96 protein-coding genes (1 of these 96 running past the window's edge) are annotated in these 115,343 nt (G+C 72.4%); 61 read left to right on the top strand and 35 right to left on the bottom strand.

The window, feature by feature from the left end; all coding sequences use genetic code 11:
* The 5 genes from AC1DUE_RS03320 to AC1DUE_RS03300 all read left to right on the top strand — a co-directional run.
* Positions 1-926, top strand: the 3' portion of a protein-coding gene (locus tag AC1DUE_RS03320; protein ID WP_477037965.1) for a metallophosphoesterase family protein. It extends 715 nt beyond the left edge of the window; 926 of the gene's 1,641 nt are visible here — the last part of the coding sequence; its start codon lies beyond the left edge, outside the window; it ends in the stop codon at positions 924-926.
* A 58-nt stretch (positions 927-984) separates the two neighbouring features.
* Complete coding sequence (locus AC1DUE_RS03315) at positions 985-1,686, top strand: metal-dependent transcriptional regulator (RefSeq protein WP_477037964.1); 702 nt, start codon at positions 985-987, stop codon at positions 1,684-1,686.
* 77 nt (positions 1,687-1,763) lie between these two features.
* A complete protein-coding gene (locus AC1DUE_RS03310) occupies positions 1,764-3,002 on the top strand; it encodes an MFS transporter (RefSeq protein ID WP_477037963.1) in 1,239 nt (412 codons plus the stop codon).
* A 136-nt stretch (positions 3,003-3,138) separates the two neighbouring features.
* Positions 3,139-3,663 carry a sigma-70 family RNA polymerase sigma factor gene (locus AC1DUE_RS03305; protein ID WP_477037962.1) on the top strand — a complete coding sequence of 175 codons (525 nt, stop codon included), beginning with the start codon at positions 3,139-3,141 and terminating at the stop codon, positions 3,661-3,663.
* Complete coding sequence (locus AC1DUE_RS03300) at positions 3,660-4,457, top strand: hypothetical protein (RefSeq protein ID WP_477037961.1); 798 nt, start codon at positions 3,660-3,662, stop codon at positions 4,455-4,457. The genes AC1DUE_RS03305 and AC1DUE_RS03300 overlap by 4 nt, the downstream gene beginning before the upstream one ends.
* A gap of 1 nt (position 4,458) precedes the next feature.
* On the opposite strand, the gene AC1DUE_RS03295 is transcribed toward AC1DUE_RS03300, so the two are convergent.
* Positions 4,459-6,234, bottom strand: a complete 1,776-nt coding sequence (locus AC1DUE_RS03295; RefSeq protein ID WP_477037960.1) for a helicase HerA-like domain-containing protein — start codon at positions 6,232-6,234, stop codon at positions 4,459-4,461.
* A gap of 67 nt (positions 6,235-6,301) precedes the next feature.
* Between AC1DUE_RS03295 and leuS the strand changes: the two genes are divergently transcribed.
* The 5 genes from leuS to holA all read left to right on the top strand — a co-directional run bounded on the left by leuS (position 6,302) and on the right by holA (position 13,932).
* Positions 6,302-9,199: a leucine--tRNA ligase gene (gene leuS, locus AC1DUE_RS03290; protein WP_477037959.1), complete on the top strand. Its 2,898-nt coding sequence runs from the start codon at positions 6,302-6,304 to the stop codon at positions 9,197-9,199.
* Positions 9,196-10,149 carry a DegV family protein gene (locus AC1DUE_RS03285; protein ID WP_477038097.1) on the top strand — a complete coding sequence of 318 codons (954 nt, stop codon included), beginning with the start codon at positions 9,196-9,198 and terminating at the stop codon, positions 10,147-10,149. Before leuS ends, AC1DUE_RS03285 begins: the two co-directional genes overlap by 4 nt.
* A gap of 462 nt (positions 10,150-10,611) precedes the next feature.
* Complete coding sequence (locus AC1DUE_RS03280) at positions 10,612-11,217, top strand: ComEA family DNA-binding protein (protein ID WP_477037958.1); 606 nt, start codon at positions 10,612-10,614, stop codon at positions 11,215-11,217.
* A 32-nt stretch (positions 11,218-11,249) separates the two neighbouring features.
* The gene (locus AC1DUE_RS03275) at positions 11,250-12,905 is read left to right on the top strand and encodes a ComEC/Rec2 family competence protein (RefSeq protein ID WP_477037957.1); all 1,656 of its coding nucleotides are present in this window, start codon (positions 11,250-11,252) and stop codon (positions 12,903-12,905) included.
* Between the two features lie 19 nt (positions 12,906-12,924).
* Entirely contained in the window at positions 12,925-13,932 is a 1,008-nt protein-coding gene (gene holA / locus AC1DUE_RS03270) for a DNA polymerase III subunit delta (protein ID WP_477037956.1), read from the top strand.
* Between the two features lie 19 nt (positions 13,933-13,951).
* On the opposite strand, the gene AC1DUE_RS03265 is transcribed toward holA, so the two are convergent.
* Both AC1DUE_RS03265 and AC1DUE_RS03260 read right to left on the bottom strand, forming a co-directional pair.
* Entirely contained in the window at positions 13,952-14,575 is a 624-nt protein-coding gene (locus tag AC1DUE_RS03265) for an EAL domain-containing protein (RefSeq protein ID WP_477037955.1), read from the bottom strand.
* Positions 14,576-14,671: 96 nt separating this feature from the next.
* Positions 14,672-15,400 (bottom strand): EAL domain-containing protein, encoded by a 729-nt coding sequence (locus AC1DUE_RS03260; protein ID WP_477037954.1) that lies wholly within the window; start codon positions 15,398-15,400, stop codon positions 14,672-14,674.
* 211 nt (positions 15,401-15,611) lie between these two features.
* Here AC1DUE_RS03260 and AC1DUE_RS03255 point away from each other — a divergent pair, with 211 nt between their 5' ends.
* Positions 15,612-15,752 carry a hypothetical protein gene (locus AC1DUE_RS03255; RefSeq protein ID WP_477037953.1) on the top strand — a complete coding sequence of 47 codons (141 nt, stop codon included), beginning with the start codon at positions 15,612-15,614 and terminating at the stop codon, positions 15,750-15,752.
* Positions 15,753-15,844: 92 nt separating this feature from the next.
* Positions 15,845-17,167, top strand: coding sequence for a helix-turn-helix domain-containing protein (locus AC1DUE_RS03250; protein WP_477037952.1), 1,323 nt, complete (start codon positions 15,845-15,847; stop codon positions 17,165-17,167).
* Between the two features lie 150 nt (positions 17,168-17,317).
* Here the strand turns inward: AC1DUE_RS03250 and rpsT are convergent, their stop codons facing one another.
* Positions 17,318-17,578: a 30S ribosomal protein S20 gene (gene rpsT / locus AC1DUE_RS03245; protein ID WP_028046688.1), complete on the bottom strand. Its 261-nt coding sequence runs from the start codon at positions 17,576-17,578 to the stop codon at positions 17,318-17,320.
* A 197-nt stretch (positions 17,579-17,775) separates the two neighbouring features.
* Positions 17,776-18,267 carry a type II toxin-antitoxin system PemK/MazF family toxin gene (locus tag AC1DUE_RS03240; RefSeq protein ID WP_477037951.1) on the bottom strand — a complete coding sequence of 164 codons (492 nt, stop codon included), beginning with the start codon at positions 18,265-18,267 and terminating at the stop codon, positions 17,776-17,778.
* Positions 18,268-18,423: 156 nt separating this feature from the next.
* On the opposite strand from AC1DUE_RS03240, the gene AC1DUE_RS03235 reads away from it, so the two are divergent.
* Genes AC1DUE_RS03235 through AC1DUE_RS03225 form a run of 3 tightly spaced genes read left to right on the top strand, consistent with a single transcriptional unit; the run spans position 18,424 to position 21,775 of the window.
* Entirely contained in the window at positions 18,424-20,016 is a 1,593-nt protein-coding gene (locus AC1DUE_RS03235; protein WP_477037950.1) for a circularly permuted type 2 ATP-grasp protein, read from the top strand.
* Positions 20,010-20,939 (top strand): alpha-E domain-containing protein, encoded by a 930-nt coding sequence (locus AC1DUE_RS03230; protein WP_477037949.1) that lies wholly within the window; start codon positions 20,010-20,012, stop codon positions 20,937-20,939. Before AC1DUE_RS03235 ends, AC1DUE_RS03230 begins: the two co-directional genes overlap by 7 nt.
* The gene (locus tag AC1DUE_RS03225; RefSeq protein ID WP_477037948.1) at positions 20,936-21,775 is read left to right on the top strand and encodes a transglutaminase family protein; all 840 of its coding nucleotides are present in this window, start codon (positions 20,936-20,938) and stop codon (positions 21,773-21,775) included. Before AC1DUE_RS03230 ends, AC1DUE_RS03225 begins: the two co-directional genes overlap by 4 nt.
* Positions 21,776-21,787: 12 nt before the next feature.
* Here AC1DUE_RS03225 and AC1DUE_RS03220 read toward each other — a convergent pair whose 3' ends face one another.
* Complete coding sequence (locus AC1DUE_RS03220) at positions 21,788-22,456, bottom strand: response regulator (protein WP_477037947.1); 669 nt, start codon at positions 22,454-22,456, stop codon at positions 21,788-21,790.
* A complete protein-coding gene (locus tag AC1DUE_RS03215) occupies positions 22,453-23,589 on the bottom strand; it encodes a sensor histidine kinase (RefSeq protein ID WP_477037946.1) in 1,137 nt (378 codons plus the stop codon). Before AC1DUE_RS03215 ends, AC1DUE_RS03220 begins: the two co-directional genes overlap by 4 nt.
* Positions 23,590-23,811: 222 nt before the next feature.
* Between AC1DUE_RS03215 and AC1DUE_RS03210 the strand changes: the two genes are divergently transcribed.
* Complete coding sequence (locus AC1DUE_RS03210) at positions 23,812-24,444, top strand: hypothetical protein (RefSeq protein ID WP_477037945.1); 633 nt, start codon at positions 23,812-23,814, stop codon at positions 24,442-24,444.
* A 93-nt stretch (positions 24,445-24,537) separates the two neighbouring features.
* Here AC1DUE_RS03210 and AC1DUE_RS03205 read toward each other — a convergent pair whose 3' ends face one another.
* Entirely contained in the window at positions 24,538-25,257 is a 720-nt protein-coding gene (locus AC1DUE_RS03205) for a maleylpyruvate isomerase family mycothiol-dependent enzyme (protein ID WP_477037944.1), read from the bottom strand.
* Positions 25,258-25,365: 108 nt separating this feature from the next.
* Between AC1DUE_RS03205 and lepA the strand changes: the two genes are divergently transcribed.
* The 3 genes from lepA to AC1DUE_RS03190 all read left to right on the top strand — a co-directional run bounded on the left by lepA (position 25,366) and on the right by AC1DUE_RS03190 (position 29,572).
* Positions 25,366-27,246, top strand: a complete 1,881-nt coding sequence (gene lepA / locus AC1DUE_RS03200) for a translation elongation factor 4 (RefSeq protein ID WP_477037943.1) — start codon at positions 25,366-25,368, stop codon at positions 27,244-27,246.
* A complete protein-coding gene (hemW, locus tag AC1DUE_RS03195; RefSeq protein ID WP_477037942.1) occupies positions 27,243-28,457 on the top strand; it encodes a radical SAM family heme chaperone HemW in 1,215 nt (404 codons plus the stop codon). Before lepA ends, hemW begins: the two co-directional genes overlap by 4 nt.
* A 101-nt stretch (positions 28,458-28,558) precedes the next feature.
* The gene (locus tag AC1DUE_RS03190) at positions 28,559-29,572 is read left to right on the top strand and encodes a hypothetical protein (RefSeq protein WP_477037941.1); all 1,014 of its coding nucleotides are present in this window, start codon (positions 28,559-28,561) and stop codon (positions 29,570-29,572) included.
* A 48-nt stretch (positions 29,573-29,620) separates the two neighbouring features.
* Here AC1DUE_RS03190 and AC1DUE_RS03185 read toward each other — a convergent pair whose 3' ends face one another.
* On the bottom strand, positions 29,621-30,478 hold the full coding sequence (locus tag AC1DUE_RS03185; RefSeq protein ID WP_477037940.1) for a DUF3097 domain-containing protein: 858 nt from the start codon (positions 30,476-30,478) through the stop codon (positions 29,621-29,623).
* Positions 30,479-30,645: 167 nt separating this feature from the next.
* On the opposite strand from AC1DUE_RS03185, the gene hrcA reads away from it, so the two are divergent.
* The 20 genes from hrcA to recO all read left to right on the top strand — a co-directional run bounded on the left by hrcA (position 30,646) and on the right by recO (position 59,412).
* A complete protein-coding gene (hrcA, locus tag AC1DUE_RS03180; RefSeq protein WP_477037939.1) occupies positions 30,646-31,668 on the top strand; it encodes a heat-inducible transcriptional repressor HrcA in 1,023 nt (340 codons plus the stop codon).
* Between the two features lie 43 nt (positions 31,669-31,711).
* Positions 31,712-32,839 carry a molecular chaperone DnaJ gene (gene dnaJ / locus AC1DUE_RS03175; RefSeq protein WP_477037938.1) on the top strand — a complete coding sequence of 376 codons (1,128 nt, stop codon included), beginning with the start codon at positions 31,712-31,714 and terminating at the stop codon, positions 32,837-32,839.
* 13 nt (positions 32,840-32,852) lie between these two features.
* Positions 32,853-33,611 (top strand): 16S rRNA (uracil(1498)-N(3))-methyltransferase, encoded by a 759-nt coding sequence (locus AC1DUE_RS03170; RefSeq protein ID WP_477037937.1) that lies wholly within the window; start codon positions 32,853-32,855, stop codon positions 33,609-33,611.
* A gap of 86 nt (positions 33,612-33,697) precedes the next feature.
* Complete coding sequence (locus tag AC1DUE_RS03165; protein ID WP_477037936.1) at positions 33,698-34,708, top strand: PhoH family protein; 1,011 nt, start codon at positions 33,698-33,700, stop codon at positions 34,706-34,708.
* 7 nt (positions 34,709-34,715) lie between these two features.
* Positions 34,716-35,168 carry an rRNA maturation RNase YbeY gene (ybeY, locus tag AC1DUE_RS03160; RefSeq protein WP_477037935.1) on the top strand — a complete coding sequence of 151 codons (453 nt, stop codon included), beginning with the start codon at positions 34,716-34,718 and terminating at the stop codon, positions 35,166-35,168.
* The gene (locus tag AC1DUE_RS03155) at positions 35,165-36,514 is read left to right on the top strand and encodes a hemolysin family protein (RefSeq protein ID WP_477037934.1); all 1,350 of its coding nucleotides are present in this window, start codon (positions 35,165-35,167) and stop codon (positions 36,512-36,514) included. The genes ybeY and AC1DUE_RS03155 overlap by 4 nt, the downstream gene beginning before the upstream one ends.
* Positions 36,511-37,425, top strand: a complete 915-nt coding sequence (gene era, locus AC1DUE_RS03150; protein ID WP_477037933.1) for a GTPase Era — start codon at positions 36,511-36,513, stop codon at positions 37,423-37,425. The genes AC1DUE_RS03155 and era overlap by 4 nt, the downstream gene beginning before the upstream one ends.
* Before the next feature lie 5 nt (positions 37,426-37,430).
* Positions 37,431-39,041, top strand: a complete 1,611-nt coding sequence (locus AC1DUE_RS03145; protein WP_477037932.1) for an alpha/beta hydrolase family protein — start codon at positions 37,431-37,433, stop codon at positions 39,039-39,041.
* A 119-nt stretch (positions 39,042-39,160) separates the two neighbouring features.
* The gene (locus AC1DUE_RS03140; protein ID WP_477037931.1) at positions 39,161-40,036 is read left to right on the top strand and encodes a PP2C family protein-serine/threonine phosphatase; all 876 of its coding nucleotides are present in this window, start codon (positions 39,161-39,163) and stop codon (positions 40,034-40,036) included.
* On the top strand, positions 40,033-41,223 hold the full coding sequence (locus AC1DUE_RS03135; RefSeq protein WP_477037930.1) for an FHA domain-containing protein: 1,191 nt from the start codon (positions 40,033-40,035) through the stop codon (positions 41,221-41,223). The genes AC1DUE_RS03140 and AC1DUE_RS03135 overlap by 4 nt, the downstream gene beginning before the upstream one ends.
* Entirely contained in the window at positions 41,220-42,830 is a 1,611-nt protein-coding gene (locus AC1DUE_RS03130) for a serine/threonine-protein kinase (RefSeq protein ID WP_477037929.1), read from the top strand. Before AC1DUE_RS03135 ends, AC1DUE_RS03130 begins: the two co-directional genes overlap by 4 nt.
* Positions 42,827-48,865, top strand: a complete 6,039-nt coding sequence (locus AC1DUE_RS03125; RefSeq protein ID WP_477037928.1) for an Ig-like domain-containing protein — start codon at positions 42,827-42,829, stop codon at positions 48,863-48,865. The genes AC1DUE_RS03130 and AC1DUE_RS03125 overlap by 4 nt, the downstream gene beginning before the upstream one ends.
* A gap of 53 nt (positions 48,866-48,918) precedes the next feature.
* Positions 48,919-49,875, top strand: coding sequence for an AAA family ATPase (locus AC1DUE_RS03120; protein ID WP_477038096.1), 957 nt, complete (start codon positions 48,919-48,921; stop codon positions 49,873-49,875).
* Between the two features lie 5 nt (positions 49,876-49,880).
* Complete coding sequence (locus tag AC1DUE_RS03115; protein ID WP_477037927.1) at positions 49,881-51,029, top strand: DUF58 domain-containing protein; 1,149 nt, start codon at positions 49,881-49,883, stop codon at positions 51,027-51,029.
* Positions 51,026-53,332, top strand: coding sequence for a transglutaminase TgpA family protein (locus AC1DUE_RS03110; RefSeq protein WP_477037926.1), 2,307 nt, complete (start codon positions 51,026-51,028; stop codon positions 53,330-53,332). The genes AC1DUE_RS03115 and AC1DUE_RS03110 overlap by 4 nt, the downstream gene beginning before the upstream one ends.
* A gap of 67 nt (positions 53,333-53,399) precedes the next feature.
* On the top strand, positions 53,400-54,521 hold the full coding sequence (locus tag AC1DUE_RS03105) for an RDD family protein (RefSeq protein ID WP_477037925.1): 1,122 nt from the start codon (positions 53,400-53,402) through the stop codon (positions 54,519-54,521).
* Positions 54,522-54,541: 20 nt separating this feature from the next.
* Positions 54,542-56,026: an outer membrane protein assembly factor BamB family protein gene (locus AC1DUE_RS03100; RefSeq protein ID WP_477037924.1), complete on the top strand. Its 1,485-nt coding sequence runs from the start codon at positions 54,542-54,544 to the stop codon at positions 56,024-56,026.
* A gap of 184 nt (positions 56,027-56,210) precedes the next feature.
* Positions 56,211-57,956 (top strand): 2-isopropylmalate synthase, encoded by a 1,746-nt coding sequence (gene leuA, locus AC1DUE_RS03095; protein ID WP_477037923.1) that lies wholly within the window; start codon positions 56,211-56,213, stop codon positions 57,954-57,956.
* Positions 57,957-58,152: 196 nt separating this feature from the next.
* On the top strand, positions 58,153-58,605 hold the full coding sequence (locus tag AC1DUE_RS03090) for an NUDIX hydrolase (RefSeq protein WP_477037922.1): 453 nt from the start codon (positions 58,153-58,155) through the stop codon (positions 58,603-58,605).
* A gap of 75 nt (positions 58,606-58,680) precedes the next feature.
* The gene (gene recO / locus AC1DUE_RS03085; RefSeq protein WP_477037921.1) at positions 58,681-59,412 is read left to right on the top strand and encodes a DNA repair protein RecO; all 732 of its coding nucleotides are present in this window, start codon (positions 58,681-58,683) and stop codon (positions 59,410-59,412) included.
* 27 nt (positions 59,413-59,439) lie between these two features.
* Here recO and AC1DUE_RS03080 read toward each other — a convergent pair whose 3' ends face one another.
* Positions 59,440-59,922: an SRPBCC family protein gene (locus AC1DUE_RS03080; RefSeq protein WP_477037920.1), complete on the bottom strand. Its 483-nt coding sequence runs from the start codon at positions 59,920-59,922 to the stop codon at positions 59,440-59,442.
* A 105-nt stretch (positions 59,923-60,027) separates the two neighbouring features.
* Between AC1DUE_RS03080 and AC1DUE_RS03075 the strand changes: the two genes are divergently transcribed.
* Positions 60,028-60,822, top strand: coding sequence for an isoprenyl transferase (locus tag AC1DUE_RS03075; RefSeq protein ID WP_477037919.1), 795 nt, complete (start codon positions 60,028-60,030; stop codon positions 60,820-60,822).
* A gap of 38 nt (positions 60,823-60,860) precedes the next feature.
* Positions 60,861-61,208, top strand: a complete 348-nt coding sequence (locus tag AC1DUE_RS03070) for a VOC family protein (RefSeq protein ID WP_477037918.1) — start codon at positions 60,861-60,863, stop codon at positions 61,206-61,208.
* Positions 61,209-61,211: 3 nt separating this feature from the next.
* Here AC1DUE_RS03070 and AC1DUE_RS03065 read toward each other — a convergent pair whose 3' ends face one another.
* The 4 genes from AC1DUE_RS03065 to AC1DUE_RS03050 are packed head-to-tail and all read right to left on the bottom strand — an operon-like array spanning position 61,212 to position 64,427.
* A complete protein-coding gene (locus tag AC1DUE_RS03065; RefSeq protein WP_477037917.1) occupies positions 61,212-61,763 on the bottom strand; it encodes a DedA family protein in 552 nt (183 codons plus the stop codon).
* Entirely contained in the window at positions 61,760-62,710 is a 951-nt protein-coding gene (locus tag AC1DUE_RS03060) for a metal ABC transporter permease (RefSeq protein WP_477037916.1), read from the bottom strand. Before AC1DUE_RS03060 ends, AC1DUE_RS03065 begins: the two co-directional genes overlap by 4 nt.
* Positions 62,707-63,489, bottom strand: coding sequence for a metal ABC transporter ATP-binding protein (locus AC1DUE_RS03055; RefSeq protein ID WP_477037915.1), 783 nt, complete (start codon positions 63,487-63,489; stop codon positions 62,707-62,709). The genes AC1DUE_RS03060 and AC1DUE_RS03055 overlap by 4 nt, the downstream gene beginning before the upstream one ends.
* Positions 63,486-64,427: a metal ABC transporter substrate-binding protein gene (locus AC1DUE_RS03050; RefSeq protein ID WP_477037914.1), complete on the bottom strand. Its 942-nt coding sequence runs from the start codon at positions 64,425-64,427 to the stop codon at positions 63,486-63,488. The genes AC1DUE_RS03055 and AC1DUE_RS03050 overlap by 4 nt, the downstream gene beginning before the upstream one ends.
* A 150-nt stretch (positions 64,428-64,577) precedes the next feature.
* Between AC1DUE_RS03050 and AC1DUE_RS03045 the strand changes: the two genes are divergently transcribed.
* From AC1DUE_RS03045 to dusB, 6 genes are all read left to right on the top strand, one after another.
* Positions 64,578-65,960, top strand: coding sequence for a glycine--tRNA ligase (locus AC1DUE_RS03045; protein ID WP_477037913.1), 1,383 nt, complete (start codon positions 64,578-64,580; stop codon positions 65,958-65,960).
* A 230-nt stretch (positions 65,961-66,190) separates the two neighbouring features.
* On the top strand, positions 66,191-67,159 hold the full coding sequence (locus AC1DUE_RS03040; protein WP_477037912.1) for an ABC transporter ATP-binding protein: 969 nt from the start codon (positions 66,191-66,193) through the stop codon (positions 67,157-67,159).
* Complete coding sequence (locus tag AC1DUE_RS03035; protein WP_477037911.1) at positions 67,156-67,947, top strand: ABC transporter permease; 792 nt, start codon at positions 67,156-67,158, stop codon at positions 67,945-67,947. The genes AC1DUE_RS03040 and AC1DUE_RS03035 overlap by 4 nt, the downstream gene beginning before the upstream one ends.
* 53 nt (positions 67,948-68,000) lie before the next feature.
* Entirely contained in the window at positions 68,001-69,254 is a 1,254-nt protein-coding gene (locus AC1DUE_RS03030; RefSeq protein ID WP_477037910.1) for a sensor histidine kinase, read from the top strand.
* Positions 69,251-69,862, top strand: coding sequence for a response regulator transcription factor (locus tag AC1DUE_RS03025; RefSeq protein WP_477037909.1), 612 nt, complete (start codon positions 69,251-69,253; stop codon positions 69,860-69,862). Before AC1DUE_RS03030 ends, AC1DUE_RS03025 begins: the two co-directional genes overlap by 4 nt.
* Positions 69,863-69,876: 14 nt before the next feature.
* A complete protein-coding gene (dusB, locus tag AC1DUE_RS03020; RefSeq protein WP_477037908.1) occupies positions 69,877-71,061 on the top strand; it encodes a tRNA dihydrouridine synthase DusB in 1,185 nt (394 codons plus the stop codon).
* Positions 71,062-71,064: 3 nt separating this feature from the next.
* On the opposite strand, the gene AC1DUE_RS03015 is transcribed toward dusB, so the two are convergent.
* The 3 genes from AC1DUE_RS03015 to AC1DUE_RS03005 form a co-directional block, all read right to left on the bottom strand.
* A complete protein-coding gene (locus AC1DUE_RS03015; protein WP_477037907.1) occupies positions 71,065-71,943 on the bottom strand; it encodes a carbohydrate kinase family protein in 879 nt (292 codons plus the stop codon).
* Positions 71,940-73,646 carry a glycoside hydrolase family 13 protein gene (locus AC1DUE_RS03010; protein WP_477037906.1) on the bottom strand — a complete coding sequence of 569 codons (1,707 nt, stop codon included), beginning with the start codon at positions 73,644-73,646 and terminating at the stop codon, positions 71,940-71,942. Before AC1DUE_RS03010 ends, AC1DUE_RS03015 begins: the two co-directional genes overlap by 4 nt.
* A gap of 79 nt (positions 73,647-73,725) precedes the next feature.
* Positions 73,726-74,778, bottom strand: coding sequence for a LacI family DNA-binding transcriptional regulator (locus AC1DUE_RS03005; RefSeq protein ID WP_477037905.1), 1,053 nt, complete (start codon positions 74,776-74,778; stop codon positions 73,726-73,728).
* Between the two features lie 232 nt (positions 74,779-75,010).
* Here AC1DUE_RS03005 and AC1DUE_RS03000 point away from each other — a divergent pair, with 232 nt between their 5' ends.
* The 6 genes from AC1DUE_RS03000 (at position 75,011) to dnaG (ending at position 84,103) form a co-directional block, all read left to right on the top strand.
* The gene (locus AC1DUE_RS03000; RefSeq protein ID WP_477037904.1) at positions 75,011-76,255 is read left to right on the top strand and encodes a sugar ABC transporter substrate-binding protein; all 1,245 of its coding nucleotides are present in this window, start codon (positions 75,011-75,013) and stop codon (positions 76,253-76,255) included.
* Positions 76,256-76,424: 169 nt separating this feature from the next.
* Positions 76,425-78,053 carry an ABC transporter permease subunit gene (locus AC1DUE_RS02995; protein WP_477037903.1) on the top strand — a complete coding sequence of 543 codons (1,629 nt, stop codon included), beginning with the start codon at positions 76,425-76,427 and terminating at the stop codon, positions 78,051-78,053.
* Position 78,054: 1 nt separating this feature from the next.
* Entirely contained in the window at positions 78,055-78,939 is an 885-nt protein-coding gene (locus AC1DUE_RS02990) for a sugar ABC transporter permease (protein WP_477037902.1), read from the top strand.
* Positions 78,936-80,774, top strand: coding sequence for a glycoside hydrolase family 13 protein (locus AC1DUE_RS02985; protein WP_477037901.1), 1,839 nt, complete (start codon positions 78,936-78,938; stop codon positions 80,772-80,774). Before AC1DUE_RS02990 ends, AC1DUE_RS02985 begins: the two co-directional genes overlap by 4 nt.
* Positions 80,775-80,844: 70 nt before the next feature.
* Entirely contained in the window at positions 80,845-82,143 is a 1,299-nt protein-coding gene (locus AC1DUE_RS02980; RefSeq protein ID WP_477038095.1) for a deoxyguanosinetriphosphate triphosphohydrolase, read from the top strand.
* Between the two features lie 31 nt (positions 82,144-82,174).
* Positions 82,175-84,103, top strand: a complete 1,929-nt coding sequence (gene dnaG / locus AC1DUE_RS02975; protein ID WP_477037900.1) for a DNA primase — start codon at positions 82,175-82,177, stop codon at positions 84,101-84,103.
* 7 nt (positions 84,104-84,110) lie between these two features.
* Here dnaG and AC1DUE_RS02970 read toward each other — a convergent pair whose 3' ends face one another.
* The 3 genes from AC1DUE_RS02970 to AC1DUE_RS02960 form a co-directional block, all read right to left on the bottom strand.
* Positions 84,111-84,908, bottom strand: a complete 798-nt coding sequence (locus AC1DUE_RS02970) for a transglutaminase-like domain-containing protein (RefSeq protein ID WP_477037899.1) — start codon at positions 84,906-84,908, stop codon at positions 84,111-84,113.
* A gap of 190 nt (positions 84,909-85,098) precedes the next feature.
* Complete coding sequence (locus AC1DUE_RS02965; protein ID WP_477037898.1) at positions 85,099-86,034, bottom strand: NADP-dependent oxidoreductase; 936 nt, start codon at positions 86,032-86,034, stop codon at positions 85,099-85,101.
* A gap of 45 nt (positions 86,035-86,079) precedes the next feature.
* The gene (locus AC1DUE_RS02960) at positions 86,080-86,466 is read right to left on the bottom strand and encodes a hypothetical protein (RefSeq protein WP_477037897.1); all 387 of its coding nucleotides are present in this window, start codon (positions 86,464-86,466) and stop codon (positions 86,080-86,082) included.
* Between the two features lie 97 nt (positions 86,467-86,563).
* On the opposite strand from AC1DUE_RS02960, the gene AC1DUE_RS02955 reads away from it, so the two are divergent.
* Positions 86,564-87,562 carry a serine hydrolase domain-containing protein gene (locus AC1DUE_RS02955; RefSeq protein ID WP_477037896.1) on the top strand — a complete coding sequence of 333 codons (999 nt, stop codon included), beginning with the start codon at positions 86,564-86,566 and terminating at the stop codon, positions 87,560-87,562.
* A 6-nt stretch (positions 87,563-87,568) separates the two neighbouring features.
* Here AC1DUE_RS02955 and AC1DUE_RS02950 read toward each other — a convergent pair whose 3' ends face one another.
* The 9 genes from AC1DUE_RS02950 to AC1DUE_RS02910 all read right to left on the bottom strand — a co-directional run bounded on the left by AC1DUE_RS02950 (position 87,569) and on the right by AC1DUE_RS02910 (position 98,381).
* Entirely contained in the window at positions 87,569-88,552 is a 984-nt protein-coding gene (locus tag AC1DUE_RS02950; protein WP_477037895.1) for a magnesium transporter CorA family protein, read from the bottom strand.
* A 67-nt stretch (positions 88,553-88,619) separates the two neighbouring features.
* Positions 88,620-90,095, bottom strand: coding sequence for a rhamnulokinase (locus AC1DUE_RS02945; RefSeq protein WP_477037894.1), 1,476 nt, complete (start codon positions 90,093-90,095; stop codon positions 88,620-88,622).
* A complete protein-coding gene (locus AC1DUE_RS02940; protein ID WP_477037893.1) occupies positions 90,095-92,125 on the bottom strand; it encodes a bifunctional aldolase/short-chain dehydrogenase in 2,031 nt (676 codons plus the stop codon). The genes AC1DUE_RS02945 and AC1DUE_RS02940 overlap by 1 nt, the downstream gene beginning before the upstream one ends.
* Positions 92,125-93,294 carry an L-rhamnose isomerase gene (rhaI, locus tag AC1DUE_RS02935; RefSeq protein WP_477037892.1) on the bottom strand — a complete coding sequence of 390 codons (1,170 nt, stop codon included), beginning with the start codon at positions 93,292-93,294 and terminating at the stop codon, positions 92,125-92,127. Before rhaI ends, AC1DUE_RS02940 begins: the two co-directional genes overlap by 1 nt.
* Positions 93,291-93,659 carry an L-rhamnose mutarotase gene (locus AC1DUE_RS02930; RefSeq protein ID WP_477037891.1) on the bottom strand — a complete coding sequence of 123 codons (369 nt, stop codon included), beginning with the start codon at positions 93,657-93,659 and terminating at the stop codon, positions 93,291-93,293. The genes rhaI and AC1DUE_RS02930 overlap by 4 nt, the downstream gene beginning before the upstream one ends.
* Positions 93,660-93,726: 67 nt before the next feature.
* Positions 93,727-94,803 carry a rhamnose ABC transporter substrate-binding protein gene (rhaS, locus tag AC1DUE_RS02925; RefSeq protein WP_477038094.1) on the bottom strand — a complete coding sequence of 359 codons (1,077 nt, stop codon included), beginning with the start codon at positions 94,801-94,803 and terminating at the stop codon, positions 93,727-93,729.
* A gap of 61 nt (positions 94,804-94,864) precedes the next feature.
* Positions 94,865-95,881: an ABC transporter permease gene (locus tag AC1DUE_RS02920; protein WP_477037890.1), complete on the bottom strand. Its 1,017-nt coding sequence runs from the start codon at positions 95,879-95,881 to the stop codon at positions 94,865-94,867.
* Complete coding sequence (locus tag AC1DUE_RS02915) at positions 95,878-96,906, bottom strand: ABC transporter permease (protein ID WP_477037889.1); 1,029 nt, start codon at positions 96,904-96,906, stop codon at positions 95,878-95,880. Before AC1DUE_RS02915 ends, AC1DUE_RS02920 begins: the two co-directional genes overlap by 4 nt.
* Positions 96,903-98,381 (bottom strand): sugar ABC transporter ATP-binding protein, encoded by a 1,479-nt coding sequence (locus AC1DUE_RS02910; RefSeq protein ID WP_477038093.1) that lies wholly within the window; start codon positions 98,379-98,381, stop codon positions 96,903-96,905. The genes AC1DUE_RS02915 and AC1DUE_RS02910 overlap by 4 nt, the downstream gene beginning before the upstream one ends.
* A 220-nt stretch (positions 98,382-98,601) precedes the next feature.
* Here AC1DUE_RS02910 and AC1DUE_RS02905 point away from each other — a divergent pair, with 220 nt between their 5' ends.
* From AC1DUE_RS02905 to AC1DUE_RS02895, 3 genes are all read left to right on the top strand, one after another.
* Positions 98,602-99,666: a LacI family DNA-binding transcriptional regulator gene (locus AC1DUE_RS02905; RefSeq protein ID WP_477037888.1), complete on the top strand. Its 1,065-nt coding sequence runs from the start codon at positions 98,602-98,604 to the stop codon at positions 99,664-99,666.
* Between the two features lie 88 nt (positions 99,667-99,754).
* Positions 99,755-100,966, top strand: coding sequence for an alpha-hydroxy acid oxidase (locus tag AC1DUE_RS02900; RefSeq protein WP_477037887.1), 1,212 nt, complete (start codon positions 99,755-99,757; stop codon positions 100,964-100,966).
* Between the two features lie 146 nt (positions 100,967-101,112).
* Positions 101,113-101,634 carry an AMIN-like domain-containing (lipo)protein gene (locus AC1DUE_RS02895; protein WP_477037886.1) on the top strand — a complete coding sequence of 174 codons (522 nt, stop codon included), beginning with the start codon at positions 101,113-101,115 and terminating at the stop codon, positions 101,632-101,634.
* 3 nt (positions 101,635-101,637) lie between these two features.
* Here the strand turns inward: AC1DUE_RS02895 and AC1DUE_RS02890 are convergent, their stop codons facing one another.
* The 4 genes from AC1DUE_RS02890 to AC1DUE_RS02875 all read right to left on the bottom strand — a co-directional run bounded on the left by AC1DUE_RS02890 (position 101,638) and on the right by AC1DUE_RS02875 (position 104,777).
* Positions 101,638-102,264, bottom strand: a complete 627-nt coding sequence (locus tag AC1DUE_RS02890; RefSeq protein ID WP_477038092.1) for a 4'-phosphopantetheinyl transferase family protein — start codon at positions 102,262-102,264, stop codon at positions 101,638-101,640.
* Positions 102,265-102,327: 63 nt separating this feature from the next.
* A complete protein-coding gene (locus AC1DUE_RS02885) occupies positions 102,328-103,245 on the bottom strand; it encodes a ribokinase (RefSeq protein WP_477037885.1) in 918 nt (305 codons plus the stop codon).
* 7 nt (positions 103,246-103,252) lie between these two features.
* The gene (eda, locus tag AC1DUE_RS02880) at positions 103,253-103,891 is read right to left on the bottom strand and encodes a bifunctional 4-hydroxy-2-oxoglutarate aldolase/2-dehydro-3-deoxy-phosphogluconate aldolase (RefSeq protein ID WP_477037884.1); all 639 of its coding nucleotides are present in this window, start codon (positions 103,889-103,891) and stop codon (positions 103,253-103,255) included.
* A gap of 223 nt (positions 103,892-104,114) precedes the next feature.
* A complete protein-coding gene (locus AC1DUE_RS02875) occupies positions 104,115-104,777 on the bottom strand; it encodes a hypothetical protein (protein ID WP_477037883.1) in 663 nt (220 codons plus the stop codon).
* A 161-nt stretch (positions 104,778-104,938) separates the two neighbouring features.
* On the opposite strand from AC1DUE_RS02875, the gene AC1DUE_RS02870 reads away from it, so the two are divergent.
* The 3 genes from AC1DUE_RS02870 to AC1DUE_RS02860 all read left to right on the top strand — a co-directional run bounded on the left by AC1DUE_RS02870 (position 104,939) and on the right by AC1DUE_RS02860 (position 109,408).
* The gene (locus tag AC1DUE_RS02870; protein ID WP_477037882.1) at positions 104,939-106,147 is read left to right on the top strand and encodes a HupE/UreJ family protein; all 1,209 of its coding nucleotides are present in this window, start codon (positions 104,939-104,941) and stop codon (positions 106,145-106,147) included.
* A 128-nt stretch (positions 106,148-106,275) separates the two neighbouring features.
* Complete coding sequence (locus AC1DUE_RS02865) at positions 106,276-108,273, top strand: purple acid phosphatase family protein (RefSeq protein ID WP_477037881.1); 1,998 nt, start codon at positions 106,276-106,278, stop codon at positions 108,271-108,273.
* Between the two features lie 82 nt (positions 108,274-108,355).
* On the top strand, positions 108,356-109,408 hold the full coding sequence (locus AC1DUE_RS02860) for a WxL protein peptidoglycan domain-containing protein (protein ID WP_477037880.1): 1,053 nt from the start codon (positions 108,356-108,358) through the stop codon (positions 109,406-109,408).
* Between the two features lie 61 nt (positions 109,409-109,469).
* Here the strand turns inward: AC1DUE_RS02860 and AC1DUE_RS02855 are convergent, their stop codons facing one another.
* Together AC1DUE_RS02855 and AC1DUE_RS02850 are read right to left on the bottom strand one after the other, a co-directional pair.
* Positions 109,470-110,453 (bottom strand): LacI family DNA-binding transcriptional regulator, encoded by a 984-nt coding sequence (locus AC1DUE_RS02855; protein ID WP_477037879.1) that lies wholly within the window; start codon positions 110,451-110,453, stop codon positions 109,470-109,472.
* Positions 110,454-110,457: 4 nt separating this feature from the next.
* Positions 110,458-114,591 carry an endo-1,4-beta-xylanase gene (locus tag AC1DUE_RS02850; RefSeq protein WP_477037878.1) on the bottom strand — a complete coding sequence of 1,378 codons (4,134 nt, stop codon included), beginning with the start codon at positions 114,589-114,591 and terminating at the stop codon, positions 110,458-110,460.
* 280 nt (positions 114,592-114,871) lie between these two features.
* Between AC1DUE_RS02850 and AC1DUE_RS02845 the strand changes: the two genes are divergently transcribed.
* On the top strand, positions 114,872-115,343 hold a 472-nt coding region (locus tag AC1DUE_RS02845), incomplete at its 3' end, for a hypothetical protein (RefSeq protein WP_477037877.1).

Raw genomic sequence — 115,343 nt, 5'->3', positions numbered from 1 at the left:
ACGCCAAGGCCGACGACTCCCTGAAGGTGGCGTGGGACGAACGGCAGGCGCTGATCGACGAGCGGGACGCCCAGGCGGCCAGGCCGCGGCCGTCGGTCTCGTCCACGGCCGAGCCGACGAAGGAGCCGGTCGACGAGGCCGACCTGCTGACCGTGGTCGTCATCTCCGACCTGCACTGCAACGTCGGCATGGCCCCGCTGATCAAGACGCTCGTCGAGCGGTCTGGCGCCGACCTCGTGCTCGACGCGGGGGACACCACGCTGAACGGCACGAGCGTCGAGCAGTACTGCGTGACGACGTTCGCGCGTGCCATCCCGAAGGGCGTCGAGCTCGTGACGTCGCCCGGCAACCACGACTCGCGCGAGACCTCGCGACGCTACGCCCGGGCCGGCGCGACCGTGCTGGACGGATCGGTCGTCGAGGTCGACGGCATGCGGATCCTGGGCGACCGGGACCCGAACGAGACGCGCGTCGGAGCGGGCGGGACGGCGCAGGCGAGCAAGGAGTCGGCGGCCGACGAGGCCGCGCGACTCGCGAAGACGGCGTGCGACGACGAGGACGGCGTCGACCTGCTGCTCATCCACACGCCCACCGTCGGCGACGAGACGCTCGACGACGGCTGCTCGCCCGCACAGGTCTCGGGGCACCTGCACCGGCGCAACGGACCGGTCCGCTTCGGGGAGGGCGTGCGCTACATCAGCTCCAGCACGGCGGGCGCGACCCTGGGCCAGCCGACCGTCGGACCGCTCCACGGCGTGGCTGAGATGACGGTCCTGCGATGGGACCCGAGCACCCGCCTCTTCGTCGACTACCAGGTGGTCCAGGTGCGACCCGACACGTCGGCGAGCGTCTGGCCCCGGCTGCGGTGGCCGGCCGTGGCGGCGGACGCCGTCGTCCCCGGTCCCCCCGGACGTTCACCCGTGTGATCGGCGCCCAGCGAGTCGTGGCAGTGGAGCCTCGACGCGCGCTGTCTAGGCTGGGCGCGTGAGCATCCCGACCACGCCCGAGCTGAGCGCCGTCACCCAGGACTACCTCAAGGTCGTCTGGTCGGCGCGCGAGTGGTCGGACCAGCCCGTGACCACCAAGATGCTGGCGGGGCGGCTGGGGGTGGGCCCGTCGACCGTCTCGGAGACCGTCCGCCGGCTCGCCGACAGCGGGCTCGTCACGCACCAGCCGTACGGGGCCGTCGAGCTCACGGCGGACGGCGAGCGGCACGCCCTCGCGGTCGTGCGCCGTCACCGGCTCATCGAGACGTTCCTCGTGGAGGTGCTCGGCTACGGCTGGGACGAGGTGCACGACGAGGCCGAGGTGCTCGAGCACGCGGTCTCCGAGCTGTTCGTGGAGCGGATCGCGGCGCAGCTCGGGCATCCGGTACGCGACCCGCACGGCGACCCGATCCCGGCCGCCGACGGCTCGATCCAGGTGCCGCCCGCGACGCAGCTGTGGGACGTGCCGCCCGGCGAGTTCGCGGTCGCGCGGATCTCCGACGCCGACCCCGAGCTGCTCCGGTACGTCGAGACCGTGGGCCTGGTCCTCGACGCCCCGCTGACCGTCGTCGAGCGACGCGCGGTCGCCGGGGTCGTCTCCGTGCGGGTCGGTCCGGCGGGCGCCGACGACCGGCGGACCGTGGACCTCGGCGAGGTCGCCGGTCGGGCGATCTGGCTGGTCGCGACGCCGGTGTCGTAGGCTCGGCCCATCCACCGGAGCTGTCGACGACGCGTCTCCGCCGCCTTGTCGAATCGATTCGTCCCGGAGGAACCAGGGTGCTCTCGCCCGCACGTGCCCGCGCCGCGCTGTTCGCGCTCGCGCTCGGGGGGTTCTGCATCGGCACCACCGAGTTCGCGACCATGGGGATGCTGCCCGAGATCGCCACGGACCTCGGTGCGCCGATCCCGACGGCGGGGCACGCCATCACCGCGTACGCGCTCGGCGTGGTGGTCGGTGCTCCGACGATCGCGGTGCTCGGCGCCCGCATGGACCGGCGGCGGCTGCTGCTCCTGCTCATGGCCGCGTTCGTCGTCGGCAACCTCCTGTCGGCGTTCGCGCCGAGCATGAGCCTGCTCGTCGCGTTCCGGTTCCTCGCCGGCCTGCCGCACGGCATCTTCTTCGGCGTCGGGGCGGTGATGGGTGTCGCGGTCGTCGGCATCGAGCGACGCGGACGCGCCGTCGCCGCGATGATGGCCGGCCTGACCATCGCGTGCGCGGTCGGGGTGCCCCTGACGTCGATCGTCGGCGACACCGTGGGCTGGCGCTGGTCGTTCGTCGGGGTCAGCGCGCTCGGGCTCCTGACGCTCGGGGCGCTCGGTGCGTGGACCCCGTCGCTGCCGGTGTCGGCGGGCACCACCGTGCGCACCGAGGTCTCGGCCCTGCGCAACCGCCGGCTCTGGATCGCGTTCGGCGCCGGTGCGATCGGCTTCGGCGGCATGTTCGCGGTCTACTCCTACGTCAAGCCGCTGCTCACCGAGGTGACCGGTCTCGGCGTCGGGCTCGTCCCGGTCGTGCTCGCGCTGTACGGCATCGGCATGACCATCGGCACCCTCGTGGGCGGGCGGCTCGCGGACCGGTCGGTGCTCGGCACCGTGATCGGGAGCATGGTCGCGACGATCGTCGTGCTTGTCGTCATCGCGCTCGTCGGCTCGTACCCGGTGCCCGCCGTGCTCGCCCTCGTGATGCTCGGCGTCACGTCCCAGGTGCTCGGGCTGTCGCTGCAGACGCGGCTCATGGACGTCTCACCCGCGGCTCCGTCCCTCGGGGCGGCCCTGTGCCACTCCGCGCTCAACCTCGGCAACGCGGCCGGGGCGTTCGTCGGCGGCCTCGTGATCGCCGGCGGGATGGGCTACCTGGCGCCCGCGTGGGTGGGTGCCGGGCTCACGGCGATGGGACTGGTCGTCGTGCTCGCGGTCGGCCGCGGGGAACCGCCGTCGCTCGTCGGAACGGCCCCGGACGCCGACGAGTCCGGGAATGCCGTGCGTGACCTCACGCCCGAGCTGACTTCCCGCTGACCGCGGCGGACCGGCATCTCGGTCCGGGGACCGACGGCCGGGCGCAGAGGGAGTAGACCTGCAGGGAACACTCAACGTTCCGCGCTCGGTGTTCGTCTACCTCTGTGACGGCCTCACCCAGCGGAAGGGGGCCGCGATGAACCGATGGGAGCCGGTCCTCACCGACCTGGTGCGGTACCGCGGCGCGGCCCTCGTGCACTACGCCGCACTGCTGTGCGGTGACCGGCGCGAGGCGGAGGACCTCGTCCAGGACGCCCTGGTCCGGACGTTCACGACGATGCGACGCCCGCAGGGGGACGGCCCGGGCGACCTGGCGGCGCTGGAGCACGCCGAGGCGTACGTCCGTCGGACCGTGCTCAACCTCTTCCTCGACGGGTACCGGCGCCGGCGTCGGTGGGGTGCCGTCCGGCACCTCCTGGGCGGACAGCCATCGACGGACGGGCCTGACCAGCTGAGTCCCGACCGCCTCGACCTCGCGACCGCACTGGGGGCGTTGCCACCGCGGCAGCGGGCCTGCGTCGTGCTGCGCTTCTACGCCGACCTGACGGTCGACCAGATCGCCGACGACCTCGGGGTCAGCGCAGGGACCGTGAAGCGACACCTCCACGACGCCAACACCGGCCTCGCGACGAGGCTCGTGATCGACGAGGGGGCGACATGAACCTCGAGGAGCTGCTGCGCCGGGAGCGCGAGGTCGCTGAGCCCAACCCGCTGGCCGACCGTACCGAGGAGCTCGTCTCCCGGGTCCGCCGCCGTCGTCGTCTGGTCGCCGTCGCGTCGGGTGCGCTCGTCGTGGCTGCCCTGGCGATCACGACGGCCGTCATCGGCCAGACGCTCCCGCGCGAGGTGGCGCCGGCCGAACCGAGCCCGTCGCCGACGCTGGCGCTGGGGTCGGACGAGACGCCGGTCGATCCGGGGCTCTACGCCTTCCCGGTGCTGGATGCGTCTCCTGGGTATCGGGTGCCCTTGGTGTCGGTTCCCGAGGGGTTCATCAGTGCCGCGGAGGGCGTGTGGTCGGGCGAGATCGAGGCCGACGATGGGCGTGTGCTGTTCATCTGGGAGATCAACAGCGTCTCTTCGCACCCGTGCGAGGCCGGGGCGACCGCGGTCCCGGTCGGGCCGACGACGGCGGACCTGGCCGCTGCCCTGGCCGCCCAGCCGATGCGATCCGGGACGGATCCGGTCCCGGTGACGGTCGACGGGTTCGACGGGTTCTATGTGGAGCTGTCCGTGCCGGACATCGACCTCGCTGCCTGTCCGGGTGGGAAGTTCAACAGCTGGCCGGGTCGCTGGCAGCAGGCTCCCGGGCAGGTCGACATGCTCTGGATCCTCGACGTCGAGGGGCAGCGCATGGTCTTCGATGCCTCGCGCTCCGCGGGAGTCGACGGGCAACAGCTGGCCGAGCTCAAGGACATGGTCACGACCACGACGTTCGCCCCCGCGGACAGCGCGTAGCTCAGCGTCGGCGGGTGCCGAAGATGCTCCGCGTGATCTCACGCCCGAGCTGGGTGCCGGCCGACCTGAGCAAGCTGTCGAGCGGGCTCGTCCGGCTGGTCGGCCGCTTCGGCGCGCTCCGCTTCGCCTCCTTGGCCGCGTCGTCGGCCCGTTCCTGCGCCTCGCGCGCCGCCTCCTCCTTGGCCTCCTGCGCCTGGGCGGCGGCGGCACGCGCCGAGAGCAGCTCGTACGCGGACTCGCGGTCCACCGCGGCTCCGTAGCGTGGTGAGAGTGGCGACGACGCGATCGTCGAGGACATCGCGGCGGCCTCCATCGGCTCCATCGACGACTGGGGAGCGCGCAGCCGGGTCCAGGCCACGGGCGTCGGCGTCCCGCGCTCGGACTGCACGGTGACGACTGCCTCACCCGTGCCGAGCGACTGGAGCAGCTGCTCGAGGTCGTACGGCGAGGTCGGGAACGTGCGCGCCGCGGCCCGCAGCGCCTTGGCATCGTCGGGAGTGAACGCGCGCAGGGCGTGCTGGACGCGGTTGCCCAGCTGGCCCAGGACGTCGGCGGGCACGTCCTTGGGGCTCTGCGTCACGAAGAACACGCCGACGCCCTTGGAGCGGATCAGGCGGACCGTCTGGGTGACCTGCGTGAGGAAGTCCTTCGACGCGCCCGTGAACAGCAGGTGGGCCTCGTCGAAGAAGAACACGAGCTTGGGCTTGTCCGGGTCGCCGACCTCGGGCAGGGCCTGGAACAGCTCGGCCAGCAGCCACATGAGGAACGTCGAGAAGAGGGCCGGCCGGTCCTGCACGGCGGGCAGCTCCAGCGCGCTGATCACCCCCCGGCCGTCCGCGGCCGTGCGCAGCAGCTCGGAGACGTCGAACGCGGGCTCCCCGAAGAACGCGTCGGCACCCTGCCCCTGCAGGCCGACGATCTCGCGCAGGATCACACCCGCGGTCGCCGCCGACAGCCCGCCGATCCCGGCCAGCAGCGGCTTGCCCTCCGCGCTGACCAGGTACGCGATCGTCGCCTGCAGGTCCTTGAGGTCGAGCAGCGCCAGCCCCTGCGTGTCCGCCCAGTGCATGATCAGCCCGAGGCTCGACTCCTGCGTGTCGTTCAGGCCCAGCACCTTGCTGAGCAGCAACGGTCCGAAGTCGGTGACGGTGGTCCGCACGGGCGCGCCCTCGCCGATCCCGCCGAGGCTGAGGAACTCCACGGGCGACGCGGTGGCCACCCAGTCCTGACCGAGGCTGGACGTGCGGGCCAGCAACTTCTCGCTCGACGTGCCGGGGACGGCCAGCCCGGACAGGTCGCCCTTGATGTCCGCGACGAACACAGGGACCCCCGCGGCCGAGAGGCCCTCCGCGAGCACCTGCAGCGTCTTGGTCTTGCCGGTGCCCGTGGCGCCGGCGACGAGCCCGTGCCGGTTCATCATCGCCAGCGGGATGCCGACCGGGGCGCCGGGGACCGCGACGTCGTCCTCGACCAGCGCACCGATCGTGAGCATCGGACCGGGGAACGTGTAGCCCGCCAGGATCTCGGCGGCGTGCGGCGAGAGCTGCCCGGCGGGTACCGAGCCGTCGGCCGCGACCGGCGCCTCAGGTTCCGTCGCTCCGGCGGTTGGTGGCGCTCCCGTACCGGCGGCCGCGGCCTCGGCCGCCGCCAGGGCCGCTGCGGCAGCCTCGGCCTTCGCCTCGGCGGCGTCGGCGGCGGCCTGCGCGGCGGCCGCTCGAAGGGCGGCGAGATCCGCGGCGGACGTACCCGAGGCAGGCGACGGCGTGCTGTCCGACATGTCCGGAGCATACGGCGGACGTGGTCACCGCACCCGGGCTGGCAACCGGCCCCGGTAAACTCGATGGGTGACCTCGCAGGACGCCCCCGACACCACCGCCAGCACGACGTCCGACGACGTCCCCTTCCGCTACACGGCCGACCTCGCGCGCGAGATCGAGCTCCGCTGGCAGGACGAGTGGGAGAAGCGCGGCACGTTCTTCGCCGCCAACCCCGTCGGCGCCCTCACGGACGGCGAGGGGCGCAACGCGGACCCGTCGCAGCCGGCGTTCTTCGTGATGGACATGTTCCCGTACCCCTCGGGCGCGGGCCTGCACGTCGGGCACCCGCTGGGGTACATCGGCACGGACGTGGTGGGTCGGTTCCGCCGGATGCAGGGCGACAACGTGCTGCACGCCCTGGCGTTCGACGCGTTCGGGCTTCCGGCCGAGCAGTACGCGGTGCAGACGGGGGAGCACCCGCGGACCAGCACCGAGGCGAACATTGCGATCATGCAGCGCCAGCTGCGCCGCCTGGGCCTGGCGCACGACTCGCGGCGCACGTTCGCGACGATCGACCCCGGCTACGTGCGCTGGACGCAGTGGATCTTCCTGCAGATCTTCGACTCCTGGTACGACGAGACCGCAGCCCGCCCGGACGGCGGCACGGGCCGTGCCCGCCCGATCGCGGAGCTCGTCGCCGAGTACGACTCCGGCGCCCGGGGCGACGAGTGGGCGTCCCTGGACGCCGTCGAGCGCCGTCGCGTGCTGGACACGCACCGCCTCGCCTACGTCTCCGAGACGCCCGTGAACTGGTGCCCCGGCCTGGGCACCGTGCTGGCCAACGAGGAGGTCACCTCCGAGGGACGCTCCGAGCGCGGCAACTTCCCGGTGTTCCAGCGCAGCCTGCGGCAGTGGAACATGCGGATCACCGCCTACGCCGACCGCCTCGTCGACGACCTGGAGTTCATCGACTGGCCCGACAAGGTCAAGGCGATGCAGCGCAACTGGATCGGCCGCTCCTCGGGGGCGCGGGTGCGGTTCGCGGTGCAGGGCGGCGAGCAGATCGAGGTCTTCACGACGAGGCCCGACACGCTGTTCGGCGCGACGTTCGTCGTCGTCTCCCCGGAGCACCCGCTGCTCGACGAGGTCCCGGTCTCCTGGCCCGACGGCACCAAGGACGTCTGGACCGGCGGGCACCGCACCCCGGTCGACGCCGTCGCGGAGTACCGGGCGGAGGCGGCATCGAAGTCCGCGATCGAGCGGCAGGCCGACGCCGGCAAGAAGACCGGCGTGTTCACGGGCCACCTGGCCACCAACCCCGTGAACGGCGACCTGCTGCCGGTCTTCACCGCCGACTACGTCCTCATGGGCTACGGCACGGGCGCGATCATGGCCGTCCCGGGCGGCGACGTGCGCGACTTCGCGTTCGCCGAGGCCTTCGACCTGCCGGTCGTCTACACGGTCGACGCCCCGCAGGGCACGCCCCCGGGCGCCCGCACCGGCGATGGCCGGACCATCAACTCGTCGAACGAGGAGATCTCGCTCGACGGCCTGTCCGTCGCCGACGCGAAGGCCGCGATCACCGACTGGCTCGCCGCCCGCGGCGTGGGCGAGGGCACCGTGACGTACCGCCTGCGCGACTGGCTGTTCAGCCGCCAGCGCTACTGGGGCGAGCCCTTCCCGATCGTCTACGACGAGCACGACCTGCCGCTCGCCGTCCCCGAGTCGGCGCTGCCCGTGAACCTGCCGGAGGTGCCGGACTACGCGCCGCGCACGTTCGACGCCGACGACGTCCACTCGACGCCCGAGCCGCCGCTGGGCCGCAACGACGACTGGGTCAACGTCACGCTCGACCTGGGCGACGGGCCGAAGACCTATCGTCGCGACACCAACACCATGCCCAACTGGGCCGGATCGTGCTGGTACTACCTGCGCTACCTGGACCCGACGAGCGACGTCACGCTGGTCGACCCGGCGCTCGAGGCGTACTGGATGGGCCCGGGGCACGGTGAGCAGAAGCCCGGCTCGATCGGCGGCGTGGACCTGTACGTCGGTGGCGTCGAGCACGCGGTCCTGCACCTGCTCTACGCGCGGTTCTGGCACAAGGTCCTGCACGACCTGGGCCACGTCTCCAGCGGTGAGCCGTTCCAGAAGCTCTTCAACCAGGGGTACATCCAGGCGTACGCGTACACCGACGCCCGGGGTGTCTACGTGCCGGCGGACGAGGTGGTCGAGGACGCGTCCGTCGAGTCCGGGTTCACCTGGCGCGGCGACCCCGTCAACCGCGAGTACGGGAAGATGGGCAAGTCGCTGAAGAACGCGGTCACGCCCGACGACATGTACGCGGAGTACGGCGCCGACACCCTGCGCGTCTACGAGATGTCGATGGGCCCGCTGGACCTCTCCCGCCCGTGGGAGACCCGCGCGGTCGTCGGGGCGCAGCGGTTCCTGCAGCGCCTGTGGCGCAACGTCGTCGACGAGGGCACGGGTGCCCTGGTCGTCACGGACGAGGCGCCGTCCGACGAGACGCTGCGCGTGCTGCACCGCACGATCGCCGACGCCACGGCGGACCTCGCAGCGATGCGGGTCAACACCGCGATCGCCAAGCTCATCGTGCTCAACAACCACCTGACCACCTTGGCGACGACGCCCCGTGCCGCCGTCGAGCCGCTCGTGCTGATGACCGCGCCGGTCGCGCCGCACGTCGCGGAGGAGCTGTGGCAGCGGCTCGGTCACGACGCCTCGCTCGCCTACGCACCCTTCCCGGTCGCCGACGAGGCCTACCTCGTCGAGGAGACGGTCACCTGCATCCTGCAGGTGCAGGGCAAGGTGCGCGGCCGCATCGAGGTCCCGGTCGACGCCTCCGACGACGACCTGCGCGCCGCCGCGCTCGCCGACGCCGGCGTGCAGCGGGCGCTCGACGGCCGCGACATCCGGACCGTCATCGTCCGCGCACCCAAGCTCGTCAACGTGGTGCCGGTCTGAGCCGCCGGCCGGCGGTTACCAGGGTCGCGATCGTCACCGACTCGACGGCGTCGCTGCCGCCGGGCGCCGCGGAGCAGTGGGGGATCGGCGTCGTCCCGCTCGACGTGATCGTGGACGGCGTCGAGCACGTCGAGGGGGTCGACCTGTCCCCGGCCGACCTGCTCGGCGCGCTCACGCAGGGTTCCCGCAAGGTCACCACGTCGCAGCCGCCACCGGCAGCGTTCGCGGCCGCCTACGAGCGGGCCGCCGCGGACGGGGCGCGCGAGATCGTCTCCGTGCACCTGTCCGGCGAGCTGTCCGGAACCGTGCGGGCAGCGCGGCTCGCGGCCGGCTCGTCGCCGGTGCCCGTGCAGGTCGTCGACTCGCGTGCCGTCGGCATGGCGCTCGGGTTCGCCGTGATCGAGGCGGCGCGGCTCGCTGCGCAGCCGCTCCCCGAGCTGCCTGCGCCGTCCGGAAGGCTGGCCGCCGCACGATCGTGGTGGCAGGACCGGCATCGCGTCGACCCGGTGCCGCGGACCGGCGCCGAGGTCGCCACCCGCGCCCACCGCACGGCCGAGTCCGCACGCGTCTGGTTCCTCGTCGACTCCCTCGACCACCTGCGCCGCGGTGGCCGGCTCAGTGCGCCCGCCGCCGCCCTCGGCACCGTGCTCGGGCTGCGGCCGATCCTGACCCTCTCCGACGGGGGCGTCGAGCTGCTCGAGAAGGTCCGCACCCGTCGCGCGGGTCGCGACCGCCTCGTCGCGCTCGCGATCGCCGACGCCTCCGAGCGGGTCTCCGCCCGCATCGCCGTGCACCACCTCGGGCAGCCCGAGATGGCGCAGGCGCTGGCCGACGAGCTCTCCGCCGCCCTCGGCGACCGGCTCGTCGAGGTCGTCGTCAGCGAGTCCAGTGCGGTCCTCGCCGCACACGCGGGGCCCGGTGTCCTCGGAATCGTCGTCGCCGACCCCTGACGCTCTCCCCTTCTGGCCCCGACGCCTGACACTTTCCCCTTCTGACCCCGGCGGCTCCGGCTTCGGCCGCGGCCTCGCTCGAGCCGACCACAGCACCTGCGCGTGGCCTCGGGCGCGCGCGCTGCGCATCGTCGAGGCCGCCGGCGACGCGTGCGACCTTACGGTCGCCAGGTGCTGCGCCGAGACCGTGAGCTGACCCGCGCGGTCCGTCGACGCCTCGACACGGTGACGGCCCGTCCCGGTCGCCGAGCGGCCACCGGCTGGGTTCCCAGCCTGGCGTCTACGCCGCCCTTGCCTTCCGCGCCCTCGGTCCCGTCTCCGTCCAGCGCACCGGATCGGCATCCCGTCGAGTCGTCACTCGGCGGCCGGCCACCCCGGCCGGACGCTCGCGCGCCTGCCACGCGATCCGGGGCGGCGCTCAGGGATGCGGCGGACTCCTATGCCTCCGCCCATGGCACCCCCGTGAGCCGGCACCCGCGGCGACGGCTGCGCTGGTCCGTGTCGTGGCGGCTCGTCGGCGTCGCCGGGGCCGCCGTCCTGCTGCTCGCCGGTGGGGTCGCGCTGCGGGCCGCGTCCGCCGCACCGGGTGCGCCGGTCTCCCTGCCCGTCCCGGCACCGGACGGCACCCCGTCACCCACGGTCTCCAGCGGCGACCCCGTCGTCGTCGACGTCGTCGGTGCGGTCGCCGTACCGGGCGTCGTGCGGCTGCCGACCGGGTCCCGCGTCGTCGACGCCGTGACGGCGGCGGGTGGCCCGGCTCCGGACGCCGACATCGGGGCGTTGAACATGGCCCGGGTGCTCGTCGACGGCGAGCAGATCGTCGTGCCGCGCCCGGGGGAGAGCGTCCCGGCCGGCAGCGCGCCCGTCGCGACCGCGGACGACCGGGTCGACCTGAACACGGCCGACGAGACCGCGCTCGACGCGCTCCCCGGCATCGGCCCGGTGCTCGCGCAGCGGATCGTCGCGCACCGCGAGGACGGGCCGTACACGTCGGTGGACGAGCTGGGGGACGTGAGCGGCATCGGCCCCACGCTGCTCGAACGCCTCCGCGACCTGGTGCGCGTGTGACGACGGCGAACCGCGTAACGGCTGGGACACCGGTGACCGTCGCGGTGGCGTCGGGCGACCGCAACCTGCCTGTCGGGGATCGCGACCCGGCCGCGACCGTCGCCGCCGCCGAGGTCGTGGCGGATCGCGACCCACTCACGATCGGCATCCGCGCCGAGGTCGTGGAGGTTCACGACCCGCTCGTGACGGCCACCACGGCCGAACCCGCGGAGGACCACGACCCGCCGGTGACCGTCGACCTGCGCCTCGCGGTACCGGCGGTCGGAGCGTGGATCGCGGCTCTCACGGTGGTGCGGGCGAGCCCGGGTGTCGTCGCGGTCGTCGCGGGTGGCTGCGTCGTCATCGCGGTTGTCGGGGTGGTGCGTCGGACCCGCCCGGCGTGGACGCCGACCTTCGCACTCGTGCTCGTGGCGGTCGCCGCGGTCCTCGGAGCGGGCGCCGCCCAGACGCACGCCCGGGCGCAGGGACTCCTGCCGCAGCTCGTGGGGGCGCAGTCGGCCGCCGTGCTCACCGGGCGGGTCGTCGGCGAACCCGCGGTCCTGCCTCCCGCGTGGCCGGGCGCCCCTCCGCGAGCCCGGTGCCTCCTCGCGGTCGAGACGGTCGCCGCTCACGGGCGCACGTCCGGCGCCGTCGGGCAGGTCCTCGTCCTCGGGCCGCCGGCCCTCGCGGCGGTGCCCTACGGCGCGCAGCTAGTGGTCTCGGGACGGTTGCAGCCCGGCGCGCCCGGCGCGCGGGTCACTGCGGTGCTGCTGACCGGTGCGGACCCCCAGCTCCTGCGGGACGCGGCACGGTGGGACGCGGTCGCGACGAGCGTCCGCGAGGACGTCGCCGACCTCGCGGACCGGCTGCCGGGCGACGCGCGTGCGCTGCTCCCGGGGGTGACGGTGGGCGACACGAGCGGCATGCCGAGCGACCTCACGGCCGACATGCGAGTCGCCGGCCTCACGCACGTCACGGCCGTCTCCGGGGCGCACTTCTCACTCGTCGCGGTGCTCGTGCTCACGCTCGCGACGGCACTGCGTCTGCCTCGGGGCTGTCGAGCGGTCGTGGTGGTGGGCGCGATGGCGGCGATGGTCGTCCTCGTGCACCCGTCGCCCAGCGTCGTGCGTGCCGCGGCGATGGGGCTGGTCGCGGCGGGCGGCCTGCTCGTGGGCCGTCCGCACCGAGCACCTCCGGCCCTGTGCGCGGCGGTCGTCGTCCTGCTGGTGAGCGACCCGTGGCTGGCCGGCGAGCTCGGCTTCGTGCTCTCGGTGCTGGCGACCGGCGGCCTGGTGCTGCTCGGCGGCCCGCTCGCGCAGCGCTGGTCGGCCCGCATCGGACGTCCGGCCGCACAGGCGCTGGCGCTGCCGGTCGCCGCCCAGCTCGCCTGCGCACCGGCCATCCTGCTCGCGACGCCCTCCGTCGCGCTGTACGCGATCCCGGCCAACCTGCTGGTCGCCCCGGCGGTCGCCCCGGCGACGGTCCTCGGGCTCGCCGCGGCGGGTCTCGCGTCGTGGTTCCCGTGGGGTGCGCACGTGCTGGCCCTCGGCGCGGGCGCGTCCTGCTGGTGGATCGGTGCCGTCGCGCGGGTCGCGGCAGCCGCACCGGGCGCGCAGCTCGCGTGGCAGCCCGGCCCGGTCGGCATCGGGCTGCTCGCGTGCGCGAGCGTGTGCACGGCACGGCTGCTCGTCGCCCGACGGTGTCGGTGAGGTCTGGCAGGCTGTGCGGGTGCCTCCCGCCGCTCGCCGTCCCGCTGCCAAGACCGTCGGTGTCTCGTGGGACGCGGTCGAGCTCGCGCCCATCCTTCTCGTCAGCGGTGCCGAGGGCCTGCTCGCGGACCGCGCGGTCGACCGGGTGGTCGCCCTCGCCCGGGCCGCCGACCCCGGCGTCGAGGTGACCCGGCTGGACGGCGCGGACTACGTCGTGGGAACCCTCGGTGTCGTCGCGAGCCCGTCCTTGTTCGCCGAGGACAAGGTCCTCGTGGTCGACGCCCTGGAGAAGGGGCCCGACGAGCTGCTGTCCGACGTCACGCAGTACGTCGGGTCGCCGCCGCCGGGCGTCGTCCTGGTCCTGCGGCACGGCGGCGGCGTGCGCGGCAAGAAGCTCCTCGACCTTTTGCGCTCCACGGGCGTGCCCACGGTGGCGTGCGACGTCATCAAGTCCGACTCGGACAAGAGCGCGTTCGTCACGGCGGAGCTGCGCCGGGCGGGCCGGCGCGCTGACGGCGCGGCGGTCCGCGCGCTCGTCGACGCGGTCGGCAGCGACCTGCGCGAGCTCGCGGCCGCGTGCTCGCAGCTGGTGGCGGACACCTCGGGGCTCATCGGGGCGGACGTCGTCGAGCGCTACTACGGCGGGCGGATCGAGGCGACCGGCTTCCGGGTGGCCGACGCGGCCGTCGCGGGCCAGGCGGGCCAGGCGGTCGCCCTGCTGCGGCACGCGCTGGCCACGGGCGTCGACCCGGTCCCGATCGTCGCCGCGCTCGCTGCCAAGCTGCGGGTGCTCGCCAAGGTCGCGGCGGTCCGGGGGCGGGGTGCCGGTGCGCTGCGGGACCTGGGACTCGCGCCGTGGCAGACGGACCGGGCGGTCTCGGACCTGCGCCGGTGGACGCCCGAGGGCCTGGCCGGTGCGATCTCGGCGGTCGCGCAGGCGGACGCGGAGGTCAAGGGGGAGGGGCGCGACCCTCGGTTCGCCGTCGAACGAGCGGTGCTGCGGGTGGCCGCGTCCGTCGGCAGCTGAGCCGTTCGGGGGACGCCCGTTAGGCCACGAGGGTGATCGCGGGTCCGAGCGCGTCGCCCTGCAGGAGCTCGAAGCCGAGCGCCCGGCATTCCTGGACCAGCGTGTCGTTCCAGACGCGCTCCGCGACGAGCACCGCACCGTTGCGCCGGGCGAGCTGCACGATGCTCGGACCGACCCGGTCGACGTCGCGGACGTCGATCTTCACGTAGTCCGCGTAGGGGAGCATCGCGATCTGGTCGGACTCTGCCGCGAAGTCGTCGATCGCGATCTTGTAGCCGCGCTCCCGCAGCCGCGCGAGCCCCGCCAGGACGGCGTCGTCGGCTGCCACGGACTCGACGATCTCGAGGACCAGCCGACCCGCGTGAGCAGGCAGGGGACGGTCGTCGACGACGAACGAGCGGGTCACGTTGACGAACGCGGGGTGCAGGTCCCCGGGCGGCCCGTCGCCGAACAGCACGTCCAGGACGGACGCGGTGGCGATGTCCTGACGGTCCGAGCGCCAGCGGTCGACCTGGGCGGGCAGCCCGTCCCGGGACCGGTAGAGGAACTCGTTGCCGTACAGCTGGCCGTCGGAGGTCCAGATCGGCTGACGCGCGATCGGGAGCTTCGCGGGGGTTCTGGGGGAGACTGCGGCCACGGTCACGCTGGATGAGAGTGAGCTGCGACGGATCTATGACGCCGTTCACCCGATCGGACGCACCCGGTGTGACGGGAGCGCGTCGAACCCACGTGCATGGGGTCAGTGGTTGACGCGGGGTGCGCCGGCACGGTCCAGGACGCCGGCGCGCTCCAGCAGGTTGCCCTGGAAGAGCGTGAAGCCCAGGTCCCGCGCGTGGCGCAGGGTGTCCGCGCTCTCGACGAACTCCGCCACCAGCAGAGCGCCGTACGACCGTGCGAGGTGCACGACGGGAGGCCCCTCGACGTCGAGGTCGCGGACGTCGATCTTGACGAAGTCGGCGTGCGGCAGGAGGCGACGCTGGTTGGGGTTGCTGACGAACGACGGGACCGCGATCCGGAAGCCCTGCTCACGCAGCCGGCGGATGCCGGTGATCACTGCGGGATCGATAGTCACACCGTCGTTGATCTCTATGACCAGGCGATCCGGTCGAGCGGGCACCGGGAGCTCGCCGACGAGATAGGCCCGCGGGCAGCGAACGAAGAGCAGCCGACCGTGGGCCACGTGCTCGAGGTCGACGCGTCCGAACGTGGCTCCCAGGACGTGTGCCGTGGCGCGCTCATGCTGGTGCGCGTTCCACGTCGTGGCGGTTGCCGTGTGCTGGTCAGGGGACCTAAAGGAGAGCTGGTAGGCGAAGGGACGGCCGTGCTCCGAGAAGATCCCTTGGCGTGCGACGAGGACCGGCTCGCGAGCGATGCGCTGCGACCACTCCTGGCGGAGGGCCAGCGGGATGGCGTCCTCCACCGCGGCCGCGAGGTCCGCGAGCCTGCCGTCGGCGTCGTCCGGTGTCATGCGAACTATGACATCACAACTTCAAGCCTATGAACGAGGAACTGTGGGTGGAATTCTCATGAGTGGGCCCAAGGTCCCGATCGGACGGGTGACAGACCGTTCAGTTTCACCCGATCCCCCTACCAAACGCCCACCATGCGGACTACTTCGCCCTTCATCGGTCATCATGGTGTTGACCTAACCCCTTGCTGAAATTGACAGGAGATCCACCATGTCTCGCTCCATCAAGTCCGCCATCGCCATCGCCGCCCTCGTCGTCACGCTCGGCCTGACCGGCGGCCCCGCCGCCGTCACCGCCCTGGGCTTCACCACCAACGGCGGAGCGACCGGCTGCTGCCGCACCGCGCAGTAAGCCTGGCATCGCGATGAACGCGGTCGTCGTCACATCATCACCCCCCGAAGGGGTGGTGCATCGTGCCCACGTCACACATACAATGACTGACCATGACCACGATTGCTGACCGGGTGCGCGACGCCCGGCTTGCTGCGGGGCTTTCACAGACCGCACTGGCCGGGTCCGCGTTCTCCCCGAGCTACATCTCTTTGATCGAGGCGGGTCATCGTGAACCGACCGACTCCGCCCTTGCTGTGCTCGCTATCCGACTGGGCACCACCCTCGAGTTCCTCAAGCACGGTGAGGACGGACCGAACGAGGCACGTACCCGGCTGGAGATCGACTATGCACGGCTCGATCTGACGCAGGGTGACGCAGCAGGCGCCAAGCGGCGGCTCGAGGTCCTCGACCTCGACATCGTCTCGCCGGCGCTCCGCGTCGAGGCCCTCACCACGCTGGCCCGTGCACACGAAGGTCTCGGCGACCTGGAGTCCGCCGTGGCGATCCTCGAACCCCTGCTCGAGGACGCGCGCAGCCGTGCTCATCACGTCGAGTCCGCCAAGCTGGCCAACGCGCTGGTCGCGTCGTACCTCGAGGCCGGCGACCTTCACCGTGCCGTCGAGGTCGGCGAGCACACGCTGACCGAGCTGGAGAGCGCCGAGCTGACGGGGACGGACGGGCACCTTCGCCTGGCGTCCACGGTCCTGTGGGCCTACGTCGAGCGCGGCGACCTCCTGTACGCCACGCACCGGGCGGCGGAGCTGGTCCGTCTGGCCGAGTCGCTCGGGACGCCACGCGGTCGGGGCAGCGTGTACTGGAACGCTGCTCTCGTGGCCGAGCAGCGCCGGGACTACGAGCTCGCCCAGCGCTACACCGAGCGGGCGCTCGCGCTCCTCTCGGAGGGTGAGCCCGACCGCGACCTTCCTCGGCTCCGGCTCAACTACGCGTGGCTCCTGCTGCGCTCCGAGCCGGCGGACCCGACGGCAGCGCTCGAGCAGATCGAGCGTGCGGCCCCGGACCTGGCCGTGCTCGGTTCGGAGCTCGAGCTGGCACGCGTCGATGTCGAGCGCTCGCGGGCGCACCTCCTGCTGGGGGACGTCGGCGCTGCTGAGGAGTTCGCGACCGCCGCACTCGAGCGTCTCGGCGAGCCCCCGCGCGTCGAGACCGCGATCGCGCACCTCTCGCTCGGGGACTCCCTGCACGCTCGGGGCGACCTCGAGGGGTCCGCACGTGCCTACCGCCTGGCGGCAGACATGCTCGGCATGATGTCCGCGTCACGGCAGTCTGCGGCTGCCTGGCGCGATCTCGGTGACCGGTACGCGTTGCACGGCGACACCTCCGGTGCCGCCGAGGCGTACGACCGGGCACTGCGGGAGGCCGGCTTCCGGCCGACCGTGCCGCTCAGCTCCTGGGAGACCTGGTCGCTGGCCTGATCGGACTGCACACGACGAAGGCGCCTCCCGTCCGGGTGGCGCCTTCGTCGTACCTGGGCATCGGAGCCATGCCTCGGACGACGACGAACGGGGCCGACCCGAAGGCCGACCCCGTTCGTGAAAGCTTCGTGCAGGCAGACTGAGCAGGGCTCAGAGCGCGGCGACCGACTTGGCCAGCGCCGACTTCTTGTTGGCCGCCTGGTTGGCGTGGATGACGCCCTTGGAGACGGCCTTGTCGAGCTTGCGCGAGGCGGACACGAGCGCCGTGTTGGCGGCGTCCTTGTCGCCACCGGCGACGGCCTCACGGACGCGACGGATGTGCGTCTTGAGCTCAGACTTCACCGCCTTGTTGCGCAGGCGCGCCTTCTCGTTGGTGGTGATGCGCTTGATCTGGGACTTGATGTTGGCCACGTAGGGACTCTCTTGTGCGTTCGCCGAAGCGATCTGACAGGTCTAGAGGGCGCACACAGCTCCGGGACTGGGGCGTGGGGACACCCGCGGAGAGGAACTGGGCTTGTGCCCGCCGACCCGGGCGGACACGCGACTGACCATGTTAGCAGCACAGTGGGGTCAGACCGAAACCCGCAGGGCCCCCGCCCCGGCCGGGCTCACCAGCCCTTGCACTCCCTGAGCGCGGCGCTCACGCGGTCGAACAGGGCGCGGTCCATGACGGCACCCTCACGCCGGAACGCGGTCGGGTGCAGCTGGACGACGCGGTCGAGCCGGACCTCGCTGGGTCGGCGCTGCGCGTCCCAGCTCCCGGAGCCGATGTCGAGCCAGACCCGTCCGTGGCGGGCCTCGGCGGCGGCGTTGCGGGAGTGGTCCTTGCTCGTGAGCATCAGGCCGAGCACGTTGGTGCCCGCCCGCGCGATGACGAGGACGGGTCGGTCCTTGCCCTGGGAGGTGTCCTCCTCGTACGGCACCCAGCCCCAGACGATCTCGCCGGGGTCGGCGTCACCGTCCAGGCTCGGCGCGTACGTCGGGTGGACGACCCCGCCGTGGTCGGGCAGGACGACCCGGTGGGGCGGGGCGGCTGCCGGGGTACGCCTGAACCGGGCGAGGAGCCGGTGCAGGGCCGGCCAGCGGGTCGCGCGAGTCACGGTCAGAAACGTAGCGGTCACGGGCCGGGCCGGTGGGGTTTCGGCAGGTGCCGGGCGCACGTGGACACGCACCCTAGCGGTCCCACGTGCGCGTTCTGTTACCGGGCGGGGCGGTTCGTAACGCGCCGTTATCACCGGGCGGATACTGTCCGGAACATGGCGGACCTGTTCGAGGACTACCCAGCGGGCGCGGCCTGGGACGAGATGATCGGCGCCGACGGGGGATCCCGCGCGGCCTACAAGGGTCTGCACACGGCGCTGGCCGAGCTGAGCGCCGGCGAGCTGCGCGGCCGGGCGGAGACGCTGGCCCGTTCCTACCTCGCCCAGGGCGTCACCTTCGACTTCGCCGGCGAGGAGCGACCGTTCCCGCTGGACGTCGTCCCGCGCGTCGTCGCCGGGGACGAGTGGGAGCACGTCGCTCCCGGCGTGGCCCAGCGGGTGCGGGCGCTCGAGGCATTCCTCGCCGATGTCTACGGTCCGCAGCGCGCCATCGCGGACGGCGTCATCCCGCGGTCGGTCGTCGTCTCGTCGACGAACTTCCTGCGCGCCGCCCGGGGCATCACCCCGCCCAACGGCGTGCGCGTCCACGTCTCGGGGATCGACCTCATCCGCGACAGCCTCGACGGCTGGCGGGTGCTCGAGGACAACGTGCGCGTCCCGTCGGGCGTCAGCTACGTCCTGTCCAACCGCCGGGCGATGGCGCAGACCTTTCCCGAGCTGTTCGCCGCGCTGCGGATCCGGCCCGTCGCCGACTACCCGCGTCGGCTGCTGGCGGCGCTGACGGCCGCCGCGCCCCACGGCGTGGACGAGCCGACGGTCGTCGTGCTCACGCCGGGCGTCTTCAACAGCGCCTACTACGAGCACTCGCTGCTCGCGCGGATGATGGGTGTCGAGCTGGTCGAGGGCCGCGACCTGTTCTGCGCGAGCGGACGCGTCTGGATGCGCACGACCCAGGGCCGCCGCCGTGTCGACGTGATCTACCGCCGGGTGGACGACGACTACCTGGACCCGGTCGTGTTCCGCAACGACTCGTTCCTGGGCAGCCCCGGGCTGATGACGTGCGCGCGGAACGGGACCGTCACCATCGCCAACGCGGTCGGCAACGGCGTGGCCGACGACAAGCTCGTCTACACCTACGTGCCGGACCTGATCCGGTACTACCTCTCCGAGGAACCGATCCTGCGCAACGTCGACACGTGGCGGCTCGAGGAGCCCGACGCGCTCGAGGAGGTGCTCGACCGGCTCGACGAGCTCGTCGTGAAGCCCGTCGACGGGTCGGGCGGCAAGGGGCTCGTGGTCGGGCCGAAGGCGACCAGCCATGAGCTGGCGGCGCTGCGGGTCCGGCTGCGGGAGGACCCGCGCGGATGGATCGCGCAGCCCGTCGTGCAGCTGTCCACCATCCCGACGCTCATCGGCGACAAGCTGCGGCCGCGGCACACCGACCTGCGGCCGTTCGCGGTGAACGACGGCGAGTCGGTGTTCGTCCTGCCGGGCGGGTTGACGCGCGTGGCGCTGCCCGAGGGCGAGCTGGTGGTCAACTCGTCGCAGGGCGGCGGGTCCAAGGACACCTGGGTGCTCGGCGGCGCTGTGCCGCGCCGGGCCGTGCGGCACGGGTCCGACCTGCCGCAGTCGGTCGCGCAGGACGAGGCGGTCCCGATCGAGTCCAACCCGAACGACATGCGCGCTCAGGTCATGCAGCAGCAGCAGCTGGTTCGCGAGTTCCCCGTCGGAGGTGGTGGCGTGTGCTGAGCCGCATCGCGGAGTCACTGTTCTGGATCGGGCGGTACGTCGAGCGTGCCGACGACACGGCGCGCCTGCTCGACGTCCACGTGCAGATCCTGCTCGAGGACCCGTGGGCGGAGGAGGACCTGGCCTGCCGGTCGCTGCTGTCCGTGATGGACCGGCCCGCGGAGCCGAGCCACGTGATGGTCGGCCGCGAGTACGTGCTCGACATGCTGGCGTACGACCGGTTCGCGCCGTCGTCGATCGCCGGGTCGCTGGTCTCGGCGCGGGAGAACGCGCGACGGGCCCGGGAGACCATCTCGACCGAGCTCTGGGAGTCGCTCAACGCGACGTGGAACCAGCTGCCCTCGCACATGCGCCCGGCCCGCCCGCACGACTACTTCACGTGGGTGCGCGAGCGCGCCGCCGTCGTCGCCGGGATCACGGACTCCGCGACCTCGCGCGACGACACGTGGAACTTCATGGTGCTGGGCCGCTCGATCGAGCGGGCGGACATGACCGCACGGCTCCTGACCACGCGCGCGCTCGCCGGGTCGGCCGGGCCGAGCTGGACGACGCTGCTGCGCTCCTGCGGCGCGCACGAGGCGTTCCTGCGGATGTACCGCGGTGCCGCGTCCGACGAGCGGGCTGCGGGGTTCCTGCTGACCGACCAGCTGTTCCCGCGGTCGATCGTCTTCGCGCTCAACCAGGCGGAGTCGTGCCTGGCGGCCCTCGAGCCGACGGCGGACCGGGCTGCGGTCGACGACGCCCGGCGGCACATCGGCTACGTCCGGACGAACCTGGAGTACCGGCCGCTCATCGAGGTCCTCGATGCGCTGCCCAAGGAGATGGAGCGCGTGCAGCGGGCCTGCTCGGCCGCGTCGGACGCGATCCGGGGCCGGTACTTCCCGAGCGGCTCCGCGACGAACTGGGTGGGAGAAGCGCTGTGAGCCGGCTGCGAGTGGTCCACACGTCCGCGTTCCAGTACGCGAGCCCCGTGCTCGCGTCGTACAACGAGGCGCGGATGACGCCGCTGACCCAGCAGGGTCAGACGGTGCTGGAGTCCAAGATCGACGTCCACCCGCACACGGGCTGGTCCGAGTACCGCGACTACTGGGGAACGGCTGTGTCCGCGTTCGAGGTGCTGACCCCGCACGAGTCGATGGTCGTGACAGCCGAGCACCTCGTCGACGTCGCGGAGCGCCAGCCGCTGCGCAACCCGGCCGGCTGGGAGACCTTGCGCGGTACCGAGCTGCGCGACCGGCTCGCCGAGTTCCTCTCGGACACGCCGACCACGGCACCGCCCGAGGACGTCGTCGAGCTGGCCCGTCGCGTCGCGGCCGACCTGCCGCCCGCGGAGGCGGCGCTCGCCGTGAGCAACGCTCTGCGCGACGAGGTCGAGTACATCCCGGGCGCGACGACGGTGCACACCCCGGCGTCCGAGGCCTGGGCCAAGCGCGCCGGCGTGTGCCAGGACCTCGCGCACCTGGTGTCCGGGGCACTGCGGTCCATCGGCATCCCCGCCCGGTACGTCTCGGGCTACCTGCACCCGGACGACGAGGTCGAGATCGGCACGACGGTCAGCGGTGACTCGCACGCCTGGGTCGAGTGGTGGGTGGGCGAGTGGTTCGCCTACGACCCGACCAACCGGGCGATCGCGGGCGACCACCACGTGGTGATCGCGCGGGGACGCTCGTACGACGACGTCCCGCCCTTGCGCGGGATCTTCGCCGGTGCCGGCACGCAGGAGACCTCCGTGACGGTGGAGATCACGCGCGAGGCCTGACGCGCTCGCGGGTCAGGCGATGCCGGCCTCGACGGCCAGGATCGCCGCCTGCGTCCGGTTGGCGACGCCCAGCTTGTCCATGGCGCGCGTGAGGTAGGTCTTGACGGTCGTCTCGGCGAGGAACGTCCGCCGGGCGATCTCGGCGTTCGAGAGGCCGTCGGCCAGCAGCGCGACGATCTCGCGCTCCCGGTCGCTCAGAGCGCCGACCGCTCGCACCGCCCGGGCGTGCCGCGGGTCGAGGCCGGGACCGACCGAGTCCAGCAGCCGGCGCGTCACGGCCGGGGACAGGACCGCGTCGCCGTCGGCCGCCGCGCGGATCCCTCGTCGCAGCTCGTCGGGGGAGCTGTCCTTGAGCAGGTAGCCCGACACCCCCGCCCGCAGTGCCGGAAGGAGGTACTCGTCGTAGAGGAAGCTCGTGAGCAGGACGACCGCGGTCTCGGGTCGCGCGCGCAGGATCTCGGCCGCGGCGGCGACACCGTCGAGCTCCGGCATCTGGATGTCCATCAGCACGACGTCCGGCCGGTGGGCGGCCGCCTGCTCGATCGCCGCGCGCCCGTCCGAGGCGGACCCGACGACGGTGAGGTCGTCGGCGACCTCGACCATCTGCGTGATGCCGAGCCGGAACAGCTCCTCGTCGTCGACGACGAGGACACGGACCGTGCCGTTCGCGGTGGTGCTCATGTCGCCTCCGGCGAGGTCGGTTCCAGGGCTCGTGGTGACCGGGGGAGGAACGCCTCGACGAGGAAGCCGCCGTCACCCGTCGCCGCGGCCGTCGTCGTCCCACCGGCGCTGCGCACGCGGTCGGCCATGCCCGCGAGCCCGGCGCCCTGGCCGGGACCGCGGACCACACCGTGGGCCGGCGGGTCGTTGCGTACGACGACCTGCAGGCGGTCGCGGTCGGCGGACCGGACGACGACCCTCGTCGCCGCGCCGGGCGAGTGCGCGGTCGCGTTGGTCAACGCCTCGCGCACGACGAGCGTCACGACGGACCCGGCCGCGCCGCGCAGCTCGTCGGCGGAGACCTGGACGTCGAGCTCGATCGGCTGTCCGACGGCCCGTGCCTCCTGCGTCAGCCGGCTCAGGACGGCGAGGACGTCGTCGGGGTCGTCGTCGGGCGGGTAGCGGCGTTCCAGGCCGAAGACCTCGCGCAGGTCGTCGGTCGCGAGCCGTCCCTCGTGCCGGATCCGCTCGGCGGCCTCGTGCACGGCCGGGGACGGGTCGGAGGTCTCGAGCAGGTTCGCGGTGAGCACGATGACGCTGATCCGGTGCGCGACGGTGTCATGGGTCTCGCGGGTCAGCCGCTCCCTCTCGGCGGTCCGCGCGGTCTCGGCGGCTCGGTCCTGTGCGCGGGTCGCGCGCACGGCCGCCTCGGCTGCCCGACGTTGGGTGTCGCGGTCGGCGCGACCGATCAGCCAGGGCACGAGGATCGCGACGACGTACGCGACGGTGGCGGCCGGGACGACGTGGGGTGCCGTGAACGCCTCCACGGGTCCGACGAGCAACGCCGCCGCGGCGATCCACAGCGCGCTGGCCCGGGTCGAGGCGACCTCGCGCCCGGTCGAGTGCGCCGCGACCAGTGCGGCCGGTGCCGGCGACACCCAGCACAGCAACGTCGTGGCCAGCAGGACGGGCCCTGGGAACGACGAGCGCAGGAGCAGGGCCATCGATGCGAGCACCTGGGCGAGCAGCTCGACGGGAACCCCGTGGACGGCGGCGCCACCCTCGTCGCGGACCAGCACGACGGTCACACCGCACAGTGCCGCGAGCACGGCGACGGTGAGGTCGAGCCGTGACGGCACTGCCGGCCGCGTCATTCGCCCACCGTAGGGGCGCGGGCTCGTGGAGTCGACCTTCGTACGACACGGGTCGGACCGATCGTCGGACCTGGTCAGCGGCGTGCCCGGGCACTGTTGAACCGTCACCGACCGCCCCGCTCTCGTGGCTCGCTTCCACGATGAGCCGGTGGCGTCAGGACTTCAGCACCCCGTCCGGCAGAGACGACCGAGACGGATGCAGGACCACAGAAGGAGCACGACATGTTCAGCACCGCTAGGAAGACGTGGCTCGCGGCGACCGCCGGGGCTGCCCTGCTCACCCTCACGCTGACCGCCTGCGGTGGCATGAGCGAGGTCGAAGCCCCGCCGGCCAAGGCCGCCGCCACCGCCGAGGCCCCGGTCGCCGAGGACACCACACCCGAGCCGGTCGCCGAGGCAGCACCCGAGCCGAAGGGCACCTTCAAGGACCCGTTCGTGTTCGGCACGCCCGTGGGCACCGACGACCTGGCCGTCACGCTGGGCGCGGTCGAGGTGGACGGTGTCACCGAGGCCGTCAAGGCCGCGAACCAGTTCAACGAGGACGCCCCTGCGGGTACCGCGTACGTCCGCGTGCCGGTCACGCTGACGAACACCGGCACCGAGAAGGTCACCCCGTGGCTGGCCGTCACGGTCACGCTGGTCGCGCCGACCGGTGAGTCGTACGAAGACGTCATGGTCTCCGAGGGCTCGGGCGGCACGCTCGGCAACCTTTCCGACGTCGCCGACCTCTACGAGGGCGGAACCGGCTCGGGCTACATCTACTTCGCCGTCGACCCCGCTGCGCTGCCGGGCATGGTCTTCAACGTGGCCGAGCTGATCTCGTTCAGCGACGGCGTGTTCGTCAAGGCAGTCTGACCAGCGACAGACCTCGTCCCGCGGTTCCACGCGCGACTCGTATCAGAGCCCCCGGCCAGCTCGACCGGCCGGGCGCTCTCCTGCGCCCGTCGACTAGGGCGTGAGCCGGCGGGCGAGGGCGTCATCGAGCGCGGCCCGGTCCCCGTCGACCCGCAGGGCGTCGGGGGAGCGGCGCCCCCACAGCAGGAGCGCGAGGTCGCTCGCGCTGCCTGAGACCCGGACCGTGGGCTCTCCGGCACCGCCGAGCAACCACAGACGGTCGGCGTCGGTGGCGTGCAGGCCGACGGGCGCGGGCAGCGGCTCCATGCGGCCCATCCGCTCCTGGCGCGGCTGCATGACGGTGACCACCTCGGCGACGGTGTCCGCCCAGAGCACCGGCTCGATGGCGAGGTCGAGGTCGCCCGCGGTGCGCAGGTCCCACAGGTGCACGAGCGTCTCGTGGGTCTGGCGGCGGTGCCAGAAGGACGCCGGCCCGTTCCCGTCGAGCGTCCACGACTCTGCATCGGGGCCGAGCGAGGTGAGCGTGTCGAGCAGCTCGGCGGCGCACTCGCGGTAGAGGTCCTCCAGCACGAACGGCCCGCGGCCCAGCGGGGTCTCCTGCTTCCGGCGTGCCTGCCCGGCGGCCCAGTGGTGGATCCGGGCGAGGTGGACGACGAGGTCTTTCACGCGCCAGCGGCCGCACCAGGGGACGCGGGTGGTGGGGTCGACCTCGGGGATCGTCGCCAGGAACTGGCCCTGGAGATCGGACAGGTCGGTCAGGAGGTCGAGGGTCGCGGCGGGCGCAGCTTCTGAAACAGGAGGGTGCGTCGTCATGGGACCATGGTGGTACCGACCGCACGCGACCCGACAGGGCGTCGGCGGTCACCGTTCGTCGCTACGGCGCCAACGCCGGAGCAACACCTATCCCAGGAGCCAGTCCGCTTGTCCCCGATCCCCGGTGCCGCCGCCTCGTCGCGCATCCACCCCGCGGCCACGCCGCCGGAGCTGCTGCGCAACTTCTGCATCATCGCGCACATCGACCACGGCAAGTCGACGCTCGCGGACCGCATGCTGCAGCTCACGGGCGTGGTCGACGCGCGAGCCATGCGTGCGCAGTACCTGGACCGGATGGACATCGAGCGCGAGCGCGGCATCACCATCAAGTCGCAGGCCGTGCGCATGCCGTGGGGTGTCGGTGACGACGCGTTCGCGCTGAACATGATCGACACGCCCGGCCACGTCGACTTCACCTACGAGGTGTCGCGGTCGCTCGCCGCCTGCGAGGGTGCCGTGCTGCTCGTCGACGCCGCGCAGGGCATCGAGGCCCAGACGCTGGCGAACCTGTACCTCGCGCTCGACAACGACCTGACGATCATCCCGGTGCTCAACAAGATCGACCTGCCGGCCGCGCAGCCCGAGAAGTACGCGGAGGAGCTGGCCAAGCTCATCGGTGGTGAGCCCGAGGACTGCCTGCGCGTCTCGGGCAAGACCGGCGAGGGCGTCACGGAGCTGCTGGACCGCATCGTCGAGCTCGTCCCGCCGCCCACCGGCGACGCGAACGCCCCGGCCCGCGCGATGATCTTCGACTCCGTCTACGACACCTACCGCGGGGTCGTCACGTACGTCCGCGTGGTCGACGGCAACCTGAACCCGCGCGAGAAGATCGTCATGATGTCGACCCGCGCGACGCACGAGCTGCTCGAGATCGGCGTGATCTCCCCGGAGCCAGTGCCGACGAAGGGCCTCGGCGTCGGCGAGGTCGGCTACCTGATCACGGGCGTGAAGGACGTGCGCCAGTCGAAGGTCGGCGACACCGTCACCAACGCGAGCAAGCCGGCCGCCGAGGCGCTGGGCGGCTACTCCGACCCGAAGCCCATGGTGTTCTCGGGCCTGTACCCGATCGACGGTACGGACTACCCGGTGCTGCGCGACGCGCTCGACAAGCTCAAGCTCAACGACGCCGCGCTCAACTACGAGCCCGAGACGTCGGTGGCGCTCGGGTTCGGGTTCCGCGTCGGTTTCCTCGGGCTGCTGCACCTCGAGATCGTCCGCGAGCGGCTCGAGCGTGAGTTCGACCTCGACCTCATCTCGACCGCGCCGAACGTCGTCTACGAGGTCACGCTCGAGGACAAGAGCGTGGTCACGGTGACCAACCCGAGCGAGTTCCCCTCGGGCAAGATCGGGGCCGTCAACGAGCCCATGGTCAAGGGCACGATCCTGGCGCCGAGCGAGTTCATCGGCGCGATCATGGAGCTCTGCCAGACCAAGCGCGGCGAGCTCCAGGGCATGGACTACCTGTCCGAGGACCGCGTCGAGCTGCGCTACGTGCTCCCGATGGCCGAGATCGTCTTCGACTTCTTCGACCAGCTGAAGTCCAAGACGCGCGGCTACGCGAGCCTCGACTACGAGCGCATCGGCGACCAGGAGGCCGACCTGGTCAAGGTCGACATCCTGCTGCAGGGCGAGACGGTCGACGCGTTCAGCGCGATCGTGCACAAGGACAAGGCCTACGCGTACGGCGTCATGATGACGGCCAAGCTCAAGGACCTCATCCCGCGCCAGCAGTTCGAGGTGCCCATCCAGGCCGCGATCGGCGCCCGGATCATCGCGCGCGAGACCATCCGCGCCATCCGCAAGGACGTCCTGGCCAAGTGCTACGGCGGCGACATCACGCGCAAGCGCAAGCTCCTGGAGAAGCAGAAGGAGGGCAAGAAGCGCATGAAGACGATCGGACGGGTCGACGTGCCGCAGGAGGCCTTCATCGCCGCGCTCTCCAGCGAGCCGGCCGGTTCCGCCGGTGGCAAGGACGCGAAGAAGAAGTGAGTCCAGCGCTCCCCGAAGGGGACGTTGCGCCCGACGACGGATCGTTGCCGCAGTCGGCGTTCGAGGGTCTGTCGGAGCGTGCCTTCGGCGTCTACCTGCACGTGCCGTTCTGCACGGTGCGCTGCGGGTACTGCGACTTCAACACGTACACGGCCACGGAGCTGGGCGGCGGCGCGAGCCAGAACGCGTACGCGGACACCGCGCTGAAGGAGATCGCGCTCGCGGCCTCGATCCTGCCCGCCAGGCCGGTGCAGACCGTCTTCGTCGGCGGCGGCACGCCCACGGTCCTGTCCGTCCCGGACCTGTCGCGCATGCTGGGCGGCGTCCGGGACGCGTGGGGGTTCGCCGACGACGTCGAGGTGACGACCGAGGCGAACCCCGACTCGGTCACGCCGGAGTCGTTGCAGGCGCTCGCGGCGGCCGGCTTCACGCGGGTCTCGTTCGGCATGCAGTCCGCGGTGCCGCACGTGCTGGCCACCCTCGAACGCACCCACGACCCCCGACGCATCCCGGACGTCGTGCGCTGGGCGAAGGACGCCGGCCTGGCCGTCTCGCTCGACCTCATCTACGGGACGCCGGGGGAGTCGGTCGACGACTGGCGCACCAGCGTCGAGGCCGCGCTGGACACCGGGGTCGACCACGTCTCGGCGTACGCGCTCGTCGTCGAGGCGGGCACGCGCATGGCCGTGCAGGTGCGCCGCGGCGAGCTCGAGCTGCCCGACGGCGACGACCAGGCGACGAAGTACGAGCTCGCCGACGAGTTGTTCGAGGCCGCCGGCCTGCACTGGTACGAGGTGAGCAACTGGTCGCGCGACCGGTCCACCGAGTGCCGGCACAACCTCGCGTACTGGCGCGGCGACGACTGGTGGGGGGTCGGGCCGGGCGCGCACAGCCACGTCGGCGGGGTCCGCTGGTGGAACGTCAAGCACCCGCGCGCGTACGCGGACCGGCTCGACCGCGGGCTGAGCCCCGCGGCCGGTCGGGAGATCGTCACGGGCGACGGTGAGCTGCTCGAGCGGCTCATGCTCGGCGTTCGGCTCTCCGACGGGCTGCCGATCGACGCGCTGCCGACCGACGCGCGGCCCGCGGTCGCTGGGCTCATCGCGGACGGTCTGGTGGACGGCACGGCCGCTCTCGCCGGGCGACGGCTCGTCCTGACGCGTCGCGGTCGGCTGCTCGCGGACGCCGTCGTCAGGAGCCTCGCCGGCTGACGAGCCGACATGCCGGGTTTGATGCGGTTCCTTGACACGGGTGTGCGGCTTCGGTTCGCTGTCCGCTGGGCGACGACCGCCCGTGACCAGGGAGGCCACGCATGAGCGAGAACCCGGGCGGAACGCCGCCGAACGACGGCGAGCCCGTCGCACCTGACCCGCAGCCGCCGGTTCCTCCGGCCCAGCCACCCGCCGCCCCGCCTCCTCCGCCGCCCGCTCCGCCGGTCGCGCCCCCGCCTCCGCCGCCCGCTCCGCCTGCACCCCCGGCGGCTCCGTACGGTCAGCCTGCCCCGGGTGCGTACCCGCCGCCGCCGGCTCCGCAGTACGGGCAGCCCGCTCCGGGCGCCTACCCGCCCGGCTACGGCCAGCAGCCGCCCGGTGCCTACCCGCCCGCGCCGCCCGGATACGCCCCGCCGCCCGCCGGCGGCTACGCCCCGCCGCCGCCCTCGCCGCTCGGTGAGTCCTTCGGGTACGGCTGGAAGGCGTTCACGCGCCACGGCGGCCTGTTCATCGGCGCCGGCGTCGTGTGGTTCGTCATCTTCATCGTCGCGTTCTCGATCGTCGCGGCGATCTTCGGCGGGTTCAGCGACCTGTTCCGGACGACCGCCGGCGGGCGGATCGGGTTCTCGTTCGGGTTCATCGTGCTGACGCTGGTCGCCTCGCTGATCGGCTACCTGATCCAGGCGGTCTTCATCAAGGCGGCGCTCGACGTGACGGAGGGGCGCCCGATCGGCTTCGGCGACTTCTTCCGGTTCGTCGACGCCGGCCCGGTGATCGTGACGGCCCTGATCCTGACCGGCATCTCCGTGGTGCTCAGCCTCATCCCGTTCTTCGGGGGGCTCGTCTCGCTCGTCGTGAACTTCCTGCTGTTCTTCACGTTCTGGTTCGTGATCGGCAAGCAGCTCGCGCCGGTGGACGCCATCAAGGCGAGCTACCAGCTCATCACGGCGAACCTGTCGACGACGATCCTGTTCTACCTGCTCAGCATCCTGATCCTGGCTGCGGGCGCCATCCTGTGCGGCATCGGCCTGCTCGTCGCCGTCCCGGTCGTGCTCCTCGCGAGCGCGTTCCTGTTCAAGCGGCTGCTCGGCGACCCGATCGCCGCCGTCGCCTGACCGCTCCACACCCGGTGCCCGGTCCTCGTCCGCGAGGGCCGGGCACCGTCATGTGGTGACGAAGTCGATGAGCTCCTCGACGCGGCCGAGCAGGCTGGGCTCGAGGTCGGCGTAGCTGCGGACCGAGCGCAGGATCCGCTGCCACGCCCGCGCGACATCGGCCTGGTCCTGCGCCGGCCAGCCGAGCTCGCGCAGGATGCCGTGCTTCCACTCGGTGCCGCGCTCGATCGTCGGCCAGGCACTCAGGCCGATGCGCTCGGGCCGGACCGCCTGCCAGACGTCCACGTACGGGTGGCCCAGCACGAGCACCGTCCCGGCGGGGGCCAGACGGACGGCCTCCGCGGCGATCCGGCTCTCCTTGGCCCCGGCGACGAGGTGGTCGACGAGCACGCCGACGCGGCGGCCCGGACCCGGGGCGAAGTCGCGGATCGCGTCGGGCAGGTTGTCGACGCCGTCGAGGAGCTCGACCACGACGCCCTCGAGGCGCAGGTCGTCGCCCCAGACCTTCTCCACCAGCTCGGCGTCGTGCTTGCCCTCGACCCAGATCCGGCTTCCGCGGGCGACGCGCGCCCGGGCGTCGTGCACCGCGACCGAGCCGGAGGCCGTGCGGGTGGGCTTGGCGGGTGCGGTCGCGCGGACCGGCGCGGTGAGCGCCACGGGTTCGCCGTCCACCCAGAAGCCCCGGCCGAGCGGGAACGTGCGGGTGCGGCCGGCGCGGTCCTCCAGGACGACCACGTGGATGCCACCGGACTTCTCGACGCGGACGACCGCACCGACCCAGCCGGTGGTGACCTCCTCCACGACGAGGCCGGTCTCGGCCGCCTGCGGGCGGCTGGTGCGTGGTGCGCGATGGTGTGTCGAGCCCGAGCCACGCAGGACGTCGGAGCCGTAGCGGTCCTGGTTCACCCGGGCAGCGTAGGTGGCCGCCGCACGGGGGTCGTCGGGGCGCGCCGGTTCCGCTGTGCGCGGAGCACCCGGTGGTGTCGGCGGCGCGGCGTAGCATTGGCACTCCTGCCGGGCGAGTGCTACCGGCGTGCGTGCGCGAACCACGAGGCTGGGCGAGGAGGCGAGAGATGAGCGACGACAGGCGTCTGGACGTCCTGCGCGCGATCGTCGAGGACTACGTCGCCACCCGCGAGCCGGTCGGGTCGCGCGCGCTGGTCGAGCGGCACTCCCTCGGGGTCTCGCCGGCCACCATCCGCAACGACATGGCCTCCCTCGAGGAGGGCGGCTACATCGCGCAGCCGCACACCTCGGCCGGTCGCGTGCCCACCGACAAGGGCTACCGGCTCTTCGTCGACCAGCTCTCGAGCGTCAAACCGCTGTCCAGCCCGGAGCGCCGCGCGATCGGTACGTTCCTGGAGAACGCGCAGGACCTCGACGACGTCGTCGACCGGGCGGTGCGCGTCATCGCGCAGCTGACGCAGCAGGTCGCGGTCGTGCAGTACCCCTCGCTGCGACGGTCGGCACTGCGGCACGTGGAGCTCGTGCCCGTGGGCCAGCGGCACCTGCTCGTCGTGCTCATCACCGACACCGGGCGCGTCGAGCAGCGCACGCTCGAGCTGGACCGCGACCTCGACGAGTCGGTCGTCGCCCTCCTGCGCGCCCGGCTGAACGTGAGCGCCGCAGGTCGTCGGCTGTCCGAGCTGCCCGTGGCGCTCGCGGACCTGACGCCGGCGTTCGAGCCCGCGGACCAGGATCTCGTCCGCAGCGTCGTCGCGGTGCTCGAGGAGACGCTGGCGCAGGAGAGCGAGGAGCGCGTCGTGCTCGCGGGCACCGCGAACCTTGCACGCGCCGGTGGCACCGACGTGCGCTCGATCGGGCCGGTGCTCGAAGCCCTGGAAGAGCAGGTCGTCCTGCTGCGGCTGCTCTCGGAGATGGCCGAGGACACGCAGGCGGTCACCGTGCGGATCGGTCGCGAGACCCAGCACGACGGCCTCGTCGAGACCAGCTTCGTGACCACCGGCTACGGCGACGAGGGAAGCGGCTCGGTGGCGCGCATCGGCTCCATCGGCCCCCTGCGCATGGACTACCCGGCGACCATGTCCGCGGTGCGCGCGGTCGCGCGCTACCTCACGCGGATCCTCGCCCAATGACGGACCTGACCAGCACTCCCACCGGAAGCGAGCACATCCTCCCGTGACCGACTACTACGAGATCCTCGGCGTGCCGCGGGACGCGACGCCCGAGCAGATCAAGAAGGCGTACCGCAAGCTCGCGCGCGAGCACCACCCGGACGTCGCCGGGGCGGACGCCGGGTCCGAGGACACCTTCAAGGACGTGTCGCGCGCCTACGACGTGCTCGGCAACCCCGAGAAGCGTCGCGCGTACGACATGGGCGGCGACCCGTCGTCGCCCGGTGGGGGCATGGGTGGCGGCTTCGGCTTCCAGGACATCTTCGAGACGTTCTTCGGTGCCGCGACGGGCGCCGCGCAACAGCGCGGTCCCATCCCGCGGGCGCGTCGTGGCCAGGACGCACTGGTCCGCCTCGACCTCGACCTGGCCGACGTGACGTTCGGCGTGCACCGCGACGTCCCCGTCGACACCGCGGTCGTCTGTCCCACCTGCTCGGGCACGTGCTGCCGGCCGGGCACCTCGCCCCGCACGTGCGAGGTCTGCGGCGGCCGCGGCTCCGTGCAGCGCGTGGCCCGCTCGTTCCTCGGTCAGGTCATGACCACCCAACCGTGCGCGGCGTGCCACGGGTTCGGCAGCGTCATCCCCGAGCCGTGCACCGAGTGCTCGGGCGAGGGCCGGGTCCGGTCGCGTCGCACCCTGAGCGTCGACGTCCCCGCGGGCGTGGACACGGGCACCCGCATCAAGCTCACGGGCCAGGGCGAGGTCGGCCCCGCCGGCGGCCCGGCCGGTGACGTGTACCTCGAGGTGCGCGAGCGCAAGAACGACACGTTCGTCCGCCGCGGCGACGACCTGCACGCGACGCTCCAGGTGCCGATGACCGCCGCGGCGCTCGGCACCGTGCTGACCCTGGACACGCTCGACGGTCCGCGGGAGGTCGACCTGCGACCCGGCACGCAGCCGTCGCAGATCATCACGCTCAAGAACCTGGGTGTCGGGCACCTGCACATCGGCGGGCGGGGCGACCTGCACGTCCACGTCGACGTCCAGGTTCCGACGGCGATGGACGACGAGCAGTCCGAGCTGCTGCGCAAGCTCGCGGCGCTGCGCGACGAGGAGCGCCCGGAGGCGCGTTTCGCCGGGTCGAGCTCGGGCGTGTTCGCCAAGCTGCGCGACAAGCTGTCCGGCCGCTGAGCGGCCGGTCCGGATGAGCGCGCCCGTCTTCCTGGCCGACCCCGGGAGCCTCCGGGACGTCGTCGCCGGCGGCACGTACCTGCTCGGCGGTACGGAGGGCCGGCACGCCGGCGTCGTCCAGCGACGAGCCCCCGGTGAGCGGGTCGACGTCGTCGACGGTGCCGGGGTGCGCCTCGTCGGCGTGGTCGACGCGGTGACGGCCGACGGTGTGGCCGTCGCGGTGACCGAGGTCGTCATCGAGCCCGCGCCGGCCGTACCGCTGGTGCTGGTGCAGGCGCTGGCCAAGGGCGACCGCGACGAGATGGCGATTGAGGCGGCCACCGAGGTCGGCGTCGACGCGGTGGTCCCGTGGCAGGCGGAGCGCTCGATCGTCGTGTGGCGGGGCGACCGCGCCGCCAAGAGCCGGGCGCGCTGGCTGGGCACCGTGCGGGCGGCCGCGAAGCAGTCGCGCCGCGCCCGCGTGCCCGACGTCGAGGTCGCGCTGGACGGCCGGGCGCTCGCCGAGCGCATCCGGTCCGTGGTCGCCGCCGGCGGCGTCGTGCTCGTCCTGCACGAGGAGGCGGCAGCCCCGATCGCGGAGGTCGCTCTGCCGACCACGGGGGAGTGCCTGGTCGTCGTCGGGCCCGAGGGTGGGATCGGCGAGGTCGAGCTCGCCCGCCTGACCGATGCGGGCGCGGGCGCGGTCCGGCTGGGTCCGCACGTGCTGCGCACCTCGACGGCAGGACCCGTCGCGATCGCGATCCTCGCGCAGCGGCTGGGACGTTGGGTATGACGGGGACTCTTGTGGGCCAGGGCTCGTAGACTTGCACCCTGCACGAACACATCGCTGACAAGGAGCCCACGGCGCACGCCGAGCACATGGCCGAACCAACGCCCAACCCCGCACGCCCAGCCCGCGCCCACGGCGCGCCGGCTCGCGTCGAGCACCGGATCACCGTGCCGTCGGACATCTCCATGGTGGAGCTGCTCGGCCTCCAGGACGAGGTCCTGCGCGCGATCGAGACCGGCTTCACCACGGTGGACATCCACGTGCGGGGCAGCGAGGTCACGCTGGCAGGTCCGGTCGGCGACGTCGCGCTCGTCTCCCGGCTCGTCGACGAGCTCGTCGAGATGGCCGCGAGCGGCACGCCGCTCACCCCGGACATCGTGGCCCGCTCGGTGACCATGCTCACGGCGGCGTCGACGGTCCGCCCGGCCGACATCCTCTCGTTCAACATCCTGTCCAGCCGCGGGCGCACCATCCGGCCCAAGACGTCCGGGCAGAAGGAGTACGTCGACGCGATCGACCGGCACACGGTGACGTTCGGCATCGGTCCGGCGGGCACCGGCAAGACCTACCTCGCCATGGCGAAGGCCGTTCAGGCGCTGCAGGACCGCACGGTGCACCGCATCGTCCTCACGCGGCCCGCGGTCGAGGCCGGCGAACGGCTCGGGTTCCTGCCCGGCAGCCTCTCCGACAAGATCGACCCGTACCTGCGCCCGCTGTACGACGCGCTGCACGACATGGTCGACCCGGAGGCCATCCCGCGGCTCATGGAGGCCGGCACCATCGAGGTGGCACCGCTGGCGTACATGCGCGGGCGGACCCTGAACGACGCGTTCATCATCCTCGACGAGGCGCAGAACACGACCGTCGAGCAGATGAAGATGTTCCTGACCCGCCTGGGCTTCGGGTCCAAGGTGGTCGTCACCGGGGACGTCACGCAGGTGGACCTGCCGTCGGCGACGACGTCGGGGCTGCGGGTGGTCGAGCAGGTGCTCTCGGGTGTCGACGACGTGGCGTTCTGCCGCCTCGGCTCGTCGGACGTCGTCCGGCACCGGTTGGTCAGCGAGATCATCGACGCGTACGCGCGCTGGGACAGGAACTGAGAGCGGCATGAGCGTCGATGTGAACAACGAGTCCGGGTACGACGTCGACGAGGCGGAGTTCGCCGCGCTGACGCGGTACGTGCTGGACGCGATGCACGTGCACCCGCAGACCGACGTCTCGATCCGCCTGGTCGACACCGACGCGATGACGGACCTGCACGTGCAGTGGATGGACGAGCCGGGTCCGACGGACGTCCTGTCGTTCCCCATGGACGAGCTGCGCCCCGGTCGTGAGGGCGAGCCGTCCCCGGTCGGCCTGCTCGGTGACGTGGTCCTGTGCCCCGAGGTGGCCGCCCAGCAGGCGCGCGCCGCCGGGCACTCGACCGCCGAGGAGCTCCTGCTGCTCACCACCCACGGGCTCCTGCACCTGCTCGGGTACGACCACGCCGAGCCGGACGAGGAGAAGGAGATGTTCGCCCTCCAGCGCCAGCTGCTGCTGACGTTCCTGGCGTCGCGATGACCGACGTCCCCGCCGCGCTCCTCGTCCTGCTGGCGGTCCTCGGCATCGCTGCCGCCGCGGCCCTGTCGGCGGGCGAGATCGCGGTGGTGCGCGTGTCGCGCGCGGCGGTCTCCGAGCTGGTCGCCGAGCGGCACCCCGCCGCCGGGCGGGTGCGTGCCCTGACCGAGCACCCGAGCCGGGTCGCCGCCGCGGCCGCGTTCGTGCGGCTCCTCACGGAGATGACCGCGACCGTCTGCATCACGCTCGCCGTCGGGTCGGGAGACCTGCCCTGGTGGGCGGTCCTGCTGATCTCCGTCGCCCTGTGCGGCCTGGTCGCGTTCCTCCTCGTGCGGGCCAGCCCGCGCACGCTCGGCCGGCGGCACCCGGCCCGCACCCTCACGGCCCTGTCGTGGCCGCTCACCGCGGTCACCGCGGTCGCGGGGCGGCTCGGTGCGGTGGGCCGGCCGACCGCGGGGTCGGCCGAGGAGGAAGAGGACGAGCTGCGCGACATGGTCCAGCGCGTCAGCGAGTCGGACGTGATCGAGGACGAGGAGCGGGAGATGTTCCGCTCGGTCCTCGAGCTGGGCGACACGCTCACGCGCGAGGTGATGGTCCCGCGCACCGACATGGTCACCACGCCCGAGGACACGCCCGTGCGCAAGGCGCTCGCCCTGCTGCTGCGGTCGGGGTTCTCCCGCGTGCCGCTGACGGGGGAGTCGGTCGACGACCTGACCGGCGTCCTGTACCTCAAGGACGTCGTGCGGCGGTTGCCGATCGCACCCACCGGCCGCTCGAACAACAATGAGCAGCAGGCCATGCTCGACGCCCCGGCCAGCTCCCTGGCGCGGCCCGCGGTGTTCGTGCCCGAGTCCAAGCCCGTCGACGAGCTCCTGCGCGAGCTCCAGGACGGGTCGTCGCACATGGCGATGGTGGTCGACGAGTACGGCGGGATCGCGGGGCTCGTCACCATCGAGGACGCCCTCGAGGAGATCGTCGGCGAGCTGACCGACGAGCACGACCCCACCGCGCCGGTGGTCGAGGACCTCGGTGACGGCGTGTTCCGGGTTCCGGCCAGGCTTGGCCGCGACGAGCTCGGCGAGCTGTTCGGCATCGAGGTCGACGACGAGGACGTGGACAGCGCCGGCGGCCTGCTGGCCAAGGCACTGGGTAAAGTTCCACTGCTCGGGTCCGCCGGGGACATCCACGGGCTGCACCTCGTCGCTGACCGCGTCGAGGGTCGGCGTCGCAGGCTGGCCACCGTCCTGGTGAGCCAGATCGGCAAGGTCGGCCCCGAGCCCGACGACGAGCAGGACAGCGCGGGTTCCACACGTGACCCCGCGTCCGACAACCACGGAGCAACCCGATGACCTTCCGATCCGGCTTCGCCTGCTTCGTCGGGCGACCCAACGCCGGCAAGTCGACGCTGACCAACGCGCTGGTCGGCCAGAAGGTCGCGATCACGTCCGGCCGGCCGCAGACGACGCGGCACACCATCCGCGGCATCGTGCACCGCCCCGACGCGCAGCTGATCCTCGTCGACACCCCTGGCCTGCACCGGCCGCGCACGCTGCTCGGCGAGCGGCTCAACGCGCTGGTCAAGGACACGCTGACCGAGGTCGACGTGGTCGGGTTCTGCCTGCCCGCCGACCAGCGCGTCGGCCCCGGCGACCGGTTCATCGCCGAGCAGATGACCGAGCTCGCGCGCGACGGCCGGGGCACGCCAGTCGTCGCGGTCGTGACGAAGGCGGACCTGGTCGGCAAGGGCAAGCTGGCCGAGCACCTCATGCAGGTCCAGGAGCTGGGCGAGTGGGCCGACATCGTTCCGGTCTCGGCGGTCGGCGGCTACCAGGTCGACGTCCTGGAGAAGGTCCTCATCGGGCACCTGCCCGAGGGGACGCCGCTCTACGCGGAGGGCGAGCTGACCGACGAGCCCGAGGCCGTCATGGTCGCCGAGCTGGTCCGGGAGGCCGCGCTCGAGGGCGTGCGCGACGAGCTCCCGCACTCGCTGGCGGTCGTCGTCGACGAGATCGTGCCGCGCGACGAGCCGGCCGCGGGCGGGGTGCCGATGCTCGACGTGCGCGTCCACCTGTTCGTCGAACGCGACAGCCAGAAGGCGATCATCATCGGCAAGGGCGGTGCCCGGCTGCGCGACGTCGGCAGCGAGGCGCGTCGCGGGATCGAGGCACTCCTCGGCGCGCGCGTCTACCTCGACCTGCACGTCAAGGTCGCCAAGGACTGGCAGCGTGACCCCAAGCAGCTCGGGAAGATGGGCTTCTAGACGACATGCTGAAGAAGGACGTCGAGACGTCGAGCGGGTCGGTGGTGTCGAGCCCCGAGACGTCGGTCGCGCCGCGCGGGACCTCGCGTGCGCCCGAGAGCGGCAGCCGGACCCGGTCCGCGCTGGGGATCGCGGCGAGCACCGTGGTCGGCGTCGTGGTGCTGGCGGTGCTGGGGTCCATCCTCGGGCCGCAGTGGGACCCGACCCCGCTGACCGACCCGTTGCAGGTGCAGACGGCGTCGACCGCGATCGGGAGCGCGGGGACGGTCGGGAAGTACGAGGTCAAGACGACGGTCGTGACGGTCCAGCTGGACGGGACGACGATCGACGCGCGGATCAGCGAGCCCGTCGGCCTCGACGAGCCGAAGCCGGGCGTGGTGTTCATCCACGGTGCGGGCACGGGCGAGTACAAGATCGCGTTCCTCGCGCAGGCGAAGGCGCTGGCGGCCTCGGGCATCGTCGCGATGGTGCCCAACAAGCGGCTCGACACGTACACGACCCGCCACCGCGACTACCCCGCGATGGCCGAGGACTACGCCGCATCCGTGAAGTTCCTGCAGTCCTACCCGGGCGTCGACCCGGACAAGGTGGGCCTGTACGCCGAGAGCGAGGGCGGCTGGATCGCGCCGGTGCTCGCGGCCGAGCACCCGGACGTCGCGTTCGTCGTCCAGGTGTCGTCGCCGGTGGTCCCGCCGCGCGAGCAGGCCGCGTTCGCGGTCGACTCCTACCTGCGCAACACCGGCGTGCCTGACGGCGTGTTCCGGGCGATCCCGCGCGCGGTCGGCATGTCGATCCCGGGCGGTGGGTTCGAGTACGCCGACTTCGACGTCACGCCGTACCAGCGCCGCATGCACCAACCGGTCCTCGTCGTCTACGGCACCGGCGACATCTCGATGCCGACGATCCAGGGCGCCCAGCAGATCATCGACGACACCGCCCTGGCCGAGAACAGCGACATCACCGTGCGGTACTACGCGGGCGCCAACCACGGGATCCGGGTGGACGGGGTCGTCGACGCCGCGTTCCTCGACGACCTGTCGGGCTGGATCCTCGGGCTGCCCGGGACGGCGGCATCCGAGCCGCGCGTCGCCGGCGACCAGCCGGTGCAGACGTACCTCGCCGCGCCGGTGCCGCACCCGGTCTGGAACAGCGACGTGGTGCTGGTGCTCCTCGGGCTCGCCGTGCTGCTGATCCTGCTCGGGCCCGTCGCGATCGGGGTTGCCCGTGGCATCGAGGCGGTCACCGTGCGCGGCGACGCGCCGGTGGGACACCGGTTCGCGCACGGCATCCTGCCTCGGCTGGTCGCGGTCGGCGTCGGTGCGATCGTCACGCTGGTCGCGCTGGTCTGGTACATCGTCTCGATCGCCCGGCTCGCCCTGAACTACCAGCGCGACGACCTCGTGGTGCAGGGCGGCTGGATCCTCGTCCGCGTCCTCGGAATCGCCGTCGTGGTCGCTGCGGTGCTGCTCGTGCGGCAGTACCGTCGGGCTCGGGGTGCCGGTGCACGCCCGGCGCCCGGCGTCCTGCGGACCTTGGTCCTATGGGGCGGTGTGGTTGGCTCGGGCATCCTTCTCGTGGTGCTCGCCTACTGGGGTGTCTACCAGCTGGGCATCTGACCACAGGGTGGCCGCTCGTTGTGTACCTGAGGCTCAGGTAGGGGACGATGTGCGCCGATGATGACTGGAGGCACCCGATCGGGTGTCACCTCGTCGCGCGAACAGCTGGGGGGACCGCAGTGCGAACGTCGTGGGGTTCGGCCACCGACCGCGGACGCGTTCGCGACGTCAACGAGGACGCGCTCCTGGCCTACCCGCCGGTGTTCCTCGTTGCGGACGGCATGGGCGGTCACGACGCCGGCGACCTGGCCAGCCGGATCGCCGTCGAGGAGTTCGCGCAGCTCGCCGGCCAGGCGGCGGCCAGCGCGGACGACGTGCACGCCTGCTTCGAGCGGACCGCGGCGCGCATCCGCACCGAGTTCACGGGCGGGCGTCAGGGCGGCACGACCGTCGCGGGCGTCGCCGTGACCGAGCACGACGGCGGCTCCTACTGGCTCGTCTTCAACGTCGGCGACTCCCGCGTGTACCGCTGGGACGGCGAGTCCCTCGAGCAGGTCAGCGTGGACCACTCGGTGGTCCAGGAGCTCATCGACCTCGGCGAGATCGACGTCGCCGAGGCGGAGACGCACCCCGAGCGGCACGTGCTGACGCGCGCGCTGGGCACGGGCGACGCACCGGAGCCCGACTACTGGCTGCTGCCTGCGGGCCTGCAGGACCGGCTCCTGATCTGCACGGACGGGCTGACGCGCGAGCTCGGTGAGGCGGCGCTGCAGGAGGTCCTGGTCGGCACCAGCGACCCGCAGGACGCGGCCGCCCTCCTGGTCCGGCTGGCGCTCGAGCACGGCGCCCGCGACAACGTCAGCGCCGTCGTGGTGGACGTGGCCACCTCGGCGGGTGCGCACGAGGACGTGCACATCACCGTCCCGCGGGTCGACGCCGACCGCGGTCCGCACCTGTGGGACGAGATGCTCAACGGCGCCACCGTCCCGCGGTTCTACGCGCCGGGCGAGTCGCCGAGCGACACGAGCAAGCCCTACGAGGAGGACCCGTCATGAGCGTTCCCGAGTACTCCGCAGGCGAGTGGACCGCCATCGTGCGGCCGGGGTTCGTGGCGCTCCTGGGTCCGACGGCGGCCGAGTCCACCGTCCGCGACCTGTGGCAGGAGACCGGCGACGGCGTGTTCGCGGCGCTGGCCCTGCTCGCCCGCGACGGTTTCGCCGGCCTGCCCCCGTTCGCGCTCGTGTCGGTGGACAAGCGCCGCGTGCACGCCGCCCTGCGCGGTGACGTGGAGGTCGTCGTCGACCTGGACGGTCGCCTCGAGACGCTGCGCTCCGGCGAGGTCAGCACGTGGACGGAGCGGGTCCTCGACGGTGTCGGCTCGGTCGCCGTCCAGGTGGACCACGCGCCCGTCGACGCGCCGACCCTTCCGGTCGCCGACGGCGTCGTGCGCGCGTCGCGGGTCCGGATCGAGCTGTCCGTCTCGGACGAGGGCGCGGGCGGCGTCGAGGACGTCGCGATCGTGCCCGCCCAGGTCGTGGAGCCGGTCGCGGCCGACGAGCAGCCGGACGCCGTCCTCGACGTTCCCGACGTGCCGTCGTCGCCCGGCGACGAGGCCGCCCCAACCACAGACACAGACCCCGTCGCCCTCGTCCCGGTCCGCGACGAGCACGGCGACTCGTCCGGGGTCGTCGCGGCCGCCGAGGCGTTCCTGTCCGACTCCGCGTTCGACGAGAAGCACGGCACCGGCGGCGGCCCGACCGTCCCGCTGACGGGGGCGTCGCTGGACGACCACGACGGCCTGACGATCCTGTCCACCGACCTGGCGGACATCCGCGACCAGCTGCCGTCCTGGGCGTCCGACGACATGCCGGCCCCGTTCCGTGCGCCCGAGGGCGCTCCGATCCCGGCCAGGCTCGTGCTCTCGACCGGTCTGGTCGTGCCGCTGGACCGCGCGGTGCTGCTCGGTCGCGCGCCGCAGGTCGCGCGCGTCTCCAACCGCGAGCTGCCCCGTCTGATCACGGTGCCCAGCCCCCAGCAGGACATCTCTCGCACGCACGCCGAGGTGCGCGTCGAGGGGGACCACGTCCTGGTGACCGACCTCGACTCGACCAACGGCGTGCACGTGGCGCGGCCGGGCGAGGGCGCCCGTCGCCTGCACCCGGGCGAGCCGAGCGTGGTCGGTCTGGACGAGCTCGTCGACCTCGGCGACGGCGTGACGTTCTCCCTGGAGCGGGGTTCGTGACCGCACGCCGCGAAGCCTCCACCCCGCCGCAGCTCCCGGGGTACGAGCCCGTCCGTGTGCTCGGTCTGGGTGGCTTCGCGGACGTCTTCCTCTATGAGCAGCAGCTCCCGCGCCGCGAGGTCGCGGTGAAGGTGCTGCTCGCAGGGAGCCTCGACGACGACGTCCGGGCGCGGTTCCAGACCGAGGCCAACCTCATGGCCCAGCTGTCGCACCACCCGTCGATCGTGACGATCTACCACGCGGCCATCGCCGCCGACGGCCGCCCGTTCCTCGTCATGGAGTACTGCTCGCGCCCCGGGCTGGCCGACCGCTACCGGCAGGAGCGGATCTCGGTCCCCGAGGCGCTGCGCATCGGCATCCGCCTCGCGTCGGCGGTCGAGACCGCGCACCGCGCCGGGATCCTGCACCGCGACATCAAGCCCGCCAACGTGCTCACCACGGACTTCGGCTGGCCCGCGCTGACCGACTTCGGCATCGCCGCAACGACGGGTCAGGGCGGCGGCGCGACCGTGGGCATGTCGATCCCGTGGTCGCCGCCCGAGCTGCTCGGTGAGCACCCGACGGGTGACGAGCGCTCCGACGTGTACTCGCTGGCCGCGACGATCTACTCGCTGCTCGCGGGCCGCACCCCGTTCGAGATCGCCGGCGGCCAGAACAGCGCCCAGCAGCTGGTCGCGCGCATCGAGCGCTCCCCGCTGCCGCTGACCGGGCGCGACGACGTCCCGCCCGCGCTCCAGCAGGTGCTCGAGAGGGCCATGGCCAAGGTGCCGGCGCGCCGCTACGACTCCGCGGCCGCGGTCGCCCGGGCGCTGCAGCAGGTGGAGGTCGACCTGCGCCTGCCCGTGACGCCTCTGGACCTGACCGAGGAGGCGCTCGCCGCCCCGCGCGATCAGCCGGGCCCGGGCGACCGCGGCACGGGTGCGCCGCCGGTCGACGACGATGCGACGCGTCTGCGCTCGATCGTCAGCGTGGCTCCCCACGAGGCGCTGCAGGTTCCGGCGCAGCAGTCGTCCACCGGTTTCGTCCCGGGTGCCGACGAGGCGACCCGCGTCCGCTCGATCACGACCGTCTCCTCGGCCCCGACGGCGACGACCGCCTCCGACCCGCGCCCGGAGCTGCCGCGGTTCGTCGCGCCCGAGGAGCCCGAGGCGGCCGACGAGGTCGACGTTCCCGGTCGTCGGCGGACCCGGACGATCGTCGGCATCGTGTCGGGGCTCGTCGTGCTGGCGGCCGTGGCGACGCTGGGCGCCGTGGCGCTGCGCGCCGACGACACCCCGTCCGGGCCGCCGAGCGCAGGCCCGGAGTTCGTCCCGGACCCGGCACCGACCTCCATCGACGACGTCGTCCCGGCGCCCCACTCGCTGCAGGGCACCCGGCAGCCGGACGGCTCGGTGGTGTTCACCTGGGAGAACCCGGAGCCGCAGGACGGCGACCGGTACCTGTGGGGCGTCCTGGAGGCCACCGGCGAGCCCGAGCTCGCGCTGATCGACGTGCCGACCACGACGGTGCCCTCCGACGGCGGGACCGGTGAGGTCTGCATCGAGGTGTCGATCGTGCGCGAGGACCGGCGCTCGTCGGCCACCCCCGCGCAGGGGTGTGCGCCGTGAGGTTCGCCCGGGCGCGCACGAAGGTGACGACCACCGCCGCCGTGGTCACCGTCCCGGTGCTGATCGCGGTGCTCGCCTTCGTCAACCAGGGCTTCCCGCTCGCCCGGCTCGACCTCAACGACGGCGCCGTCTGGTTGACCGCGACGAGCCAGAGCCAGCTCGGCCGGTACAACGCCAAGGTCGAGGAGCTCAACGGCGGCCTGGTCGCCGAGGGGACGAGCTTCGACGTCCTGCAGGACGAGGGCGACATCCTGCTCGTCGAGCCCGGCCAGGTCTCGGTCGTCGACCCGGCATCGGTGACGGTCACGACGCAGGTGGCGACGCCCGGGACCGAAGTGCGGATGGCCGGCGGGACGGTCGCGATCACCGACGACGACGGCAACGCGTGGGTGCGGGCGATCGGCGACCTCGACGGCCTGCGGATCGGCACGGACACGCCCGACCTGGAGCTCGGCGAGGGCGGCAGCGTCGTCGTCGCCCAGGACGGCGCCGTGCTCGGCGTCGACGCGAAGGACGGGGCCGTGACGCGCCTCGACCTCTCCGACGGGTCGCTGCAGAAGTCCACCGAGGGGAGCCTTGGCGCCAGCGAGATCGAGCAGATCACCGCGGTCGGCGACCAGGCCGTCACGCTGTCGGGCAGCACGCTGCGCACGCCGCACGGCACGGTCGAGGTGCCGGGCGACGGTCTGCGCCTGCAGCAGCCCGGTCCGGCGTCGTCCGTGGTGCTGGTCTCGAGCACGACCGAGCTGATCGAGGTCCCGCTCGGCGGTGGCGACCTGGTGGAGCACGCGACCGGGGGGTCGGGGAAGCCGGCCGAGCCCGTGCGCGTCGGCACGTGCGCGCACGGCGCCTGGGCCACCGGGACCGGGTCGTACCTCCAGCTCTGCGACAACTCGGTCGCGCACGTCAGCGACCTCGAGGACATGTCGAGCGCGGACGCGCTGAAGTTCCGGGTGAACCGCCAGGTCGTCGTGCTGAACGACACGCTCCGCGGCCGGCTCTGGATGCCGCTGCAGGACACCGACCTGCGCGTGCCGAACTGGAACGACGTCGTCCCGCAGGAGAACCCCGAGGAGACCAAGGACGAGTCGCAGAGCTCCGACACGACGCAGGACCTGGTCACCGAGTGCTCGAACGAGTCGGCGCCTCCGACGGCCGCCGACGACGAGTTCGGCGTCCGCCCGGGCCGCACCACGATCCTGCCGGTCGTCGACAACGACTCGTCGTCGGACTGCGGCATCCTCGCGATCTCCCAGTTCGACCCCGTGCCACCCGAGTTCGGGACGGTCGAGTCGATCTACGGCGGCCGGGCCCTGCAGGTGCAGGTCGCCCCGGAGGCGGTCGGCTCGATCGACTTCACGTACACGATCACGGACGGGCACGGCACCACGGCCCCGTCGACGGCGCACGTGGTGCTCACGGTCCACGCCGCGGGGTCCGACGAGCCGCCACGCCAGCTGCGGACCGGCTCCGTGACGGTCGAGCAGGGTGGCCAGGCCGACCACCAGGTGCTCGCCGACTTCGTCGACCCCGACGGCGACGACCTGCTGCTCGTCGGGGCGTCGGCCGACGCGGCGGCCGGGTCGGTGCGCTTCCGTCAGGACGGGACGCTGACGTTCAAGGCCGACGGGCCGACGCTCGGCCGCACCCGCGTGACGCTTCAGGTCTCGGACGGCACCAGCACGACCGAGGGCGTCCTCGACGTCGACGTGCGCCCGGGCGGCTCGCTGGCACCGCAGATCGACCCGGTGTTCGCGGTCACCTACGTGGACATGCCCGTGACGCTGCACCCGCTCGACTCCGTGCGCAGCTCGTCGAGCGAGCCGCCGCGCCTGGCCGGGGTCGACGACGTGGTCGGTGCGACGGTGACGAGCGACCTGCAGGGCGGCACCTTCACCTTCAGCGCCGCGCGCGCGGGCAGCTACTACGTCTCGTTCCTCGTCGCTGCCTCGCCGCAGCAGGCCACCGGGCTCGCCCGCATCGACGTGAAGGAGTGGCCCGAGACGGCCGCCCCGCCGGTCGCGGTGCGGGATCGCGCCTCCCTGCCCGCGGGCGGCGAGGTCACGATCGACCCGCTGGAGAACGACTCCGACCCCGCCGGCAAGGTGCTCGTCCTGCAGTCGGTCGACGCCCCGGAGGGGTCGGGCCTGCGCGTCGCCGTCCTCGACCACCGCCTCGTGCAGATCCGCGGCGACCGCACGCTCACCGCGTCGGTCGTCCTGCGGTACTCGGTGTCCAACGGCCAGTCGTCGGCGATCGGGGAGATCGTCGTCCAACCCGTGCCCGCGTCGGCGTCGTCGCAACCCCCCGTGGTGCCCAACGTCGAGGTCGACGTGCGCACCGGCGGCGTCGTCACGATCCCGGTGCTCGAGGGCGCCTACGACCCGGACGGTGACCGGCCGACACTGGTCCCGCAGCTGTCCGAGGAGCTCGAACCCGGTCAGGGTCTGCTCTTCGTCTCGGGCGACGTGCTCCGTTACCAGGCCCCCGCGACCGCACTCACCGCGCACGCGACGTTCGAGGTCCAGGACGCCACGGGCAACCGCACCGCCGCGACGCTGACGGTCCGGGTGCACGAGTCGGACGCGAGCACTAAGGCCCCGCCGCGCCCGCGCGACCTCACGGCCCGCGTCTTCGAGGGCGACAAGGTGCGGATCGAGATCCCGCTGATCGGGATCGACCCGGACGGCGACGGCGTGACCCTGCTCGGCGTCGCCTCCGGCGCGACCCACGGTCGTGTGACGTCCGTCGGACCCGACTGGCTCGAGTACCAGGCGCTGCCCGGCGAGCTCGACACCGACGAGTTCACGTACGCCGTCGAGGACTGGACGGGGCAGCGCGCGGTCGCCAAGATCCGTGTCGGCATCGCCCCGCGCCCGACCGGCTCGGCGACCGTCACGGCCCGCGACGACCTGGTCACCGTCAAGCCCGGGCAGCGCGTCGAGGTGCGCGTGGTGGCCAACGACGTCGACTCCGGCGGCGGAGAGCTGACCCTGGACCCGGAGCTCGACATGGCCCCGGACACCGAGGCCCAGGTGGACGGGCGACGCATCATCGTGCAGGCCCCGGCCACGCCGACGGTCCTGCAGATCGGGTACGTCGTGGAGAACGACCGTGGTGGCCGCGACTCCGCGGTGCTCACGGTGACGGTCTCGCCCGACGCCCGGGTGCTGCCGCCGATCGCCCGCGACGTGGTCGTCAGCGCCCTGGACACGCTCGGCCGCACCGAGGTGACGGTCGACGTGCTCGCGGTCGCCCAGAACCCCAGCGGCCCGCTCAGCGACCTCGTGGTCTCCGTGCCGGGCTCGCTCGCGGACGTGGCCTCCGTCGTGGACGGCAAGGTCGTCGTCACGCTCGTCGACCACGCCCAGACCGTGCCGTTCCTGCTCACCAACAGCCTGTCTCCGGCGGCGGCCTCGTACGCCTTCATCACGGTCCCCGCGCTCGGGTTCTTCCCGCCGACCCCGCGACCCAAGGCGCCCACGCTCCGCGTCGCCTCCGGCGCCCAGCTGCTGATCCCGCTCGACGAGCAGGTGCAGGTCGCGCCCGGTCGCACGCCGACCGTCGCGGACCCGGCGGGCCTCAGCGCCACGAAGTCGGACCGCACCGACCTGCTGAAGGACAAGAAGACCCTCCAGTTCACCTCGGCGCCCGGCTACGCGGGACCCGCCTCGATCACGGTCCCGGTCACGGACGCGTCCGGGCCCACCGACGCGTCGGCGCGCACGTCGATCATCACGCTGCAGATCACCGTCTACGCGGTCGACGACCATCCGCCGACGTTCACGCCGTCGACGATCGACGTGGCCCCCGGCGAGGCGCCGCTGGCCGTCGACCTGCGGTCCTTCACCACGGGCCCGGAGGGTGACACGGAGGACCAGTCGCAGACGCGGTACTCCTACCAGCTGACCTCCGCGCCGCCGGCCGGGTTCACCGCCACCATGGACGGCACGTTCCTGCGGGTCGCGGCCGACCAGTCGACGCCCAAGGGACGCACCGACAAGCTCTCCCTGAAGATCGGCTACGGCCGCAGCGGCTCGCTCGACCAGACGATCGACCTGCGGGTGATCGCGAGCACGCGCCGCACCGCCCAGGTGCTCGACGTGAAGCTCGACGGCGTCGAGGGCAGGGAGAGCACCGTGCAGGTGCTGGAGAACGCCTACAACCCGTTCCCGGGCTCGCCGCTGACGGTCGTCGGGGCCACCGTCGAGACGCCGGGCGCCGGCACCGCCAGCGCGACGTCCAGCACCGTGAGCGTCCGCCCCGCGGCGGGGTTCATCGGGGAGATGGTCACGCGGTTCCGCGTCCGGGACGTCACCGGGGACCCCGACCGCGAGGTCGAGGGTCGGATCGTCACCGTCGTACGGGGGAAGCCCGCGACGCCGACGGCCCCGCGCATCGGTGAGATCCGGGACAAGACCGTCGTCCTGTCGTGGGACGCGCCCGACAACCGCGGTGCGCCGATCCTCGGCTACCGCGTCGTCGCGAACCCCGGAAACATCGTCCGGAGCTGCGTGAGCACGACCTGCACGATCGACAACCTCACCAACGACACCGAGTACACGTTCACGGTCGCCGCCCAGAACGTCGTCGACTGGTCCGACCCGAGCCCGAGCTCCGCACCGGCCCGTCCGGACGCGGTGCCCGGCCAGCCCACCGCTCCGACGCTCGAGTTCGGCGCCGCCTCCGTACGCGCGACGTGGTCGGCTCCGGCCTCGACCGGCTCGCCCATCTCCAGCTACACGCTCGAGATCTCGCCGACGCCCCCGTCCGGCTCGGCGACGGTCACCTCCGCGACGACGAGCTACACGTTCACCGGCCTCAAGAACGGCACCGCGTACACGGTCCGCGTCCGGGCCCACAACAAGGCGCCCGACCCCGGTCCCTGGTCGGACTCGTCGCTGCCCATGATCCCCGCAGCCGCGCCCGACGCCCCGGTCGTGACGGCCACGCGCAGCAGCGCGGGGGCCACCGGTCCGCAGATCAACGTGTCGTGGGCCGTTCCCGACGCGCACGGCGACGCCGTCCGGGGCTATGAGATCTCGGTCGACAACGGCTCGCCGGTCGCGCTCGACGCGGCCACGCTCACGTACGTGATCTCGCCCGCCGAGCGCGGGCACACGTACCAGGTCGCCGTCCGGGCGACCAACAAGGCGGGCGCGTCGCCGTGGGGCTCGGACACCGGGGAGACCTGGAGCCAGCCGACGGCTCCGACGACCCCGTCGATCGACCCCGGACCGACGGGCGTTCCCTGGGGCACCGGCTCGGTCACCCTCTCCTGGAGGCCGCCGGCCGACGCCGGCGGTGTGGGCGTCACGATCGCCGAGTACGAGGTCGAGCTCAACGGGATCTCGTCCCGGGTCGGGGTCGCGCAGTCGATCACGGTGTCGAACCTCGTCGGCGGACCGAGCCCGACGGCGCGCGTCCGCGCGTGGAACTCCCGGGGCCTTGCCGGCGACTGGTTGGCGCTGCCGCAGGTCCAGGTGGTCACGCTGCCGGCCGCCCCGGCCGTCTCGGTGAGCACCGGGGCGCTCGACCAGGTCACCATCGCCTACGCCGACGGGGACGCCGGCGGGTCGCCGATCACGGTCCGGCAGTACCGCATCGACGGCGGCCCGTGGCGGTCGAGCCCGGCGCCGACCGTCTACGGCGCGACCGACCCGGTGACGGTCTCCTACCGGGTGTGCAACGTCGCGGGGTGCAGCCCCGAGGTGACGAGCTCGGCGGCACCGGGTGCGCCCGCCACTCCCGACGCGCCGGCGCTTCCGACCGCCGTCCTGAACCCCGACGGTACGGTCACGGTCACGTGGCAGGCGCCCAACGACAACGGCCGACCCATCGACCGGTACGCGTGGCAGCTCAGCAGCGACCCCGACAACGAGGCCGGGCACGTGGACGGCGACGTGTTCTCGACGACGTTGTCGGTGGCGCCCGGGAGCAACCTCTCGGTCCGGGTGCTCGCACGCAACGCCGTCGGCTGGGGAACACCGAGCGCCTGGGTCTCACTTCCGGAGCCGGCGGTGCCGACACCATGAGCAAGGCCGCAACCGAGAACGACCCGACGACCGATCACCTGGAGAACGCACACATGGACCCCGAGCAGAGCACCTGGTTCGCCGAGACGTTCGACGCCCTCGTGTCCAACGTGGGCCTCGCGCTGCTCGGCAAGGACCACACGGTCCGCCTCGCGCTGACCGCGATGATCGCCGAGGGCCACCTGCTGCTCGAGGACGCACCGGGGACGGGCAAGACGTCGCTGGCCAAGGCGCTGGCAGCCACGGTCCAGGGCAGCCACCACCGCATCCAGTTCACGCCGGACCTGCTGCCGTCGGACGTCACGGGCGTGACGATCTACGACCAGGGCACGCACCGGTTCGAGTTCCACCCGGGCCCGATCTTCGCGTCCGTGGTGCTGGCCGACGAGATCAACCGCGCGTCGCCCAAGACGCAGGCCGCCCTGCTGGAGGTCATGGAGGAGGGCAACATCACGGTCGACGGCGTCACGCACCCGGTCGGCCGCCCGTTCATGGTCATCGCGACGCAGAACCCCATCGAGCAGGCCGGCACGTACCGCCTGCCCGAGGCGCAGCTGGACCGCTTCCTCATCAAGACCTCGCTCGGCTACCCCGACCGGTCCTCGACCATCGAGATCCTGGCCGGCGCCAAGGACCGCACGACCAACCTGCAGGCCCGCATCACGACGGAGGCCGTGGGCACGATGGCGGACCTCGCGCAGACCGTGCACATCGACGACGTGGTGCTCGACTACGTCGCGCGCCTGACCGAGGCCACGCGCGACGACGCGCAGACGCTGATCGGTGCGAGCGTGCGCGGCGGGCTCGCTCTCGTGCGCACGGCGAAGGTCTGGGCGGCGGCCGCGGGCCGCGAGTACGTCATCCCCGACGACATCAAGGAGCTGGCTCAGCCGGTTCTCGCGCACCGCCTCATCCTCGACACGGAGGCCGAGTTCGCCGGGGTCACCGCGATCGACGTGCTGGCCCGCATCCTCGAGACGACCGCGCCGCCGGCCCTGCGGGCGGCCTGAGCACCATGGGTCTGCGGGTCTCACCGGTCGGGTGGGGAGTGGCGGTCGTCGCCCTCCTCAGCCTGCTGCTGGGCCGACGCCTCGGGTGGCTGGAGCTCGCCTCGATCGGTGCCGCGCTGATGGCGGTGCTGCTCGTCGCCCTGCTGATGACCGTCGGACGCTCGCGGTACGCCATCACGCTCGACATGGCCGACCGACGCGTCAAGGTGGGGGAGCGCGCCCTCGGCCGGCTCGAGGTGCGCAACGTCGCACGTCGCCGGTCGCTGCCGTCGCGCGTCGAGCTCCCGGTCGGGTCGGTCACCGCCGAGTTCTCGGTGCCCGCCCTCGGTGCCGGGGCGGAGCACGACGACCTGTTCGCGATCCCGACCGCGAAGCGCGCCGTCATCGTCGTCGGGCCCGTGCGCTCGGTGCGGGGCGACCCGTTCGGCCTCGCGCGGCGCAGCGTGCGCTGGACGCGGCCGGTCGAGCTCTTCGTCCACCCGCTGCTCGTCTCGCTGGCGGGCGCCAGCTCGGGGCTGCTGCGCGACCTCGAGGGGCAGGCCACCCGCGACCTGTCCGACTCGGACCTGTCGTTCCACGCGTTGCGCGACTACGTGGCCGGGGACGACCGTCGGTACATCCACTGGCGGACGACCGCGCGGCGCGGCAGCCTCATGGTCAAGCAGTTCGAGGACACGCGGCGCACGCAGACGGCGATCGCGCTGGCGACGGACCCGCGGGACTACGCCGACGACGACGAGTTCGAGCTGGCCGTCTCCGTGATCGCGTCCGTGGGCGTCCAGACGATCCGCGAGGAGCGTGAGCTCGCGATGATCGCGGGCCCGGGCAAGCTCCGGGTGGAAACGCCCCCGCTGCTGCTCGACGACTGCTCGGGGCTGGAGCTCCACCCGAGCGGCGCCGGCATGGCGCTGCTGGGCCGGCGCGTCGCGCAGGAGGCGCCCGAGGCATCCGTCGCGATGCTGGTCACGGGCTCGGAGCCCTCGACGGCCGAGCTGCGGCTCGGCTCGCGCCACGTGCCCGCCGGGACCCGCACCGTCGTCGTGCGCTGCGAGCGGGGCGCCGACATCACGGTGCGCACCCACGGCACGCTCAGCCTGGCGACGATCGGGTCGCTCGACGACCTGCCGCGGCTGCTGCGGCGGGTGACGGCATGACGACAGCCGCCCGCCCGCGCGCGCTCGGCGTCGGCGCGGTCGACGCCGTGGTGCTCCTCGGTGCGCTCGGGCTCGCGCTGCTTCCCCTGCTGTCGGTCTACGGCGACCAGGCGGCAGTCCCCGCGCTCGTCGGCGGGCTCCTGCTCGGCGCTGCCGTCGCCGCCGTCGGCGCCTGGCGCCGCTGGTCGGCGCTGACCGTCGTGGCCGTGCTCGTGCTCGTGTTCTTCCTGGCCGGTGGGCCGCTGGCCGCACCGCGCACGACGATCTCCCGGTTCGTGCCGACGGGGGAGACCGTCGTCGCCCTGGCCCGCGGCCTGGCGTCGACGTGGAAGCAGGTGCTCACGCTGCAGCCGCCGATCGGTACCAGCGGCACCCTGCTCGTCGCGATGTACACGATGGCGTTCGTCGGCGCGGCGGTCGCCGTCGCGCTCGCGCTGCGCTCACGGCGTCCGGCGGCCGGTGCGTCCGCAGCAGTCGTGCCCGTCGTCGCCGTCGTCGGGGCGATCCTGCTCGGAACGCGGACCCCGTCGGTGTCGCCGATCGTCACGGGGACCGTGCTCGCCGTGGTGCTGCTCCCGTGGGCGGCATGGCGCGCGGGTGCCTTCCGGCCCCAGCGTGTCGTCGCGACGACGATGCTGCTCCTGGTCGCGGTCGCCGCGGGGATGTTCGGCGCGCCCGCCGTCGTGGCGTCGTCGGACCGGTTCGTGGTGCGCGACGAGATCGTGCCGCCGTTCGACCCCCGCGACTACCCGAGCCCGCTGTCCGCGTTCCGGGAGTTCGTCAAGCAGGAGGCCGACACGCCCCTGTTCACCGTCACCGGGCTGCCCGAGGGCGCGCGCGTCCGGCTCGCGACGATGGACCGGTACGACGGCGTCGTCTGGAACGTCGCGGGCGACGGCTCGGCGCAGGCCTCGGGGGAGTTCCGACGCGTCGGTGACGTGATCGAGTCCAGCGCCCGCGGCGAGCAGGCGCGCGTGTCGTTCGACATCGAGAACCTCGGCGGCGTCTGGCTGCCCACCGTGGGGTCGGCCACCTCGTTCGACGTCTCCGATCCGACCGCGGCGAACGGCCTGCGGTACAACGACGCGACCGGAGCAGCGGTCGTGACGGGCGGTGTCCACGAGGGGCTGTCGTACGACGTCGAGGTCGTCGTGCCGCCGGCGACGGACCCCAAGACGGTCGGCCGCGCGCCCGCCTCCGACGTCGCGCAGCCCGCGCTGGCCGGCGTGCCGGACATCGTCTCGATCACCGCGGCCGACGTCGCGCGGGACGCGGGCAGCCCCGCGCAGATCGCGCTGGCGCTCTCGAGCTGGCTCAACGAGCAGGGCTACTTCAGCCACGGCATCGTCGACGCGGGCGACTACGCGTCGCTGTCCGGGCACGGTGCCGACCGCATCACGTCGCTGCTCGGCGGCGACGTCATGGTCGGTGACGGCGAGCAGTACGCCGCCGCGCTGGCGCTCATGGCGCGCGAGATGGGTCTGCCGGCGCGCGTGGTGCTCGGCTTCAAGCCCGGCGCGGACGCGACGGGCGCACCGGTCGACGGCCCGGTCACGGTGACCGGCAAGGACATCCAGGCGTGGGTCGAGATCCCGTTCCAGGGCTACGGCTGGATCCCGTTCGACCCGACGCCGCCGCCGGAGCAGACGCCGCAGGAGAACGACAAGGACAAGCAGACCGAGCCCGACCCGCAGGTCGTCCAGCCGCCGCCCCCGCCGCCGCCCGCGGTCAACCCTCCCGACGAGGACACCGAGCAGCCGCAGACGGACGACCCGGCCCCCGACGCGAGCAGCTCGCCGCTGTGGCTCCGGGTGACCCAGGTCGCCGGCGTCGCGACCATCCCGCTGATCCTGCTCGCGGCACCGTTCGTGGTGATCGTGCTGCTCAAGACCCGCCGACGCCGTCGCCGGCGGCGCAGCGCGGACCTCGTGGACCGCGTGGCCGGCGGCTGGGACGAGGTGCTCGACGTCGCGCGCGACCTGCGGCACCCGACCGGCGGCCTCGCCACGCGCAACGAGTCCGCCAAGGCATTGGCGGCGTCGTTCGAGGACGTGCCGGACGGCGCTCTGGTCGCGTCCCGCGTCGGGGCGCTCGCCCGGTCCGCCGATCGCGCGGTGTTCAGCACGGCGACGCCGAGCCCGGAGCAGGCGGCCGCGTACTGGGCCGACGTCCAGGTGGCTGTCGACGCTATGGCGCACAGCGTGGGCTGGCGACGACGCGTCCGGGCCCGGCTGTCGACGGCCTCGCTGCGGCAGGAGAAGCGGCGTCGTCGCGCGGCCCGACGACCGACCGTCGTCTCGTAGCCATGACCATGCCCTTGCCCTTGCCCGCCATGCCCACGCACGACCGACCCCACACCAGGGAGCCCAGGTGAACGCCCGGTACGCACGCGCAGACGCCGCGCCCCCCGCCTCGATGGGACTCCGGTTCGTCGCGGTGCTCCTCGACGCCGTCGTCTGGCTCGCCGTCGGCGGCTGGCTCATCGCCCTCGGGGTCGTCGACTGGGCGCGCGCCGAGCCATCGACGCCCGCGTCCGAGGACGCGCTGGGGCTCATGACGGTCGGACTGGCGCTCACGGGTGCGCTCGTCCTGACGCAGTGGCTCCTGCACGGCCGGTACGGCTGGACCCTCGGCCGCCTGGCGACCGGGGTGCGCACGCTGGACGTCGAGACGCGCCAGCCCGTGGGCGTCGCACGCATCTTCGTGCGCAGCGTGGTCGTGGCGGCCGGTGCCGTGGTCCTGCTCGTCGGTGCCGTCGTGGTGCTCCTCTCGCCGTTCTTCGACCGGACGCGACGCAACCGCGGCTGGCACGACCGCGCCGCCGGCGACGAGGTGCTGGACGTCCGCCGTTCGGTCCTCGCCGCGGCCGAGCAGCCACCGCGCCGCAGCCGGCCGGTCGCGACGGAGCCGGCGCCCCCGCGGAACCCGGCGCCCGTGCCCGACTGGGCCTCGGCGCCGMGGCCCCCGACCGGGAGCCAGCCGTCGCTCGTCCTCGCCCCGGTCACCCCGCGGCGCAGCAGCCCGGACCTCGACACGCGGACCATCCCCGTGGTGCGTCCAGGGCTGGCCTACGGGCTCACGCCCGAGCTGGAGCTGACCCGTCCGGCCGCGCCGCGCGCCGACCTGATCACCGGTCCGCCGCCGGTGCCGGAGCGCCCGGCGGCGGAGTTCGAGCTGTCGGACGGCCGCCGCGTCAGCATCGAGCGGACGGCGCTCGTGGGCCGCAACCCGGCCTCGGACATGCCGGTGCAGCTGGTGCGCTTCCCCGACCCGACCCGGTCGGTGTCCAAGACCCACCTGCAGATCGGCGTCGAGCCTGGGGGCGTCTGGGTGGCGGACCGCGGCTCGACCAACGGCACGGTCGTGACGCTGCCCGACGGCGGCCAGGTGCTGTGCCGGGTCGACCAGCAGGTCCGGCTGCGCGTCGGCTCGACCGTGGTCTTCGGGGAGTGCTCGATGCGGCTCGTGAAGCTACCCGGCCCCACGGCCTAGAAGCGGCCTAGAGTCGGTCCATGGCGGAGCGACGCCTGGCGGAGCGGCCGGCGATGCAGCTCGTGGGACTGGACGAGGACGCGAACGACACGTCGTCGCCCGTCCGGTCTGCGCCCGAACGCCTGCACGAGGCCGCCACCGGCGCGCGCACGTTCGCCTCCCGGCGGCCCGGGACCGCGGGCGCGGTCGTCCTGGCTGTCGTCGGCCTGCTCGCCACGGTCGTCCTCGTCGGGCCTGGTTGGCTGAGCGCGCGTGAGCGTGCCGAGGTGCTGGGACCGGCGGCCTTCGTCGGCGCGGTGGACTCGCTGCGTGCGGCGCCGCAGGTGCGCTGGACGGCGCAGGTCGACGGATCGGCGGCGCCGTTGCTCGTCGGCGACGTCGTCGTGGTGACCACCGGCTCCGTGGAGGACCGCGACCGGCAGATCGTCGGCCTCGACGCGATCACGGGCGCGGGCCGCTGGGCGATCCCCCTCGGCGCCGCCCCGGTGCCGGACTCGGTCACGTGCAAGTCCGTCGGGGACCTGCTCGCCTGCGTCTCCGGCCCCACGCCGACGCCCGACCGGCGCGACCTCGCCCAGGTGCCGGACAGCGACGTCGGGGTCGGGACGCTCTGGGCGATCGACCCGACGGACGGGACCGTCCGAGCGCACCACCCCGTGGCCGGCTGGGTGATGGCGACGGCCGCGGCGGGCTCGGACCTCGTCGTCGCGTCGTACGTGTTCGGGCGGCTCACGATCCGGCGGATCGAGCTGCTGACCGGTCGCAAGGTCTGGGAGACCGAGCGCTTCGTCACGGCCCGGTCGTCGACCAACGGCCGCATCCGGCTGGTCGTCGGGGGCGGGCTGGTCATGGCCAACGGCAACGACAGCACCCTCCTGCTCGACGCCGCCACGGGGGAGCGGCAGGCCCGCTCGACGGAGGCGCTCGGGGTCGACGAGACCCGGCTCGTCGCCGACGGCACCCTCGTGCGCGAGCAGTACCGGATCCTGGGCTCGGCGATCGTCGCCCGTTCCTCGCTGTCCACCGGCGAGGGCGACCCGTGGCTCACCGCCGAGGGGTCTGTGCTCTCGGTCGACGTGTCCGACGGGTCGTCCGGCTTCACGTTCACCTCGGACGGTCTGGGCGTCGACGGCGTCCGGGCGTACCGTCCGGGCTTCGACCAGCAGGCCTGGCAGACGCCGACGCAGGCGACCCGGGTGTCGGTCGACGCCGCCGGACGCGTCGTCGTGCGCAACGGAGGCACCCTCGCCGGGCTCGACGCGGCCGACGGCGCGGTCGTCTGGGTGCGCGACCTCGGTGCGGTGTCCGGGCCTGCGGTCTCGGACGGCCGACGGATCGGGGTCGTCCGGGGCGGCCTCGACGACCGGCCGGTCCTCGTCGCCGTCGACCTGGCGGAGGGGACCATCGAGTGGGAGCTCCCGCTGCCCCCGTCGACGACCCGCGTCGTCCAGCTGGGCACGCAGCTCTACGCCGTCGGCGACGACGCGCTGGTGGCCCTGCGGTGACCCGTGCGATCCCGTCCTGTGGCACAGGTTGCGGAGGGGTCCGGTGTTCGGGGTACGGTGACATCGTGCTCGGGATCACCCTCCTTCTTCGTTGCCGCGACGAGGCCCTCTAGGCCGCATCCTCGTCGCGGTGTCGCGTGTGCCGGCTGACCCCCCGCCGAACGCCCCGAAGGACGAGGACCCCATGAGTTATCTGGAGACGAGCGCGCAGAAGCCGTCGTCGATGCCGGTGCACAAGTACCGTCCCTTCCACGAGCAGATCCGCGTCGACCTGCCCGACCGTCAGTGGCCGGACCGCCGCATCACCAAGGCCCCGCGCTGGTGCGCCGTGGACCTGCGCGACGGCAACCAGGCCCTGATCGAGCCGATGAACCCCGCCCGCAAGCTCGAGATGTTCGAGCTGCTGGTGCAGATGGGCTTCAAGGAGATCGAGGTGGGCTTCCCGTCCGCCTCGCAGACGGACTTCGACTTCGTCCGCAAGCTGATCGAGGACGACCTGATCCCCGACGACGTGGTGATCCAGGTCCTGACGCAGGCGCGAGAGCACCTGATCGAGCGGACGTACGAGGCGATCGCGGGCGCCAAGCAGGCGATCGTGCACCTGTACAACTCGACGTCGACGCTGCAGCGCGAGGTCGTGTTCCGGTCCGACGAGGACGGCATCGTCGACATCGCCGTCTCGGGCGCCCGCTTCTGCAAGAAGTACGAGGAGCTGGTCCCCGACACCGACGTGTTCTACGAGTACTCGCCCGAGTCGTACACGGGGACCGAGCTGGAGTACGCGCTGCGGATCTGCAACGCCGTGCTCGAGGAGCTGGCGCCGACGCCCGACCGCAAGGTGATCATCAACCTGCCGGCGACCGTCGAGATGGCCACCCCGAACGTCTACGCCGACTCGATCGAGTGGATGAGCCGCAACCTGCGCTACCGCGAGAGCGTCGTCCTGTCGCTTCACCCGCACAACGACCGCGGCACGGCTGTCGCGGCCGCCGAGCTGGGCTACCTGGCCGGCGCCGACCGCATCGAGGGCTGCCTGTTCGGCAACGGCGAGCGCACCGGCAACGTCGACCTGGTCACGCTCGGAATGAACCTCTTCAGCCAGGGCGTGGACCCGGAGATCGACTTCTCCGACATCGACCACATCCGCCGCACGGTCGAGCGCTGCAACCAGCTGCCCGTCGCGGAGCGGCACCCGTACGGCGGCGACCTGGTGTTCACGGCCTTCTCCGGGTCGCACCAGGACGCCATCAAGAAGGGCCTGACGGCCATGGAGGTCTCGGCGGCGGCGCAGGGTGTCTCCGTCGACGACCTGGTCTGGGCCGTCCCGTACCTGCCGATCGACCCGAAGGACGTGGGCCGCTCGTACGAGGCGATCATCCGCGTCAACTCGCAGTCCGGTAAGGGCGGCATCTCCTACCTGATGAAGTCCGAGAAGGACCTGGACCTCCCGCGCCGGCTGCAGATCGAGTTCTCGCAGGTGGTGCAGAAGCACACCGACCAGCACGGCACCGAGGTCACGGCCGACGAGCTGTGGCACATCTTCAACGACGAGTACCTGCCGGTCGAGCCGGGCAGCCCGTTCGCACCGTGGGGCCGGTTCTCGCTGCGCGGCACGCGCGGCACGAGCGTCGAGGACGGTCCGGACACCCTCGAGGTCGATCTCGTCGACCGCGGCGTCCAGCGCACGCTGCAGGGGTCCGGCAACGGGCCCGTGGCGGCGTTCGTCTCCGCCCTCAAGGACCTGGGCGTCGACGTGGCGGTGCTCGACTACGCCGAGCACGCGCTCTCGTCGGGCGGGGACGCCGCGGCGGCCGCGTACGTGGAGTGCGCGATCGGCGACGAGATCCTCTGGGGCGTCGGCATCGACCCCTCCATCACGACCGCCTCGCTCAAGGCGATCATCTCGGCCGTCAACCGGCACGAGCGCTGACCCGACGCACCCCCTGACGCCCAGGGCGCCACACCACCGACGGCGGCTCGCCCTGGCGCGCCCGGTGCTGCCTCGGCGACCCCGAGACGGCACGGAGCGCCGACGTCGCGCTGCCGGTCCCCGCTCCACGCACCCCGCCACCATCACCGGCGGGCGCCTCGGCGGGCACCGGCGGCGCGGCACCTAGGGTGGCCGCATGGACAGGCTCCAGGTCGTCCCGGCCGCCTACGTGGTACTTCGTCGCGACGACGAGGTCCTCCTGCAGCTGCGGCGGGGGACCGGCTACATGGACGGCTACTGGGCCTGCGCGGCGGCCGGGCACGTCGAGCGCGGGGAGTCGGTGGTCGACGCCGCGATCCGTGAGGCGCGCGAGGAGCTGGGGATCGGCGTGGCTGCCGCCGACCTCGTCGGGCTGACGGGCATGCATCGCACGAACGGGACGGGCGCCCCGATCGACGAGCGCGTCGACTGGTTCTTCGAGTGCCGCCGGTTCACGGGCGAGCCTGCCCTCCAGGAGGCCGACAAGGCCGCGGACCTGCGCTGGTTCACGTTCGACGCCCTGCCCGACCCGGTCGTGCCGCACGAGCGCGCGGTGCTGGACGCGCTCGCGGCCGGCTCCGTCCAGGCGGTCATGACCTTCGGGTTCTGACGTTTAGGCGCGATCCGTGACCGACTGCCCCGCGCGCCGAGCCGTCGTGTCGGTGGCGAGGGAGAGAATGAGCACGTGAGCCTCTACCGCGACGAGGCGATCGTGCTGCGCACCCACAAGCTGGGGGAGGCCGACCGCATCGTCACCCTCCTGACCCGGTCGCACGGCAAGGTGCGTGCGGTCGGCAAGGGTGTGCGCCGGACGACCTCCCGGTTCGGCTCGCGGCTGGAGCCGTTCATGCACGTCGACGTGCAGCTGAGCACGGGCCGCAACCTCGACATCGTCACGCAGGCCGAGACGCTCGGCGCGTACGGCCGGCGGGTCTGCGAGGACTACACGCTCTACACGGCCGGCACGGTCATGCTCGAGACGGCCGACCGTCTGGTCGAGGCCGAGCGCGAGCCGTCGGTGCAGCAGTACTGGCTCCTCGTCGGCGCGGTCCGCGCGCTGGCTGGCCGCGACCACGCCCCGGGGCTGGTCCTCGACTCCTACCTGCTGCGCGCGCTGGCCGTCGCCGGCTGGGCGCCGAGCTTCACCGACTGCGCCCGCTGCGGCGAGCCCGGTCCGCACTCCGCCTTCGCGATCGCCTCGGGCGGCGCCGTCTGCCGCGCCTGCCGACCGCCGGGCGCCGCGGCACCCGCCCCGCAGACGTTCGAGCTGCTGGCCGCCCTGCTGGCCGGCGACTGGTCCGTCGCCGACGCGAGCGCCGAGCGGCACCGCGGCGAGGGCAACGGCCTGGTCGCGGCCTTCTGCCAGTTCCATCTCGAGCGCCAGCTGCGCTCGCTGCCGATGGTCGAGAGGGTCTGACCTCCCTCTCGACCATCGGCCACCGACTCAGGCGAGCGCTGTCGCGAAGCGGGAAGGCGCCGGATCCTTCGAGCCCGTCTCGATGAAGCGGCGCAGGTTCCCCAGGATGTAGGAGCTCCACGCGTCGTCGCAGACCTCGTAGCACTCGTGGTCCGGGACCAGGCCGACGTGCGTGAACACCACCTGGGTGCGGCCGTCGCTCTCGGAGATGTCGAACGTGACGGTGGTACCCGTCCACTCCTGCCGGTCCTCGATGAACGTGAGGTCGCTGTCGAGCACGAGCCAGGCGACACGGCTGCTCGGCACGAGCTCGGTGATGCGGAACTTCGAGTAGTGCACGTCCGTGACCCGGTAGCTGAACTCGTCGCCGAGCGCGTCCGTGCTGCCTTCGTACTGCGGCTCGGTGGGTGCGGGCGGTCCGGCCCACCAGCCGCGCGGGTTGGTGACGGCCGCGAACGCCTCCGCGGGGGACTGGTCGACGCTGAAGGACAGGGTGAGGCTCGTGCTCATGGTGTGTCGTTCCTCTCCGATAGGCAACTTAAGGTTGCGTATCACGGTAACCCCGGGGCACGACATAGTGCAACCATTCGGTTTCAGATCGTGGGGGGCGGCACAATGTCCGTCGTGCCTTCCGTCGAACCGCCGTACCCGCACCCCTCCGGCGCCCGCCCGCCGGCCATCCCCAAGGAGTTCGTGCCCAAGCACGTCGCCGTGGTCATGGACGGCAACGGCCGCTGGGCCAACGCGCGCGGCCTGCCGCGCGTCGAGGGTCACAAGGCGGGGGAGGCGTCGCTGCTCGACGTCGTCGCCGGGGCCATCGAGATCGGCGTGGAGTACGTCTCGGCGTACGCGTTCTCCACCGAGAACTGGTCACGCTCTCCCGACGAGGTCCGCTTCCTCATGGGATTCAACCGCGACGTCCTGCGCCGCCGTCGCGACCTCATGAACTCCTGGGGCGTGCGCGTGCGCTGGGCAGGCCGCCGCCCGAAGCTGTGGCGGTCGGTGATCAACGAGCTGGAGACGGCCGAGGAGCTCACCAGGAACAACTCCACCGTCACGCTGACGATGTGCGTGAACTACGGCGGCCGGGCCGAGATCGCCGACGCCGCGCAGGCGATCGCCCGGGAGGTCGCCGCCGGGCGCGTGAAGCCCGACAAGGTCAACGAGAAGCTCTTCGCCAAGTACCTCGACGAGCCCGACCTGCCGGACGTCGACCTCTTCCTGCGGTCCTCCGGCGAGCAGCGGACCTCGAACTTCATGATCTGGCAGGCCGCCTACGCCGAGCTCGTGTTCCTCGACGAGCCGTGGCCGGACGTGGACCGCCGGCACCTGTGGCGCGCGGTCGAGACGTACGCGAGCCGCGACCGGCGCTACGGCGGCGCGGTCGACAAGGCCGCCGAACCGGGCTGACCGACGAGGGTGTGGGCGCCCGTCGCTAGCGTCGGGCCATGACGTTGTCCCTCGAGATGATCACGTTCGACACCCTGGACGCGCCCGGGCTCGGCCGCTGGTGGGCGGAGCAGACCGGCGGAACGTTCCACGACGACCACGAGGGCTGGTTCGTCGTCGTCGTCCCGCCCGACGGAGGTCCTCGGCTGGGGTTCCAGAAGGTCGACGACCCGACGCCTGGCAAGAACCGCGTGCACCTCGACCTGCACCCGGACGACGCCGGGGCGGCGGTCGACCGACTCGTGCAGGCGGGCGCCACGGTCGTCGCCGAGCACGAGCAGGGTCCGCTCGCGTGGACCGTCCTGGCAGACCCGGACGGCAACCAGTTCTGCGTCTCCCGGGGCTAGAGGTCAGGTCTGGTCGGCCGGGATCGGCGTGCGCGCGCGCCGGGACAGGCGGAACCACACGAGCCCGCCGATCACGGCCGCCACGACGATCACGGCGGCGAGCAACGCCCACGGCGACGCCGAGAAGAGGTTGATCGCGCCCCAGACCGCGCCGAAGCCGACGGTCGCCCAGACGACGGCCCAGACCAGCGCGCCGGGGATCGAGGCGAGCGTGAACCGCAGGTAGGGCATCTTGATGATGCCGGCCGACGCGAAGATGGCGGTCTGCAGACCGACGGTCAGGTAGGCCAGGGACACGGCGGGAGCGCCCCAGCGGCGCACCAGTCCGAGGCCCTTCTGCGCCGCGTCCGTGCTGGTCCAGCCCTCGAGCCTGTCCATCGTGGCGTGCCACCAGCCGGGCGAGGCCTCGAGCTGGTGCGTGCCCTGGGCGCCGCGGACGACGCCGCGGCCGGCCCAGTAGGTGCCGTGCGAGCGGGCCATCACGATGACGAACAGCCCGAGGATCGCGATGCCGACGGGCACTCCGCCGAGGTGGTACGCGTCCCGGACGTTCACTCCGCGATGGTACGTGAGGGCGGCGGATCGACGACGGCGTCGTCGACCAGCAGGACGTCGTCGACCATGTCCGGATGGGGGTCCCTCGGTGGCACCGGACGCCTCACCAGCGGACGGACGGACGCCCCGACGCCGTAGACGAGGATCGCCAGGACGACGATCGTCGCGCCGGGCGGGATGTCCTGCCAGTACGTGAGCACCAGGCCGACGACGCTGACCAGGACGCCGATGATGCTCGCCGCGGTCATGGTGCGCCCGAAGGAGCGTGCGTACAGCTGCGCGATCGCGACGGGCACGATCATCAGCGCGCTGACCAGCAGGAGGCCGACCACGCGCATCGCGATCGTCACGGTCAGGGCGGCGATCGTCGCGACGAGCATCGACAGGAACCGCACGGGCAGCCCGCTGGCCCGGGCGAACTCCTCGTCGTGGCTGACCGCGAACAGGGCGGTGCGCAGGCCGAGCCCGACGCCGAGCACGAGGGCCGCCAGGGCGACCGTCCACCACAGGTCGGTGGTCGACACGGTCGAGATCGAGCCGAACAGGTAGCTGATCAGGTTGGCGTTGGTGCCGCCAGCCACCTTGATGAGCAGCACGCCGCCGGCGATCCCGCCGTAGAACATCAGGGCGAGCGCGAGGTCGCCACTGGTGCGGCCGCGTTCTCGGACGAGCTCGATGACGATCGACCCGATGATCGCCGCGATCACGGCACCCGGCACGGCGAGGGCGTCCTGCGGGACGAGACCGGCCCAGCTGCCGACGAGCCAGCCGACCGCGACACCGGTGAGGGCGACGTGCCCGATGCCGTCGCCCATCAGCGCCATGCGCCGCTGGACGAGGAACGTGCCGACGACGGGCGCGGCCGCGCCGACGAGCACCGCGGCGATGAGGGCGCGCTGCATGAGCGGCGAGCTGAGCAGCTCGACCACCTGGTCCCACGCGGTCACGGGAACACCTCCACGTTGAGCGGGGACGGCGGTTCCTCCGGGTCGGAGTGCGCGTGCGTGTGGTCGTGCCACTCGCCGGCGTGCTCGCCGCGGGCGCGGGGCGGGGGACCGTCGTGCGCGACCCGCCCGTGCCGCAGGACCACGGCCCGGTCGATCAGCGGGGCGAACGGCCCGAGCTCGTGCAGGATCACGACGACCGTGGTGCCCGCGTCGTGCAGGCGGCTCACCGTCTCGACGAACGTCGCCTGCGTCGGGATGTCGATGCCGGACGTGGGCTCGTCGAGCACCAGCAGGTCCGGCCGGCGCACGAGCGCGCGGGCGATCAGGACCCGCTGCTGCTGGCCGCCGGACATCTCCTGGACGGCCTGGTGCGAACGGTCACCCAGGCCGACGTCGGCCAGTGCGTCGAGCGCACGCTGCCGGTGCCCATGTGGGCGGCGGAGCGTGCGTCCGTGCAGGAGCCCGGACGTCACCACCTCGAGCGCGGTCGCGGGGACGCCCGAGGCTGCCGGCATGCGCTGGGGCACGTAGCCGATCCGGTGCCAGGGGGCCGACGGGCCCAACGGGGCACCGAACAGGCGCACCGAGCCGGTCGTCGTGGGCATCACCCCGAGCAGGCTGCGCACCAACGTCGACTTGCCGGACCCGTTGGCGCCGAGCAGCGCGAGCACCTCGCCGGGGGCGACGGCCAGGTCGATGCCGGCCAGGATCGGCTGGCCGCCGATGGTCACGCCGAGGCCCGTCGCCTCGATGACAGGGTGGGTCGCAGGACCGCTCATGAGCACTCCATGGCTGTACGCAGGGCGTCGAGGTTCCGCTCGGCGATCGAGAAGTAGTCGTCGGAGGGGTCCGCAAGACCCTCGATCGGGTCCAGGACCGCGGCCGTGATGCCCAGGTCGTCGGCAAGGGTCCGGGCGACCTTCGGGCTGACCAGGCTCTCGAAGAAGATCGTCGTGACGTCCTCGGCGCGCACGAACCGCTCGACCGCGGCGAGCCGCGCGGGCGACGGCTCGGCCTCGGGGTCGATGCCGGAGATCCCGACCTGCTCGAGGTCGTACCGGTCGGCGAGGTAGCCGAACGCCTCGTGCGAGGTGACGAACGTGCGGGTCGCGCACGACGCCAGGCCCGCGTCGTACGCCTTGTCGAGCTCCGTGAACCGGGCGTTCAACGAGGCCGCGTTCGCCGCGTAGAGCGAGGCGCCGGCGGGGTCGATCTCGGCGAGGGTGCCGGCGACGTCGTCGACGAGCGCGGGCATGCGCGTCGGGTCGAGCCAGAAGTGCGGGTCGAGGGTGCCGTGCTCGTGCTCGTCGGCCAACGGGTCGCCCGAACCGACCTCGTGCGTGTGCTCCTCCTCGGGCGTGAGCAGCGTGGTGTCCGCCGCCGCGTCGATCACGTGGCCCGGGCTCGTGAGCGCGACCGCGTCGTCGACGGCGGACTGGAAGCCGGAGAGGTAGACGACGAGGTCCGCACGGTCGAGCCGGGAGACCTGCGCGGGGGAGAGCTCGACGTCGTGCGGCTCGGCCCCGGGGGGCGTCAGGGAGCGCACCGTGACCCGGTCGCCACCGACCTGCTCGGCGACGAACTGCAGGGGGTAGAACGACGCCATGACGTCGACGGTCCCGTCGCGCACGCCCTCGGTGGCGTCGGCCGAGCAGCCGGCGAGCAGGGTCGGAACGACCACCAGCAGCGCCGCGACCCAGGGCGCGCGGGAGAGCATGGGGATCATTCTCACTTTAATCGAGAACCATTGTCAAAACGAGGCGTGCCCGTGGCCGGTAGCCTGGAGCGCTGCTCAATCCGCGACGCCGTCGCGGTCCGTCCGCCCGCGACACCCAGCCGCGGGCGCCACCACCTGGAGTGATCGAACGTGGCACCTTCCCGCCTGGACTCTGTCGTCTCCCTCGCCAAGCGGCGCGGCTTCGTCTTCCCCAGCGGTGAGATCTACGGCGGTACGCGGTCGGCCTGGGACTACGGACCCCTCGGGGTCGAGCTCAAGGAGAACATCAAGCGCCAGTGGTGGCGCGCGATGGTGACCAGCCGCGAGGACATCGTCGGCCTGGACTCCTCGGTCATCCTGCCCCGCCAGGTCTGGGTCGCCTCCGGCCACGTCGGTGTCTTCACCGACCCGCTGACCGAGTGCCTGAACTGCCACAAGCGGTTCCGCGAGGACCACCTGCTCGAGGAGTTCGAGGAGAAGAAGGGCCGCGCGCCCGAGAACGGCCTGGGCGACATCGCCTGCCCGAACTGCGGCACCCGCGGCCAGTGGACCGAGCCGCGCGACTTCAACATGATGCTCAAGACGTACCTCGGCCCTGTCGAGGACGAGTCCGGCCTGCACTACCTGCGGCCCGAGACCGCGCAGGGCATCTTCGTGAACTTCGCCAACGTGTCGACGACGGCCCGCAAGAAGCCGCCGTTCGGCATCGGCCAGATCGGCAAGTCGTTCCGCAACGAGATCACGCCCGGCAACTTCATCTTCCGCACGCGCGAGTTCGAGCAGATGGAGATGGAGTTCTTCGTCGAGCCCGGCACCGACGAGCAGTGGCACCAGTACTGGATCGACACGCGCACCGACTGGTACGTCGACCTGGGCATCTCCCGCGACAACCTGCGGCACTTCGAGCACCCGAAGGAGAAGCTGTCGCACTACTCGAAGCGCACGGTGGACATCGAGTACAAGTTCGGCTTCCAGGGCAGCGAGTGGGGCGAGCTCGAGGGCATCGCCAACCGCACCGACTTCGACCTCAAGACGCACACCGAGCACTCCGGCCAGGACCTGTCGTACTTCGACCAGGCGACGAACACCCGGTACGTGCCGTACGTCATCGAGCCCGCGGCCGGCCTGACCCGGTCGCTGATGGCGTTCCTGGTCGAGTCCTACACCGAGGACGAGGCGCCCAACACCAAGGGCGGCGTCGACGTCCGCACGGTGCTCAAGCTCGACCCGCGACTGGCGCCGGTCAAGGCCGCGGTCCTGCCGCTGTCGCGCAACGAGGCCCTGTCGCCGAAGGCCCGCGACCTGGCCGCCGAGCTGCGACGCAACTGGAACGTCGACTTCGACGACGCCGGCGCCATCGGTCGCCGCTACCGCCGCCAGGACGAGATCGGCACGCCGTTCTGCATCACGGTCGACTTCGACACGCTCGAGGACCAGGCCGTCACCATCCGGCACCGCGACGACATGACGCAGGAGCGGGTCTCGCTCGACCAGGTGACCGGCTACCTCGCGGCTCGCCTGATCGGCGCCTGACCGACCGACGAGCACGGGCCGGCAGCCAGCTGCGCTGCCGGCCCGTGGTCGTGTCTCGTCAATCGGCGAGCCTGCCGCCGACGGACAGCAGTGCGGGGGGCGCGCCAGGCGGCGAGCGCGCCGAGGGCGGGCACGGCGACCGTCCCAGAGGTTGAGTCGTGACATCCGTCATCCCGAACGGGTGACGCGCGACGGGGGAGCGCACCGTCCGTCGTCGCCAGGATCAAGTCATGACCTTCACCGACACGCTCCCCACCCCGGCCCCGGCCGGGTCGGGCCCGCTGGCGATCGACCTGCGCGGGCTGCACAAGTCCTTCGGCACCGTGCGTGCCGTCGACGGGATCGACCTGGCCGTGACGCCGGGCGAGATCGTCGCCTTCCTCGGCCCGAACGGCGCCGGGAAGACGACCACCATCGACATGCTTCTCGGCCTCGCGACACCGGACGCCGGCACCGTGAGCGTCCTTGGGCTCGAGCCCTCCCGGGCGATCGCCGAGGGCCGCGTCTCCGCCGTCATGCAGAGCGGCGGCCTGCTCAAGGACCTGACGGTCGGCGAGACGGTCGAGCTGACCGGATCGTTCTTCCGGTCGTCGCGGACCGCCGAGGAGGTGCTCACGCGGGCCGGGATCGCCGACATCGCCGACCGCCGCGTGGGCAAGTGCTCCGGCGGCCAGCAGCAGCGGCTGCGGTTCGCGCTGGCCCTGCTGCCCGACCCCGACGTCATCGTCCTGGACGAGCCGACCACCGGGATGGACGTCGAGGGGCGTCGCGACTTCTGGACCGCGCTGCGGACCGATGCGTCCCGCGGCCGGACGATCCTGTTCGCGACGCACTACCTGGAGGAGGCCGACGCCTACGCCGACAGGATCGTGCTGGTCAGCCACGGCAAGATCGTCGCCGACGGCTCGGCGGCCCAGGTCAAGAACCTCGCGTCGGGGCGGCTCGTGAGCGCGTCCCTGCCCGACATCACGCGCGCCGAGTCGACCGCGCTGGAGGCACTGCCGGGCGTCCAGGGCGTCGAGCTGCGCGGCGACCGCCTGCTGGTCCGCACATCCGACTCGGACGGGGTCGCGCGGCACCTGCTCACCACCACGAAGGCCACCGACATCGAGATCACGGCCCGCGGGCTCGAGGACGCGTTCCTCGCGCTCACCGGCGACCACACCGGTCCCGCGACGAACACTGGGAGCAACGCATGAGCGCCGTCACCGTCACCGCGACACGGACCACCGCCGACCGCGCGCCGCGCACCGGCCTGATCAACCGCCAGTTCCTGGCGATCGAGCTGCGCCGGCTGGTCCGCAACCGCCGGACCGTCATCTTCACGCTCGTGATGCCGCCGGTGTTCTTCCTGCTCTTCGGCACCGCCGACGACTACAAGACGCAGTCGGTCGGCCACGCCAACGTGACCGCCTACATCATGGTCTCGATGGCCCTCTACGGCGCCATGATCGCCACGACGAGCGGCGGCGCGAGCGTCTCCGTCGAGCGCGCGCAGGGCTGGACCCGACAGCTGCGGCTGACCCCGCTGCGACCGTCCACCTACGTGTTCACCAAGGTCGCCGTGGCGATGGTGATGGGACTCGTGGCCGTGATCGTCGTCGGGGCCGTCGGCCTCGCGTCCGGCGCGACCGGCAGCGGCACGGTGCTCGCCGAGTCGCTGGCGCTCGCCTGGATCGGCTCGATCGTGTTCGCCGCGTTCGGCCTGTTCATGGGCTACCTGCTGCCGTCGGAGAACGTCATGCAGATCCTCGGCCCGTCGCTCGCCCTCCTGGCCTTCGCCGGTGGCCTGTTCGTCCCGCTCGGCGAGGGCGTCTTCGCGACGCTCGCCAAGTTCACGCCGACCTACGGCCTCGCCGAGCTGGTCCGCGCGCCGCTGACCGGCGACGGGGTCAGCATCTGGGCCGTCGTCAACGTGGTCGCCTGGGCCGCGGTGTTCGGGTTCGGCGCGGCCTGGCGGTTCCGCCGCGACACGGCACGCGTGTGACGAGACGGCCCGACGGTCTGTTCGAGTCAGAACGCGCGACTACCGTGGACGCCGTGAGGCGCAGAGCGGAGGTCGACAGCGGTCCGTCGGCCGTGCGCGACGTCCCGGGCGCCCCGGAGTCGTGGCAGGTGAAGGACCACGGCCCGCGGCAGCCGCGCTGGGGCGGTCGGAGTGCCTTCGTGAGCGACGAGGACGGTCTCGAGCGGCCACGCGTGCGCAAGGTCATGCGCGTCGTCGGGCCGCTCATGGGCGTCGTCTGGGTGGTCTTCCTGCTCCAGCCGTGGTCCGTCGCCTGGGACAGCCCGCCCGGCGTCGAGCGCACGGTGTCGCTGATCGCGATCGCGGGGCTCGGCGCGAGCTTCGGCTGGGTCGTGCTCACCCGGGCAGGACCTCACCGCGGCCGCGTGCCCTCGGACGCCGTGACCGCGCTCGTGCTCAGCGGGCAGCTCGTGCTCGTCGCGCTCTCGTGCCTGGCGACCCAGGAGCAGGGGCTCGGCGGGATCGTGTTCGTCTGCGTGTCGGCCGTGTTCCTCATGCGGGACCCGAGGGCGCTGCTCGTCGCCGTCCTGGCGGTGGTGGTGGTCGTGGTCGTGCCGCGCGTCATCCCCGGCTGGGAGCCGATCGACGACCTGATCATCTCCGTCGTCCTCGCATCGTTCGCGGTCTACGGCTTCACGCAGCTCGTCCTGCGCAACCGGCAGCTCCAGCTCGCGCAGGACGAGGTCGCGGTCCTCGCGGTCGAGCGGGAGCGGGAGCGGATCGCCCGCGACATGCACGACATCCTGGGCCACTCCCTGACCGTCATCTCGGTGAAGGCGGAGCTCGCCGGCAAGCTGTTCGACGTCGACGCCGACCGGTCCCGGGCCGAGATCGCCGAGGTGCAGGCCCTGGCCCGAGCCGCGCTCGCGGACGTGCGGGGGATGGTCACCGCCACCCGCGCCGTGACGCTCGCGGGCGAGCTCGCCGGTGCGCGGCAGGCGTTCGACGCCGCCGGCATCGAGGCGGACGTCCCGGGCACCGTCGACGAGGTCCCGGACCACCTGCGCGAGCTGTTCGCGTGGGCGCTGCGGGAGGGGACGACGAACGTCCTGCGCCACGCGGCCGCCTCGCGCGTCCGCGTCACCATGTCCTGCGACACCCTGACCGTCGACGACGACGGCTACGGCCCGGCGCTCGTCGACTCTGTCCCGGGCAACGGGCTGAACGGGCTGACCGAACGTGCCCGCGCCGCGCGCGCCCGCGTCACCGTGACCGCCAGCCCCCTGGGCGGGTACCGCCTGCTCGTCACGACGAAGGACGCCCGATGATCCGCCTGCTGCTCGCGGACGACCAGGCCCTGGTCCGCGGAGCGCTCGCCGCCCTGCTCGACCTCGAGCCCGACCTCACGGTGGTCGCCCAGGTGGGCCGCGGCGACGAGGTGGTCGAGGCTGCGCGCACGCACCTCGCGGACGTCGCCCTGCTCGACGTCGAGATGCCGGGCATCGACGGGATCGCCGCCGCGGCCGCGCTCAAGACCCAGTACCCGGCGTGCCGGTCGCTCATCGTCACCACCTTCGGCCGCCCCGGGTACGTCCGGCACGCGCTCGACGCGGGTGCCAGCGGATTCGTCGTCAAGGACACCCCGGCCGACCAGCTCGCCGACGCCGTGCGGCGCGTCCACCAGGGACTTCGCGTCATCGACCCCGAGCTCGCGGTCGAGTCGCTGGCCGTCGGGCAGAGCCCGTTGACCGACCGGGAACGCGACGTCCTGGTCGTCGCGGCGACCGGCGGGACCGTCGCGGACATCGCCCGCGAGACGTTCCTGTCCGAGGGCACGGTCCGCAACTACCTGTCCGCCGCCATGGGCAAGACGGGCGCCCGGACCCGTGCGGAGGCCGTCCGGCTGGCCCAGGAGTACGGCTGGTTGCTCGGCTGAGCGACAATGGAGCCATGACCGTCTCTACTCCAGTGGCACCCACGCGCCCTGGCGCCGTGCTGCCGCCGTTGCAGATCGGCCCGCTCACCATCGACACGCCCGTCGTCCTGGCCCCCATGGCCGGAGTCACCAACGCCGCGTTCCGGCGCCTGTGCCGCGAGTCCGGGGCGGGTCTGTACGTCGCCGAGATGGTGACGTCGCGCGCGCTGGTCGAACGCGGCGAGGAGTCGATGCGGATCATCTCGCACGAGCCCGACGAGCGTCCGCGGTCCGTGCAGGTCTACGGCGTCGACCCCGCGACGGTGGCCGCCGCCGTCCGGCTCATCGCCTCCGAGGACCGCGCCGACCACGTCGACCTCAACTTCGGCTGCCCGGTGCCCAAGGTCACCCGCCGCGGCGGGGGAGCGGTTCTGCCCTGGAAGCGGGATCTGTTCCGCGCGATCATCACGGCCGCGGTCGACGCGGCCTCGCCCTACGGCGTGCCGGTCACCGTGAAGATGCGCAAGGGGATCGACGACGACCACCTGACCTACCTCGAGGCCGGGCTCGTCGCGCAGGAGGTCGGTGTCGCGGCGGTCGCGCTGCACGCCCGCACCGCCGCCGACTACTACTCGGGCACCGCCGACTGGGACGCGATCGCGCAGCTCAAGGCCACGGTCACGGACATCCCGGTGCTCGGCAACGGCGACATCTGGTCGGCCGAGGACGCGCTCGAGATGGTCGCCCAGACCGGCTGCGACGGCGTCGTCGTCGGCCGCGGCTGCCAGGGCCGGCCGTGGCTGTTCGCGGACCTCGCGGCGGCGTTCGCCGGGTCCGACGAGCGCGTGAAGCCCGGTCTCGGCTACGTCGCGACGGTCGTGCGACGGCATGCCGAGCTGATGGTCGAGCACTTCGAGGACGAGGGCAAGGCGCTGCGCGAGATGCGCAAGCACATGGCCTGGTACTTCAAGGGGTACGTCGTGGGCGGCGAGACCCGGGCCGCGCTCGGGCTGGTGTCGACGATGGCCGAGCTCGACGACCGCCTGGCCGGCCTGGACCTCGAGCAGGGCTATCCGGGCGCGGGCGCCGAAGGCCAGCGCGGGCGCGCCGGCTCGCCCAAGCGACCGCTGCTCCCGTACGGCTGGCTCGACTCGCGCGAGCTCTCCCCGGAGTTCGCCAAGGCGCTCCACGAGGCAGAGCTGAGCGTCTCGGGCGGCTGACCGTCAGGCGCGGTGGACCGCCACCTCGGCCGCCAGGCGCGCGACCTCGTCGCGGGTGGCGTGCGGGGCCCCGAGCGCGCGCGTGCCGACGGCCAGCGCGCCGGCCGCTGCGGCGTGGGCGAGGGCTGTCGTCGTCGGCAGGCCGTCGAGGACCGCGACCAGGAGGCCCGCGAGGAACGCGTCGCCTGCGCCGTTGGTGTCGACGACCCGCGCGGGCGCCGTCCCGACCGTGATCCAGCCGTCCGCGTCGAGCGCGATCGCGCCGGCCGCGCCGTGCGTGCAGACCGCGAGCCGGCAGCCTCGTGCCACGGCGTCCGCCAGGTACGCACGCGGGTCCGCCAGGCGGGCCGCGCTCACCAGCAACACGTCCGCCGCGGCCACGAACTCGCGCTGGAACGAGGCGGTCCCGTCGTCGTCGTGCACGTCGCACCAGACGGGGACGCCGGCCGCACGGGCGGCGCCGAGCAGCGGCCGGCTGTGGTCGGCGAGGTCGAGGACGGCGACGTCGAACCCGTCGAACGAGGGCATCGGGCCGGGGACCGGCGTCGGCAGCTCGAGGTAGATCGAGACGCGGCCGCCGTCGTCGGCCATGAGGTTGACGTGCCGCTCGGTCCGTCGATCGGCCGCCTCGAGCACGTCGAGGCGCACGGGGGACAGCGCGGAGCGCACGTCCACCCCGAACGCATCGTCGCCCAGGACGGTCCGCAGCGTGACGTCCACCCCGAGCGCCGCCAGCGTCACGGCCTTGCCCGCCGACGTCCCGCCCAGCCCGTCGTCGTGCGACTGCGCGAAGACCGTCTGGGAGACCGCGCCCGGCAGTGCCGGCAGCCGGACGAGCGTGTTCCAGGACGCCGGACCGTTGACCAGCACCCGGCCCGTCATCGCGGCAGGCGTGCCCAGACCGTGGCGTCCGAGGGGACCTCGTCACCGTCGAGCTCGGTCGAGGCCAGCAGGACCTCGGCACCGGGCGGCAGCGGGACGGGCGACGACCCGAGGTTCGCGACGACGAGCACGGTCCGGTTGGTGAACGCGATGACGTCGTCGCCGAGCCCGGGCACCCACGCGAGACCGCCGGAGCCGAGCGCCGACGACCGCCGCAGGGCGAGCGCCGACCGGTAGGTCTCGTAGGTCGAGCCGGGCACACCGCGCTGCGCGTCGAGCGCGTAGGACGCCCAGTCGGCGGGCTGCGGCAGCCAGGTCACCCCGGTCGGCGAGAACCCGAACCCGGGCTGGTCCGACGCCCACGGCAGGGGAACCCGGCAGCCGTCGCGACCCCGCTCCGCGCCCCCGGTCCGGAAGAACGCGGGGTCCTGGCGCAGGTCGTCGTCGAGCGCGGTGTGGTCGGGGAGGCCGAGCTCCTCGCCCTGGTAGACGTAGGCCGAGCCGGGCAGACCGAGCATGAGCAGCGAGGCGGCACGTGCCCGGCGCAGGCCGAGTGCCTCGTCGGGCTGCTCGTCGCCGTGGCCGATGCCGTTGGGGCGCGAGCCCGGCTCCGCCAGGCCGAGCCGCGACGCGTGCCGCACCACGTCGTGGTTGGACAGGACCCACGTGGTCGGGGCGCCGACGGCGTCGGCGGTCGCGTAGGACGCCTCGATCACCGTGCGTAGGGCGGGCGCGTCCCAGTGCGTCGCGAGGAACGCGAAGTTGAAGGCCTGCTGCATCTCGTCGGGCCGGATGTAGCGGGTCAGCCGCGACAGCGGGTCCACCCAGGCCTCCGCGACGAGCGCGCGGTCGCCGTCGTAGGTGGCGAGCACCCGGTTCCAGGCCCGGTAGATGTCGTGCACGCCGTCCTGGTCGAACATCGGACCGCGATTTCCAGCGCCGGAGCTGCCGTCGGTGGGCTCTGCCTCGTCGGAGTCCGTGCCCTCGATCATCGACACGTGCCCGTCCCAGTCGGGCAGCCCGGGCTCCTTGACCATGCCGTGCGCGACGTCGACGCGGAAGCCGTCCACGCCGCGGTCGAGCCAGAAGCGCAGGACGTCCTCGAACTCGGCGTGGACCTGCGGGTTCTCCCAGTCGAGGTCGGGCTGGCGGGAGTCGAACAGGTGCAGGTACCACTGGCCGTCGGGCACGCGCGTCCACGCGGCGCCGCCGAAGATCGACTCCCAGTTGTTCGGGGGAAGCTCGCCGGAGACACCGCGGCCGTCGCGGAACAGGTACCGCGCGCGCTCGGGGGAGCCGGGCTCGGAGGCGAGGGCGGCCTGGAACCAGACGTGCTCGTCGGACGTGTGGTTGGGCACGAGGTCGACCAGGACGCGCAGACCCAGGCCGTGCGCGCGGGCGAGCAGCTCGTCGAAGTCGGCCAGGGACCCGAACAGCGGGTCGACCTGGCGGTAGTCGGCGACGTCGTAGCCGGCGTCGGCCTGCGGGGACCGGTAGAACGGCGAGAGCCAGATGGCGTCGACGCCGAGCTCGGCCAGGTGGTCGAGGCGGGAGGTCACGCCGGGCAGGTCGCCGATGCCGTCGCCCGAGGCGTCGGCGAACGAGCGCGGGTAGACCTGGTAGATCACCGCGTCGCGCCACCACTCGCCCTCGGGGGACCCGGGGCGGTGGACGATCAGCTGCGGGAGGTCGGTCGTGGTCATGCGGGCAGAGCCTCGTTTCGAAGGGTGGTCAGAGGCGCCGTTGCCGGGGGACGAGGACGCGTGGTGCGCGTCGCGCCGGTCAGAGTACGGCGGGAAGGTGTGCGGTCACAGTCGCCGAGGTCAGGGACGGTGCAGCCCCGGTCGACCCGCGGACGATCAGCTCTGGGTGGAACGTCAGCTCGGTGCGCGAGGCGGGCGTGCCGTTGATCTCGGAGACGAGGGCGGACACGGCCGCGTGCCCCATCGCCTGCACCGGCTGGCGCACCGTGGTCAGCGGCGGGTCGGTGAACGCGATGAGCGGGGAGTCGTCGAAGCCCACGACCGACAGGTCGCCGGGGACGCTGAGCCCGCGCGAGCGCGCCGCCCGGATGGCGCCGAGCGCCATGAGGTCGGACCCGCAGATGATCGCGGTGTGCCCGGACTCGATGAGCTCGGTGGCGCCGGCCTGGCCGCCCTCCACCGTGAACAACGACGTGGCCACGTGCGGGCCGGCGTCCACGATGCCGAGGTGACGCTCCAGGTTGACCGCGAACTCCCTGCGCTTGCGCGCCGACGGGACGAAGCGCTCCGGGCCGATCGCCAGGCCGATCGAGCGGTGCCCGAGCGAGACGAGATGGCGGAACGCGAGGTCGAGCGCGGCGGTGTCGTCGGTGGAGACGGACGGTGCGTCGACACCCTCCGCGTATCCGTTGACCAGGACGAACGGCATCCCTCGGCTGCGCAGCCGGTGGTAGCGGTCCTTGCTGGCCGCGGTGTCCGCGTGCAGCCCGGAGACGAAGACGATGCCGTCCACGCCGTGCTCGAGGAGCATCTCGACGTACTGGTCCTCGGTCGTGCCGCCCGCCGACTGCGTGCACAGCAGCGGCGTGTACCCGCGCTCGGTGAGCATCGACTCGATCACCTGCGCGAACGCCGGGAAGACGGGGTTCGACAGCTCGGGCACGACGAGCCCGACGAGCCCGGCGGATCGGGTCCGCAGCTTCTCCGGCCGCTCGTATCCGAGCATGTCGAGGGCCGCCAGCACGGCTTGGCGCGCCTGGGACGACACCCCGTGCTTGCCGTTGAGGACCCGTGACACCGTTGCCGTGCTGACGCCGGCCTGCTCGGCCAGGTCCGTCAGACGGGTACGCACGGGTGGCAGCGTAGGGGACACCGGACCTCCTTGTCCGTAGGTGATCAGAAAGCCTCGCGAAGGGTCGGAGACGAGCAACGAGAGCATCCGCGCCACCCGCTGAAACCGTTGCCTGAAAGTTACCGTAACGACTTGCAAGGCCGGTTGCAACGCCGTTAGCGTCGGCTCCATCAGGCCAGCGTCGGTGGGATTCCGCCGCGCGCGGCACACCCACAGACCTTTTGGAGAGACGATGCGACGGAGCATCCCAGTCGTCGCGGCGATGATCGGCCTGGCGCTGACCATCACCGCTTGCTCAGGATCGGACGACAGCGGGGACGACAGCACGTCGGGGTCCAGCTCGACTGCAGACGCGGCCGGCACCCTGACCATCTGGGTCGACGAGACCCGCATCGACGTGATGAAGCCCGTCACGGAGGAGTTCACCGCCGAGACCGGCGTCAAGGTGAACCTCGTGCAGAAGCTGTCGAAGGACATCCGGACCGACTTCGTGTCCCAGGTCCCCACCGGCAAGGGCCCCGACGTCGTCATCGGCGCGCACGACTGGACCGGTGAGTTCGTCACCAACGGCGTCGTCGCACCCGTCGAGCTGGGCGACCTCGCGTCGGGCTTCAACCCCGTGAGCATCCAGGCGTTCGCGTACGACGGTCAGCAGTACGGCACCCCGTACGCGATCGAGAACATCGCCCTGGTCCGCAACAACAAGATCCTCGCCGACACCCCGGCCGCGACGTTCGACGACCTGGTCGCCCAGGCCAAGGGCGCGGGCACCGAGTTCTCGGTCCTGGTCCAGCAGGGCGCGGCAGGCGACCCGTACCACCTGTACCCGCTGCAGACCTCCTTCGGCGCCCCGGTGTTCGGCAGCAACCCCGACGGCTCGTACAACACGACGCTCTCGCTCGGCGGCCCCAACGGTGACGCGTTCGCCACCTACCTGCAGAAGCTGAGCCAGGAGAAGGTCCTCGACCCGTCGATCGACGCCGACATCGCCAAGCAGGCGTTCCTCGACGGCAAGGCGCCGTACATCATCACCGGGCCGTGGAACACCACGGCGTTCAAGGAGGCCGGCATGGACGTGACCGTCCTGCCCGTGCCGAGCGCCGGTGGCCAGACCGCGCAGCCGTTCGTCGGGGTGCAGGGTGCCTTCATCTCGTCGAAGACCCCGAACGCCGTGCTCGCCAACCAGTTCGTCGTCAACTTCCTGACCACGGAGAAGGTCCAGACCGAGCTGTACACGCTCGGCGGACGTCTCCCGGCGCTCACGGCGTCGGCCGACAAGGTCGACGACGCGGTCCTCGCCGGGTTCACCGAGGCCGCCACCACCGGTGCGCCGATGCCGTCCATCCCCGAGATGGGTTCGGTCTGGACGTCCTGGTCGGAGACGGAGGCCCAGATCATCAACGGTCAGGCCACCGACCCGCCCGCGGCGTGGAACACCATGACGACCAACATCCAGGACGCGATCGACGCCGGCTGACGGACGTCCACCCGGATCGGCTCGCCGGGACCCCTCACGAAGGGGTCCCGGCGAGTGTCCGCCGAGCCGATCGTGGCACCGCGTGCCAGGCTCTGAGCACGACCTGTAGGACCCACCAGCCCGCCTCGCGCAACGTCGCGCACGTCTCCTTGACGACAAAGAGGACCTGATGACGGATCAGCAGTCCGCGGAGCGCCCCGTCCAGGGGATGACCCCGCCGCCCTCGGGTCCCGCCGACGGCGCCCCGCCCAAGCACCCGGGCAACTCCCACGCCCGCAACATGTCCGCCGGCTTCGTCGTGAAGCTCATCCTCGTCGCTCTGGTCGACGCCCTCGGCGTCTACGGGATCCTCGCGGCGGTCGCCGTCCAGTCGTGGGCGATCGTGATCTTCCTGGTCCTGGCGCTCATCGCCGTCAACTGGGTGTACTTCTCCCGCCGGATGCTGCCCGCCAAGTACCTGCTGCCCGGGCTGCTCTTCCTGCTCGTCTACCAGCTGTTCGCGATGGCCTACACGGGCTACATCGCGTTCACCAACTACGGCGACGGGCACAACTCCACCAAGGCGGACGCCGTCGAGGCGATCCTCGTCCAGAACGAGCGCCGGGTGGAGGGCTCCGCCGCCTACAAGCTCGCGGTCGTCGAGCAGGGTGACGAGCTGGGGTTCGCGATCGTCGACGGCGACACGGTCAAGGTCGGGACGGCGGAGCAGCCGCTCGAGGAGGCACCCGACGCCACGGTCGAGGCGGGCGTCGTCACCGCGATCCCCGACTACACGGTCCTCAAGTTCGGCGAGATCGCCCAGCGCCAGGCCGAGGTCACCGCGCTGCGCGTCCCGTTCTCCGACGACCCCAACGACGGTTCCCTGCGCACGCAGGACGGCTCGACCGGATACGTCTACACCTCGGTCCTGGAGTACGACGCGGCCGCCGACACCATGACGAACGTGGAGACGGGCGTCGTCTACACGCCCGACGACCACGGGAACTTCCGCGCGGAGGACGGCACGGCGCTGACGCCCGGCTGGCGCGTCGGGGTCGGCTTCGAGAACTTCACCAAGATGTTCTCCGACGAACGCCTCTCGGGCCCGTTCTTCCAGATCCTCATCTGGACCTTCGTGTTCGCGTTCCTCTCGGTGCTGACCACGTTCGCGCTGGGCCTGTTCCTCGCGATCGTGTTCAACGACCCGCGCGTCCGCGGCCGCAAGATCTACCGGTCGCTGCTGATCCTCCCGTACGCGTTCCCTGCGTTCCTGTCCGCCCTGGTGTGGAGGGGGATGCTCAACACGCGGTTCGGGTTCATCAACGACGTCCTGCTGGGCGGCGCCGAGATCCCGTGGCTGACCGACCAGTGGCTGGCCAGGCTCTCGATCATCGGGGTGAACCTCTGGCTCGGCTTCCCGTACATGTTCCTCGTGTGCACGGGAGCCCTGCAGTCGATCCCGGGCGACGTCACCGAGTCGGCGCGGATGGACGGGGCCGGCCGCACCCGGATCTTCCGCTCGATCACGCTGCCGCTGCTGATGATCTCGGTGGCGCCGTTGCTGATCGCGTCCTTCGCGTTCAACTTCAACAACTTCACGCTGATCTACATGCTGACCGGCGGCGGCCCGAACTTCTCCGGCACCCCGTACGTCATCGGCCACACGGACCTGCTGATCTCGATGGTGTACTCCGTCGCCTTCGAGAGCGGGCTCAAGCAGTACGGCCTGGCGAGCGCGCTCTCGATCCTGATCTTCCTGATCGTCGGCACCATCTCGTACATAGGTTTCCGACGCACCCGACAGCTGGAGGAGCTCTGACATGGCCAAGGCCTCGCTCGAGCAGTACGCCCCGGTCAAGGGTGCGCGGTGGTGGACCGAGATCGGCTGGCGTCACGTCGTCGGCATCGTCACGATCCTGGTCTGCCTCCTGCCGCTGCTGTACGTCCTGTCGGCCTCGCTCAACCCGGGCGGCACGCTCACCGGGTCGAACGACCTGTTCCGGAACATCTCCTTCGACAACTACGCGGACCTGTTCTCCGACCAGTACTACCCGGGCTGGTACGTCAACTCGATCTACGTCTGCACCGTCACCGCGATCGGCACCGTGCTCATGGGCGCCGCCGCCGCGTACGCGTTCTCGAGGTTCCGGTTCCGCGGCCGGCACGGCTCGTTGACCGCCCTGCTGATCATCCAGATGTTCCCGCAGATGCTCGCGTTCGTCGCGCTGTTCCTGCTGCTGCAGACGCTCAGCGACGTGGTCCCGGTGCTCGGCCTGAACAGCGATACCGGCCTGATCTTCCTGTATCTCGGCGGCGCGCTCGGCGTGAACACGTTCCTCATGTACGGGTTCTTCAACACCGTCCCGCGCGAGCTCGACGAGGCTGCCAAGATCGACGGCGCCTCGCACGTGCGAATCTTCTTCACGATCATCCTGCGGCTCGTCGCGCCGATCCTCGCGGTGGTCGGCCTGCTGTCGTTCGTGAGCGCGTACGGCGAGTTCCTGCTGGCCAAGGTGGTGCTGCAGCAGCCGGAGAAGTACACGCTCGCGGTCGGTCTGTACTCCTGGGCCGCCGACGAACGTACGGCGCGCTGGAGCCTGTTCGCGGCCGGCGCGGTCATCGCCGCCATCCCGGTGATCCTGCTGTTCCAGTTCCTGCAGCGGTTCATCGTGGGGGGTCTGACCGCGGGGTCCGTCAAGGGATGAGCCATCTGCTCGGCCTCCCGCACCACGACGGTTCGGAGGTCTACGTCCGACGTGCCACGCCGCGCCTCGGCGAGGTGGTGCCCGTGCGGGTCAGGGTGCCGGCCGCCGGTCCGGAGCGGGCCGTGTGGGTGCGCGCCGTCCGCGACGGCGAACCGCGCATGGTCGAGGCGCGGCTCGAACGGTCCGACGAGCACGAGCGCTGGTACGTCGCCGACATCCCTGTGCACAACCCGGTCACGGGCTACCGCGTGCTCCTCGACGAGCCGGGCGGGTACCGCTGGCTCAACGGACGGGGCGTGCACGAGCGGGACGTCCCGGACGCGGCCGACTTCCGGCTCACCGTGCACGATCCCGCGCCGTCGTGGATGGACACGTCGGTGGTCTACCAGGTGTTCCCGGACCGGTTCGCACGCGCCGGCTCGCCCGACGGACCGCTCCCGGACTGGGCCCTGCCGGCCCGCTGGGACGACGAGCCGATCGGGTCCGGCCCCGGCACCGCGACCCAGTTCTTCGGTGGGGACCTGCCCGGGGTCGAGGCGCGACTGGACCATCTGCAGCGGCTGGGCGTCGACACCCTCTACCTCACGCCGGTCTTCCCGAGCCGGTCGAACCACCGCTACGACGCGAGCACCTTCGACCACGTGGACCCGCTGCTGGGTGGCGACGAGGCGCTCGCCTCGCTCAGCCGCGCGATCCACGGGCGGGGTATGCGGATCCTCGGCGACCTGACGACCAACCACACGGGCGCCGGGCACGAGTGGTTCGCGCGGGCGCTGGGGGACCGGGCGAGCGAGGAGGCGGAGTTCTACTACTGGTCGCAGGACGACCCGGGTTACGTCAGCTGGCTCGAGCACGCCTCGCTGCCGAAGCTGAACTACAACGCCCCCGCGCTCGCGGCCCGGATGGTCGAGGGTCCGGACTCCGTCATCGGCCGCTGGCTGGCGCCGCCCTTCGACCTGGACGGCTGGCGCATCGACGTCGCCAACATGACCGGGCGGTACGCCGACGACGACCTCACGCACGTGGTCGCGCGCACCATCCGCGCGACGATGCGCGAGATCAACCCGGACGCGGTGCTGGTGGCCGAGCACTTCCACGACGCCGGTCTGGACCTGGCCGCGGGCGGCTGGCACGCGAACATGAACTACTCGGCATTCACGCGCCCGGTCTGGACCTGGCTGGTGGACCCCGGCAGCGCGCTCGGCTTCCTCGGCATGCCCGTGCCGGTCCCGCGCCGCGACGGTGCGTCGATGGTCGCGACGATGCGCGACTTCGACGCCACCGTCCCGTGGAACATCACGACCCACCAGTGGAACATGCTCGGCTCGCACGACACCGCGCGGCTGCGCACGGTCGTCGGCACGCGGGAACGTGTCGAGCTCGCGGCCGGGCTGCTGTTCACCTACCCCGGCACCCCGGCCATGTTCGCCGGCGACGAGGGCGGGCTGACCGGGACCAACGGCGAGCACTCCCGCGTCGCGATGCCCTGGCGCGACATCGACGCCGGGGGCGGACCGCGCTGGGACGCCGGGACGTTCGAGATCTACCGGTCGCTCATCGCGGTGCGGCGCGGCTCGCGTGCCCTGCGCGAGGGCGGCATGCGGTGGGCCGTCGTGCAGCCCGACGCCGTCGCCTACCTGCGCGAGACGCTCGACGAGCGGGTGCTCGTGGTCGTCGCCCGCGCGCCGTGGGAGGGCGTCGACCTGCCGCGGCACCTGCTCGCGTCCGACGCCCTGCCGGAGAACCTGTACGGGGGTGCCGACCTCGACGTGTCTGCCGGCGCCCTGCACGTCCCCGGTGACGGCCCGGGGGTCCAGGTCTGGCGGCTCGCCTGATCGCTGAGGCACGGATCGGGTGGCGCCCGACCGGTGGGCGCCTGATCGTTAGGCTGACGCCGTGACCGCACTGGACCAGGCCCTGGACGTCGACGGGTACGTCGACGCCGACCGGGAGCGCTGGGTCCGCGAGGGCACCAAGTCCCGCGAACGGACGGCGTTCGAGCGCGACCGCGCCCGGCTGGTCCACTCGTCCGCCCTCCGGCGGCTGGGCGCCAAGACCCAGGTGCTCGGTCCGTCGTCGGACGACTTCGTGCGGACCCGCCTCACGCACACGCTCGAGGTCGCGCAGGTGGGCCGCGAGATCGGCAAGGCGCTCGGCTGCGACCCGGACGTCGTCGACACGGCGTGCCTGGCCCACGACCTCGGCCACCCCCCGTTCGGGCACAACGGCGAGCGGGCGCTGGCCGAGCTGGCCAAGGGGATCGGCGGCTTCGAGGGGAACGCCCAGACCCTGCGGCTGCTCACCCGGCTGGAGCCGAAGGTCGTCGGACCCGACGGGCGCGCCGTGGGCCTCAACCTCACGCGCGCGTCCCTCGACGCGTCCGTGAAGTACCCGTGGCGGCACCTGCAGGGTCCGATCAGCGAGGCGAGCGGCCGGCCGACGCACAAGTTCGGCGTCTACGAGGACGACCTGCCCGTGTTCGAGTGGCTGCGCTCGGACGCGCCTGCGGGTCGCAAGTGCCTCGAGGCGCAGGTCATGGACCTGGCCGACGACATCTCCTACTCGGTGCACGACGTCGAGGACGCGGTCGTCGGCGGGCGTCTGGACCTCGAGGTGCTCGGCGTCCCCCAGGAGCGGGACCGCGTCGTCGAGGCCGTGCAGACCTGGTACGGCGACGCCGTCTCCGGCGACGAGCTCCAGGACGCCATCGACCGGCTGGTGGCCGCGAAGCTCTGGCGGCAGGGCTTCGACGGGTCGCGCGGGGCGCTGGCCCACCTCAAGGACTCGACCAGCCAGCTGATCGGCCGGTTCGCGAAGGCGTCCCAGCGGGCGACGCGTGCGGAGTACGGCCCCGGGCCGCTCACGCGCTACGGCGCCGACCTGATCGTCCCGCACGAGACGCTCGCCGAGATCCTCGTGCTCAAGGGCCTCGCGGTCGCCTACGTCATGGCCCCGCGCGAGCTCGAACCGCTCTACCACCGCCAGCGCGAGGTGCTCACGGACCTCGTGCACGTGCTGTCCGAGCGGGCGCCGATCGCGCTCGAGCCCCCGTTCGCCGCCGACTGGGCGGTCGCCGACGACGACGCCGCGCGGCTCCGCGTGGTCGTCGACCAGGTCGCCTCGCTCACCGACGTCTCGGCCGCCGAGCTGCACGCCCGCCTGGTTCACCCGCCGCGCCACGGCGGGCCCGCAGCTTTCGTCTGATCACGTCGGTGGACGCGCCTAGACTCTGCCCGTGGCGGGACGCATCCGACGGGAGGACGTGGAGGCGGTCCGCGAGCGTGCCCACATCGACGAGATCGTCGGGCAGCACGTCACGCTGAAGTCCGCGGGCGTCGGATCGATGAAGGGCCTGTGCCCCTTCCACGACGAACGCTCGCCCTCGTTCCACGTCCGCCCGCAGGTCGGCCGCTACCACTGCTTCGGCTGCGGCGAGGGCGGCGACGTCATCGACTTCGTGCAGAAGGTCGACGGGCTCGGGTTCTCCGAGGCGGTCGAGTACCTGGCCGGCAAGGTCGGCATCCAGCTGCGGTACGAGGAGGGCGGCGCACCCCGTCCGGGCGAGGAGCCCGGCAAGCGTCGTCGGCTGATCGAGGCACACAAGGTGTCCGAGGAGTTCTTCCGCGAGCAGCTGAGCACCCCGGAGGCCGCCGCCGGCCGGGCGTTCCTGTCCGAGCGAGGCTTCGACCGGACCGCGGCCGCCGACTTCGGCGTCGGCTACGCGCCGAAGAGCTGGGACGCGCTCATGCGGCACCTGCGCGGCCGAGGGTTCACCGAGGCCGAGCTCACGGCGTCGGGCCTGGTCAGCCAGGGGCAGCGCGGCGTCTACGACCGGTTCCGCGGGCGGCTCGTGTGGCCCATCCGCGAGGTGACGGGCGAGACGGTCGGGTTCGGTGCGCGCCGGCTCTACGACGAGGACCAGGGACCCAAGTACCTGAACACCCCGGAGACCGCGCTCTACAAGAAGTCGCACGTCCTGTACGGCATCGACCTGGCCAAGAAGGACATGCAGCGCGACAAGCGGGTCGTCGTCGTCGAGGGCTACACCGACGTCATGGCCATGCACCTGTCGGGCGTCGGCACCGCCGTGGCGACCTGCGGCACCGCCTTCGGGTCGGACCACGCCCGGATCGTGCGCCGGCTCGTCGGTGACTCCGGCTCGACCGGGGGAGTGCAGCTGGCCTCGGGCGCCTCCGTGGGCGGCGAGATCATCTTCACGTTCGACGGTGACGCCGCAGGTCAGAAGGCCGCGCTGCGCGCGTTCGGCGAGGACCAGACGTTCACCGCGCAGACGTTCGTGGCGGTCGAGAAGTCGGGCATGGACCCGTGCGAGCTGCGGCAGGCCAAGGGGCCCGACGCGGTGCGCGCCCTGGTCGCCGGCCGCACCCCGCTCTACGAGTTCGTCATCAAGAGCACGCTGGAGACCTTCGACCTGCGCACCGCCGAGGGTCGGATCGGCGCCCTGCGCGCCGCCGCACCGGTGGTCGCGGGCATCCGGGACACCGGGCTCCGGCCCGAGTACACGCGCATGCTGACCGGCTGGCTCGGGATCGACGACGAGGAGCAGGTGCGTCGCGCGGTCCAGGGGGCGACGGCCCGGCAGCCGTCGCGCGGCGCCGACCCGCGACCGCAGACGCCGACCCGCGAGGAGCGCCCGGCGCCGCAGCAGGCCCGCATGCCGCAGCCGGACCGCCGCGACCCCGTCGCGCAGATCGAACGCACCGCGCTCGAGGTGGTCCTCCAGCACCCCGATCTCGTGCCCGAGGAGTTCGACGACCTGCCCGCCGACGCGTTCGGCGCACCCGCCTACCGCGCCGTGCACGAGGCGGTCCGGGCCGCGGGCGGTCTCGTCGTCGCCCGGACGCTCGGGAACGCGACCGCGTGGGTGGGTGCGGTGATCGAGGAGGCCGGCGAGAACCTGCGGCCGCTGGTCACCGAGCTCGCCGTGGCGCCGCTGCCCGAGGACCGGCCGGCGTCGCTCGACGGCTACGTCAAGGGCGTCGTGCGCAGCCTGGTCGAGATGGGCTTCACGCGGCACATCGCCGAGCTGCGCGGACGGCTCCAGCGCATGGACGCCGAGGCCGACCCCGACGCCTACCGCGCCGCGTACGCAGAGCTGGTCGAGGTCGAGGGCCGACGCCGGAACCTGCGCGAGAGCGCGTAGGAACGGTTCAGCGCAGGGCGACGAGCCCCGTGCCCTGGTCGAGGGTCAGACCGCCGTGGATCGTCGCAGTCACGGTCATCGCGGCGACGTAGAGGTTGCCGCCGTACCAGGAGATGAACGCGGTGTCGGTGGCGTCCCGCCCGGTCGCGATGCGGACCAGGGACTCGCGCGGCGCCATCCCGGTTGCGTCGACCACCTGCCACGCGCCGTCGATGTAGGCCTCGGCCACGGCGTGGAAGTCCATCGGCTTGAGGCCGGGCGCGTAGACGGAGGCCAGGCGGGCCGGCACGTCGCGGGCGCGGAGCAGCGCGACGACGAGGTGCGCGAAGTCCCGGCAGACGCCGCGACGCTTGAGCAGGGTGTCGGTCGCGCCGTCGGTCGGCAGGCTGGAGCCCGACAGGTAGGTGACGTGGTTGGTCACCCAGGCGACGACCGCATCGAGCAGCGCCTCGCCCGAGAGGTCCTTGAACTGGTCGCGCGCGAACGCCAGCAGCCGGTCGGAGTCGGCGTAGCGCGACGGCCGGCGGTACTCGACGATGTCGACGTCGTCGATGGGCGGCAGGTCCGCCTGGCCCGTGATGCTGGCGTGGTAGTCGACCACCACGCGGCCCTTCGGCGCGAGCACGCGGTGCATGCGGGCGCCGTGGGCGAGCTTGATCTCGGTGACGTCCAGGGGACCGTCGTCATGGCGGACGGAGAGGAGCTCCGAGCGGTCGTAGGCGCCGTCGGCGACGGCCACGAGGAGCTCGATCTCGAGCGGGGCGCGCACGTCGAGAGAGAGATGAGAAGTCACGGTGCGCAGCACGGCCGCGGGTCCTTTCCCAGCCGTCGGTGGCTGGACCATCTAGAGGGGCGAGCGCAAGTGTGAGGCTCACGGGGCCCCGCGTCCAGCCCGCGGACAGGATCCGATGAACGCGCAGGTCAGAGCCCTGACCGCCGATCGGTCCGGGTCCGTCGGAACCCCTCTAGATGGACATGCGTCCAGGACCTTGGTCTCAGACGACCAGGACGGTCTTGCCGGGGCCGTGGCCCGGCGTGCCGGCGAAGGTGTACCCCTCCCGGCCACGCTCCAGCGGGAACGTCGCGGCGATCGTCGTGCGCAGGTCCCCGGAGGCCACCAGGGCCGCGATCTGCTCGAGTGCCGAGCCGTTGCCGGCGACGACGAAGAACGTGGCCGAGTAGCCGCCTGCCGCCGCCCGGTCCTGGTCCGGAGGCGTGTTGAGCGTGACCAGGTGCCCGCCCTCGCGGACCACCGCATAGGAGTCGTCGAGGACCCGTCCGCCGAGCGTGTCGAGCACGACGTCGTAGGTGCGGCCACCGCCGAACTGCGCCGGGTCGGTGGTCACGACGGTCGTCGCACCGAGGGCTCGGACCACCTCCTCGTCGCGCGCGTAGGCGGTCGTCGTGACGTTCGCGCCCTTGAGCACCGCGAGCTGGATCGCGAACCCGCCCACGCTGCCCGCGCCCGCGTGCACGAGCACGTCCGTGCCCGGACCGATCGGGGCGTGGTCCTCGAAGGCCTCCCACGCGGTGAGCGCGGCCACCGGCAGCGTGACGGCGTCGACGTCGGACACGCCGTCGGGCCGGTGCGCGAGCGCGGTGGCCGGCACCGCCACGTACTGCGCGGCGCCGCCCTGCGACTCGAACGGCACCTGCCCGAACACGGCGTCACCGACGGCGAACCCGGACACGTCCGCGCCGAGCGCGGCGACCGTGCCCGAGACCTCGTGCCCGGGGACGGCCGGGGTGCCGTCCTTCTCGAGACGAGCCCACGTCTCGTCCCAGGTGAGCTCGGTGAACGTGATCCCGACGGCCGCCACCCGCACGAGCACCTCGCCGGGGCCGGGGACCGGCACCGGGGCGTCCTCGTAGACGAGCTGGTCGTAGCTGCCGCGGGTGTGGGCGCGCAGCGCCTTCATCGTGGTGCTCATCCACCCGACCGTAGCCATGGACCGACCGCGCCGCCCGCGGCCGTCTCACATGTCGTCGTGCCGCGTCACCCAGCCCTGCTCGACGCCTCCGACCGACTCGCCGATCGACTTCCTCGGCGGCTCGTGCTGCACGTGCCCGCAGCGGGTGCAGCGCCACGTCGGGTCGTCCGCAGCCGTCCGGACGAGCCGGTGGTCCCGCGGCAGCTCGCAGATCCACCACTTCCCCGGTGGGGGCACGTCCGGGCGGTGGTCGCGAAGCGCGGAGACCAGCCGGGGCACCTCGACGACGACGATCACGTACGCGAGGAACGCCATGAAGAACAGTCCGATGGAGAAGCCCGGACCCGCCAGCGACGCCACTGTCAGGGCGACCGCCGCCACGAGGGCGATCGCGAGCACCGCGGACCGGAAGATCAGCCGGCGTCGTCGCACGGCACACCCCTACCCGCCGCCGGAGCGGCTCGTCGGGACCGAGTCTCCTCGCTAATTCCCCTCGTGGAAAGGATCGTCGGCGGCCTACCGTGGCCGGATGGACCTGGCAGCAGAGGTCGAGGCGCTCGCCGGCGAGTTCTCCGGCGTGGTCCGCGTCGACCGCGCGGGAACGACGATCCTCGACGCCGCCTACGGGCTGGCCGACCGCAGGCACGCGCTGCCCATGAGGGTCGACTCCCAGGTGGCGATGGCGAGCGGCTGCAAGGGCATGACCGCGCTCGCGGTGATGAGCCTCGTCGAGGACGGGACCCTCACGCTCGACACGACCGCGCGCTCGCTGCTGCGCGACGACCTGCCGCTCATCGCCGACGACGTCACCGTCGAGCACCTGCTCGCCCACCGGTCGGGGATCGGCGACTACCTCGACGAGAGCGAGGACTCCGACATCAACGAGTACGCCCTCGCGGTGCCCATGCAGGAGCTGGAGACCACCGAGCAGTTCCTCGCGGTGCTCGACGGCTTCCCGACCGCGTTCCCGGCCGGCGACCGCTTCCAGTACTGCAACGGCGGCTACGTGGTCCTGGCGCTGCTCGCCGAGCGCGCGAGCGGCACCGACTTCCACGACCTCGTCCGCGACCGGGTCTGCCGGCCCGCCGGTCTCGTCGACACGGACTTCCTGCGCTCCGACGACCTGCCGGGGCGGGCGGCCGTGGGGTACGTCGAGAACGGCCGGACCAACGTGTTCCACTTGCCGGTCGTCGGCAACGGCGACGGCGGGCTCTACACGACGACCACCGACATGCACCGGTTCTGGGCCGCGCTGTTCGCCGGCGCCATCGTCTCGCCGTCGTCGGTCGCCCTCATGACGAGCGCGCACAGCGAGTACTTCGAGGAGGGGCGGCGCTACGGCCTCGGGTTCTGGCTGCACAAGGACCGCGACATCCTGATCCTCGACGGCTACGACGCCGGCGTCTCGTTCCGCAGCCTGCACCATCCAGCCGAGCAGCTCACGTTCACGGTCGTCGGGACCACGTCCGACGGAGCCTGGCCGATCGCGCGACTGCTCGCGGAGCGGCTCGGGGTGACCCCGGACTGACCGGCGTCACCACCAGCCCTGGCGCTTGGCCCACCACAGGAGGCCCGCCGACATCGCGAGCATGACGGCCAGCGCGACCGAGAGGGGCACGGGCGTCGTGTGGTTGTTCACGATGAGGTTCATGCCGAGCACCGACGCGAGTGCCGTGATGGGCAGGGTGACCACCGCGATGACGGCGAGCCGCTCGGCGGCGATCGTCATCTTCGTCTCGGTGCGCGCCCGGTAGAACTCGATCACGCCCTGCAGGTAGTCCTTCTCCTCGGCGGCCAGCGCGGCGATGCGGTCGAACTGGTCGATCAGGTCGGCGACGAGGTGGCGGCTCTCCTCCGGCACCGCGCGCGAGATCCCGGACAGGCGGCGGTAGATCTGCCCCGTCTGCGCGGCGATCGTGCGGATCGCGAGCAGCCCGTGCCGGGTGCGGAACATCTCGTCCAGGAGCTGCTCGGGGTCGTCGTACCCGCCCTCGGTGACCCGTCGCTCGAGCTCCCAGACGTCGGTGGTCAGCTCCTCGACGAACCGCTCCATGTGCCGCGTGAGGGTCGAGACGATCGCGTGCGAGATGTCGAAGGACGTCCTGGGGCGCAGTCGTCCCGACCGGATGCGGGCGAGGACCTCGTCGGTGTCGCGCAGCATCACCTCGCGACCGACCGCCGGGTTCACGGGTCCGTGCACGGTGATCAGGTACTTCGGGCCGATCACACGGTCGAGCTCGACGTGGTGGACGTGCCCGGCGGCCCCCCTCTCGGGGGCGTGCAGGATCAGGAGCAGCGAGTCCGGGTAGGCGTGCAGCTTGGGCAGCCGGTTGCGCACCTCCATGTCGTGCACCGCGAGCGGGTGCAGGCCGAAGACGCGGGTCAGCTCCTCGGCGGCCTCCGGGGACCACTCCGGGACGTCGACCCAGACGATGCCGCGCTTGGCGGCGAGCAGGGCGGGCAGCTCCTCGACCGTGCAGTCGCGGACGCCGTCGTCGATCACCAGGTGGACGTCCATACCTGTCATCCTCCAGCGCGGGCGCGCGTCCGCCACCCGGCGCTCGGGCCGAGACCTCGTCGGGTCCTCAGGACGCGGACCTGAGGCGGCGCTCGGCGGCGGCCCAGCGTTCCTCGTGGCCGTCGGGGCCGCGGTCCGGCAGGTACGTGACCGTCTCGGTGTTGTGTGCGATCACGGTGCGCAGGTCGCGCAGGTCACCGGCGACCACCCCCGCGGCGCGTGCCTGGACCAGCACGTTCCCGAGTGCGGCGGCCTCGACCGGTCCCGCGACGACCGGCAGGCCCGTGGCATCTGCGGTCAGCCGGCACAGCAGGGCGTTGCGCGCGCCACCGCCCACCAGGTGCACGGTCCGCACGTCGTGGTCGGCCAGCTCGGCGGCGGTCCGGACCGCGCGGCGGTAGGCGAGCGCGAGCGAGTCGAGGATGCACCGCACGACCTGCGCCCGCGTCGTCGGGACGGGCTGCCCGGTCGACCGCGCGGCGTGCGCCAGACGCGCCGGCATGTCGCCGGGGTGCAGGAAGTCCCCGGCGTCGATGTCGACGACGGTCCGCAGCGACGGCACGTCGGCCGCGAGCTGGAGCAGGTGGGGCAGGTCGGCGTCGTCGCCATCGGTCTCGCGCCAGGTGCGCAGTGACTCCTGCAGGACCCAGAGACCCATGACGTTGCGCAGGTAGCGGACGGTCCCGTCGACGCCGGCCTCGTTGGTGAAGTTGGCCAGACGGCTCGCCTCGCTGAGCACCGGCGCGTCGAGCTCGAGCCCGACCAGCGACCAGGTGCCGCACGAGACGTACGCGAAGTCCGGCGCGGTCGCGGGCACGCCCACGACCGCGGATGCGGTGTCGTGCGAGCCGACGGTCCACACCCGCAGGCCGTCGCCCAGCCCGAGCTCGGGGAGCGCCGTGCCGAGCAGGGTGCCCGGCTCCCGCAGCGGAGGCAGGAGCGACTCCTCGATCCCCAGCCGTGCCGCGAGGTCCGTCGCCCACTGCCGGGTCCGTGCGTCGAGCAGGCCGGTCGTCGACGCGTTCGTGATCTCGGCGCCCTGCACGCCCGTGAGGCGGGCGCCGAGCAGGTCGGGGATGAGCAGGATCCGGTCGGCGGCCGCCAGCTCGCCGTGTGCGGCGACGAGCTGGAAGACCGTGTTGAACTGCTGCGTCTGGATGCCCGTGCGGCCGTAGAGCTCGGCCGCGCCGATCGTCGCGAAGACGCGGTCCGGCACGCCGTCGGTGCGGTGGTCGCGGTAGTGCACCGGCGCACCGAGAAGCGCGCCCGCGCGGTCGACCAGGCCGTAGTCGACCGCCCACGAGTCGATGCCGACGCCGTCGAGCGTCTCCCCGCCGCCGGTCAGGGTGCGCAGGCCGCCGACGATGTCCCGCCACAGCCGCTCCAGGTCCCAGCGCAGCCCGCCCGGGACGTCGACGGCACCGTTGGGGAACCGCGCGACCTCGTCGAGGACCACGCGCGGCCCGGCCCGCCAGGCGTCGACGCGCCCGAGCATGACCCGGCCGCTCGACGCGCCGAGGTCGACGGCCGCGAACCCCGCCATCAGCGCAGGAAGGCTGCGGCGACGCCGGAGTCGACCGGGACGTGCAGGCCCGTGGTCTGGACGAGGTCGGGTCCGGTCAGGGCGAACACCGCGGCGGCGACGTGCTCGGGCAGGACCTCCTTCTTCAGCAGCGTGCGCTGGGCGTAGTACGCGCCCAGCTCGGTCTCCGGGACGCCGTAGACGGCCGCCCGCTGGGCGCCCCACCCACCGGCGAAGATCCCCGACCCGCGCACGACGCCGTCCGGGTTGACGCCGTTCACGCGGATGCCGTGCTCGCCCAGCTCGGCCGCGAGCAGGCGGACCTGGTGGGCCTGGTCGGCCTTCGTCGCGGAGTAGGCGATGTTGTTCGGGCCCGCGAACAGCGAGTTCTTCGAGGCGATGTAGACGATGTCCCCGCCCATGCCCTGCGCGATCATCGCGCGGGCAGCCTCGCGCGCGACGAGGAACGACCCGCGGGCCATCACGTCGTGCTGCAGGTCCCAGTCGCGCACGGTGGTCTCCAGCAGCGGCTTGGAGATGGACAGGCCCGCGTTGTTCACCACGAGGTCGACGCCGCCGAAGGCCAGCACCGTCTCGCGGACCAGTCGGGCGATGTCCTCCTCGGAGGTCACGTCCGCCTGCACCGCGACCGCCACGTCGGAACCACCCAGCGACGCCGCGACCTCGCTCGCGCCCTCCAGGTTCAGGTCGGCGACCACGACGCAGGCGCCCTCGGCGGCCAGGCGCTCGGCGATCGCGCGCCCGATCCCCGACCCGGCACCGGTGACCACGGCGACGCGCGTGGCCAGCGGCTTGGGCTTGGGCATGCGGGCGAGCTTGGCCTCCTCGAGCGCCCAGTACTCGATGCGGAACTTCTCGGACTCGTCGATCGGGGCGTACGTACTGATCGCCTCGGCGCCGCGCATCACGTTGATCGCGTTGACGTAGAACTCCCCGGCCACCCGCGCCGTCTGCTTGTCCTTGCCGAACGAGAACATCCCGACGCCGGGCACCAGGACGATGGCCGGGTCGGCGCCGCGGATCGGCGGGCTGTCCGGGGTCGCGTGCCGGTCGTAGTACGCCTGGTAGTCGGCCCGGTAGGCGGCGTGCCGCTCCTGCAGCCGCGCGACGACCTCGTCCAGCGGTGCGGTCGCGGGCAGGTCGACCACCAGCGGCGACACCTTGGTGCGGAGGAAGTGGTCCGGGCACGACGTGCCCAGCGCCGCCAACCGACCCAGGGCCTGGCGGCCGACGAAGTCGAGCACGACCTCGCTGTCCGTGAAGTGACCCACCTGCGGCCGGTCGATCGAGGCGAGCCCACGGATCACGGGCGCGAGCGCGGCCGCGCGGGCCCGCCGCTGGTCGTCGGGAAGAGCCGGGACCACGACCGCACCGAACGGGTGCTCGCCCTGCGACCGCGACGCGATGAACGCCTCCGCGGTACGGATGATCCGCAGCGAGCGCTCCTCGACCTCGTCGGACGTCGATCCCCACGCCGTGATGCCGTGGCCGCCGAGGATGCAGCCGATCGCCTGCGGGTTGGCGTCCTTGATGGCCGCGATGTCCAGCCCGAGCTGGAACCCGGGCCGGCGCCACGGCACCCACACGACCGCGTCGCCGAAGATCTCCCGGGTCAGTGCCTCGCCGTCGGCGGCGGTGGCGATAGCGATGCCGGCGTCGGGATGCAGGTGGTCCACGTGCGGGGCGTCGACCAGGGCGTGCATCGCGGTGTCGATCGACGGAGCCGCGCCGCCGCGGCCGTGCAGGCAGTAGTCGAACGCCTCGACCATCTCGTCCTCGCGGTCGACCCCCGGGTACACCTCGACCAGGGCACGGACGCGGTCCAGTCGCAGCACGGCCAGGTTCTTCGCCGTCAGGGTGCCCAGGTCGCCCCCGGACCCCTTGACCCACAGCAGCTCCACGTCCTGACCGGTGACCGGGTCCAGGGCCGCGCCCTTGGCGGACGTGTTGCCACCGGCGTAGTTCGTCGTCCGCGGATCGGCTCCCAGACGGTTCGAACGGGCGACCAGTGACTCGGCAGGCGTCGGCATCAGGCTCCCCATCCGGCCTGCGCGCCACCGACGCGCTCGGCCACGATCGTGTCGGCATACCCGGACGCCCGGTAGGCGCCCATCGGGTCGGGGTCGAGCCCCTGGGACGTGCGCAGGTCCGCCAGCAGCGGCCGCACGTCCGTGTTGTAGGCGTCCATGAGCACCGCGTTCGCGCCGAGCACGTCGCCGGCCAGCTGCGCCGCGAGCAGGGCGTCGACGTCCACGAGCAGGGCCTTGGCCGTCGCCTCCTGCACGTTCATCACCGACCGGATCTGCCCCGGGATCTTGGGCTCGATGTTGTGGCACTGGTCGAGCATGAAGTTCACGCCGGAGTCGGGGGACAGGGCGCCCGCCTCGACGATCTCGTGCAGGATCCGGAACAGCTGGAACGGGTCCGCGGCGCCGACCATCAGGTCGTCGTCGGCGTAGAACCGGGAGTTGAAGTCGAAGGCGCCCAGGCGTCCGGCGCGCAGCAGCTGCGCGACGATGAACTCGATGTTGGTGCCGGGTGCGTGGTGCCCGGTGTCCAGGACGACGAACGCCTGCTCGCCCAGCGCGAGGCAGTGCAGCAGCGACGTGCCCCAGTCGGGGATGTCCATCGAGTAGAACGCGGGCTCGAAGAACTTGTACTCGAGGATCAGCCGGTGGTTCGGGTCGAGGGCTGCGTAGACCTGCGCGAGCGACTCGGCGAGGCGGTCCTGCCGGGCGCGCAGCGAGTCCTGGCCGGGGTAGTTCAGGCCGTCGGGCAGCCAGATCTTCAGGTCGGTGGAGCCCGTGGCGCGCATGACGTCGATGCACTGGACGTGGTGGGCGACGGCCTTGGCGCGCACCCGGGCGTCCGGGTGCGTCAGTGACCCGAGCATGTAGTCGTCGTCCTGGAAGAGGTTCGAGTTGATGGCGCCGATCTGCAGCCCGAGGTCGGCGGCGTGCGCCGCCAGCCGGTCGTAGTCGTCGACGAGGTCCCAGGGGATGTGCAGCGACACCCGCGGGGTGACGCCCGTGTACCGGTGCACCTGCGCGGCGTCCGCCAGCTTCTCGTACGGGTCCCGCGGGACTCCGGCCTGCGCGAAGACCTTGAACCGGGTGCCGGAGTTCCCGAACGCCCACGAGGGCAGCTCGATCGTCTGCTGGGCGAGGGCCGCCCGGGCTGTCTGCGGGTCGATCGTCATACGTGTGGCTCCTGTGCTCCGGCCGTGGGCAGGCCTGCTGCCCGCAGCTGTGCGTCGAGGTCGAACACCTCGTCGAGGACCGCGAAGCCCTCGTCGGGGTTGCCCGGCGTGAGGAAGAACTGCGCCATCTCCGCCTGCCAACGGGCGTTGACCTGCGTCGCCGCCATCGCTGCTCGGGCGGCGGCGAAGTCCGTCGTCTCCAGGAAGCCGACGAGCAGGCCGTCGGCGCCCAGGTGCAGCGTGTAGTCCGCCCAGCCCGCGTCCCGCAGCGCCTCGAGCATCTCCGGCCAGACGGCGGCGTGCCGTGCCCGGTACTCGTCGAGACGGTCCGCGCGGACGCGGGAGATGAAGCAGACGCGGGTCATGGGAGGCGCTCCGAGGTGTGGGACCCGGTGCCGGCCGTCGTGCCGGCCGGCACCGGGGGTGGCGACGTCAGAAGTCGAAGTCGTCGATGTTGTCGGCGTTGAACACGTACGGCTCGCCCAGCAGGACGGTCGCGTCTGCGCCGACCTTGAACTCGCCGAGGGCGCCCGCCGTGAAGGTGTCACCCTCCTTGCCGGTGATCGTCCCGTCCACCAGCGCTCCGGCGGCGTACGCGGCGAGGGCGCCGAGGTCCTCCGGGTTCCACAGGGCGAAGGCGTCGACGGTCCCGTCCTTGACGTAGTCGCGCATGGAGTTCGGCGTGCCGAGCCCGGTCAGCTTGACCTTGCCCTTGGCGTCGGACGTCTGCAGGTACCGGGCAGCGGCCGCGATGCCGACCGTGGTGGGCGAGACGATGCCCTTGAGGTTGGGGTGCGACTGCAGCAGTGCGGCGGTCTTGTCGAACGACGTCTGGTCGTCGTCGTCGCCGTAGACCACGTCGACGAGCTGGATGTTCGGGTGGTTGTCCGCGAGGTCCGTCTTCATCATGTCGATCCACGCGTTCTGGTTGGTCGCGTTGGCCGTGGCCGACAGGATCGCGATCTCGCCCGCGTCGCCGATCTGCTCGGCGATCAGGTCGACCTGCGCCTTGGCGATGCCCTCGGCGGTGGCCTGGTTGATGAACAGGTCGCGGCACTCGGCGTCGACGTCGGAGTCGAACGTCACGATCTTGATGCCCGCCGCCTTCGCCTCGTCCAGCGAGCTGCACAGCGCCGACTTGTCGTTCGCGGACAGGACGATCGCGCTGACCTTCTGCTGGGTGAGCGTGTTGATGAAGCTCACCTGCGCGTCCGGCGTCCCCTCGGTCGGGCCGACCTCCTTGAAGGTCCCGCCCATGGCCTCGACGGCCGCCTTGCCACCCTTGCTCGAGGTGTCGAAGTACGGGTTGCCGAGGTTCTTCGGCAGGAACGTGATCGAGAGGTCACCCCCGCCACCCTCGGCCGACGCCGACGAGTCGCCCCCGGCCGTGTCGTCCGAGCCCGGTGCGCCGGAGCTGCAGGCTGCGGCGAGGAGGGCGACGGCAGCGGCGGCGACGGCGACGCGTGCTGCGGTGAGTCCTCGGCCGTCCTTCCGACGCGAGATCCACATCATCATGGGACTTCCCTTCTGGTGCTGTGCGGATGGGAACAACGACGTGCGCGTGCTGGTCTCAGGTGCTGCTGCGCCGGAAGCGGTCGCCGAACCGTGCCCAGAGGCCGGGGGCGATCACGGTGGCGATGAGCAGGAATCCGGTGATGACGTTGATGACGTCGGAGGACACGTCGGCCAGGCGCAGGGCGCKGCGCAGCGCCCCGATCACCAGGACGCCGGCGATGACGCCGACGATGCCTCCGCGGCCGCCGAAGATGGACACCCCGCCGACGAGAACGGCGGCGATGACGGCCAGCTCGAGGCCGACGGCGTTGTCGCCGCGTGCCGTGCCGTAGCGCAGCGTCCAGTAGATGCCGGCCAGCGCGGACATCACGCCGGTCGCGACGAACATCCCGAGCTTGAGCCGCCCGACGCGCGCGCCGGCGAACTGGGCGGCCTCGGCGTTCAGTCCGGTGGCGTAGGTGACACGGCCGACCGCGGTGGCGTGCAAGGTGATCCAGAACAGGACCGCGAGCACGAGGAACAGGAAGATCACGGACGGGATCGGTCCGACGCGGCTGGTGACGAGCGTCTGGGCCCAGTCCGGGAACCCGGTGACCGCGCGGGTGCCGAGGATTCCGACGGCGATCCCGCGGAAGAGGGCGAGGGTGCCGATCGTGACGGCGAGGGACGGCAGTCCTACCCGCGTGATCAGGAACCCGTTGAACCAGCCGCCCAGCGCACCGACCAGCAGCGCGACCACGGCCGCGGCCGGCACCGGCCAGCCCGCCTCGAAGAGCGAGCCGACGATCACGCTGCTGAGGCCGAGCATCGAGGCGACCGAGAGGTCGATCTCCGCGGAGATGATCACGAGGGTCATCGGCAGGGCGATGAGCAGGATCGGGAAGACGTCGAGCAGGAGGTAGTACCAGGTGGTGGTGCTGGCGAAGCCGGGGACCAGCACGGACGCGGCGAGCACGACGACGACGAGCAGCCCGACGACGGCGGAGTCCCGGCCGAGCAGGGCGCGACGCCACCGGGTGGCCGGCGTCGGGGCGAGCGGGACCGTGCGCGTGGGCGCGAGCGTCTGGCTCATCGGGCACCTCCCACGGTGAGTGCCGGTGGCGGTTGGACGTGATCTCGGACGGCCGTCGAGGTGAGGCGGCGCGCGTTGCGCTGGGCCAGCACGCGGTCCAGCACGATCGCGCCGAGGATGAGCGCGCCGACGACCGCCTGCTGCCAGAAGTCGGGGATGCCGAGGATGGGCAGGGCGCGGTCGATCGTCGCGAGCAGGACCGCGCCGAGCGCGGCACCCGCGACCGTCCCGCTGCCACCGAAGATCGCGACGCCGCCGATGACCGCCGCCGCGACGGCCTGCAGCTCGAGCCCCGTGCCGGCGTTCGAGGCGACCGTGGCGTAGCGGGCGGCGAACAGGACGCCCGCCAGGCCGGCGAGCGTGCCGGACAGGACGAAGGCGAAGAACGTGCGGCGCTTGACCGGGAGTCCGCACAGCCGTGCGGCCTCGGGCTCCGAGCCGATCGCGTACAGCTCCCGCCCGCCGCGGGCGAACCCCATGTACACGGCCGCGACGACGACCACCGCCAGCGCGATGAGCGCCAGCAGGGGGATCGGCCCGACCTTCGCGGTGCCCAGCGCGAGGAACGACTTCGGCATCTCGCTCGCGTTGATGCGCTCGCTGCCGGCCCAGGTCACGGTGATGCCGCGGATGATGTAGAGCGTCCCCAGCGTGATGACCAGCGACGGGACCGAGACAATGGTGACCAGCAGCCCGTTGATGGCGCCGAGCACGGCGCCGAACAGAAGCCCGAGCAGGACGACGACGACGATCGGGATGCCGGGCACGTCGATGAACCACTTGCCGGTGGCGAACGCGACGATGCCGAGCACGCTGCTGACCGACAGGTCGACGTTGCGGGTGATGATGACGATGCTCTGACCGACCGCGAGGAGCACGAGCAGCGCGGGAGCGAGCATCAGGTCGCGGAAGCCGTCGTTGCTGAACGTGAAGCCGTTGTTCTTGGAGGTCGCGACGACGACCAGCAGGACGATCGCGATGAGGATGCTGGTCTCGCGGCGGCGCAGGAGCTGACCGACGTTCATGCGGCCACCCCCGTCGCGGCGGCCATCACGGTCTCGGCGTCTGCGTCGGCCCGGTCGAGCACCGCGGTGACCCGGCCCTCGTGCATGACGAGCACCCGGTCGCTCATGCCGAGCACCTCGGGCAGCTCCGAGGAGATCATGATGATCGCGACGCCCTGCCCGGCCAGCTCGTCGAGGAGCCGGTGCACCTCGGCCTTGGTCCCCACGTCGATGCCCCGGGTGGGCTCGTCGATGATCAGCACGCTCGGCTTGGTCGACAGCCACTTGGCCAGCACGACCTTCTGCTGGTTGCCGCCCGACAGCGTGCCGGCGACGGTGTCGAGGTCGCGGGCCTTGACCTGCAGCGCGGCCGCCCAGGTCTCTGCCTCGCGGTACTCGGCGCCCGAGGAGAGCAGCCCGAGGTGGCTGATCCGCCAGCGCAGCGTGAGGGCGATGTTGCGGGCGACCGAGAGGTCGGTGTGCAGCCCCTGCTTGCGGCGGTCCTCGGGGACGAGGGCCAGCCCGCGGCGCATCGCACCCTCGGGGTCCGCCGGAGGCAGGGGAACGCCGAGCATCGTCACGGTGCCGGCGTCGTAGCGGTCGATGCCGAAGACGGCGCGGACCACCTCGCTGCGGCCCGATCCGACGAGGCCCGCGACGCCGAGGATCTCGCCGGCGCGCACGTCGAGGTCGATGTCCGCGAACACGCCGGCGCGGGACAGCCCCCGCACCGAGAGCACGGTCTCGCCGGGGGTCCGCTCGGTGCGGGGGAAGAGGGTGTCGACCGCGCGCCCGACCATCTGGCGCACGACCTCGGGCGGCGTCGTGTCGGCCACGTTCTCGGTGGCCACGTGCGCCCCGTCCCGCATGACCGTGATGCGGTCGCACAGGGAGAAGATCTCGTCGAACCGGTGCGAGATGAACACGACGGCCGCGCCCCGGTCGCGCAGCTGACGCGCGACCGCGAACAGCCGGTCGACCTCGACCCCGCTGAGCGCCGCCGTCGGCTCGTCCATCACCAGCACCCGCGCGTCGAGCGAGACGGCCTTGGCGATCTCGACGAGCTGCTGGTCGGCGATCGACATGCCGAGGGCCGGACGGTCGGGGTCGATCTCGACGCCGAGCAGCGCGAGCAGCTCGCCCGTGCGCCGCCGCATCTCCCGCCGGGAGACGAACGCGCCGAGCTTCGGCATGCGGCCCATGAACACGTTCTCCGCGACGGAGAGGTCGGGGAAGAGCGTCGGCTCCTGGTAGATGACCGCGACGCCCGCGTCCCGGGCTTCGGCCGGCGTGCGCGGCACGAACGGCTCACCGCCGAGCGTCAGGGTGCCCGACGTCGGCTGGTAGACGCCTGCGAGGATCTTGACGAGCGTGGACTTGCCCGCGCCGTTCTCGCCGATCAGCGCGTGGATCTCGCCGGCGCGCACCTCGAGCTCGCCACGGCTGAGCGCGACGACGGGCCCGAAGTGCTTGACCAGGTCGTGCACCTCGAGCATGGGTCCGGTGCTGGCGGCCGCGGTCACGCAGCGTCCAGCGACGCGGACGACCGGGGGTTCGTGCGGGACATCGACGATCCTCTTCCTTGAGGCTGAATCGATTCAATGCACGGACCCTAGTCGCGGCCGGACGACGCGTGCAAGAGCGCGGGCGCGAACTGACTGAATCGTTATATTCGAGCCGCTAGCATCGGGGCCGACGAGGGAGAGGGGCCGAGCGATGACGGTGGGCACCAACGGACGGGCGCCGCGACGTGCGTCGGTCGTGGATGTGGCACGGCTCGCGCAGGTCTCCGTCGGCACGGTCTCGAACGTGCTCAACCGGCCCGACCAGGTGGCGAGCGGGACCCGTGACCGGGTGCTCGCGGCGATCGAGGAGCTGCAGTTCGTCCGCAACGCCTCGGCGCGGCAGCTGCGCGCCGGGACCCTGCAGAGCATCGGCGTGGTGCTCCTGGACATCGCCAACCCGTTCTTCACCGCCGTGGCGCGCGGGATCGAGGACCGCCTCGCGCTCGACGAGTACACGCTGATGCTCAGCTCCTCCGACGAGAAGCCGGAGCGCGAGGCGCGCTACCTGCGACTCTTCGAGGAGCACGGCGTGCAGGGCGTCATGGTGACGCCGTCGTCGCCCGGCTCGCTGGAGACGTTGCTCGCGGTGCGTGAGCGGGGCATCGACACGGTGCTCCTCGACGCGACCTCACCGCTCGAGAGCATGTCGTCCGTCGCGGTCGACGACGTCCGTGGCGGCGCGATGGCGGTCGAGCACCTGATCGCGCTGGGCCACACGCGCATCGCCTTCCTCAACGGCCCGCTGGGCATCCGTCAGTGCGCCGACCGGCGCGACGGCGTCGTGGCGGCTCTCGTGGCGGCCGGCCTGGACCCGGCCGAGGCGCTGGTCGAGGTGACGATCCCGACGCTGAACGCCGACGGGGGAGTGCTCGGCGCCGAGCAGCTGCTGTCGCGGCCGACCGACGGTGCGCGGATCACCGCGACGTTCTGCGTGAACGACTTCACGGCCCTCGGGGCGCTGCGCGTGCTGCGTCGCGCGGGCATCTCCATCCCGCACGAGATGGCGGTCGTCGGTTACGACGACGTCGACTTCGCGCCCGCGCTCATGGTGCCCCTGACCTCCGTCCGGCAGCCGACGCACAAGCTGGGGTTCACGGCCGCCGACCTGCTGCTGCGACACCGCACCGAGGGCAGCGCCTACGTCCACGAGCAGATCCAGTTCCAGCCCGAGCTCGTGGTGCGTACGTCGTCGAACCCGGCCGTCGTCGCCGGGTGACTGGGCTTCCCGCGGCGCGAATGAAACGTTACAGTCGGCATTCCGCGGGCGCTGGTGCCCGTGGGGAGCTGCCTGGGGAGGTGTCCCGGTGACCGTTCGTCAGGTGCCGCGGTGGTCGGAGCTTGCGCCGTTGTTGCGGCCCAAGCCGGTGGTCTGGGATGGCACGCAGCGGCGGTTGCGGGACGCGTTGACGATCGGCGACCTGCGCAAGGTGGCGCGGCGGCGCACGCCGCGGTCGGTGTTCGACTACACCGATGGTGCCGCAGAGGCCGAGATCAGCCTGCGCCGGGCCAGGTCGTTGTTCCACCAGCTGGAGCTGCGACCCTCGATCCTGCAGGACGTCTCCCACATCGACACCACGACCTCGATGCTGGGGCGGCCCGCGGCGGTGCCGTTCGCGTTCGCGCCGACGGGGTTCACCCGGTTGATGCACCACGAGGGCGAACGTGCCGTGGTGGCCGTGGCCCAGGACCGGGGGATCCCGTACGCGTTGTCCACGATGGGCACCACCTCGATCGAGGACGTCGCCGCAGCCGGGCCGGACGCGCGCAAGTGGTTCCAGCTGTACGTGTGGCGTGACCGGGGCGCCGGTGAAGAGCTCATGGCCCGCGCGAAGGCCGCGGGGTTCGAGGCGTTGGTCCTGACCGTGGACGTCCCCGTCGCCGGGGCGAGGTTGCGGGATGCCCGCAACGGGTTCTCCATCCCCCCGGCTCTGACCGTCAAGACGGTGCTGGACGCGGCGACCCACCCCGCCTGGTGGATGAACCTGCTGACCACCGAGACCCTGACGTTCGCGTCCCTGACCGAGTGGTCCGGGACCGTCGCGGACCTGCTGGACCGCCTGTTCGACCCGAGCATGACCCTGGCCGACCTGGAATGGATCCGCGCGTCCTGGGACGGGCCGCTGATCATCAAGGGCATCCAGACCCTGGCCGACGCCCACCGGGTCAGCGACGCCGGCGCCGATGCGATCGTGCTGTCCAACCACGGCGGCCGCCAGCTCGACCGCGCCCCCGTCCCGCTGCGCCTGGTCCCCGACGTCAAGCAAGCCCTCGGCGACACGACGGAGGTCTGGGTCGACACCGGCATCATGACCGGCGCCGACATCGTCGCCGCCCTGGCCCTGGGGGCCGACGCCACCATGATCGGGCGCGCCTACCTCTACGGCTTGATGGCCGGCGGCCAGCGCGGCGTCGACCGCGCCGCCGACATCCTCACCCGCGAGATCCGACGCACCATGGCACTGCTCGGCGTCACCACGACCGACCAGCTCGGACCACAACACGTACGACTGCCCTGAGGGCCGCCCGAGGACTGAGGGTCAGGTGTCCCACTGAATGCCGCGGGCTGCCCGCGAGCGTATTCACCCGGTATGGGCGGGTTCCGCGGCGCTATCCTGAGGGGTCGGGCATCCGACGCCCGGCAGTACGACGAGGAGGTCGTGCGATGCGCCGAGCGTTCCTGTCGATCGTCCTGCTCCTGGGTGCCCTGCTGATTGCCTCGGCACCGCCCGCGACCGCCGCGCCGTACTGCGGCATCCGGTGGGGCTCGTTGGAGAAGACTGTCCCCGGCCTGTCCCAGGCGCCCGTCACCAACGTCCGCACCGGGCGGCACTCCTGCTACGACCGGCTGGTCATCGACGTGGCCGGTGACGTCGGCGGCTACACCGTGCGCTACGTCCCGCAGGTCACCCGCGACGGGTCGGGCGCGGTCATCCCGACGCGCGGCGGCGCGGCCATCGAGATCACCGTGAACGACGTGGGCGAGACGTACGCACCCGCGAACCCGCTCGAGCTGAGCAACGTGTCCGGGTACCGCACCTTCCGGCAGGTCGTGTTCGCCGGTTCGTTCGAGGGCTACACCAGCGTCGGGCTCGGGGTGCGGGCGCGCCTGCCGTTCCGCGTGTTCGCGCTCGACGGTCCGGGCACCTCGTCGCGACTCGTGGTGGACGTCGCGCACCGCTGGTGAGGCTCAGGCCCGGGCGAGCGCGACCGCGGTGACGACGAGGCCGTCGCCGACGGCCCACCGACCGCGCAGGAGGTCGGTGCCGAGCCCGCGGACGCGCAGGCGTGCGGTGAACGTGCCATGGCCGATCCGGACGTCCACGTGCTCGAACCCGAGCCACGAGTGCATGATCGGCGACCACACCTTGTAGACCGACTCCTTGGCGGAGAACAGGATGCGGTCGGGGCAGATGCCCGGGTCGAGGTCGGCGAGGGCGTCCTGCTCGGCCGAGCTCATGACGAGCGACAGCACCTCGGGGGGCAGGGGCTCGAGCACCTCGGCGTCGATCCCGACGCCCGCCCAGTCCTCGCTGTGCGCCACCGCAGCCGCCCGGTACCCGTCGCAGTGGGTCATGCTGCCGACCACCCCGTCGGGCCAGATCGGGGCGCGGTCGGGCGCGGACGGCACGGCGACCGGACCCGGCCCGAGCTTCGTCAGGGCCGTGCGGGCGCAGGCGCGGACGGCGGCGTACTCGACCCGCCGCGTGGGCACGGCCCGCGCGACGGCTGCCTCCTCCTCGGGGAACAGCTCGGCGGGCACGGGGGCGCCGCGATGCTCGTCGACGACGATGTCGGGGGGCAGCACCTGCTCCATCACGCTCGCCAGTCTGTCAGGCACCGCCGACGGAGCGCTGCGGGAAATCGTGGCGGCCGACTCTCAGGGGAGGGGATCGCCCGCACGGGGGAAGGACGACTGTGCCCCGAGCCGCTGCACGGACCACGCCGCGACCCGCACGCCCGTCGCGGCCGCGTCGCGCAGGGTGTCGCCCTGCGCCAGGCAGGTCGCGAGCGCGCCGACGAACGCGTCGCCGGCACCCGTCGTGTCGCGGACGACGACCTGTCGGGCGGGCAGGGACCACGACCCGTCGGCGTCCGCGCCGACCGCGCCGGAGCCGCCGAGGGTGACGACGACGGACGGCACGCCGAGGGCGCGAAGGTGCACGGCTGCCGCCCGCGCGGTCGCGACGTCCGAGACGGGGGCCGCGTGCCCCAGCCAGCCGAGGAGCAGAGTGGCCTCGTGCTCGTTGACCACTAGCGGGTCCGCGAGCACGAGGGTCTCCGGCGGCACCGGGTACGCCGGCGCGAGGTTGAGCACGACGCGGACGCCGCTGTCGGCCGCCACCTTCGCGGCATGCCACGCGGAGGTCAGGGGGATCTCCGCCTGGAGCACGCAGAGGCTCGCCGCGGCGATCAGGTGTGCGGCCGTGGCGACGGCCGCGACGTCCACCAGTGCGTTCGCGCCCGGGACGACGACGATCGAGTTCTCGCCGTCGTCGGCGAGCGTCACCACGGCGAGGCCGGTCGGTCCCGGGACCGTCGACACCGCGCCGCGGTCGACGCCCGCTTCGACCAGTCCGCTCGTCGCGACGCCCGCGTTGGCGTCGCTGCCCACGGCGCCCACCAGGGCGACGCGGGCACCGAGCCGAGCCGCCGCCACGGCCTGGTTCGCACCCTTGCCGCCGGGGAGCAGCGCACCCGACCTGCCGAGCACGGTCTCGCCCGGCGCCGGGTGGCGGTCGACGGACACGAGCAGGTCGACGTTGACGGAGCCGACGACGACGACGTCCCAGGTCACGCGGTGCTCACGCCCCGCGGACGGACCGGACCAGCTCGACTGCCTCGCGGCACATGTGCTGGATCGTCGTGACGTCGCGGGCCTGGATGAGGGTGCGCGACACCATCCAGGACCCGCCGACGGCGACGACCCCGGGCGTGCGGAGGTAGGCGGCGGCGTTGTCGGGGCCGATGCCGCCGGTCGGGACGAACCGCAGGTCCGCGAACGGGGCGCCGAGGGCCGCGACCGCGGCAGGCCCGCCCGACGTCTGGGCGGGGAAGAACTTGACGCACGAGATGCCCAGGTCGAGCGCCGCCATGACCTCGGTCGGCGTCACGGCCCCCGGCACCACCGGCACGCCGAGCTCGAGGCACCGCTCGACGACGGGTCGCGACAGCCCGGGGGAGACGACGAACGTCGCGCCGGCGTCGACGGCCTGGTCCACCTGCGTCGCGGTCAGCACGGTGCCGGCGCCGACGAGGGTGTCCGCGCGCAGGGCGAGCGTGCGGATCGCGCCGAGCCCGGCCGGCGTCCGCAGCGTCACCTCGGCGACCGGGAGGCCGCCGCCGACCAGCGCCTCCGCGAGGTAGTCGGCGTCGAGGGCGCGGTCCATGACCACGACGGGCACCACGCCGTGGGCCTCGAGGGCGGCCAGGACGTCGGTCATCGTCGGCCCGTCCGGTATGCGGTGCACTCGTCCACACGCACACCGTACGTGCGGAGCCCGGGCCCACGCGTGCCGACAGCGTCCACGATGCGAGAGTGTCGCCGTTCGGCGCGCGACGTCCGGTCGCGCGCATCGTCGCGAGCCCGACGTCCCGCACAACGAGTCCGTCCGCGGGTTCGTCTTCGACGTCGCGACGGGGCTGCTGCCCGAGGTCTGGCCCGACCTAGTCGATCCAGACCACGATGCCGGTGACGCCGCTCACGACGGCGGCGACGCCGGCCCGGACCGCCGCCGCGCCACGCTCGGGGGTGAACGAGTCGGCGTCGTAGGTCGAGGACGTGCCCAGGCCCTCGCCGCGGAACGAGGCGCCGGTCCAGTCGACCGCCGTGACGTTGTGCGTCGGCTCGGCCACCTCGGCGCCGATCACGAGGAACTGCTCGTCGAGGTGGTTGGCCGTCACCACGGCGAGCGGGTCGACGAGCCCGTCGCCCACGCTGACGATCAGGTCCGGGTGCATCGACATGGCCGTCGTGATGCCGCCGACGTAGTCGGCGTCGTCGACGGCGACCGTCTTCAGCGCGACGTCCTCGTCGGCGGCCCAGTCCCGCACGGCGCCGACCAGGGTGGCGGTCGGCGCGTCGTCGCCGGCCGACAGCAGGACCACCCGGTAGCCCTTCGCTGGGCGTACGCCGTCCCACGAACCAGGCTCGGGCGCGATCGTCGCCTCCGGGCTGGGGGGCGCGGACGGGTCGACGAATCCCGACCCGAGGCTTCCGATGCCCGACGGTGCGACGCGCGGCTCTGTCCAGCCGTCGGCGCCGCTGCAACCCGCGAGCAGGACCGCTGCCACGGCCAGGGAACCGACCGTGCGAACTCGTGCGTGCAAGCGGGATCGTCCTTTGTGAGCGGAGGTGCGGGCTCCTTCCTACCCCAGGCCACAGGCGTTCTCGGCTCCCGGGAGACGACGTTCCACGGGCGTTCGTCAACGGTCCGTCTCGTGTTCATCCCGACGGTGGACGGTGCGCTGGCCCACCCGAAGGAGTTCTCATGTCGCGCGCCGCCCGGCGGTCCGTCCTCGTCTGCCTCGCCCTTCTCGTGCTCACCGCACTCGGGTCCTCGCCCGCGTCCGCGCACGGGTTCAGCACGAGCGTCTTCGTCGACGTCACGTCACCGACGCACGGGCACGTGCGGACCGAGCTCGGGCTCGAGTACGACCTGCTCGTCGTGTCCGCCGCCGACGCCGAGCAGGACGACGCGCTGTTCCAGGACGGCACGGCGGCGTTCGACGACGGGGACGCGACGGAGCAGGCGGCAGCGCTCGTCGCCCACGCGGACACGGTGCTCGCCTATGTGACGGACCGCTTCTCGGTCTCGTCGGCCGACGAGGTCTGCACCCCCTCCCAGGCCGGTGACGTGACGATCGAGCAGCGCGAGGGCGTGCCCTACGCGGTGCTGGTGCTCGACCACGAGTGCGGCACGGCGGACGGCGCCCACGAGGTGACGACGACGTTGTTCGGCGACGACGAGGGCTACGTCCGCGACGCCAAGACGATCGTCACCTACGAGCTCGACGGGCAGCACGGCAGCGCGGCTCTCGACCAGGCGAACCCCACGTTCTCCACCGAGCAGACGACGCGCGAGCGGTTCTGGGAGTTCTTCCACCTGGGCGCCGAGCACCTGCTCACGGGGATCGACCACATCCTGTTCCTGCTCGCCCTGATCGCCGGCTCGCGGGGGCTGCGCGAGATCGTGCTCGCGGCGACGACGTTCACGGTCGCGCACTCGATCACGTTCATCCTGGCCGCGACGGGGGTCGTGTCCGTGCCCGCGCGGGTGGTCGAGCCGATCATCGCCCTGTCCATCGCGGTGGTGGCCGGCTGGTACCTGTGGCGGATCTGGAAGCACGGCGACCGCGCCACCGAGATCGACACGACGCACGGGGGACACCTCGGTCTCGACCGCGCGGGCTGGCTGCGGCTCGGCGTGGTCTTCTGCTTCGGGCTCGTGCACGGCCTCGGGTTCGCCGGCGCGCTCGGGATCGACGAGGCCTGGTCCTGGACGCTGCTCTGGTCGCTCCTGGTCTTCAACGTGGGCATCGAGGTCGTGCAGATCTCGCTGATCCTGCTGATCTTCCCGGCGCTGACCATGACCCGGTACCGGGCACCCCGTGCCGGGCTCTGGATCACCGGGCTGCTCGCGGCCGGCGTCACGGTCATGGGGCTGGTCTGGTTCGCGGAACGCCTGCTCGGCGCGTGACGAGCACCTGGGGCAACCGTTCCGGCAGGGGCAACCCGCCGGATCGTCCTCGTTCGCCCCGGGTTCACCCGGTGTGGGCACGTTGGGAACCGCCACACAGGCCCCTCCCAGGAGAGAACGGACGACGCATGTCTTCGATCAGCGTGACACCCGAGCGCCGGGCAGCCCGGCACCGGATGTCTGTACGCCTCACCGCCCTCGCAGTCGGCGCCACGTGCGCCCTCGGTGGCATCGCCATCTCCAGCCCCGCCATGGCCGACGACCCGGCCAGCCTCACGGGGATCATCCTCGGCGTCGGCTCCAACGAGACGCAGCGCATCGTGACCTGGTACTCGTCGGTCGACGCGGCGCAGGGCGTGCAGCTCGCCCCCACCGCCGACCTCGTCGCCGGCGCGTTCCCGGCCTCTGCCGTGACCGTCTCCGGTGTCGGTGGCGCGAACATCGCCACGAGCGGTGGCTTCAACCGCCACGCCACGCTCGCCGGCCTGGCCGAGAACACCGTCTACTCCTACCGGGTCGGCTCCGACGCCAGCGGCTGGTCGCCGACCTACTCCTTCACGACTCAGTCGTTCGAGGGTGACTACGACTTCCTGTTCTACGGCGACCCGCAGATCGGCGCGTCGGGCAACGTGGCGAAGGACCAGGCCGGCTGGCAGGACACGCTCGACGTGTCGCTCGCGGCCAACCCGAACGCCGAGCTCCTCGTCTCGGGCGGCGACCAGGTCGAGACCGCGAACACCGAGGCGCAGTGGACCGCGTTCCTCGCGCCCGACAAGCTGCGGCAGTACCCGTGGGCCGCGACGATCGGCAACCACGACGTCGGCGGCAAGGCGTACGAGCAGCACCTGTACACGCCGAACACCGACCGCTCGGCGGCGCTCTACGCCAACGGCACGCCGACCTCGAACACGTCGGGCGGCGACTACTGGTACATCTACAAGGACGTCCTGTTCATCGACCTGAACAGCAACTCCTACGCCACCTCGCAGGGTGGTGGCGGCGACGCGGCGCACCTGGCCTACGTCACCGACGTCATCAACCAGCACGGCTCCGAGGCCAAGTACAAGGTCCTCGTCTACCACCACGCCATCTACTCGCCGGCCGACCACGCGAAGGACGGCGACAACAAGGTCCGTCGCGTCGACTTCCCGACGACGTTCTCCAACCTCGGCGTCGACCTGGTCCTGCAGGGTCACGACCACAGCTACTCGCGCAGCTACCTGATCAAGAACAGCGCGAAGGCCGACCCGACCGAGCAGCCCGGCGCCGCGGACGTGTACCCCGGCCCCGGCGGCGTCCTGTACGTCACGGCCAACTCGGCCTCGGGCTCGAAGTACTACGACATCACGGCCCCCGACGCCAGCGGCACCAGCGGTGCCGGCAACGGTGCGGACCCGCTGAACCCGGGCAGCTACTGGTACAACTCGGTCGAGAACCAGGAGCACGTGCGCACCTACGTCAAGGTCCAGGTGCGCTCCGACAAGCTCGTGGTCGAGAACCTCCGCAGCGGCGACTGCTCCGCCCCGAACGCCGCGGTCGAGCTCGGCAAGGTGCCGTGGTGCGGCCCGAACAACGGCTCGTCGCCTGCGCAGCCCGTCGGGTCGGTCACCGACTCGGTGACGGTCCACCCCTACCAGGGCTCCGGCCAGTCGATCCAGGTCGCGGTGCCCGACGCCGCTCCCGGTGAGTTCGGCTGGACGATCGACGGCTACAACGGCCTGGTCGACCTCGGCACGGCCGTCGAGCACGACGGCGACTACTTCGAGGCCACCGGGCAGATCAACCCGATCACGGTGACGGACTCGCGCCACAGCAAGGCTCCGTGGTCGATCTCCGCCTCGGTGGGCGACTTCAAGGACGGCGCGAAGTCGTTCTCGGGCGCCAACCTCGGCTGGACCCCCAAGGTGGTCCAGGCCGGTGCGGGTGCGACCGCGGGTGAGTCGGTCGTCTCCGGCTACGCCGGTGGTGGCAGCGGCCTGTCGATCTCGCGCGGCCTCGGCTCCGCGAGCCAGGGCCACGACAAGGGCACGGCCAAGCTCGGCGCCGACCTGGACCTGAAGATCCCGGGCGAGGTGGCCAAGGGCTCGTACCGCGCCACGCTCACGATCACCGCTCTGAGCAGCTGACCTCGGTCCGCTGACCGGTGGGTGGGCGCCTCGTGCGCCCACCCACCGGATTTCCCGTCTCTCGACCCCGAAGGACTCTTCGATGCACGCACGACTCGTCCGCACCGCACTGGCCGCCCTGCTCGCCGCTCTGGCCGTCCTCGGCTTCACCGCTCCAGCGACCGCGGCGGGCGAGAACGACGTCACCTGGACCGTGCGCACCGGCAGCAACGACCTCGGCGCCGACCGGACGAGCTTCGCGTACACCGTGAACCCCGGTGGCTCCGTCGACGACACGTTGGTGGTCGCCAACCACGGTGCGGCCGCGCTCGACCTCGCCGTCTACGCCGCGGACGGCTACACGACTGAGAGCGGCCAGCTCGACCTGCTCACGACGGACGAGACGTCGAGCGGCGTCGGCGCGTGGGTGGACGCGGACGCCGGCAGCATCACGGTCCAGCCCGGTGCCACGGTCGACGTGCCCTTCACGGTGCGGGTCCCCGACTCGGCGACGCCCGGTGACTACGTCGGTGGCATCGTCACGACGCTCACGCAGTCCGACGCCGAGGAGGGCATCAACGTCGACCGGCGCCTGGGCGTCCGGGTCACGCTGCACGTCGGGGGAGAGGTCCAGCCCAGCCTGGAGGTCGAGGGCGTGTCCGTCGCGTACCACGGCACCCTCAACCCCTTCGCGACGGGCGACGCCACGCTCAGCTACACGCTCCACAACACCGGCAACGCTGTCGTGTCCGCCCAGCAGGTCGCGTCCGTCGCCGGCCCGTTCGGGTGGGCGTCCGCCGAGGCCGGGGACCTCGAGGCTCCTCCGCAGCTGCTGCCGGGGGAGTCGTGGAAGGTGACGGTCCCGGTCGACGGCGTCGCGCCCACCGTCCGCCTCACGGCCACCGCCGTGGTCACGCCGCTGTTCACCGACCTGTCGGGGTCGACCACCTCCCTCGACCCGGAGACGGCCACGGCGTCGACCTGGGCCGTCCCGTGGTCGCTCCTCGTGCTCGTGCTCACCGTTGCCGCGGCCGTCGTCGGCACCGTCCGCGTGATCCGTCGCAACCGTCGCCGCCGCGCGGCGGCCGAGGCGGCCCGCGTCCAGGAGGCCGTCGACCTCGCGCTGCGCGAGCGGGCTACCTCGGCGCCGGGCTGAGCCGCACCGCGACGCCCGCGTCCGGGCGCCGCGGACCGCGCTGCGCCCGGGCCTTCGGACCCTACGGCTCGCGCGGCGGTGCGGTGCTGTCGCGCACGACGAGCTCGGTGGCCAGGTCGATGCGCAGGTTGGCCGGCGTCTCACCGCGCGCGAGGCTGAGGACCATGCGCGTCGCCGTCGCGGCCATCTCCTGCAGCGGCTGGTTGACGGTGGTGAGGCGCGGTGAGATCCACTCGGTCACGGGCAGGTTGTCGTAGCCGACGACCGAGAGGTCCTCGGGCACCCGCAGACCCAGGTCGTGGGCGGCCCGCAGCACGCCCATGGCCTGGAAGTCGGAGCCCGCGAAGATCGCCGTCGGACGGTCGGGCCGGTCCAGCAGGCTGCGTCCGTGCGAGTACCCGCCGCCGACGAAGAAGTCGCCGTACCGGACGAAAGACGGGTCGACCGCGACGCCGGCCTCCTCGAGCGCGGAGCGGTACCCGTCGATTCGGGCCCGGCTGCAGAGGACGTCGGCCGGGCCGGAGATCACCGCGATCCGACGATGGCCGAGGCCGAGGAGGTGACGGGTGGCCGCAAGACCGCCCGCCCAGTTGGCCGACCCGACGGTCGGCACGCCCGGCGGCTGCTCGCCGGCCGTGTCGACGAGCACGTACGGGATCGATCGCGTCTCGAGCTGGTGACGCTGGGCGGGGTCGAGCTCGGACAGGACGAAGATGACGCCGCGCGGCCGGCGCCGCAGCACGTCGTCGAGCCACTCCTGGCGGGGGCGGTGCGCGCCGCCGAGCTCGGACAGGACCACCCCGAGCCGGTTCTTGCCGGCCACCTGCTCGACACCGCTGATGATCTGCAGCGCCCACGGCGAGTCCAGCTCGTGGAAGACGAGGTCGAGCAGCCCCGGTCCGGACCCGAGCCTGCTGCGACGCGGACGGTAGCCGCGGGCCTCGATGACCGACTCGATGCGGGCACGCGTGGCGGGTGCGACGTCGGTGCGTCCGTTCAGCACCTTGCCCCGGGCGGAGGGACCCGGGGCGTCGACGCTGGTCACCCGGTCAGCGGCGGACCGTCAGTGTCGCCGTCTGGCTGGTCACCGATCCGGCCGAGCTGCTCACCACGACCCGCACCTGCGTGCCGGACGTCGCCTGGAGCGCCAGGAGGTGCAGGGTGCTCGTGCTGCCGCACAGCGCGGGCACCCAGCGGTTCGACCCGGGCAGCTTGACGGACCACTGGTAGCGAGGCGCCGGGTAGCCGACCGCCTCGACGTGGAACGACGCGAGGGTCCACGGACGGACCGTGACCGACGTCGGCTGCGTCGTGATCGTCGGCGGCGCGGCCTTGAGCGTCAGCGTGGCCGCCGTTGTCGTGGCCGAACCGACGACGTTCGTGAACACCGCCCGGTACTGGGCGCCGTTCGCCGCGGTGCTCACGACGACGTCGAGCGACGGGGACCGGGCGCCGGCGACGTTGCTCCAGGTCTTGGCGCCCTTCGCCTTGCGCTGCCACTGCACCGACGGCACCGGGTAGCCCGACGCGGCGGCCGTGAACGTCACGGTCGAGGCGAGCGGACCCGAGACCGACGCCGGCTGGGTCGTGACCACCGGTGCCGCCGGCGGCGGCTCGGGGGCGGCGACCAGGTGTCCGACGCCCCAGCGGGCAGTCGTCTGGTAGCCGTTCCCGGTGGGGTCGGCCCAGGCGCGGATCGCCGTCCGGGTGCCCCCCGTGCCGTCGTTGACCTGGAAGTCCAGGCCCTCGAACGCGCCGAGCCCGCCGTCCTCGAGCAGGCTCACGGCCGCCTCGACGACGTACCCGTGCTCGGTCCGGCTCGTCGCGCTGGTGACGCGGGCGCGCTGTGCGGCCTCGTCGCCCGTGCCGAACGAGAGCAGGTTCTCTGCACTGATCCGGATCTGGGTGTCGTCGGCCCGATACCCGCCGTTCTTGGCGTTGCCGGCGTCGACGAAGAGCTCGACCGAGTCTTGCTGCCAGGGGTCCGACGCCGTGACGTCGACGGTCGGGTCGGTGACGTCGGCGAGGACGTAGAGCGTGTTCCCCTTCCAGAGGGTGTGCACGGTCGCGGTCGCGCCGCCGGTGCCTGAGATCTGCTTCCCGGTCTCGACGGTCGCCGCCGACGACCACGCCGCGTCGACCGTCCCGTCGATCGTCGGGGACGTCGCCGTCTCCGGGATCTCGACGTACGACAGCGGCTCCACGAGCTGGAGCGTGCCGAGCACGCCGGCCGAGTTCCAGCCGGTCGTCGTGCCGTCGTCGGTGACCCGGACGTCGAACGGCAGGGTGCCGCCGGCCGCGACCGGGGTGTCGAGCGGGAGGGTGACGACGCCGTCGTAGCCGCCCGTGACCTCCGTCCCCTCGGCACGCGGGACGGTGACGGTCCGACCGGCGTACTCGAAGGTCAGTCCGTCGGTGGCGCCGGGCGTCGCGTCGGTGACGTGGACGTAGGCCGTCAGGTGGTCCGGCGCCCAGCGCAGCTGGAAGTCCGAGCGGTCGTCGATCGCGTGCAGGGGCAGCTTCTGCCACTCCAGAGGGTCGAACGGGCCGGCGCCCTGGAACACGACCGCCGAGCGCTGCCGGGCGGGCAGGTCCTGGTCGGTGATCCCGTAGTAGGCGGGCTTGGCCTGCAGGTCGTCGTCGAAGACGAGCGGTGCGCCGTCGCCGGAACGCCAGCTCCGCCCGTCGGTCAGGCCCCACACGGTCGCCGAGAAGATGTCGGCAGAGTGCGCGCGGAGCATGTCGAACACGGCCTTGTAGTAGTAGCCCTGGTCGATCAGGTTCGCCTGGGTGACCGGGGTGCCCGTCGGGACGTCGAGCTCGGTCACGGCCTGGCGCAGCCCGAGCCCCTCGAACCGCTCGATCGCATCGCCGAGGGTCGCGACCGGCATGGAGAGGTTGACGTGGAACTGGTGGCCCACGCCGTCGATCGGGACGTCGTCGGCGAGCAGCCGCTGCACGAGCGCAAGGAGGCGGTCCTGCTTGCCGGTCTGCTCCGTGTTGTAGTCGTTGAGGAACAGCGTCACCGGGTGGCTGGCGCCGGGTGCCGCGTAGGTGCCGTTGAAGGCCTCGTCGGCGAAGCGGAACGCCTGCTCGATGAAGCCCTCGCCGAGCACCTGGTACCAGTGGCTCTGGCGCAGGCCGTCGGGATCGTGGGTGCCGTCGGACACGGCCTCGTTGACCACGTCGAACGCGTACAGCGGGTTCGTGTCGCTGCCGAAGGCGCCGTACCGGTCGCTGAGGTACTTCGCGACGTCGTCGATGTGGTCGTGCATCCGCTGCGTGAGGATCGCCTGGTCGGCCGGACTGCTGGTCAGCCAGGTGCCGTCGTCGTGCTGGAAGAACCAGTCCGGCGTCTGGCTGTGCCACACCAGGGTGTGCCCGTAGACCTTGACGTGGTTCTGCTGCCCGAACGTCATGAGGGCGTCGGCCTCGGTGTTCTCGGTGACGAACGCGTGGTCCGCGCCGTACCAGGCCTCGGGCTTCATGAAGTTCTCCGGGGTGACCTGGTCGAAGTGCTTGAGCAGCAGCTCCGAGGCCGACCCGGCGGTCTCACGGCTGTCGATCGCGGCGCCGACCGCGAACGGCACGGTGTCCTTGATCGGGGTCAGGTCCTGGATCGTCGCCGCGGCGGGCCTGGTCACCTGCAGGTCGTCGAGGAGCAGGTCGGACGTGTTGCCCGTCGCGCCGTTCTGGTAGCTCGTCTCCAGGTAGAGCAGCGCCGAGTCGGCCTGCGGCATCGTGAACTTGGCAGACAGCTGCGTCCAGCCGGTGTTCGTCGCGCCGCTGAACTGCGCGAGCGTGCTGTAGGTGGTCGAGCCGCCCTTCGTCGCGGCGATGCTCAGCCACAGAGCGTCCACCGGCTGCCCGGCGCCGAAGCGCACCCAGCCCGTGAACTGGTACGCGATGCCGGGCTTGAGCACGCACGTGACGTCGTGGCCGACGCCCTGGCCCTGGCCCTGGCGGTTGCTGACGAGCACCGCGTGGGCGCTCGAGCGACCGCCGTCGGTGACCGCGACCGTCGCCGTGCCGTGGCCGTCGTCGCGTCCGGCCCAGCCGTCCAGGCCGCCCTCGAAGTCGGTGCTGACGAGCGTGTCGGTCGTGGGGTAGGTGCAGGGGTCGCCGTCGCCCGGGTCGCCGCCGCAGTCGTCGCCGGGGATCGCGATGCTGACGTCGTCGACGTAGTAGTCGTACGTCGAGGTCCCGTCGGAGAGCGCGTCGGTGCCGAGGTAGACCTGCAGGTCAGCGGGCGCGACGCCGGTGTCGGGCACGGTGTAGGTGCCCGTGAGCGTCGTCCAGCCCGTCGCGGACACTCCGGAGGTGTTGCCCACCCAGGTGTAGGCGGGCTTCACGACGAGGCGCGCGGAGGTCGTCGCCGTCGTCGTCCCCGCCAGGCGCACCTTGGCGGAGAGGGAGACGGTCTGGCCGGGGGTGAGGCTCGCCAGCGCGCCCGAGGCGGTCTGGATGCCGTCGTAGTCCTGCGAGCGGCCCGTGACCCGCACGGCGGTGCTGCCGTCGACCTGCTCGAAGCTGGTCGTGGAGCTCCCGCCGTTCCCGAGGCCGCCGAGGGTCTGGTCGTCGAAGCTCGCGGCGACGAACGTCGTGGGGGCGGTGGGCGTGCAGGGGTCTCCGCCCGCCGGCCCGGTGATCGTCACGTCGTCGAGCAGGACGTCCGGGAACGTGCTGCCCGAGGTGTCCAGGTACATCGTCCCGGGCGCGACGCCGGCGCCGAGCGTGTACGAGCCGCTCACGGTGGTCCAGGCGTCGGCGGTCAGGGCGGAGTCGCCCGACACCCACGTGTAGCTGCCGTCGTCGACGGTGAAGTGCACACCGCCCGCCGGCTGAGCCGCGTCCGCGAGGCGCGCCTTGAAGGAGATCGAGTAGCTGACGTCGCGCTGCACGACCGAGGTGAGGTCCAGCGCGACGCCGTCGTAGGCGTGCGTGCGGCCTGACACCTTCAGCGACTGGCCGCTGCCGCCCGGGTCGGCGACGAGCGCGAGGCTCGCTCCGCCGTTGACCACCCACGGCGCGTACGTGCCGCCGTCGAACGTGCTGGCCAGGACCGGAGCGTCGGCCGCGACGGCCGACGTGGTCGCGGCGAGCGGTGCGACCACCAGGGCCGACGCCGCCACGAGAACTCCGATAGTTTCGAACGGTCGGCGCTGCCGACTGGTCCAGCTCATGAACGCTCCTTTGCGCACTGTGGCCCGAATCATCGGAACCGTACGCAAGATCGCGGTGGATCCGCAGGGTGGGGTAGTCGCTTGTGACCGAATTGTGTCCGAAACTATCGGTTAGCCGACAGGTCGGTGCGCCGCGGGCTCCGCCGTGCTTTCCCACCTGCGGTGACGGGGCTGGCGGTGTCGCGGCGCGACTCTCTTGATCGCGTTGCTCTTTGCCCGGTCCGGCCGTGTCCACAGATTGCTCGCACGCTCGGTCGCGTGTCGGTGGTCGATCGTACACTTGTTCGAACGGATCGATCCGGCGGACAGGGGGGCGGCGCGACGAATGGGCACGACCACAACACACCCCGCCGTCCCTGCTGCCGGCGCCGAGCTGCCGGAGTTTCCGGTGCCGGGTGCTTCTCTTCTGGAGTTGGCGGGCCTGCTCGATGGTGTGCAGGTGGCGGACTTGCCCTCGGGTGCGGTGATCGGGGTGGTGCAGGGGTTCGAGCAGCTGATCCGGGCGGCGCAGGCGGCGCAGGCGGTCGCGATCCATGAGCTGGAGGTCCGCCGCCCGGTGCACCCGTCTCCGGTGCCGGATGAGTTGGCGTGTGCGTTGGTGATCACGCGGCGCTCGGCGGAGATGCTGGTCGTGCGAGCGTCGTTGGCGTGCACGCATCCGGTGGTCCTGGACGCCTGGGCTGCGGGCCGGGTGGATGCGCGCAAGGTCGACGTCCTGATGGGCGAGGTGATGGTCGCGGACCCGTCGGGTC

The organism is Cellulomonas sp. P4_A2, assembly GCF_056402515.1.
The sequence above is the reverse complement of the archived record's forward strand: the minus strand, read 5'-3'. Positions and strand labels throughout refer to the sequence as shown.

Bases quoted from the DNA above. Each gene is read 5' to 3' on its own strand.
- AC1DUE_RS03305 (WP_477037962.1), top strand. From the start codon at position 3,139: ATGAACCGATGGGAGCCGGTCCTCACCGACCTGGTGCGGTACCGCGGC.
- AC1DUE_RS03300 (WP_477037961.1), top strand. From the start codon at position 3,660: ATGAACCTCGAGGAGCTGCTGCGCCGGGAGCGCGAGGTCGCTGAGCCC.
- AC1DUE_RS03295 (WP_477037960.1), bottom strand. From the start codon at position 6,234: ATGTCGGACAGCACGCCGTCGCCTGCCTCGGGTACGTCCGCCGCGGAT.
- AC1DUE_RS03260 (WP_477037954.1), bottom strand. From the start codon at position 15,400: ATGACACCGGACGACGCCGACGGCAGGCTCGCGGACCTCGCGGCCGCG.
- AC1DUE_RS03255 (WP_477037953.1), top strand. From the start codon at position 15,612: ATGTCTCGCTCCATCAAGTCCGCCATCGCCATCGCCGCCCTCGTCGTC.
- AC1DUE_RS03250 (WP_477037952.1), top strand. From the start codon at position 15,845: ATGACCACGATTGCTGACCGGGTGCGCGACGCCCGGCTTGCTGCGGGG.
- AC1DUE_RS03235 (WP_477037950.1), top strand. From the start codon at position 18,424: ATGGCGGACCTGTTCGAGGACTACCCAGCGGGCGCGGCCTGGGACGAG.
- AC1DUE_RS03220 (WP_477037947.1), bottom strand. From the start codon at position 22,456: ATGAGCACCACCGCGAACGGCACGGTCCGTGTCCTCGTCGTCGACGAC.
- AC1DUE_RS03215 (WP_477037946.1), bottom strand. From the start codon at position 23,589: ATGACGCGGCCGGCAGTGCCGTCACGGCTCGACCTCACCGTCGCCGTG.
- AC1DUE_RS03210 (WP_477037945.1), top strand. From the start codon at position 23,812: ATGTTCAGCACCGCTAGGAAGACGTGGCTCGCGGCGACCGCCGGGGCT.
- AC1DUE_RS03205 (WP_477037944.1), bottom strand. From the start codon at position 25,257: ATGACGACGCACCCTCCTGTTTCAGAAGCTGCGCCCGCCGCGACCCTC.
- AC1DUE_RS03190 (WP_477037941.1), top strand. From the start codon at position 28,559: ATGAGCGAGAACCCGGGCGGAACGCCGCCGAACGACGGCGAGCCCGTC.
- hrcA (WP_477037939.1), top strand. From the start codon at position 30,646: ATGAGCGACGACAGGCGTCTGGACGTCCTGCGCGCGATCGTCGAGGAC.
- AC1DUE_RS03170 (WP_477037937.1), top strand. From the start codon at position 32,853: ATGAGCGCGCCCGTCTTCCTGGCCGACCCCGGGAGCCTCCGGGACGTC.
- AC1DUE_RS03165 (WP_477037936.1), top strand. From the start codon at position 33,698: ATGGCCGAACCAACGCCCAACCCCGCACGCCCAGCCCGCGCCCACGGC.
- ybeY (WP_477037935.1), top strand. From the start codon at position 34,716: ATGAGCGTCGATGTGAACAACGAGTCCGGGTACGACGTCGACGAGGCG.
- AC1DUE_RS03155 (WP_477037934.1), top strand. From the start codon at position 35,165: ATGACCGACGTCCCCGCCGCGCTCCTCGTCCTGCTGGCGGTCCTCGGC.
- era (WP_477037933.1), top strand. From the start codon at position 36,511: ATGACCTTCCGATCCGGCTTCGCCTGCTTCGTCGGGCGACCCAACGCC.
- AC1DUE_RS03145 (WP_477037932.1), top strand. From the start codon at position 37,431: ATGCTGAAGAAGGACGTCGAGACGTCGAGCGGGTCGGTGGTGTCGAGC.
- AC1DUE_RS03135 (WP_477037930.1), top strand. From the start codon at position 40,033: ATGAGCGTTCCCGAGTACTCCGCAGGCGAGTGGACCGCCATCGTGCGG.
- AC1DUE_RS03120 (WP_477038096.1), top strand. From the start codon at position 48,919: ATGGACCCCGAGCAGAGCACCTGGTTCGCCGAGACGTTCGACGCCCTC.
- AC1DUE_RS03115 (WP_477037927.1), top strand. From the start codon at position 49,881: ATGGGTCTGCGGGTCTCACCGGTCGGGTGGGGAGTGGCGGTCGTCGCC.
- AC1DUE_RS03110 (WP_477037926.1), top strand. From the start codon at position 51,026: ATGACGACAGCCGCCCGCCCGCGCGCGCTCGGCGTCGGCGCGGTCGAC.
- AC1DUE_RS03100 (WP_477037924.1), top strand. From the start codon at position 54,542: ATGGCGGAGCGACGCCTGGCGGAGCGGCCGGCGATGCAGCTCGTGGGA.
- leuA (WP_477037923.1), top strand. From the start codon at position 56,211: ATGAGTTATCTGGAGACGAGCGCGCAGAAGCCGTCGTCGATGCCGGTG.
- AC1DUE_RS03090 (WP_477037922.1), top strand. From the start codon at position 58,153: ATGGACAGGCTCCAGGTCGTCCCGGCCGCCTACGTGGTACTTCGTCGC.
- AC1DUE_RS03080 (WP_477037920.1), bottom strand. From the start codon at position 59,922: ATGAGCACGAGCCTCACCCTGTCCTTCAGCGTCGACCAGTCCCCCGCG.
- AC1DUE_RS03075 (WP_477037919.1), top strand. From the start codon at position 60,028: ATGTCCGTCGTGCCTTCCGTCGAACCGCCGTACCCGCACCCCTCCGGC.
- AC1DUE_RS03070 (WP_477037918.1), top strand. From the start codon at position 60,861: ATGACGTTGTCCCTCGAGATGATCACGTTCGACACCCTGGACGCGCCC.
- AC1DUE_RS03055 (WP_477037915.1), bottom strand. From the start codon at position 63,489: ATGAGCGGTCCTGCGACCCACCCTGTCATCGAGGCGACGGGCCTCGGC.
- AC1DUE_RS03050 (WP_477037914.1), bottom strand. From the start codon at position 64,427: ATGCTCTCCCGCGCGCCCTGGGTCGCGGCGCTGCTGGTGGTCGTTCCG.
- AC1DUE_RS03040 (WP_477037912.1), top strand. From the start codon at position 66,191: ATGACCTTCACCGACACGCTCCCCACCCCGGCCCCGGCCGGGTCGGGC.
- AC1DUE_RS03035 (WP_477037911.1), top strand. From the start codon at position 67,156: ATGAGCGCCGTCACCGTCACCGCGACACGGACCACCGCCGACCGCGCG.
- AC1DUE_RS03025 (WP_477037909.1), top strand. From the start codon at position 69,251: ATGATCCGCCTGCTGCTCGCGGACGACCAGGCCCTGGTCCGCGGAGCG.
- dusB (WP_477037908.1), top strand. From the start codon at position 69,877: ATGACCGTCTCTACTCCAGTGGCACCCACGCGCCCTGGCGCCGTGCTG.
- AC1DUE_RS03015 (WP_477037907.1), bottom strand. From the start codon at position 71,943: ATGACGGGCCGGGTGCTGGTCAACGGTCCGGCGTCCTGGAACACGCTC.
- AC1DUE_RS03010 (WP_477037906.1), bottom strand. From the start codon at position 73,646: ATGACCACGACCGACCTCCCGCAGCTGATCGTCCACCGCCCCGGGTCC.
- AC1DUE_RS03000 (WP_477037904.1), top strand. From the start codon at position 75,011: ATGCGACGGAGCATCCCAGTCGTCGCGGCGATGATCGGCCTGGCGCTG.
- AC1DUE_RS02995 (WP_477037903.1), top strand. From the start codon at position 76,425: ATGACGGATCAGCAGTCCGCGGAGCGCCCCGTCCAGGGGATGACCCCG.
- AC1DUE_RS02990 (WP_477037902.1), top strand. From the start codon at position 78,055: ATGGCCAAGGCCTCGCTCGAGCAGTACGCCCCGGTCAAGGGTGCGCGG.
- AC1DUE_RS02985 (WP_477037901.1), top strand. From the start codon at position 78,936: ATGAGCCATCTGCTCGGCCTCCCGCACCACGACGGTTCGGAGGTCTAC.
- AC1DUE_RS02965 (WP_477037898.1), bottom strand. From the start codon at position 86,034: ATGAGCACCACGATGAAGGCGCTGCGCGCCCACACCCGCGGCAGCTAC.
- AC1DUE_RS02955 (WP_477037896.1), top strand. From the start codon at position 86,564: ATGGACCTGGCAGCAGAGGTCGAGGCGCTCGCCGGCGAGTTCTCCGGC.
- AC1DUE_RS02950 (WP_477037895.1), bottom strand. From the start codon at position 88,552: ATGGACGTCCACCTGGTGATCGACGACGGCGTCCGCGACTGCACGGTC.
- AC1DUE_RS02945 (WP_477037894.1), bottom strand. From the start codon at position 90,095: ATGGCGGGGTTCGCGGCCGTCGACCTCGGCGCGTCGAGCGGCCGGGTC.
- AC1DUE_RS02940 (WP_477037893.1), bottom strand. From the start codon at position 92,125: ATGCCGACGCCTGCCGAGTCACTGGTCGCCCGTTCGAACCGTCTGGGA.
- rhaI (WP_477037892.1), bottom strand. From the start codon at position 93,294: ATGACGATCGACCCGCAGACAGCCCGGGCGGCCCTCGCCCAGCAGACG.
- AC1DUE_RS02930 (WP_477037891.1), bottom strand. From the start codon at position 93,659: ATGACCCGCGTCTGCTTCATCTCCCGCGTCCGCGCGGACCGTCTCGAC.
- rhaS (WP_477038094.1), bottom strand. From the start codon at position 94,803: ATGTGGATCTCGCGTCGGAAGGACGGCCGAGGACTCACCGCAGCACGC.
- AC1DUE_RS02915 (WP_477037889.1), bottom strand. From the start codon at position 96,906: ATGAACGTCGGTCAGCTCCTGCGCCGCCGCGAGACCAGCATCCTCATC.
- AC1DUE_RS02910 (WP_477038093.1), bottom strand. From the start codon at position 98,381: ATGCTCGAGGTGCACGACCTGGTCAAGCACTTCGGGCCCGTCGTCGCG.
- AC1DUE_RS02905 (WP_477037888.1), top strand. From the start codon at position 98,602: ATGACGGTGGGCACCAACGGACGGGCGCCGCGACGTGCGTCGGTCGTG.
- AC1DUE_RS02895 (WP_477037886.1), top strand. From the start codon at position 101,113: ATGCGCCGAGCGTTCCTGTCGATCGTCCTGCTCCTGGGTGCCCTGCTG.
- AC1DUE_RS02890 (WP_477038092.1), bottom strand. From the start codon at position 102,264: ATGGAGCAGGTGCTGCCCCCCGACATCGTCGTCGACGAGCATCGCGGC.
- eda (WP_477037884.1), bottom strand. From the start codon at position 103,891: ATGACCGACGTCCTGGCCGCCCTCGAGGCCCACGGCGTGGTGCCCGTC.
- AC1DUE_RS02870 (WP_477037882.1), top strand. From the start codon at position 104,939: ATGTCGCGCGCCGCCCGGCGGTCCGTCCTCGTCTGCCTCGCCCTTCTC.
- AC1DUE_RS02865 (WP_477037881.1), top strand. From the start codon at position 106,276: ATGTCTTCGATCAGCGTGACACCCGAGCGCCGGGCAGCCCGGCACCGG.
- AC1DUE_RS02860 (WP_477037880.1), top strand. From the start codon at position 108,356: ATGCACGCACGACTCGTCCGCACCGCACTGGCCGCCCTGCTCGCCGCT.
- AC1DUE_RS02850 (WP_477037878.1), bottom strand. From the start codon at position 114,591: ATGAGCTGGACCAGTCGGCAGCGCCGACCGTTCGAAACTATCGGAGTT.